General features: G+C 46.1%; 100 protein-coding genes and 1 tRNA gene (2 of these 101 running past the window's edge). 83 read left to right on the forward strand and 18 right to left on the reverse strand.

Annotation, left to right across the window (positions count from 1 at the left end; translation table 11 throughout):
• The 15 genes from spoVAD to V5J77_RS09345 all read left to right on the forward strand — a co-directional run.
• A protein-coding gene (gene spoVAD / locus V5J77_RS09275) for a stage V sporulation protein AD (protein ID WP_338555491.1) crosses the window boundary here: on the forward strand, nucleotides 1-820 show its 3' portion. The gene continues 194 nt to the left of window position 1, outside the view; the window shows 820 of its 1,014 coding nt (coding positions 195-1,014); its start codon lies beyond the left edge, outside the window; it ends in the stop codon at nucleotides 818-820.
• 4 nt (nucleotides 821-824) lie between these two features.
• Complete coding sequence (spoVAE, locus tag V5J77_RS09280; RefSeq protein WP_338555492.1) at nucleotides 825-1,175, forward strand: stage V sporulation protein AE; 351 nt, start codon at nucleotides 825-827, stop codon at nucleotides 1,173-1,175.
• A 139-nt stretch (nucleotides 1,176-1,314) separates the two neighbouring features.
• Nucleotides 1,315-2,274, forward strand: coding sequence for a MoxR family ATPase (locus tag V5J77_RS09285; RefSeq protein ID WP_338555493.1), 960 nt, complete (start codon nucleotides 1,315-1,317; stop codon nucleotides 2,272-2,274).
• A 1-nt stretch (nucleotide 2,275) separates the two neighbouring features.
• Entirely contained in the window at nucleotides 2,276-3,529 is a 1,254-nt protein-coding gene (locus V5J77_RS09290) for a DUF58 domain-containing protein (RefSeq protein WP_338555494.1), read from the forward strand.
• Nucleotides 3,526-5,769 carry a transglutaminase domain-containing protein gene (locus V5J77_RS09295; protein ID WP_338555495.1) on the forward strand — a complete coding sequence of 748 codons (2,244 nt, stop codon included), beginning with the start codon at nucleotides 3,526-3,528 and terminating at the stop codon, nucleotides 5,767-5,769. Before V5J77_RS09290 ends, V5J77_RS09295 begins: the two co-directional genes overlap by 4 nt.
• 460 nt (nucleotides 5,770-6,229) lie before the next feature.
• Nucleotides 6,230-6,718 (forward strand): hypothetical protein, encoded by a 489-nt coding sequence (locus V5J77_RS09300; protein WP_338555496.1) that lies wholly within the window; start codon nucleotides 6,230-6,232, stop codon nucleotides 6,716-6,718.
• A 438-nt stretch (nucleotides 6,719-7,156) separates the two neighbouring features.
• Complete coding sequence (locus V5J77_RS09305; protein ID WP_338555497.1) at nucleotides 7,157-7,666, forward strand: YqeG family HAD IIIA-type phosphatase; 510 nt, start codon at nucleotides 7,157-7,159, stop codon at nucleotides 7,664-7,666.
• A 12-nt stretch (nucleotides 7,667-7,678) separates the two neighbouring features.
• The gene (yqeH, locus tag V5J77_RS09310) at nucleotides 7,679-8,806 is read left to right on the forward strand and encodes a ribosome biogenesis GTPase YqeH (protein WP_338555498.1); all 1,128 of its coding nucleotides are present in this window, start codon (nucleotides 7,679-7,681) and stop codon (nucleotides 8,804-8,806) included.
• 71 nt (nucleotides 8,807-8,877) lie between these two features.
• Nucleotides 8,878-9,756 (forward strand): shikimate dehydrogenase, encoded by an 879-nt coding sequence (gene aroE, locus V5J77_RS09315; RefSeq protein WP_338555499.1) that lies wholly within the window; start codon nucleotides 8,878-8,880, stop codon nucleotides 9,754-9,756.
• Nucleotides 9,757-9,797: 41 nt separating this feature from the next.
• A complete protein-coding gene (gene yhbY / locus V5J77_RS09320; RefSeq protein WP_046229655.1) occupies nucleotides 9,798-10,112 on the forward strand; it encodes a ribosome assembly RNA-binding protein YhbY in 315 nt (104 codons plus the stop codon).
• 107 nt (nucleotides 10,113-10,219) lie between these two features.
• Nucleotides 10,220-10,822 (forward strand): nicotinate-nucleotide adenylyltransferase, encoded by a 603-nt coding sequence (gene nadD, locus V5J77_RS09325; protein WP_338555500.1) that lies wholly within the window; start codon nucleotides 10,220-10,222, stop codon nucleotides 10,820-10,822.
• A complete protein-coding gene (yqeK, locus tag V5J77_RS09330; RefSeq protein ID WP_338555501.1) occupies nucleotides 10,800-11,372 on the forward strand; it encodes a bis(5'-nucleosyl)-tetraphosphatase (symmetrical) YqeK in 573 nt (190 codons plus the stop codon). The genes nadD and yqeK overlap by 23 nt, the downstream gene beginning before the upstream one ends.
• A gap of 3 nt (nucleotides 11,373-11,375) precedes the next feature.
• Nucleotides 11,376-11,723 (forward strand): ribosome silencing factor, encoded by a 348-nt coding sequence (gene rsfS, locus V5J77_RS09335; RefSeq protein ID WP_046229658.1) that lies wholly within the window; start codon nucleotides 11,376-11,378, stop codon nucleotides 11,721-11,723.
• The gene (locus V5J77_RS09340) at nucleotides 11,720-12,682 is read left to right on the forward strand and encodes a S1-like domain-containing RNA-binding protein (protein ID WP_338555502.1); all 963 of its coding nucleotides are present in this window, start codon (nucleotides 11,720-11,722) and stop codon (nucleotides 12,680-12,682) included. Before rsfS ends, V5J77_RS09340 begins: the two co-directional genes overlap by 4 nt.
• A 14-nt stretch (nucleotides 12,683-12,696) precedes the next feature.
• Nucleotides 12,697-13,461 carry a class I SAM-dependent methyltransferase gene (locus V5J77_RS09345; protein ID WP_338555504.1) on the forward strand — a complete coding sequence of 255 codons (765 nt, stop codon included), beginning with the start codon at nucleotides 12,697-12,699 and terminating at the stop codon, nucleotides 13,459-13,461.
• A gap of 245 nt (nucleotides 13,462-13,706) precedes the next feature.
• Here V5J77_RS09345 and V5J77_RS09350 read toward each other — a convergent pair whose 3' ends face one another.
• Together V5J77_RS09350 and V5J77_RS09355 are read right to left on the reverse strand one after the other, a co-directional pair.
• Nucleotides 13,707-14,339 carry a thymidine kinase gene (locus tag V5J77_RS09350; RefSeq protein WP_338555505.1) on the reverse strand — a complete coding sequence of 211 codons (633 nt, stop codon included), beginning with the start codon at nucleotides 14,337-14,339 and terminating at the stop codon, nucleotides 13,707-13,709.
• 313 nt (nucleotides 14,340-14,652) lie between these two features.
• A complete protein-coding gene (locus V5J77_RS09355; protein WP_338555506.1) occupies nucleotides 14,653-14,874 on the reverse strand; it encodes a hypothetical protein in 222 nt (73 codons plus the stop codon).
• Nucleotides 14,875-15,140: 266 nt separating this feature from the next.
• On the opposite strand from V5J77_RS09355, the gene nrdI reads away from it, so the two are divergent.
• The 3 genes from nrdI to nrdF all read left to right on the forward strand — a co-directional run bounded on the left by nrdI (nucleotide 15,141) and on the right by nrdF (nucleotide 18,619).
• A complete protein-coding gene (nrdI, locus tag V5J77_RS09360) occupies nucleotides 15,141-15,500 on the forward strand; it encodes a class Ib ribonucleoside-diphosphate reductase assembly flavoprotein NrdI (RefSeq protein ID WP_338555507.1) in 360 nt (119 codons plus the stop codon).
• Nucleotides 15,487-17,571 (forward strand): class 1b ribonucleoside-diphosphate reductase subunit alpha, encoded by a 2,085-nt coding sequence (nrdE, locus tag V5J77_RS09365; RefSeq protein WP_338555509.1) that lies wholly within the window; start codon nucleotides 15,487-15,489, stop codon nucleotides 17,569-17,571. Before nrdI ends, nrdE begins: the two co-directional genes overlap by 14 nt.
• Nucleotides 17,572-17,662: 91 nt before the next feature.
• Entirely contained in the window at nucleotides 17,663-18,619 is a 957-nt protein-coding gene (nrdF, locus tag V5J77_RS09370) for a class 1b ribonucleoside-diphosphate reductase subunit beta (protein ID WP_338555510.1), read from the forward strand.
• A 136-nt stretch (nucleotides 18,620-18,755) separates the two neighbouring features.
• On the opposite strand, the gene V5J77_RS09375 is transcribed toward nrdF, so the two are convergent.
• Nucleotides 18,756-19,328, reverse strand: a complete 573-nt coding sequence (locus tag V5J77_RS09375; RefSeq protein WP_338555511.1) for a GNAT family N-acetyltransferase — start codon at nucleotides 19,326-19,328, stop codon at nucleotides 18,756-18,758.
• 219 nt (nucleotides 19,329-19,547) lie between these two features.
• Here V5J77_RS09375 and V5J77_RS09380 point away from each other — a divergent pair, with 219 nt between their 5' ends.
• The 4 genes from V5J77_RS09380 (at nucleotide 19,548) to V5J77_RS09395 (ending at nucleotide 21,917) form a co-directional block, all read left to right on the forward strand.
• Nucleotides 19,548-20,000 (forward strand): GyrI-like domain-containing protein, encoded by a 453-nt coding sequence (locus V5J77_RS09380; protein ID WP_338555512.1) that lies wholly within the window; start codon nucleotides 19,548-19,550, stop codon nucleotides 19,998-20,000.
• A 112-nt stretch (nucleotides 20,001-20,112) separates the two neighbouring features.
• The gene (locus tag V5J77_RS09385; RefSeq protein WP_338555513.1) at nucleotides 20,113-20,919 is read left to right on the forward strand and encodes a PhzF family phenazine biosynthesis protein; all 807 of its coding nucleotides are present in this window, start codon (nucleotides 20,113-20,115) and stop codon (nucleotides 20,917-20,919) included.
• Nucleotides 20,916-21,182 carry a DUF2164 domain-containing protein gene (locus V5J77_RS09390; RefSeq protein ID WP_338555514.1) on the forward strand — a complete coding sequence of 89 codons (267 nt, stop codon included), beginning with the start codon at nucleotides 20,916-20,918 and terminating at the stop codon, nucleotides 21,180-21,182. The genes V5J77_RS09385 and V5J77_RS09390 overlap by 4 nt, the downstream gene beginning before the upstream one ends.
• 45 nt (nucleotides 21,183-21,227) lie before the next feature.
• Nucleotides 21,228-21,917, forward strand: a complete 690-nt coding sequence (locus V5J77_RS09395) for a YjjG family noncanonical pyrimidine nucleotidase (protein ID WP_338556668.1) — start codon at nucleotides 21,228-21,230, stop codon at nucleotides 21,915-21,917.
• 239 nt (nucleotides 21,918-22,156) lie between these two features.
• On the opposite strand, the gene V5J77_RS09400 is transcribed toward V5J77_RS09395, so the two are convergent.
• Entirely contained in the window at nucleotides 22,157-24,214 is a 2,058-nt protein-coding gene (locus V5J77_RS09400) for a beta-galactosidase (RefSeq protein WP_338555515.1), read from the reverse strand.
• 328 nt (nucleotides 24,215-24,542) lie between these two features.
• On the opposite strand from V5J77_RS09400, the gene V5J77_RS09405 reads away from it, so the two are divergent.
• The 8 genes from V5J77_RS09405 (at nucleotide 24,543) to V5J77_RS09440 (ending at nucleotide 36,477) form a co-directional block, all read left to right on the forward strand.
• Entirely contained in the window at nucleotides 24,543-25,484 is a 942-nt protein-coding gene (locus tag V5J77_RS09405; protein ID WP_338556670.1) for an ABC transporter permease subunit, read from the forward strand.
• 25 nt (nucleotides 25,485-25,509) lie between these two features.
• A complete protein-coding gene (locus tag V5J77_RS09410; RefSeq protein WP_338555516.1) occupies nucleotides 25,510-26,394 on the forward strand; it encodes a carbohydrate ABC transporter permease in 885 nt (294 codons plus the stop codon).
• A gap of 122 nt (nucleotides 26,395-26,516) precedes the next feature.
• Nucleotides 26,517-28,109 (forward strand): extracellular solute-binding protein, encoded by a 1,593-nt coding sequence (locus V5J77_RS09415; protein WP_338555517.1) that lies wholly within the window; start codon nucleotides 26,517-26,519, stop codon nucleotides 28,107-28,109.
• A gap of 207 nt (nucleotides 28,110-28,316) precedes the next feature.
• Entirely contained in the window at nucleotides 28,317-30,668 is a 2,352-nt protein-coding gene (locus tag V5J77_RS09420) for an AraC family transcriptional regulator (protein WP_338555519.1), read from the forward strand.
• A gap of 331 nt (nucleotides 30,669-30,999) precedes the next feature.
• The gene (locus V5J77_RS09425) at nucleotides 31,000-33,708 is read left to right on the forward strand and encodes a hypothetical protein (RefSeq protein WP_338555521.1); all 2,709 of its coding nucleotides are present in this window, start codon (nucleotides 31,000-31,002) and stop codon (nucleotides 33,706-33,708) included.
• Complete coding sequence (locus V5J77_RS09430) at nucleotides 33,705-34,379, forward strand: DUF1961 family protein (protein ID WP_338555523.1); 675 nt, start codon at nucleotides 33,705-33,707, stop codon at nucleotides 34,377-34,379. Before V5J77_RS09425 ends, V5J77_RS09430 begins: the two co-directional genes overlap by 4 nt.
• 2 nt (nucleotides 34,380-34,381) lie before the next feature.
• Entirely contained in the window at nucleotides 34,382-35,197 is an 816-nt protein-coding gene (locus V5J77_RS09435) for a polysaccharide deacetylase family protein (RefSeq protein ID WP_338555524.1), read from the forward strand.
• Between the two features lie 2 nt (nucleotides 35,198-35,199).
• Nucleotides 35,200-36,477: a hypothetical protein gene (locus V5J77_RS09440; protein WP_338555525.1), complete on the forward strand. Its 1,278-nt coding sequence runs from the start codon at nucleotides 35,200-35,202 to the stop codon at nucleotides 36,475-36,477.
• A 114-nt stretch (nucleotides 36,478-36,591) separates the two neighbouring features.
• Here the strand turns inward: V5J77_RS09440 and V5J77_RS09445 are convergent, their stop codons facing one another.
• Together V5J77_RS09445 and V5J77_RS09450 are read right to left on the reverse strand one after the other, a co-directional pair.
• Nucleotides 36,592-37,185, reverse strand: a complete 594-nt coding sequence (locus tag V5J77_RS09445; RefSeq protein ID WP_338555526.1) for a YdeI family protein — start codon at nucleotides 37,183-37,185, stop codon at nucleotides 36,592-36,594.
• Nucleotides 37,186-37,278: 93 nt separating this feature from the next.
• Nucleotides 37,279-38,448 carry a GGDEF domain-containing protein gene (locus V5J77_RS09450; protein WP_338555527.1) on the reverse strand — a complete coding sequence of 390 codons (1,170 nt, stop codon included), beginning with the start codon at nucleotides 38,446-38,448 and terminating at the stop codon, nucleotides 37,279-37,281.
• A gap of 225 nt (nucleotides 38,449-38,673) precedes the next feature.
• Between V5J77_RS09450 and V5J77_RS09455 the strand changes: the two genes are divergently transcribed.
• Entirely contained in the window at nucleotides 38,674-39,807 is a 1,134-nt protein-coding gene (locus tag V5J77_RS09455; RefSeq protein ID WP_338555528.1) for a glycosyltransferase family 4 protein, read from the forward strand.
• A 56-nt stretch (nucleotides 39,808-39,863) separates the two neighbouring features.
• On the opposite strand, the gene V5J77_RS09460 is transcribed toward V5J77_RS09455, so the two are convergent.
• Nucleotides 39,864-40,907 (reverse strand): hypothetical protein, encoded by a 1,044-nt coding sequence (locus tag V5J77_RS09460; RefSeq protein WP_338556672.1) that lies wholly within the window; start codon nucleotides 40,905-40,907, stop codon nucleotides 39,864-39,866.
• Between the two features lie 123 nt (nucleotides 40,908-41,030).
• Here V5J77_RS09460 and V5J77_RS09465 point away from each other — a divergent pair, with 123 nt between their 5' ends.
• Nucleotides 41,031-42,320, forward strand: coding sequence for an ArsB/NhaD family transporter (locus V5J77_RS09465; protein ID WP_338555529.1), 1,290 nt, complete (start codon nucleotides 41,031-41,033; stop codon nucleotides 42,318-42,320).
• Nucleotides 42,321-42,323: 3 nt separating this feature from the next.
• On the opposite strand, the gene V5J77_RS09470 is transcribed toward V5J77_RS09465, so the two are convergent.
• Entirely contained in the window at nucleotides 42,324-43,037 is a 714-nt protein-coding gene (locus V5J77_RS09470; RefSeq protein WP_338555530.1) for a hypothetical protein, read from the reverse strand.
• A 230-nt stretch (nucleotides 43,038-43,267) separates the two neighbouring features.
• Between V5J77_RS09470 and V5J77_RS09475 the strand changes: the two genes are divergently transcribed.
• The 5 genes from V5J77_RS09475 to V5J77_RS09495 all read left to right on the forward strand — a co-directional run bounded on the left by V5J77_RS09475 (nucleotide 43,268) and on the right by V5J77_RS09495 (nucleotide 45,592).
• Nucleotides 43,268-43,837, forward strand: coding sequence for a xanthine phosphoribosyltransferase (locus V5J77_RS09475; RefSeq protein WP_338555531.1), 570 nt, complete (start codon nucleotides 43,268-43,270; stop codon nucleotides 43,835-43,837).
• Between the two features lie 82 nt (nucleotides 43,838-43,919).
• On the forward strand, nucleotides 43,920-44,240 hold the full coding sequence (locus V5J77_RS09480; protein WP_046229684.1) for a hypothetical protein: 321 nt from the start codon (nucleotides 43,920-43,922) through the stop codon (nucleotides 44,238-44,240).
• A 111-nt stretch (nucleotides 44,241-44,351) separates the two neighbouring features.
• Nucleotides 44,352-44,576, forward strand: a complete 225-nt coding sequence (locus tag V5J77_RS09485; RefSeq protein ID WP_338555532.1) for a hypothetical protein — start codon at nucleotides 44,352-44,354, stop codon at nucleotides 44,574-44,576.
• Nucleotides 44,577-44,579: 3 nt separating this feature from the next.
• Entirely contained in the window at nucleotides 44,580-45,152 is a 573-nt protein-coding gene (locus V5J77_RS09490; RefSeq protein ID WP_338555533.1) for a xanthine phosphoribosyltransferase, read from the forward strand.
• Nucleotides 45,153-45,166: 14 nt separating this feature from the next.
• Entirely contained in the window at nucleotides 45,167-45,592 is a 426-nt protein-coding gene (locus V5J77_RS09495) for an Rrf2 family transcriptional regulator (RefSeq protein WP_338556674.1), read from the forward strand.
• A gap of 78 nt (nucleotides 45,593-45,670) precedes the next feature.
• On the opposite strand, the gene V5J77_RS09500 is transcribed toward V5J77_RS09495, so the two are convergent.
• Complete coding sequence (locus tag V5J77_RS09500; protein WP_338555534.1) at nucleotides 45,671-45,940, reverse strand: hypothetical protein; 270 nt, start codon at nucleotides 45,938-45,940, stop codon at nucleotides 45,671-45,673.
• A 125-nt stretch (nucleotides 45,941-46,065) separates the two neighbouring features.
• Between V5J77_RS09500 and V5J77_RS09505 the strand changes: the two genes are divergently transcribed.
• On the forward strand, nucleotides 46,066-46,641 hold the full coding sequence (locus V5J77_RS09505; protein ID WP_338555535.1) for a GNAT family N-acetyltransferase: 576 nt from the start codon (nucleotides 46,066-46,068) through the stop codon (nucleotides 46,639-46,641).
• A gap of 145 nt (nucleotides 46,642-46,786) precedes the next feature.
• Here V5J77_RS09505 and V5J77_RS09510 read toward each other — a convergent pair whose 3' ends face one another.
• On the reverse strand, nucleotides 46,787-47,569 hold the full coding sequence (locus V5J77_RS09510) for a glycoside hydrolase (RefSeq protein WP_338555536.1): 783 nt from the start codon (nucleotides 47,567-47,569) through the stop codon (nucleotides 46,787-46,789).
• Nucleotides 47,570-48,086: 517 nt separating this feature from the next.
• Between V5J77_RS09510 and V5J77_RS09515 the strand changes: the two genes are divergently transcribed.
• The 21 genes from V5J77_RS09515 to V5J77_RS09615 all read left to right on the forward strand — a co-directional run bounded on the left by V5J77_RS09515 (nucleotide 48,087) and on the right by V5J77_RS09615 (nucleotide 71,992).
• Nucleotides 48,087-48,767, forward strand: coding sequence for a response regulator transcription factor (locus V5J77_RS09515; RefSeq protein WP_338556677.1), 681 nt, complete (start codon nucleotides 48,087-48,089; stop codon nucleotides 48,765-48,767).
• A complete protein-coding gene (locus V5J77_RS09520) occupies nucleotides 48,764-50,530 on the forward strand; it encodes a HAMP domain-containing sensor histidine kinase (protein WP_338555537.1) in 1,767 nt (588 codons plus the stop codon). The genes V5J77_RS09515 and V5J77_RS09520 overlap by 4 nt, the downstream gene beginning before the upstream one ends.
• A gap of 93 nt (nucleotides 50,531-50,623) precedes the next feature.
• Nucleotides 50,624-51,028 carry an RrF2 family transcriptional regulator gene (locus V5J77_RS09525; RefSeq protein WP_338555538.1) on the forward strand — a complete coding sequence of 135 codons (405 nt, stop codon included), beginning with the start codon at nucleotides 50,624-50,626 and terminating at the stop codon, nucleotides 51,026-51,028.
• A gap of 242 nt (nucleotides 51,029-51,270) precedes the next feature.
• Entirely contained in the window at nucleotides 51,271-52,221 is a 951-nt protein-coding gene (gene pelA, locus V5J77_RS09530) for a pectate lyase (protein ID WP_338555539.1), read from the forward strand.
• Between the two features lie 171 nt (nucleotides 52,222-52,392).
• Nucleotides 52,393-53,370, forward strand: a complete 978-nt coding sequence (locus V5J77_RS09535; RefSeq protein ID WP_338555540.1) for a DMT family transporter — start codon at nucleotides 52,393-52,395, stop codon at nucleotides 53,368-53,370.
• Nucleotides 53,371-53,633: 263 nt separating this feature from the next.
• The gene (locus tag V5J77_RS09540; RefSeq protein WP_338555541.1) at nucleotides 53,634-54,467 is read left to right on the forward strand and encodes a diaminopimelate epimerase; all 834 of its coding nucleotides are present in this window, start codon (nucleotides 53,634-53,636) and stop codon (nucleotides 54,465-54,467) included.
• A gap of 27 nt (nucleotides 54,468-54,494) precedes the next feature.
• Entirely contained in the window at nucleotides 54,495-55,289 is a 795-nt protein-coding gene (locus tag V5J77_RS09545) for an SAM-dependent methyltransferase (protein ID WP_338555542.1), read from the forward strand.
• Nucleotides 55,290-55,302: 13 nt separating this feature from the next.
• A complete protein-coding gene (locus V5J77_RS09550; RefSeq protein WP_338555543.1) occupies nucleotides 55,303-56,610 on the forward strand; it encodes an opine metallophore biosynthesis dehydrogenase in 1,308 nt (435 codons plus the stop codon).
• Nucleotides 56,611-56,641: 31 nt separating this feature from the next.
• On the forward strand, nucleotides 56,642-58,249 hold the full coding sequence (gene nikA / locus V5J77_RS09555; RefSeq protein WP_338555544.1) for a nickel ABC transporter substrate-binding protein: 1,608 nt from the start codon (nucleotides 56,642-56,644) through the stop codon (nucleotides 58,247-58,249).
• A 23-nt stretch (nucleotides 58,250-58,272) separates the two neighbouring features.
• A complete protein-coding gene (opp1B, locus tag V5J77_RS09560) occupies nucleotides 58,273-59,208 on the forward strand; it encodes a nickel/cobalt ABC transporter permease (protein WP_338555545.1) in 936 nt (311 codons plus the stop codon).
• Nucleotides 59,205-60,098, forward strand: coding sequence for a nickel/cobalt ABC transporter permease (gene opp1C / locus V5J77_RS09565; protein ID WP_338555546.1), 894 nt, complete (start codon nucleotides 59,205-59,207; stop codon nucleotides 60,096-60,098). Before opp1B ends, opp1C begins: the two co-directional genes overlap by 4 nt.
• Nucleotides 60,099-60,102: 4 nt before the next feature.
• Nucleotides 60,103-60,927: an ABC transporter ATP-binding protein gene (locus V5J77_RS09570; protein WP_338555547.1), complete on the forward strand. Its 825-nt coding sequence runs from the start codon at nucleotides 60,103-60,105 to the stop codon at nucleotides 60,925-60,927.
• Nucleotides 60,914-61,657, forward strand: a complete 744-nt coding sequence (locus V5J77_RS09575) for an ABC transporter ATP-binding protein (RefSeq protein WP_338555548.1) — start codon at nucleotides 60,914-60,916, stop codon at nucleotides 61,655-61,657. Before V5J77_RS09570 ends, V5J77_RS09575 begins: the two co-directional genes overlap by 14 nt.
• Nucleotides 61,658-61,734: 77 nt before the next feature.
• Nucleotides 61,735-62,928, forward strand: a complete 1,194-nt coding sequence (locus tag V5J77_RS09580) for an MFS transporter (RefSeq protein ID WP_338555550.1) — start codon at nucleotides 61,735-61,737, stop codon at nucleotides 62,926-62,928.
• Nucleotides 62,894-63,385, forward strand: a complete 492-nt coding sequence (locus V5J77_RS09585; RefSeq protein WP_338555551.1) for a hypothetical protein — start codon at nucleotides 62,894-62,896, stop codon at nucleotides 63,383-63,385. Before V5J77_RS09580 ends, V5J77_RS09585 begins: the two co-directional genes overlap by 35 nt.
• A 326-nt stretch (nucleotides 63,386-63,711) precedes the next feature.
• The gene (locus V5J77_RS09590) at nucleotides 63,712-65,457 is read left to right on the forward strand and encodes a histidine kinase (protein WP_338556679.1); all 1,746 of its coding nucleotides are present in this window, start codon (nucleotides 63,712-63,714) and stop codon (nucleotides 65,455-65,457) included.
• Entirely contained in the window at nucleotides 65,450-66,862 is a 1,413-nt protein-coding gene (locus V5J77_RS09595; RefSeq protein WP_338555552.1) for a response regulator, read from the forward strand. The genes V5J77_RS09590 and V5J77_RS09595 overlap by 8 nt, the downstream gene beginning before the upstream one ends.
• Nucleotides 66,863-67,023: 161 nt before the next feature.
• Nucleotides 67,024-68,733 (forward strand): extracellular solute-binding protein, encoded by a 1,710-nt coding sequence (locus V5J77_RS09600; protein ID WP_338555553.1) that lies wholly within the window; start codon nucleotides 67,024-67,026, stop codon nucleotides 68,731-68,733.
• Between the two features lie 69 nt (nucleotides 68,734-68,802).
• A complete protein-coding gene (locus V5J77_RS09605; RefSeq protein WP_338555554.1) occupies nucleotides 68,803-69,693 on the forward strand; it encodes an ABC transporter permease subunit in 891 nt (296 codons plus the stop codon).
• Between the two features lie 12 nt (nucleotides 69,694-69,705).
• Nucleotides 69,706-70,590 carry a carbohydrate ABC transporter permease gene (locus tag V5J77_RS09610; RefSeq protein WP_338555556.1) on the forward strand — a complete coding sequence of 295 codons (885 nt, stop codon included), beginning with the start codon at nucleotides 69,706-69,708 and terminating at the stop codon, nucleotides 70,588-70,590.
• 19 nt (nucleotides 70,591-70,609) lie between these two features.
• Complete coding sequence (locus V5J77_RS09615) at nucleotides 70,610-71,992, forward strand: ADP-ribosylglycohydrolase family protein (RefSeq protein ID WP_338555557.1); 1,383 nt, start codon at nucleotides 70,610-70,612, stop codon at nucleotides 71,990-71,992.
• A gap of 75 nt (nucleotides 71,993-72,067) precedes the next feature.
• Here the strand turns inward: V5J77_RS09615 and V5J77_RS09620 are convergent, their stop codons facing one another.
• Entirely contained in the window at nucleotides 72,068-72,733 is a 666-nt protein-coding gene (locus V5J77_RS09620) for a metalloregulator ArsR/SmtB family transcription factor (RefSeq protein ID WP_338555558.1), read from the reverse strand.
• A 166-nt stretch (nucleotides 72,734-72,899) separates the two neighbouring features.
• Here V5J77_RS09620 and V5J77_RS09625 point away from each other — a divergent pair, with 166 nt between their 5' ends.
• The 6 genes from V5J77_RS09625 to V5J77_RS09650 all read left to right on the forward strand — a co-directional run bounded on the left by V5J77_RS09625 (nucleotide 72,900) and on the right by V5J77_RS09650 (nucleotide 79,400).
• Nucleotides 72,900-74,264, forward strand: coding sequence for an MFS transporter (locus tag V5J77_RS09625; protein ID WP_338555559.1), 1,365 nt, complete (start codon nucleotides 72,900-72,902; stop codon nucleotides 74,262-74,264).
• A 210-nt stretch (nucleotides 74,265-74,474) separates the two neighbouring features.
• The gene (locus tag V5J77_RS09630; RefSeq protein ID WP_338555560.1) at nucleotides 74,475-74,657 is read left to right on the forward strand and encodes a DUF2524 domain-containing protein; all 183 of its coding nucleotides are present in this window, start codon (nucleotides 74,475-74,477) and stop codon (nucleotides 74,655-74,657) included.
• 352 nt (nucleotides 74,658-75,009) lie between these two features.
• A complete protein-coding gene (locus tag V5J77_RS09635) occupies nucleotides 75,010-76,662 on the forward strand; it encodes a spore germination protein (RefSeq protein WP_338555561.1) in 1,653 nt (550 codons plus the stop codon).
• Between the two features lie 26 nt (nucleotides 76,663-76,688).
• On the forward strand, nucleotides 76,689-77,792 hold the full coding sequence (locus V5J77_RS09640; protein WP_338555562.1) for a GerAB/ArcD/ProY family transporter: 1,104 nt from the start codon (nucleotides 76,689-76,691) through the stop codon (nucleotides 77,790-77,792).
• Complete coding sequence (locus tag V5J77_RS09645; RefSeq protein WP_338555563.1) at nucleotides 77,785-78,975, forward strand: Ger(x)C family spore germination protein; 1,191 nt, start codon at nucleotides 77,785-77,787, stop codon at nucleotides 78,973-78,975. Before V5J77_RS09640 ends, V5J77_RS09645 begins: the two co-directional genes overlap by 8 nt.
• Nucleotides 78,976-79,076: 101 nt before the next feature.
• Nucleotides 79,077-79,400: a WGxxGxxG family protein gene (locus V5J77_RS09650; protein WP_338555564.1), complete on the forward strand. Its 324-nt coding sequence runs from the start codon at nucleotides 79,077-79,079 to the stop codon at nucleotides 79,398-79,400.
• 181 nt (nucleotides 79,401-79,581) lie between these two features.
• On the opposite strand, the gene V5J77_RS09655 is transcribed toward V5J77_RS09650, so the two are convergent.
• Nucleotides 79,582-79,668, reverse strand: a tRNA-Leu gene (locus V5J77_RS09655).
• Between the two features lie 67 nt (nucleotides 79,669-79,735).
• The gene (locus tag V5J77_RS09660) at nucleotides 79,736-80,569 is read right to left on the reverse strand and encodes a hypothetical protein (protein ID WP_338555565.1); all 834 of its coding nucleotides are present in this window, start codon (nucleotides 80,567-80,569) and stop codon (nucleotides 79,736-79,738) included.
• A 200-nt stretch (nucleotides 80,570-80,769) separates the two neighbouring features.
• Here V5J77_RS09660 and V5J77_RS09665 point away from each other — a divergent pair, with 200 nt between their 5' ends.
• Nucleotides 80,770-81,609 (forward strand): divergent polysaccharide deacetylase family protein, encoded by an 840-nt coding sequence (locus V5J77_RS09665; RefSeq protein ID WP_338555566.1) that lies wholly within the window; start codon nucleotides 80,770-80,772, stop codon nucleotides 81,607-81,609.
• Here V5J77_RS09665 and V5J77_RS09670 read toward each other — a convergent pair.
• Nucleotides 81,574-82,245 (reverse strand): N-acetylmuramoyl-L-alanine amidase, encoded by a 672-nt coding sequence (locus V5J77_RS09670; RefSeq protein ID WP_338556680.1) that lies wholly within the window; start codon nucleotides 82,243-82,245, stop codon nucleotides 81,574-81,576. The two genes, V5J77_RS09665 and V5J77_RS09670, sit on opposite strands and share 36 nt — an antisense overlap.
• Nucleotides 82,246-82,491: 246 nt before the next feature.
• Between V5J77_RS09670 and V5J77_RS09675 the strand changes: the two genes are divergently transcribed.
• Entirely contained in the window at nucleotides 82,492-82,686 is a 195-nt protein-coding gene (locus V5J77_RS09675) for a YqzE family protein (RefSeq protein WP_338555567.1), read from the forward strand.
• Here the strand turns inward: V5J77_RS09675 and V5J77_RS09680 are convergent.
• The 3 genes from V5J77_RS09680 to V5J77_RS09690 all read right to left on the reverse strand — a co-directional run bounded on the left by V5J77_RS09680 (nucleotide 82,677) and on the right by V5J77_RS09690 (nucleotide 86,518).
• A complete protein-coding gene (locus tag V5J77_RS09680) occupies nucleotides 82,677-83,594 on the reverse strand; it encodes a hypothetical protein (protein ID WP_338555568.1) in 918 nt (305 codons plus the stop codon). The two genes, V5J77_RS09675 and V5J77_RS09680, sit on opposite strands and share 10 nt — an antisense overlap.
• A gap of 169 nt (nucleotides 83,595-83,763) precedes the next feature.
• A complete protein-coding gene (locus V5J77_RS09685) occupies nucleotides 83,764-84,783 on the reverse strand; it encodes a YqhG family protein (RefSeq protein ID WP_338555569.1) in 1,020 nt (339 codons plus the stop codon).
• Nucleotides 84,776-86,518, reverse strand: a complete 1,743-nt coding sequence (locus V5J77_RS09690) for an SNF2-related protein (protein ID WP_338556682.1) — start codon at nucleotides 86,516-86,518, stop codon at nucleotides 84,776-84,778. Before V5J77_RS09690 ends, V5J77_RS09685 begins: the two co-directional genes overlap by 8 nt.
• A gap of 419 nt (nucleotides 86,519-86,937) precedes the next feature.
• Between V5J77_RS09690 and V5J77_RS09695 the strand changes: the two genes are divergently transcribed.
• The 13 genes from V5J77_RS09695 (at nucleotide 86,938) to V5J77_RS09755 (ending at nucleotide 109,148) form a co-directional block, all read left to right on the forward strand.
• Nucleotides 86,938-90,858: an LAGLIDADG family homing endonuclease gene (locus V5J77_RS09695; protein ID WP_338555570.1), complete on the forward strand. Its 3,921-nt coding sequence runs from the start codon at nucleotides 86,938-86,940 to the stop codon at nucleotides 90,856-90,858.
• 517 nt (nucleotides 90,859-91,375) lie between these two features.
• The gene (locus tag V5J77_RS09700; protein ID WP_338555571.1) at nucleotides 91,376-91,567 is read left to right on the forward strand and encodes a hypothetical protein; all 192 of its coding nucleotides are present in this window, start codon (nucleotides 91,376-91,378) and stop codon (nucleotides 91,565-91,567) included.
• 322 nt (nucleotides 91,568-91,889) lie between these two features.
• On the forward strand, nucleotides 91,890-93,548 hold the full coding sequence (locus V5J77_RS09705) for a hypothetical protein (protein WP_338555572.1): 1,659 nt from the start codon (nucleotides 91,890-91,892) through the stop codon (nucleotides 93,546-93,548).
• A gap of 23 nt (nucleotides 93,549-93,571) precedes the next feature.
• Nucleotides 93,572-95,404, forward strand: a complete 1,833-nt coding sequence (locus V5J77_RS09710; protein ID WP_338555573.1) for a hypothetical protein — start codon at nucleotides 93,572-93,574, stop codon at nucleotides 95,402-95,404.
• Between the two features lie 2 nt (nucleotides 95,405-95,406).
• Entirely contained in the window at nucleotides 95,407-96,480 is a 1,074-nt protein-coding gene (locus V5J77_RS09715; protein ID WP_338555574.1) for a hypothetical protein, read from the forward strand.
• A complete protein-coding gene (locus tag V5J77_RS09720; RefSeq protein ID WP_338555575.1) occupies nucleotides 96,473-102,028 on the forward strand; it encodes a DEAD/DEAH box helicase in 5,556 nt (1,851 codons plus the stop codon). The genes V5J77_RS09715 and V5J77_RS09720 overlap by 8 nt, the downstream gene beginning before the upstream one ends.
• Before the next feature lie 73 nt (nucleotides 102,029-102,101).
• Entirely contained in the window at nucleotides 102,102-103,991 is a 1,890-nt protein-coding gene (locus tag V5J77_RS09725) for a Druantia anti-phage system protein DruA (protein ID WP_338555576.1), read from the forward strand.
• Between the two features lie 576 nt (nucleotides 103,992-104,567).
• Nucleotides 104,568-104,849, forward strand: coding sequence for a hypothetical protein (locus V5J77_RS09730; protein WP_338555577.1), 282 nt, complete (start codon nucleotides 104,568-104,570; stop codon nucleotides 104,847-104,849).
• An 85-nt stretch (nucleotides 104,850-104,934) separates the two neighbouring features.
• Nucleotides 104,935-105,216 carry a hypothetical protein gene (locus V5J77_RS09735; protein ID WP_338555578.1) on the forward strand — a complete coding sequence of 94 codons (282 nt, stop codon included), beginning with the start codon at nucleotides 104,935-104,937 and terminating at the stop codon, nucleotides 105,214-105,216.
• A 478-nt stretch (nucleotides 105,217-105,694) separates the two neighbouring features.
• Nucleotides 105,695-106,432, forward strand: a complete 738-nt coding sequence (istA, locus tag V5J77_RS09740) for an IS21 family transposase (RefSeq protein ID WP_338556685.1) — start codon at nucleotides 105,695-105,697, stop codon at nucleotides 106,430-106,432.
• Entirely contained in the window at nucleotides 106,423-106,962 is a 540-nt protein-coding gene (locus V5J77_RS09745) for a hypothetical protein (protein ID WP_338555579.1), read from the forward strand. The genes istA and V5J77_RS09745 overlap by 10 nt, the downstream gene beginning before the upstream one ends.
• Before the next feature lie 2 nt (nucleotides 106,963-106,964).
• Nucleotides 106,965-107,690: an IS21-like element helper ATPase IstB gene (istB, locus tag V5J77_RS09750; RefSeq protein ID WP_338555580.1), complete on the forward strand. Its 726-nt coding sequence runs from the start codon at nucleotides 106,965-106,967 to the stop codon at nucleotides 107,688-107,690.
• 270 nt (nucleotides 107,691-107,960) lie between these two features.
• Nucleotides 107,961-109,148, forward strand: a complete 1,188-nt coding sequence (locus V5J77_RS09755) for a phospholipase D-like domain-containing protein (RefSeq protein WP_338555581.1) — start codon at nucleotides 107,961-107,963, stop codon at nucleotides 109,146-109,148.
• Between the two features lie 924 nt (nucleotides 109,149-110,072).
• On the opposite strand, the gene V5J77_RS09760 is transcribed toward V5J77_RS09755, so the two are convergent.
• Entirely contained in the window at nucleotides 110,073-110,792 is a 720-nt protein-coding gene (locus V5J77_RS09760) for a hypothetical protein (RefSeq protein WP_338555582.1), read from the reverse strand.
• 164 nt (nucleotides 110,793-110,956) lie between these two features.
• Here V5J77_RS09760 and V5J77_RS09765 point away from each other — a divergent pair, with 164 nt between their 5' ends.
• The 3 genes from V5J77_RS09765 to V5J77_RS09775 all read left to right on the forward strand — a co-directional run.
• Nucleotides 110,957-112,792, forward strand: coding sequence for a TniQ family protein (locus tag V5J77_RS09765; RefSeq protein ID WP_338555583.1), 1,836 nt, complete (start codon nucleotides 110,957-110,959; stop codon nucleotides 112,790-112,792).
• A 70-nt stretch (nucleotides 112,793-112,862) separates the two neighbouring features.
• Nucleotides 112,863-113,516 (forward strand): TnsA endonuclease N-terminal domain-containing protein, encoded by a 654-nt coding sequence (locus V5J77_RS09770; protein WP_338555584.1) that lies wholly within the window; start codon nucleotides 112,863-112,865, stop codon nucleotides 113,514-113,516.
• 1 nt (nucleotide 113,517) lies between these two features.
• On the forward strand, nucleotides 113,518-115,343 hold the 5' portion of the coding sequence (locus V5J77_RS09775) for a Mu transposase C-terminal domain-containing protein (RefSeq protein WP_338555585.1). 298 nt of this gene lie beyond the right edge of the window; only the first 1,826 of its 2,124 coding nucleotides appear in the window; the start codon lies at nucleotides 113,518-113,520; its stop codon lies beyond the right edge, outside the window.

A 115,343-nucleotide genomic window follows, 5' to 3' on the forward strand; every position in this document is an offset into this window, starting at 1 on the left:
GCTCCAGCATGCCCGCATAGACAAGGAAATGGTGCAGTTTTTTGTCGGCGGCGATTTAATGAACCAAATTATAAGCAGCAGCTTTGCAGCGCGGTCACTGGGCATTCCTTATCTTGGCGTCTTCGGCGCCTGCTCGACCTCAATGGAATCTCTATCGATTGCCGCTATGCTCGTCAACTCCGGCTCTGCCGATTATGTGCTGGCGGGTACATGCAGCCATAACTGCACAGCGGAGAAGCAGTTCAGGTATCCGACGGAATATGGCTCGCAGAAGCCGCCGACGGCGCAGTATACCGTTACTGGCGCTGGAGCCGGACTCGTTGCCGCGTCGGGAGAGGGTCCGACTATCGAGTGTGCTACAATCGGCAAAATCGTCGATCTAGGCATCACCGATCCATTTAATATGGGCGCTGCAATGGCGCCAGCTGCCGTCGATACGATTCAAGCACATTTTAATGATACCGGCCGTTCCCCGCGCGATTATGACCTAATCGTAACAGGCGACCTTGCGGGTGTAGGGCATCCGCTTGCCAATGAGCTGCTGATGCAAAATGGCGTGCCGATGAATGACACCGTATTTGGCGATTGCGGCCTAATGGTGTATGATGTGAGCCGTCAGAAGGTACAGGCGGGCGGCAGCGGCTGCGGCTGCTCGGCCGTTGTCACCTATGGCCATTTGCTGAAGCGGCTCGCAAGGGGCGAGCTTAAGCGCATATTGGTCGTTGCCACTGGAGCGCTGATGTCGCCGCTTTCATTCCAGCAGGGTGAGAGCATTCCTGGTATTGCGCATGCTGTAGCTATATGCGGAAAGGAAGGGTAAGGCGATGATTTTTTTATGGGCATTTCTAGTTGGCGGCGCTATTTGCGTCTTGGGGCAAATCATGTTCGATATATTCAAGCTGACCCCGGCGCATACGATGGCAACACTGGTCGTAATCGGGGCCATTGTGGATGGCATTGGCTTATACGAGCCGCTCGTTGCCTTTGCAGGAGCAGGAGCAACGGTCCCGATTACGAGCTTCGGCAATGCGCTTGTGCACGGGGCTTTAACCGAGCTGCATGACCAAGGCTGGATTGGCGTTATTTCCGGCATCTTTAAAGTGACGAGCTCGGGCATCTCGGCTGCGATTATCTTCTCGTTCCTGGCGGCATTGGTTATTCGGCCAAAGGGGTAATAGACTGGAAAACTGGAGGGTCCTGTGGGATCCTCCAGTTTTTTTTGGAAATTGATGCATTTGTACTTACTTGCTGGACTGCTGTAAAATGGAACTATATGCCTTTATCCATCTTGATATGCTGCGGGAGGTTATTTCTATGGAAACGCGTCAGGCTGACATGCAATTATGCGCATCTATTCTTACTAATCTAAATCATAGTATTTTGGGAAAACAAGAGCAGGTTGAAAGGCTGATGATTGCCGTGATCGGCGGCGGGCATGTGCTGCTGGAGGATGTTCCCGGCACGGGGAAGACGCAGCTTGTAAAGGCGCTTGCCCGTTCAATCGGCGGCCAGTTCAGGCGCATTCAGTGCAATCCGGATTTGCTGCCCACTGATATAACCGGCGTATCCATTTATCATCCGAAGCAGGAGGAGTTTTTGTTCAGACCAGGGCCAGTCATGACCAATTTGCTGCTGGCTGATGAGATCAATCGGGCGACGACAAAAACTCAATCCGCGCTGCTGGAGGCGATGGAGGAGGGTCATGTCACAGTAGATGGCGATACCTACGCGCTGCCGCATCCGTTTATGCTGCTTGCCACGCAAAATCCAATTGAGTTTGAAGGCACTTATTTGCTGCCCGAAGCGCAGCTTGACCGTTTTATGATGAAGATTTCGCTAGGCTACCCTAGCGAGGAAGACGAGCAGAAGATGATAATGGGCGGCGAGGTACGGCTGCACCCTGAAAGCCAGATTGCCCAAATTGCCGATGTGGACGATATGATTCGCATTCAGCAGCAGGTGCAGGCGGTCCATATGGATGAGGCCGTGGCAAAATATTTGGTCAGCATTGTCAGAGCTACGCGCGAGCACCCCGGCATTCAGCTCGGCGCAAGCCCGCGTGCTGCGCTTTCGTTTGCCAGGGCGGCCAAAGCAGCTGCTTATTTGGAGCAGCGCAGCTTTGTTACTCCTGATGATGTGAAGAAGCTTGCTTCGCATGTGCTGTCTCACCGGCTTTCCTTGCATACGGAGGCTAGAATGAACGGCCACAAAGCGAGCGAGCTGGTCGAGCAAATCATGGAACAGGTAAGAGTGCCGGTGAGATTGGAGCGCTGATATGGAAATGCTGACGCTCAGCCTGCAACGCAGACGACTGCTCGTAAGTGCGTTCCTATATGGGGGAGCGCTTCTATATTTATTATTTCAAGGCGGCAAAACGGCCGTAATGCTGTTCGTTATTATGAATGCGCTGCTGCTTTATTTGATGCTGGGACGCTTTAGCGGCATTAGTCAAGTAAGCGGCAGCCGAAGCTTGCGCAAATCGGGCGGTGAGCATGGTGACGCGCTGGCGGCCGGAAGCTCGCTTACGGTCAAGCTTTCGGTAAAGGTGCCCGGCTATTACCCGATACCATTTGTGCTCGTCCGCGATCAATTGCAGCGCAACAATGGACAAGCGCTGCAATTCGAATCCTCCTTTGTGCCAAATTTTAAGCGCTCCGGCGAGGTGCTGTATACGACACCACCGCTGCAGCGTGGTGAATATCGCTTTGGAGCAACCGCATGCTCCTCTCATGACGTATTCGGACTGTTTGAGCATTCGGGCAGCTTTACGGAGGAATCGGTGTTCAGCGTTTTGCCCCAAATTGTCCCCCTGCGTCAGCAGCGCGGATTGCAGCTTGGCGCACGCGGTCCTTACTCCCACGCTATCGCTTCGCGCTCGGCAAAGGAGACGACGCAAATCAATGGCGTGCGCGAATATGTGCCTGGCGACCGCTTGTCGCGCATTCACTGGCATGCGACGGCGCGCACGGGGCATTGGAAGTCCAAGGAATTTGAGAGAGAGTCGCTGCCACGAACGCTCCTTATTATTGATCGCGATGCTAAGGCGTATAGCGGGACGCGGGCAGATCGCTTTGAGCTTGCGGTATCAGCGGCCGCTTCGCTCATTGAAAGCAGTGGGCGAGGCGATACGGCTATGGGACTGCTGTCTGCCGGATCGCAGCGGGCCATCTTCCCGCCTAAATCGGGTGCCGACCAACGGGGCGCGATCATGCAGCATTTAACGGCGGTGGATGCAGATGCGGAGCAGTCATTATATCAGACGCTGCTTGCGTCGGAGTCGCTGCTTGATTCGGGCTCCATCGCGTTCGTTATTTCAGCAGCAGCGGGCAAGGAGGCGAGTGCTAGCCTCGAATGGCTCGCTCGCAAAGGGCTAAAGCCTTGCTTGCTCCATATTGTAGAGGTGGGCGGCCTCGCTGCCGCGACGAAGCAGGACTGGCAGAAGCTGCTGCGCGCCCGAGGCTGGCCGGTTTTTACACTTACGCAGCTATCGGAGCTTCCGGCTGTGCTTGAAGGAGGCGGCGGAGCATGAGAAGCAGAATAGATAGATGGAAGGATTATGCCGCATTCGAGTGGTATGGGCGAATATCGCGGATCATTATTATTTTTTCGTTGATCAATTCGATTGCGGTTTTTGAAAACTATTGGTGGAAATCGACGTTTATCTGCATTTATATGACACTGCTGCTTGCGGGTGCAGTTGACGTCTTGCTTCCTGCGATGAAGCGCAGACTGCGAATGTCGCTCCAACTGCTGCTCGTCTTCGTTTCCACATGGGTAGTGGCAGGCGCCTCACCGAGCTATTCCGGCTCAGAGGAGGGAGTGCGAAAAATCGCCGCTATCATTTGGAGCATACTGCTCCAATTCCACCCCTATATTTGGTTTAGCTTGGCTATGCTTGTGCTGTATGGGCTGTTCAGTGTCTGGACGACGTCGCGCATTCGCATATTCGGATTTATTGGGGCAAATTTGCTCGTTTTGACCGTAGCCGATTCGTTTACCCCAATTTGGCTGTGGGGCAATGTGGCTTGGGTCGTATTGCTCGGGCTCATATGGCTGGCAGCAGGGCATTTGCATCTTTTTCAGCGTAACCATCCAGGGAGCTGGACGGAGCTGCTGCATTATCCTTTGCAATTATTTATGCCTATCGCGGCGGTGCTTGCGCTGTTGATGGCGGCAGGCCTGTTTATGCCATCCATTTCGCCCGTACTGCGGGACCCGTACACGATATGGAAAGAATCAAAGGGTGAGAAGGTTAATGTTTTTTTAGGCGAAAAAGGCTCGGATTCCGGAGGGGCAACGCTGGATACAAGCTCCGGCTACGGGCGTGATGATGACCAGCTTGGCGGCGGCTTTAACTTTGATTATTCGCCTGTCATGACGGTTGCAAGCTCCCATCGGAGCTATTGGAGAGGGGAAACAAAATCGTTTTATACCGGCAGCGGCTGGCTGGAGCTGGATGAAGGATCGGAGCCTAACAACGTCAATCAGTTGAAAAAGGAGCAGGAGCTTTCCCTGCCATATGACCGCAAGCTGGCAGATACGATTGAAGTGGAGCAGACGGTGACGATGATTCGCAAAGACCAGTATCCCGTTTTATTTGCGGCCGCTCCAATTCATCGAATTCACTGGATTAATGATCCGGAAGCGAATTTGTCCTACCGGCTCACCTGGGCTCCTGACGATCAGGAGCTGCGTTTTCCATTGCAGGGAAGGGGAAGGCAGCCCTATCCGGAATCCTACTCTGTCGTGTCCACTGTTCCCGTGCTGGATGAGGCGAAGCTCCGCAGTACGAATGCACGCCTGGACAGCTCTAGTGAACAGGAGCATTATACACAGCTTCCTGATAACTTGCCTGTCGAGCTTATGGAGCTTGCCAAGGATTTGACCAAAAATGCGACCAATGACTATGATCGGGCGAAAATGCTGGAATCGTATTTGCGCTTGAATTTTGCCTATACGAATGAGCCTGATCTGGGTAAGCTGACGGGGGCGTCCGACGATTTTGTTGCCCAATTTTTGTTCGAGATTCAGGAGGGCTACTGCGATTATTTCTCTACGGCTATGGCGGTGCTGGCCCGTTCCGTTGATCTGCCTACGCGCTGGGTGAAGGGATTTGCGCCAGGGTCCTTGCCTGCCATCGGTGCCGATGCGGCAGAGCGCTTCGATATAGATACGTTTATACAAGGAGAGGGCACATATACCGTCCGCAATTCCGATGCCCATTCTTGGGTGGAAATCTATTTTGCAGGTTATGGCTGGGTATCCTTTGAGCCGACAGCGGGATTTGCTTTCCCTTATACGATTGCCGGTGACGATGCGGCAGCGCCTACACCAGAAGTAGAAGAGGACACGGATGAAGCGGATAAAGCGGCTGCCGCCGAAAAAACAGATGTTTCGTACAAAGGTTTTTATATTGCAGGGATTTCCCTGCTCGTATTATTGCTGGCGGTTAGCTTAATTGTACGCCGTCAAGCGCTGATGGCAGCGTGGCTGCGCTTCCGGTTCCGCTCCTATACGGCCAATGACCGCATCGTATGGGAGACGGAGCGCCTGCTCCGCGTTTGCCGGAGGAAGGGGCTAAAGCGCTCCGAGCATGAGACGCTGCGGGAAGCCGTGCAGCGCTTTGCGCAGCACCGTACAGACATTCGCAGCGAGCTGACTCAGCTGCTGAACGATTTTGAACGAGCCAAATACGGCGGCACAGCGGCAACGCCGGAAGAAGCAGAGCAGTTTGTGAACAAGGTCAAGCATGTCATTTCGTTATTATAATGAATAGCCTTTAACCGACTATAATGGACAGATAGAAGCTTTTCAGCCATCATTGTGACTAATTAATCAAAATAGGGGACATTGGATTTTTAGATGTATTTTCCTGATATGCTTTCACATGTGAAACACGGATAACAATGAAGAAAGTGAAGGTGAAATGTGGCTGGAAAGCAGGTTGTATTTAAACCAGATGAAGTGAGGAATTTGCAGCGCCGAATGATTCAGATCGGAGCAGACACGGATGAGCTGCGACGGCGGGTGAGCGGGAAGTAATTTGATAAATACATTAGTCCCAATAATGCAAACTATTTCAATCCCGATCAGAAAAAAGTTATTTTGTATATTGACAAACCATTGACAAATTTACATCCAAATGATGTGAAAAAGCTAGATGAGATTAAGTCTAAGGGGGTTATTATTGTTAATTCCTTGGATGAACTTAAGTGGGTATTAAAATAATATGGGTACTTCGGCAGTTATTTTAACACAAAAGAGCAAGTATTCGCCTGAAAAATTGTTAGCAGATACAGTAGTCTCAGTATTTCATGCGGATGCAACTCTTTATTTTCATAATAATAAATACTGTTCAGAGGAGGGTGAGTTTTTATATACTACATTGAACATTAATAATAGTTCATTTTCAGAGAAAAGCGAACAATCAATTATTTTTTCTGTTCATGGTATTAATAGTCCAAGTATTGATTTTTACTATCACGAGGATTTGGAATTAGATTCTGACTTATCATTATATCAAGTGGGTCATATCGAAGATATTTATGGTGTCCAAAAACTAATTTTTAATTTTATTTATGAATACCTTAAATTGAATCCCGATGAATACTTTTGGGTAACAGATTTTGATTGGGTCTATAGCTGGGAGGACATGCAAAAATTAAAAGCACTACCCTATGACCCTGATTGGTGTTATAAGAATCCTAATACGAAGTAGTTAAGATTATTCTGCTGGGGGCTACCCAGTGCCGAATGAACTATCATTCAACCAATTACACAAATAACCGATGTAAATTAAATTGAACTACTATTCCACATGTGAGTCTTACAACTCCATGTGGTTTCTTTTTTGTTTCTCAAGCTTTTACAAACAAAAAGCCTAACTGCAAATGATGAGCGGTTAGACTTCCCCATTTAATTTTGTTTCAATTTAAGTAGTTCATGACCCACATAAAATGGGAGCCAAATGCAACAGATCTCAATACGCGAGACTTTGCAGCCTATTATAGGGCTTGCTCATTTATATTTTATAGAAGGAAAAAATTCAGCCTGCCGCTGCCCAAGCAATGGACAGCGGTATTTTTTTGCAACAAAATCGTTTTTTATGTTATAGTTTCGTAAGATAGCAGGAGAATAGCAAAGGGGTTTAACGCTTATGTTCAAGAAACTGTTGCCACATATGCGTGTGGATACGGTTTATGATATTCAATTAGATGAGCTGCATAACAATGGAATTCGCGGCATTATTACGGATCTGGATAATACGCTTGTGGGAGCGCGAGTGCCGCTTGCAACGCCCGAGCTGATCAAATGGCTGGACGATGTCCGTGAGCGCGGCTTTAAAGTCGTTATCGTATCGAATAATAATGTAACCAGAGTGTCCAAATTTGCAATGCCTTTGAACATTCCGTTTATTCATGCTGCGCGCAAGCCGGCTAACACGTCGTTTCGCAAAGGGCTAAAGGTACTTGAGCTGAAAGCGGAAGAGACGGTAGTCATTGGCGATCAGATGCTGACGGATGTGCTGGGCGGCAATCGAATGGGATTATATACGATTCTTGTAGCGCCAATTGCTCCTGCTGATGAAGGAATCATGACCCGGTTCAACCGACGAATTGAGCGTATCGCCAAATCGAGTCTTGGCAAGAGCGGGTTATGGAAGTGAGGGGGAGAAGAAATGAAGGAAGAGCAGCTTAGTCTGGCCGCACAGTCCTGTGCGGGCTGTGGCGTAAAACTGCAAACGGAAAATGCAGAGCTTCCTGGTTTTGTGCCAGAGCAGGCAATAGTTAGGGAGCCGGCCATATGCCAGCGTTGTTTCCGCATTCGCAATTATAATGAAGCATCGTCGGTAACGGTGGATCAAAATGAATTTCTGAAGCTGCTCAGCAGCGTAGCAACGACGGACAGCCTTGTTGTGCATATTGTCGATTTGTATGATTTTGAGGGCAGCCTGATTTCGGGCTTGCAGCGCTTTGTAGGCAACAATCCCGTGCTGCTGGTCGTCAATAAAGTCGATTTGCTGCCAAAATCAATGAACCTGAACCGACTTCGCAACTGGGTGCAGAAGCAGGCGAAGAGCGAGGGGCTGCGTACACTGGATATCGTGCTGTGCAGCGCTAAGCGCAACATTGGTTTCGAGCATGTTATTGAGGCGCTTGATCGTCACCGTAAAGGGCGCGATGTGTATGTGGTCGGCGCAACCAATGTGGGCAAATCTACGCTGATTAATCGCCTGATTAAAGATTACAGCGATTTGGAGCGCGAGTTGACGACATCCCGCTATCCGGGAACGACGCTTGATGCTGTGCATATTCCGCTTGATGATGACAAGTTCATTATCGATACGCCGGGAATTGTCTACCCGACACGGATGACGGAAATTGTGCCGCGAGGATTTTTGCAGTCGCTGCTGCCGGACAAGCCGATTAAGCCGCTGGTGTACCAGCTTAATGACCAGCAGACACTGTTTATTGGCAGCTTGGTCCGTTTTGATTTTGTAGAGGGTGAGCGTCAATCTTTTACGCTGTACATTTCCAATGCGCTGAATGTACACCGGACAAAGATGGAGCGCGCGGATGCGCTTTATGAGGATCATCAGGGCGAGCTGCTTGGCGGACCTTCTCGCGAAGAGCTTGCCGAAATGCCTGCATGGACGCGCCACTCCTTGCGCGTGCCGCGGGGAGCGAGGAAGGATGTATTCATCTCTGGCCTAGGCTGGATTCAGGTGAACGGCGAGGCAGGCGCCTTGCTTGATTTATATGCCCCGAAAGGCATCAAGGTGCTATTAAGGGATTCGTTGATTTAACGGCTATAAGCAAATAAGCTCGACATCATGCTTTACACTTCATGGACAGCTGAGAGGGGATATTGGCGGAAATGAGTGCGGAAGAAAGCTATACAGCAATGCAGCGCATAGACAGCCATACGGTGCTTTACGGAGTAATTGGTGACCCCATTCATCATTCCAAGTCGCCGATTATGCTTAATCGCGCTTTTCGGGAAACGGGCATTAACGGTGTTTATTTGGCTTTCCACATTACGGCAGGCGAGCTGCCTGCTTTCGTTAGCGGTGTTCGGGCGATGGGCATTCGGGGTGTGAATGTGACGATTCCTCATAAATTGGATATGATGAAGGAAATGGATGAAATCGACGATAGCGCGCGAGCGGTAGGGGCGATGAACACCATCGTCAACGATAACGGACGCCTGATTGGCTACAACACAGACGGCATCGGCTACGTTCGTTCCCTTAAGGAAGAGGCGGAGCCGGAGCTTGCCGGCAAAAAGATTGTCGTCATTGGCGCAGGCGGAGCTGCGCGCGGCATCGTGTATGCGCTGAGCGGCGAGCGGCCGGAGCGTATTACAATCGCCAACCGCTCGCTCGGCAAGGCCGAGGAGCTCGCGGCAGCACTACAGCACCGCGCAGATATCGCGGCGGTCACGAATGACGAGCTGCGCCAAGTATGCGCGGATGCGGATGTCGTAATCAATACGACATCTCTGGGCATGTATCCGAATGTAGATGAAAGCCCGCTGGATGCTTCGTGGCTCAAAGAGGGCTGCGTCGCCAGCGATTTAATATACAACCCGCTGCAAACGAAGTTTTTGCAGGAAGCTGCACTTCACGGCTGCCGGACGCATGGAGGTCTGGGCATGTTTATATATCAAGGCGCATATGCTTTCGAATATTGGACAGGGCAGCCCGCTCCTGTTCAAGCGATGCGCGAAACGGTACTTGCAGCCTTTAAAGGCTAACAGCTTTTCTTATTACTATTTGAAAGAAGGAACATAGAGCGATGCTTACAGGGAAACAAAAACGTTATTTGCGCGCGATGGCGCATCATTTACAGCCGATATTTCAAGTCGGCAAAGGTGGAACGAATGACCATCTAATTCGTCATATTAATGAGTCGATTGAGCTTCGCGAGCTGATCAAGCTATCCGTGCTGAACAACTGCATGGACGATCCGAAGGAAATCGGAGTTGAAGTAGCGGCAGCGGCTAAAGCCGAGCTGGTACAGGTGATTGGCAAGACGATTGTGCTATACAAACGCGCATCGGAAGAGAAAAACCGTAAAATCGAGTTGCCGGCGGTTAAAGCGGGACGTTAAGGGCTCGCGATGAAATGAGTTCTCGCTTTTGCTGGGAAAGTATGCAGCGATATTTATTTCACCGCAATGACTAAGCGAGAAGTTTACAGACAAGGAGGACTGCGGCTATGCGTAAAATCGGCATTATGGGCGGAACGTTCGATCCCATCCATCTCGGACATCTCATTGCCGCAGAAACAGCGCGTACAAGCTGCGGGCTGGATGAGGTGTGGTTTATTCCCTCATTTTTGCCTCCGCTCAAAAGCCATGAGCCTGGCGAGCACAGCGAGCTGCGGCTGCAGATGGTGCAGGAAGCGATAAGCGGCAATCCCCATTTTCGTGCACTGGATATTGAGCTTGCAAGAGGCGGGCTCAGCTATTCCATCGACACGGTTCTGGAGCTGAGGCATTTGCATCCGCAGGATTCCTTCTCTTATATCATTGGAGCCGACCGGGTTAATGATTTGACCGGGTGGCACCGAATGGAGGAGCTGGCGGAGCTTGTTGCTTTCATCGGGCTTAATCGGGAAGGCACGAAGGCGGAGGCTGGCGCGCTGCCGGACTCCTTGCGGCAGCGGCTGATGCTTGTGGATATGCCGCCAATCGGCATCTCATCTACGGCGATTCGCGAAGCGATTCAAGCTGGCGGCAGCTTCCGCTATCTCGTACCGGAGGCTGTGTTTTATTTCATTACGAGGAGGGGCCTTTATGGAGCGCGATCAAATGATTGAGTCGGTGAAGGCGCAAATGCCCGAGAAGCGCTGGAGGCATACCGAGGGCGTAATGGCAACGGCGGTTGAGCTGGCGGTAAGGTTCGGGGAAAACCCGGAGCAGGCTGAGCTTGCGGCGATTTTGCATGATGTGGCGAAATATTGGCCTGTCGACCATATGGAGAAGGTGCTGCGCGACCAGAAGCTGGCTCCCGAATTGCTATCACAGGATAAAAACCTATGGCATGCCGAAGTAGGCGCCTGGGTGGCGGAGCATGAATATGGCGTAACGGATGCGCTAGTACTGGATGCGATTCGTTTCCATACTTCGGGCCGCCTTGCGATGACGCGTCTGGACAAGGTTGTTTGTCTGGCGGATTATATGGAGCCTGGGCGCGATTTTCCCGGTGTCGATGACATTCGTAGGCTGAGCAAGGATAGCTTGGAGCAGGCGCTGCTGGCGGGATTTGATTCGACGATTCTGCTGCTGGTCAAAAAAGGCAAGGCCATTTTCCCACTGACAATAGAAGCACGTAATGGTTTAATAGAAGAGTTAAAAACAGGAGGCTGAGTTATGACGGTACATTCGGAGGAGCTTCTGCAAGCAACGGTTGCAGCAGCGGAAGATAAGAAGGCTATGCGTATTGTAGCTTTGAATTTGCAGGAAATTTCCCTGGTAGCGGATTATTTCGTAATCTGCTCGGGTAATTCGGATACGCAGGTACAGGCGATTGTGACGGAAATCCGTAAATCGGCCGAGCTGCGCGGCGTTCGCGTTCGCGGCATTGAAGGAATGGATTCCGCACGCTGGGTACTCATTGACCTTGGCGACGTTGTAGTTCACGTATTCCACCGCGATGAGCGCGACTATTATAATATTGAAAAGCTCTGGTCTGACGCCAAAGTTGTGGAGTTCGCATGAGCTTGATTGCCGGTACGACAATAACGTTAAGGGTGGCGCGCGAGGTGTCGCCCTACGGCTATTTTTTGACCGATGGCGAATCCGAGGTGCTGATGCATTATACGGAGCTGGTCGGCAGCAAGCCAAAGGTGAACAATGAGGTTGAAGTTTTTATATTTTTTGATACCGAGGATCGTCTGGCGGCGACGATGAAGCGTCCGCTAGTGAAGCTTGGTGAGATGGCACGCCTTAAGGTAGCGGATGTGCATCCGCGGCTAGGCTGCTTTCTTGAAATCGGGCTTGGCCGCCAGCTGCTGCTGCCGCTTTCGGAGCTGCCAGAAAATATTGATTATCGTCCGCTGCCAGGTGATGAGGTTCACATTGTGCTGGGTCATGACAAAAGCGGCAGACTTATCGCCCGGCTTGCAGGCGAGGATGAGCTTGGTCCGCTCGTCTTTGCGGCACCTGATTCGTGGCGCAACCAATGGATCGAGGGCTGGGTTACGAAATCGCTGCAAATGGGCTCTTTCGTCCTGATTGACGGCGGAGTTGTCGGCTTTGGCGCATATGGTCTTATTCCAGCGCCGGATCGCGTGCGAGCGCTTCGTCTTGGCGAGCGGGTATCGGCGCGCATTACCTTTATCCGCGAGGATGGACGGGTAAATCTGTCGATGGGTCAGCAGAAGGAAGTGGGCCGTCTAGAGGATGCTGACCGTCTGCTTGCCTTTTTAAAGGAGCGTCCGGGCGGCGGCATGCCTTATTCCGATGAGACGGAAGCGGGCATCATTAAGCAAAAATTCGGCATCAGCAAATCGGCATTTAAACGTGCGATCGGCAAGCTGATGCGCGAGCGTCTGATTACCCAGAAGGGCAGCTGGACCTATTTAGTGGAAGCGGCTGAGGGCGGTAAAGCAGCAGGCGATGCGGTTAAGTCGAACACTAGCGAAGCCTCTGCTTCCGAAGACTCATCTGAGGATTAAGGAGGGCTTTCGAGGTGGAGTCATATGGCGAGTTTGCTGCGGTATACGATGAGTTAATGAGCGACATGCCTTATGAGGAATGGCTTTGGTTCACAGAGCAATGCTGGGAGCGTTATGGCAAGCCTTCTGTCATTGCCGATCTAGGCTGTGGGACAGGCTCTATCGCGATACCGCTTGCTATGACCGGGATGCAGGTGTACGGCATTGATTTGTCTGAGGATATGCTAAGCGTGGCGCGCAGCAAATGGGATGAGGCGCTTGCTGCCGCGCATGGCGCACGTACAGGCTCAGCGATCTGGCTGCAGCAGGATATGAGGGAATTTGATCTGGGCACGCCTGTGGACGCGGTTATTTCCTTCTGCGACTGCGTTAATTACTTGACGGAGGAAGCGGATGTGATTGCCGCTTTCGAAGCGGTATTTGCGTCGCTCCGCCCAGGAGGCGTATTTCTATTCGACGTGCATCCGAAGGCGCAGCTCATTCGCTATGCGGAGGAGCAGCCCTTCGTGCTGGACGAGGATAAGGCAGCCTACATTTGGACATGCGAGCTAGATGAGGAGCGCTGCGAAATTGAGCATCATTTGACGATTTTTGCGCATGAAAGCGGAGAGCGGTTTCGCCGTTTTGAAGAAATGCATGTGCAGCGGGCTTATGAGGCGGACTGGATGGCGGCGCAATTGCAGGCGGTCGGGTTCAGCAAGATTGAGCGTTTTGCCGATTTCAAGCTGCAGCCCCAAGAGGGAAGCTCTGAGCGGCTGTTTTTTGCAGCAGTAAAATGAACCGGCGCTTCGCAGCAGCGCCACAAGGTCTAGCGCAGCCGTCCTGCTCAATGATAGCAGAGCGGCTGCGCTAGCTTTTTTGTTGCAGCAGCATGTTAAGAGCGACTTTTGTTATTGCGCGAGTATGTCATCGCAAAACGAGCGTTGCCTTCAAAAAGAGGGCAACGCTCGTTTATGCTTATGCCGCAATAGCAGTTTCTGGAAGGTGAACTGTCGCAATTTGGCTACAGTATGTTGCTCTGCAATCAGAGGTGCGCAGCAGTGCCTGTATGCTCTTCCTCTGCTTCGTCCACCGCTTTATGCGGAGGGACGAAATGGCGGCGGCAGCGGGGCTCGTAGCTCTCCGTATCGCCGATTAAAATGACTGGCCCCAGCGTCGCTGGCTGACCGTTAATGACGCGCTGCGTGAACGCCGCGTTCGCGTCGCCGCATACGGCGCAGAAGGAAGTCAGCTTCACAATTTCGTCGGCAATGGCGAGCAGCCCGCCGATATAGCCGAAGGCTTTGCCGCGGTAGTCCATGTTAAGGCCGTCTACAATGACCTGTTTGCCATTATAGGCAAGCTCCTCTATAAGAGGGATGATGCTTTTGGAGAAAAACTGCACCTCGTCGAAAGCGACGACGTCGGCATGCTTGGTATCCTGCAAAATGCGCTCCGCCATCTCGGGCGTAAGCTCCTTCGGAATGTTGAAGGCTGGCAGGCGGTAGCCCATGCGGCTAACAATTTCCTCGCTGCCGAACCGATTATCCTCCGCGGGCTTATACGCTCGGACTTTTTTGCGGCCATATTGCAGCAATTTATGACAGCGTCGTATGAGCTCGCCGGATTTTTCCGAGAACATCGGGCCGATAATGACCGTAATCCAACCTCTATCCATATGGCCTAATTCTCCCTTACACTTGAAATATAAGAATTTATAAGTTTTGCACTTATCAGTAGGCTTATATTTCTCGGATTGAAACGCACAGCGCGGCCAAAGGACGGCGACAGCCGTTTCACCTTGAAATATAAGAAAGTATAAGTTTTACTCTTATACTCCGCTTATATTTCTCCGACAAAACTTTTCGCACGTCCTAGGAGGACGACGAAGTCGTTTTTGCTTGAGTCCATATGTGCCTGTATCATTTTAGCAGGATTACCCTGCGATGTAATGTATAAGTTGTATTCTTTTTGAATAGCTTTATTTAAATTCATTCTCGTAATGCATCCTTCAAACGGCTGTTCATGGAGGTGTCAGCAGCTGCCCCGCGTGCAGCAGCGAGCCGCCATTTTTTAACTTCCTGCTTCAAGCGATCGTTCTCTGCCGCTAATAATTCAATGGTTTCGAGCAGCTCGGAGTTCGTATATCCGGCATCGTTAAATAGCTTATGCAGCGCCTCGCGGAGCTGTTCAAACGTCAAAATTTCGTTCATATTATCCTCCATATCCATTAAAAATGACTCTACCACATCATATCCGTATCTGTTAAAATAGTCGAGTGGCCTAAAATCGGGTCTCATAGATAGGCGTATTTTTTCATTTGACTCCACCTATATATTGATGTAGAATCAAATTCAGCAACTACATCTTGTTGTAGAGCACGGAAAACGACACTTTAAGTCTACTAGCGCAACTGACGCTTTTTCAAGGTCAGAAGCGCTTTTCTATTGCTGATATCCGGTAGGGGAGAGAGAAATATATGCTGGTTGTCTATGATTCGAAGACGGGCAACGTCAAACGATTTATTAGCAAGTTGAATATGCGCGTCGTGCCGATTGAAGAGCAGGAGGCAGTTCAAGAGCCGTTCGTTCTCATTACGTATACGACAGGCTTCGGACAGGTTCCTGACCGGGTTATGTCGTTCCTGAAGCGCAACGGTAAGCATCTTCGCGGCGTATCCGCCAGCGGCAACCGCAATTGGGGAACGGGCTTTGCCAAAAGCGCAGATACGATTGCCGAGCTATACAATGTCCCTGTTATTTCTAAATTCGAGTTGTCCGGAACGAAATACGATACGGAAAACTTTGTTGAAAGGGTGCGAACCATTGAAGCATATTGAGTTGAATAATGAGCTGATGCAGCGCGGGGCTGACGGCTTTTACCAGTTGGACAAGGATAAAGAGGCAGTAGCAGCATTTATGGAGGAGGTTGAGCAGAAGAGCGTGAAGTTCGCCTCGCTCCAGGAGAAGCTTGACTACTTAATCGGCAACGACTATTACGACAATGTGTTCGACAAATATACATATGAGCAGGTTGAGGCTGTATTTGATTTAACGGCAAACAGCAGCTTCCAGTTTCAGTCGTATATGGCTATTTCCAAGTTTTACAAAGACTATGCCATGAAAACGAATGACAAGCTGCAATATTTGGAGCAATATCCGGATCGCGTTGCGATTGTTGCCCTGCATTTGGGTGAAGGCGACGCAGCAAGAGCGTTGCGCATTGCCGAGGCGATGATCGAGCAGCGGCTGCAGCCGGCGACACCAACCTTCCTTAACGCGGGCAAAAGCCGTCGCGGTGAGATGGTATCCTGCTTCCTGCTGGAAATGGACGATTCGCTTAATTCCATCAACTATGTGATTGGCACATGCATGCAGCTGTCGAAAATCGGCGGCGGCGTGGCGGTCAATCTCTCGAAGCTGCGTGGACGCGGCGAGCCGATCAAAGGCGTCGAGGGTGCGGCGAAGGGCATTATGCCCGTGCTTAAGCTGATGGAGGATGCCTTCTCCTATGCCGATCAAATGGGACAGCGCAAAGGCTCTGGCGCAGGCTATTATAATATTTTTGGCTGGGACGTTATTGAGTTCCTCGATTGCAAAAAAATTAACGCCGATGAGAAAACGCGGATCAAAACGCTGTCAATCGGCCTCATTATACCGAATAAATTTTATGAGCTGGCTGCGCAAAACAAGCCATTGTACGTCTTTGGACCACATTCTGTTCATAAAGCGTATGGCACCTATTTGGATGACATGGACATGGACGAAATGTACGAGGAGCTGCTTGCGAACGATTTGGTGAAAAAGAAAGTCGTCATGAACGCACGCGACATGATGACCAAAATCGCTTCGATTCAGCTGGAATCCGGCTATCCTTACATTATGAACAAATCGAATGCAAACCGTGTTCACGCGCTCAAAGATCTAGGCGGCGTTAAAATGTCGAACCTGTGCACGGAAATTTTCCAGCTGCAGGAAACTTCGGTTATTAACGATTACGGTACGGATGACCTGATTCAGCGTGATATTAGCTGCAACCTGGCATCGCTGAATATCGTAAATGTCATGGAGCTTAAAAAGATCAAGGAATCGGTTCGTGTTGGCATCGAGGCGCTTACGACCGTCAGCGACCTTTCCAAAATCGACAACGCCCCTGGCGTACGCAAAGCGAATGAGGAGCTGCATTCCGTCGGCCTTGGCGCTATGAACCTGAACGGCTATCTGGCGAAAAACCACATTGCATACGAAAGCGATGAGGCGAAGGAGTTCGCTAGCGCATTCTTCATGATGATGAACTATTATTCGCTGGAGCAAAGCATGGAAATTGCCAAAGAGCGCGGTGAAACATTCAAGGATTTCGACCGCTCCGAATATGCGAAGGGCACCTACTTCTCACGTTATGAGCAGACGGATTACCGTCCGGTCAGCGACAAGGTGAAGGCTTTATTTGAAGGTATGGAAATTCCATCTCCTGAGGACTGGACTGCGCTTAAGGCGAAGGTGCAGCAGCATGGCCTGTTCCACGCCTACCGCCTGGCAATCGCGCCGACGCAAAGTATTTCGTACATTCAAAATGCGACTTCTAGCGTTATGCCGATTGTTGAGCATATCGAGACGCGGACCTACGCAAACTCGACAACTTATTATCCAATGCCGTTTTTGTCGCAGGACAACTTCTTCTATTACAAATCGGCTTACAATATTGACCAGTTCAAGCTGATTGACCTGATTGCCGAAATTCAGCAGCATGTGGATCAAGGTATTTCCACCGTTCTGCACGTAAACAGCAATGTGACGACTCGTGAGCTTGCCCGCTTCTATATTTACGCAGCCCACAAAGGATTGAAGTCGCTCTATTACACAAGAACGAAACGTCTATCCGTAGAAGAGTGCACAAGCTGCGCGGTGTAACAACAAGAATATAGATGCGCAAAAAGATGAGGTTGTGGGGCGGCGCTTTAGATGCCGTCACGCAGCCATTTACAAAGGAGCCTAATATATAATGAAGGCAGTTAACTGGAACCGCCCGGATGATGATTTTACGCTGACGTTCTGGCAGCAGAACGTCATGCAATTCTGGACGGACGAAGAAATTCCTCTATCCGATGACAAGATGGATTGGATGGAAATGAGCGATGCGGAGCGCAGCTTATACAAAAACGTGCTTGGCGGATTGACGCTGCTCGATACGATTCAGGGCGGTATTGGCATGCCGAAGATTTTGGAGCATGTGGACGGCTTGCAGCGCAAAGCAGTGCTGTCCTTCATGTCGATGATGGAGCAAATTCATGCCAAATCGTACAGCAGCATTTTCACGACGCTCGCGTCTACGGAGGAAATCGACGAGATTTTCCAATGGGTAGAAAAAAACGAGCAGCTGCAACGAAAAGCGGAGCTTATTTCTTCATGGTATGAGGGCATTAGCACAAAGCAGGATTTGTATAAAGCAATGGCAGCTTCCGTATTTCTGGAAAGCTACTTGTTCTATAGCGGCTTCTTCTATCCGCTTTATTTGGCAGGTCAAGGCAAAATGACGAGCAGCGGCGAAATTATCGACCTTATTTTGCGTGACGAGAGCATTCACGGCTTGTACGTTGGCGTGCTGGCACAGGAGCTATTCAACACCTTCACGCCGGAGGAGCAGACTTCGCTGAAGGCTGAGCTGGATCAATTGCTTAACGACCTGTATGAGAATGAGGTTCTTTATACCGATTCGCTGTATTCGCCGCTTGGCCTTGAGGAAGAAGTGAAAACGTATGTGCGTTATAATGCGAATAAAGCGATGATGAATCTTGGCTTTGACGGTGTGTTCCCAGATGAGCCGGTCAATCCAATCGTATTCAATGGCATCAGCACACATACAAAGCAGCATGATTTCTTCTCCAAAAAAGGCAATGGCTACGTACGGACGATTCACGTCGAGCAATTAAACGACGATGATTTTGTTTTTAACTTTTAGTATAAAAGGAATGCGGCGGATATAGCCCGGCGAGGTTAATATTTCCACCCTGCATATACACCCTGCATATACACAAAGAAGCATTCGGCTAGGTTAGCCGAGTGCTTTTTTTTGGGGTGAATCATTTAATTATCCCTTAACTAAACAATAGAGCGAGCATGATAACATCAAGAAAGTTTTTGGTAGCTTCATGCATTAAATATTGCCGCAGCACGCCTTCCTGCTGAAAGCCGAGCTTTTTGAGCACTTGGAGCGAAGCGATATTTTCAGGGTGGACCTCGGCTTGAATGCGGCGGGCATGGATATGCTTGTCATTGAAATCCATCACAGCCTGCAGCGCTTCGGACATCATGCCTTTGTTCCAGTAATCCGGTTTAAGGTCGTAACCGAGCGTTAGCGGATAACGGGGCTCCACCTCAAATTCGCCTCTTGTCGGCATCAGCATAACGGTCCCCATAATCGGTGCGCTGCCTTGCAGCGTAATGCCCCACGGAATTAGTCGGCGCTCCGCATAGGCTTCATTCCAAGACTCAATCAGCATTTTGCAAGCCTCTAAGGAGTCCGGGCCAAGCCAGTCCAAATGCCGAGTCACCTTCGTATCCGAATAAAAAGCATGCAAATCTGCGGCGTCCTGTACAGCCATTTGGCGCAGGGTTAATCTTTTCGTATGTAGAAAAGGGAATGAGGAAAACAAATCGTCGGAGCTCATGCGGTTCACTCGCCTTTATATAGAAGATGGGATGCGAGCCTATCATATCCTAGCTTGCTTAAACGAAAATGAAAAAGCAGCTGCAACGAGCTTGTTTTTATTCCCTGCTGTCGATCCGGGATAAAGGGCTACCGCTCATGGAGCAATCATGTTACACTATTTGCGGGTGAAAGCTCATCCTAACGCAACTGTTCTGACCGATGAAAAGGGGGAATTCGCGTGGACAACTGCTCGATTATTACGAAGCCAACGCTTCATTTAGTAGGGATTAGTTATTGCGGCCCGTATTCTACTTTTCCGGATGAGGCGATTCGCCTGCAAAGTGAGTTTCTAGCCCGCAAGCATGAGCTGAATACCACGTCGAAGGCACCGCTGCTGTACAGCCCGTATTTTGGCAATGAAGTATTTGCTACTTATTGGGCCTGCTACGAAATGCCGCCGTCAGAGGAGGTGCCAGCTGGCATGGTGCAATTCACCATCCCAACCCATCGTTATGCGATGGTTGCATCGACGAACAAACGAATTGGAGAAGCCTACGAGCAGCTATTTGCCTGGATGAACGAGCAGGAGCTTGAGAAGCATCAGAGCGCTGTTGCGATTGAAGTTTTTTACATTCAGGAGCAGCATTTGGAGGAGGAAGCGGTGGAGCTTCTTATTCCGCTTGCCGATTAGAACAAGCTGTGCCAGACAAATGATAAGCGTTATAATAAGAGAGGAGTCCTAAACGGGACGCCTCATTTTTTATTTGTTCATAAATAGGAGCAGGAAGGGGATTGAGGGCGGCATGGTGCCTATTTATATAGTAGATGCGTTTACAGACAAGGCGTTTGGCGGTAATCCGGCAGCGATATGCCTGCTGGAGGCACTCAGTGATGAAGGATGGATGCAAAAAGTAGCGGGGGAGATGAATTTGTCCGAAACTGCTTTTGTCGCACCACGCGAGGGCGGTTACGAGCTTCGCTGGTTTACGCCTACGGAGGAGGTTGATTTATGCGGACATGCTACGCTCGCGGCTGCTTTCGTATTGTGGAGGACGGGGCGCCTGGGGCAAAGTGAGGTGGCAGCCTTTTGGACGAGAAGCGGCGTGCTGACTGTAGCGCTAGGGGAAGCTGAGACGGAGATGACGATGGACTTCCCTTCAGAGCCGCCAGCTCCGGCGAAGGCGCCCGAGGCGCTCATTGAGGGGCTTGGTCTCATTCCGCGTTATACGGGACGCAACCGTATGGATTATGTTGTTGAAGTGGACAGTGAGCAGACGGTGCGCGGGCTAAAGCCAGATTTCTCGCAGCTGAGCTTGCTGGATGGGAGGGGCGTCATTGTGACCGCTCGCGCTGAAGGCCAGGCAGCCTATGACTTTGTGTCGCGGGCTTTTTATCCGAAAGGCGGCGTGCAAGAGGACCCGGTGACAGGCTCTGCCCATTGCGCGCTGGCTCCCTACTGGGCGAAGCGGCTGCACAGAGACGAGCTGATCGGCTATCAGGCGTCGGCTCGCGGCGGTTTTGTAAAGGTGAAAAACACTTTGAATCGCGTTCAATTGAGCGGACAAGCCGTTCTCATACTGCGCGGTGAACTGGAGGAGTTTAACCAATGATGAAGCTAAAATGGCAAAGAGAGCAGAAGCAGCAGCTGATTGAGCAGGTACAGCATTATTTTGAGCTGGAGCGTTCGGAGGAAATAGGTTCGATAGCAGCAGAGCAACTGCTTGACCATATGGTTGCGCTGCTCGGTCCGCACATCTATAATCAGGCGATTCACGATGCAAGAAAGACGGTTGTCGAACGAATGCAAGCGGTGGAAGATGAGCTGTATGCACTGGAGAAAAATGTTTCCGCACCGCGCGGGGGCTCCCGCTAATAGGCTGAAGGAGTGTTTGTGCAAGTGGAAATAAGCAAAGCGAATATGAAATACGACATTATTTTGTTTGATATTGATGATACGCTGCTCGATTACGGGCAGGCGGAGGCCCATGCCTTCACAAGCTCCTGCCGGGATTATGCCATAACGCTTGCCGGCAGTGATTACGTGGCGCGTTATCGCAGCATTAATCAGCAGCTTTGGCACGATTATGAGCAGGGAAAGGTGACGCTGGCGGAGCTTAGAGAGGAGCGGTTTAGACGGCTGTTTGCTGAAAATAACCCTCACATCGCGGCAGACGAATTTAGCGCCTGCTATTTGAACTATTTAGGCGAGGGCAGCTTTCTGATTGAAGGCGCTGTAGAGCTGTGCAGCAGCCTGCAAGGGCATTGTCGTATGGCGGTTATTACGAACGGCATTCGTGAGGTACAGCTGTCGCGTATTGGCAAGGCGGGGCTGAATGATTTTTTTGAGCATATTATTGTGTCGGAGGAGACGGGCTATCAGAAGCCGCATAAGGGCATTTTTGACTATGCGTTCGCGAAGCTGGGAGCAACTGACCCGTCCAAAATCATCATCCTCGGCGATTCCTTGACCTCCGACATGCAGGGCGGCATTAACAGCGGTATTGATACATGCTGGTTTAATCCGCACCGGAAGAGCAATACAACGGCGGTAAAGCCTGCTTTTGAAATTCAACGATTGTCTGAGCTGCTATCAATTATAATTGAATAAAACAAATGACAAATGACAAATGACAAATGACAAATGACAAATGGACTGATGGCATTGGACTGAGGTTCCGCTATTTTGACTGTTGGGGTGATTTGAGACTGTACGCGGACCGGCAAGCCGTTATCTCTCTCATTGTTCCGTCAAAACATTGTATGGCAGCACATTAGCGTCTCCTGAGTCCGCGGTGCTGCCATAATTTTTGATTTTGGTTGCAATAGCGCCTGCTGTGTCCGCCAAGTCTATGCACGAGGCTGTCTCGTAAAACGAACGACCCTATATTCATATCGCCGAACTGCAAGCGGGCCAGCCGGGACGTTAGCTCCAGATAGGGCGTCAACGCCGTCTTGGGGCAGCGTCACATGACCGCCAGCACCATCCATATTAATAATAACCCAGATGATATAACCCTCCCCCTGTCTAGGCGCGACAATCGTCCCCTCTGTTGCTTCAAACCGCAGCGTGACACCCGCTTCATCAGCATAATGCACCAGCATGCGCCGCAGCAGCGCATCCCCATCATCGTCTTGAGGCATGGAGCCAAGCATCACAAGCTTGCCCTGACCGATACGGCGTTCGGTAATAAAAGCGGCGCCTGGCGTTAGCCCGCTATGAGCACAGCCGATTACGGTTGCTCGGTGAGCGCTGTCAGCAGCAGATGCGCCAGTCATGTCGTGGCTGCCCAGCGGCTCAAACACCGAGCTCCACATCCCAAGCGGGGCCCCAAGGCCGAAGGCTTGTCCGTAGGCATCCGTCCCATCCATTGGATAAACGAACGTCGTTTCTACGCCAGCCCATTCCTCTAGCTTCCCTAAAGCAGCATCGGTGTGCCATGTATGATGCTCCGTCCTGCCGCCCGTAAGCGGACCGACGATCCAGATGCCCCCTTCTCGAACGAAGGCGAGGGCACGGTCGAGGTAGTCCGGCGACAAGTAGGGCATGAACGGCGTCAGCAGCAGCCTGTAGCCGCCGAGCCCGCTGCTCTCTGTAATTAAATCGCGATGAATGCCGAGTGCGACCAGCCGGGCATAGAAGTCGGTGATGAGCCCGCGGTAGCTCAGCTTGCGCATTGGCTCGGTGCGCAAATAGGCTTTGGCGCGATCAGAATAGGTCATCGCTAGCTGAGCCTGCATGGGCGAGGTTGCTAGCATAATTCCCTCCAGCTCGCATCGTGCCTGCTCCACCTGCATGACATGGGCATAGCCAATCGTCTTTTTGCCCCAAGCGCTTACAACCGAGCCATGCGGCTGTTCGCTGCCGGCGCGCTGCTGCCGCCATGGCCAATAGCAGAAGCCTCCTGCACCCAGTGCATAAGCAGCGACTGCCTCAACCTTTACATAACCGGACGGGTGGGGCGCTGCATAGCTTTCCAGCGAGCCGCTGTAGCTGGCGCTCGTCTCCATCACCCAGAACGGCTTGCCGCGCTTGACGTTGCGCCATAGGTCGCAGTTGATTAAGTAAGCAGGCCAATGGAGGCTGGACGCATAGGTATCATAGGAGCCAAAATCCAGCTGCTGGAACAGCCGCTCAATGTCTACATGAAAGGCGATGCTGCTGTTGTGAGTAATCGGCTGCGCCGAGTAGCGCCGGATGACCGCGAGCTGCTCCTCGGCAAATTCCGCAAGCTTCTCCACAGAGAACAGTCGATACATCGTTTGCAGCGAGGCATGATGCAGAAAAGGCGTTGCGCCCGGCTGTGGAATTTGATCAAAGCGATTATAATATTCGCTCCATATATGAGTGCCCCAAGCTTCATTTAACTGCTCAATCGTGCCATACCGCTGCTCCAGCCAGCTATGCCACTGCTGCAAGCATGCTGCGCAGAAGCATTCCGCTACATGCGCCTTGAATTCGTTATCAAGCTGCCAGCCAATCAACCCCGGCAGTCCGCCAAGCTCTTGAGCGAGCCGTTCTATAATGATCGTGGATCGCCTGCGAAAATAGGGGTTGTTCGTGCACGCATGCTGCCGCGACCCATGTCCCAGCGTCTCGCCCTTCTCATTGACGAACAGCCGCTCCGGGTGCCCATGCGAAAGCCAAATCGGTGGCGCTGCTGTCGGTGTGCACAAAATCGTCTCGATTTCATTTTCATGCAGCGTCTGAATGATTTCAGCCAAAAAACGGATGTCTATCCGATTTTCCTCTGGCTCCAGCCTCGACCAAATAAATTCACCCATTCGCACGACATTTATACCAACTTGCTTCATTAACGCAATATCCTCCGCAAGCACGTCAGCATCCCAAAGCTCAGGATACAGTGCCGTCCCATGATACAGCTTCCCCTCAAGTGGTCCCTTCATCCTAAACTCACGCCTTTCCGATAAGCTTTACTTTGTACTTTAATAGGCGCGATTCTGGACTGGCAATTGGACTTTTTGACAGGGCCATTTTGGGGGCTTGAAACCTTTTGCACAGCTTTGCACTTTCTTGTCAGAACGGCCAAAAACCCCGCAGCAGCGCGGTTCAAAAATGTCTAATTGCCGGAAAATGAGAGCTGCCCGCATACTAAAGCTACACCGCAAGCGATTTAGGCCAAGTGATACAAGTGAGTCAAGTGGGGCAAACGCGGTAGCTTTAAAGTAAACGAACGAAAGCTGGAGGTGAGCGAGGATGAAACAATTGGCGGTTATGCCGGAAGCTGGCAAGCAGCCGTCCCGGGGCTATCGTCCAAGCATGCTGGGGCGGCTGAAGAAGGACAAATGGCTGTACATATTGCTGCTGCCAGGCTTGCTTTATTTTATCGTATTTAAATATGTGCCCATGTGGGGCGTGCTGCTGGCATTCAAAAATTTCCAACCGTATACCGGATTTTTGAAAAGCGAGTGGGTGGGACTGGAGCATTTTCAGCTGTTTTTTGCCAATCCCGAGTTTTTCATGCTGCTGCGTAATACGCTGCTGCTCTCCTTATACAATTTAGTGTTTTTCTTCCCGGCACCGATTGTGCTGGCGATATTGATGAATGAAGTACGCTTCGCGCTCTTCAAACGCACCGTGCAGACGATGATTTATGTACCGCATTTCATCTCCATGGTCATTGTGGCGAGTATGACGTATGTGTTTTTGACGACAGCTGGAGGCCCGGTCAACGATGTGCTGGAGCAGTATATCGGGCGCAAAATCGAATTTCTCGCCACGCCCGAATGGTTCAAACCGTTAATCATTATGCAAACCATTTGGAAGGAATGCGGCTGGGGGACAATCATTTTTCTCGCAGCGCTTGCAGGCGTAGATATGGAGCAATACGAGGCCGCTACGATGGATGGGGCGAATCGCTGGAAGCAAATTTGGCATATTACGCTTCCTGCCGTGCGCAGCACAATCGTGATATTGCTTATTTTACGAATGGGCAGCATTCTCGAAAATGGCTTCGAGCAAATTTATCTCATGCTGAACCCGCTCAACAGGCAAGCGGCAGAGGTGTTCGATACGTATGTGTATATGATGGGAATCACCCAAGGCGCATTCAGCTACAGCACCGCAGTTGGTCTGTTCAAATCGCTCATCGGCGTTGTGCTTGTCGTCGGGGCGAACTATTTGGCGAAGCGCTTCGGGCAGTCGGGGCTGTACTAGACATGAAGAAGGAGGGCTTGAAAAAATGGCTAAGCATTACAATACGGTATCCGGCCGAGTGTTTGATACCGCGAATTATATCGTGCTCAGCGTCTGTGCGCTGGCGGCGGTGCTGCCGTTTATTTTCGTCATATCGGGCTCGTTTGCAACCGATGCGGAGCTGACCCAGCGTACGGTGTTTCTCATACCGAGGACATTTTCGCTGGCGGCATATGAATTTATTTTTTCAACAAACACGATTATGAAAAGCATTGGCGTTTCCTTGTTTATCGCTACATTTGGTACGCTGGTCAACCTGTTCTTCACCGTTACGATGGCTTATCCGCTGGCAAGACGAAATTTAATGGGCCGCAATATTGTGCTGAATCTCGTCATTTTCTCGATGCTGTTCAGCGGCGGCATGATTCCGACGTATTTGGTCATTCGCGAGCTGGGCATGCTCGATTCCTACTGGGCGCTCATTATACCGGGGGCGATTAGCGCCTTCAACCTGATCATTATTAAAAACTTTTTCCAGGAGCTGCCGCCGGGGCTGGAGGAAGCGGCGCGCATTGATGGCTGTACGGAGCTAGGGCTGCTGTGGCGCATCGTTTTGCCGTTGTCTAAGCCGGTTCTCGCAACCTTTGCCCTGTTTTACGCAGTGGGCCACTGGAATGATTTTTTTACAGCGCTGCTGTATATTAATGATCCGCAAAAATGGCCGCTGCAAGTGCTGCTGCGCCAAATTGTCCTGCTGTCTCAGGCAGCGGCAGGCGACATCAATGCGATGGACCCTTCCTTCGTAAAGCCGCCTGATCAATCAATCAAGATGGCGGTCATCGTCGTCGGCACTGTGCCGATTTTGCTCGTCTATCCGTTTTTGCAAAAGCATTTTGCCAAGGGCGTGCTCATTGGCTCCATTAAGGGCTAGCCGCGAATACACGGCTTAGAGCCGTATCCATGAGGCAACACAACAAGCCGCTTTAGCGCGCAAGCAAGCTGGCGGTTTGGAATTTTACCATATATGATAAAGGATTAAGGGAGGCGTCAGCGATGAGAAAGAAAGAAGGTAAAAGAACGCGTTTGCTGCCTATGCTGCTCGTTGGGACAATGGCGGGAGCGGTAATTGCAGGCTGCTCGCAGCAGGGGGGGAATGCAGAAGGCGGCGCAGGAGGCGCGTCTGCTTCACCAGCCGGTACAGCAGGGGAAAGCACAGCGGAGAAGGCGCTGCAGCTCAATATCATGCTGCCGATTTTTAAGACGAATTTCCCGAAGGATGATAGCCCAGTAGCAGCAGAGATCGAAAAGCGGACGAATACCGACATTCATTTTGAATGGGTGCCGAACGCTTCTTATACGGATAAATTTAATATTACGCTCGCCTCGGGCAAGCTGCCGGATATTATGTATGTGCCGGACGTGAAGTCCCCGAGCTTCGTTAATGCTGCGAAATCCGGCGCGTTTTGGGAAATCGGGCCTTATTTGAAGGATTATAAAAATTTGAGCCAAGCGAATCCGATCATTTTAAACAACTCCTCCGTTGACGGCAAAAACTACGGACTGTACCGCGGACGTCCACTTGGTCGCAATGGGGTATTTTACCGTAAGGATTGGCTCGATGCTGTTGGCCTCCAAACGCCGCAAACGATTGATGATTTTTACAACATGCTAAAGGCTTTCAAGGAGAAGGACCCGGACAAAAACGGCAAGGATGATACGTACGGCATGGTCATGGTCAAATGGACGGGTCAGTGGGCGAGCGGCTTCGATACGATCAAGCTGTGGTTTGGGTCACCGAACAAATGGGGCGAGCGGGACGGCAAGCTCATTGTGGATTATGAAACGCCGGAATATTTGGAAGCGCTTAAATTTATGAAAAAGCTGTACGATGAAAAGCTGATTAATCAGGATTTTGCCATTATGGATTCAGCAAAATGGAATGATCCGCTCGTTAATAATCAGGCTGGCGTCATTGTGGACGTCGTGGATGGCGCGGCGCGGACTGATGATAAAATTCATGCTGCGCTTGCGGCAGCGGGCAAAGACGAGCCGGATGTGCATTATATGGATGTGTTTGGCGGAGTGAAGGGAACGGATGGACAGGTACGCACCTTGCCAACTTCCGGTTTTGCGGGCTTGCTGGCCTTCCCGAAATCGTCGATTAAAACCGAGGAGGAGCTGAAGCAAATCCTCAAGTTTATGGATCAATTGAGCGAGCCGGAAATGCAGACGCTGCTCGGCTACGGCATTGAGAACACGCATCATACGATAGTAGATGGCGTACTTGTGCCAAGCAAGGATTCAGCGCTGCTCGAATCTGAAGTCGAAGGATTAAATCAGCTGCTCAGCTTTATTCCAGAGGATAAGTCGACGAAGGTGAAGCAGACGCCGCTGCGTATTAAGCAGCTGGAGGTGCAGAAGGAAAATGAGCAGCTTATCGTGATGAACCCGGCAGAGCCTTTTATCTCTGAGGTTTATACGCTTAAGGGCGCTCAACTGGACAATATTATGAATGATGCCCGGATTAAGTTTATTGTGGGCCAAATTGACGAGGCTGGTTTTAAAGACGCGATTCAGCTGTGGAAAACGAGTGGCGGCGATGATTTGAGCAAGGAAATGAACGAGCTGTATGCAGCAAGTAAATAGCTGACGGCTGGCCGATAGGGGCAGGGCGATAGGCAGAGGGACCGCAGATAGCAGCGGTCTTCTGTCTTTTCCTATTCGGGCAGATTCCAGTATATGTACTAAATAAATAGAATGAAGCGTGATTGGCAGGAAATTCAGCCTGCTTAGCGAATGCGTTTACAAAGGGATTCGTCGAAATCTCCTAATTTTCAGCTAGTGGGTGAGCTCATGATCAAAGGAATGAAAGCCAGGCTTATGCCGGGGACGGGGATGACAGCTGGGCCGAAAGGAAGATTTTATCGCAAAAATCTGGTTTTGCTGCTCGTCGTTTGCAGCATTCCGGGACTGATTACCGGAGCGCTCGTTTATTTTTTGGCTGGGGGCATATTGGAGGACCGCTTGCTGGAGCAGCATAATGAGCAAATTGAGCAACGGGCGCAAAGCATTGACGAGCAGTTGACGAATTTGGAGCTCATGCTGTCGCATTGGGCATTCGATTCCAAATTCGACTACACGCTGGGCAATCGGGACTATGCGCAGCAGTTCGAGAAGGCGCGTGACATTACGAAGACGCTGCTTGTCATGCAGGGCTCCAATACGATGAACAAGCAGGTCGGGCTGTATCTTGGCGGGGAGCAGCAAGTGCTGTTCGGGCCGGAATATGGCGTGCTGCAAGGAGACGGACAGGCGGCTGCCTATGAAGGTCTGCTTCAATCGGATAAAGTTGCTTATTGGACACAGGTTGCCTTTGACACGGACCGTCCGTTTGATAAGGAGCTGACACTTGTGCATTACATTCCTGGCGGCAGCCTGCATCCGTTCGGAGCACTGCTTATTAGACTTGATAATGACAAGGTGAGCGAAATGCTGCGGACGATGACGCCGAGTGAAGGCGGAGAAACGTATTTAATGCAGGATAACGGAGAGCTGTATGCGTCAACGAGCGGGAATGACAGAAACTCTGAATTTGTAAACGCTTTAAATGAGGCGATTGCAGCTAAAGCTTCGCATAAAGGCTCCTTTTTGTTCCGGTTCAGCGAGAGCGACATGACGTATGCGGTTTCCTATGGCAAGCTGTCCCGGATTGCAGACAACTGGACGTATGTATCTGCTTCGCCGATTACGGGTATTACCGAGCCGGTGATCGTCGTATCAAAAAGCATTGTTGCTGCCAGCCTTGGCGCCTTGCTGCTTGCTGCCATTTTAGCATGGCTTGCCTCGCGCAGCATATATTCCCCGGTCAATCGCTTGATGACGGTGCTGCGGGAGCGAAGCGTGCCAGCAGGCAAGCCGGAATGCGAATTTACATGGATCGAGCGGCAGTGGCAGCACTTGCACCGGGAAAGCGAGGAGCTGCATGCGAAGCTTTCGGAGCAGCTGCCTCATGTGAAGGAAAGCTTTCTACATCAGCTGCTGCAAGGCTATTTGGCAGATTACTCCGAAGGGGAGCTGCTTCGCCGGATGGAGCGTTACAAATGGCGGGTGGAGCCTGGCACGCATTACATGGTGCTTTATATGAAGCTGACTGGCATTGCTAATTTGGAGGGCAAATTCAAATATGGCGATGAGGGGCTGGCGACGTTTGCGGCGGTCAATATGATGGAGGAGCTGGCGGCAAAATATTTTGAGCAGAGCAACACGATCAACTTTCATAATTTAGCAGCCGGCTTGCTTATTATTGTGCCGGAAGGGCGCTCCTATCGCGAGGAGCTGCATGCCTTCAGTGAGGCAGCGATGCAGGCATTCAACCAAATTCTTAATATGCGGGCGACGATTGCGATCAGCCCGAATACAGCGAGCATTACAGAAATTCCGCATCTGTTCGAGGGGACGAAGCATGCGGTCAGCTTCCGGCGATACGATCAGGCAAATCAAATTATTGATATGGAGCAGCTTGAGGAGCAGGGCAGCACAGCGTCGGAGCCTGCCTATCCCTTTGCGCTTGAGCGTGAGTTTATACAGGCGCTTCGTACGGGGCGTGAGGCTGAGGCATATGAGCTGCTCGAGCAGTTTTTGCAGGCGTTGTCCAGCGAAGAGGCGAAGGAAATGGATGTGCAGCAGGGCATGCTGCATTTGCTCGGCTCCGTCCAGCATGCCATTATGGTGTCGGGCATTTCCCCGAATCGGTTGTTCAAGGGAGCAAACCGTTATGAGCAGCTGTCGCAAATCCGCGAGCCGGAGCTGCTGCTGGGTTGGTTCCGCGGCATGATTGCTGCTCCGTTTCTTAGGGAGCTGGGCGAGCGGACCAATGCTGGGGTGAAGCGGCAGATTGAGCATGCGATGCTGTATTTGCAGCAGCATTATATGAGCGATATTTCTCTCGACAGCTGCGCGGAGCATATCGGCATGAATCCTTTTTTCCTAAGCAAGTCGTTTAAGCAGGTAACGGGGAAAAATTTTATCGACTATTTGACCGGGCTGCGGATGGATAAAGCGAAGGAGCTGCTGCGCGAATCGGTGCTGAAAATCAATGACGTTGCCGAGCAGGTCGGCTACCAGCACAGCTATTTCAACCGCATTTTCAAAAAGCTGGAGGGCATGACGCCAAGCCGCTATCGCGAGCTGAGTCAGGCGGAGTAGCTAGACAGAGGTAGAATGGTAGACAGGCAGGTAGACAGGTAGGCAGGCAGGTGAGGCAGACAGGTGAGGCAGACAGGTAGAGGAGAGGTAGGAGGCAGCCTAGCTAAAGGCCGAAATGCTGGGACTGGCTTTCTTCTCTGCTTGCAGCTATAGCAATAAAGTTCAAGCTTGGCAACAAAGTGCAAGCCTCGAAAAGGGGCGCTGTCAGTATTGGATAGGGGCAGCTGCATGGCGTATATTGCACAATGCGCACGGAGCAAAAAAGTATCATTGCCCGCAAACGACCATCCTTCTAGTATAGAAAGCAGCTTAGAGGAAAGAGGTGCTGGCAATGAGTGTCAAGCTCAAATGGCTCGGTAAACAGGCGGCTGCGCCTGTTGGTTTAACATGGGGTGTTCCTTGGAAGGAGGGCGAGCTGCTTCGCGGCGATTCGCTTGCTTTGCATAGCGAGATTGCAGGTATGGAAAATGCGGCAAGCGTCTCCGCGCTGCGGGTGCAAAGCTGGCCTACCGCTTTTTGGCCGGATGGCAGCATCAAATGGTCCGCCCATGCGGCGGTAGGCTCCAGCGATTTTGGCAGCTTTCAGCTGGAGTTGATCAAGCAGGCAGCGACAACGGCAGCGGCACCGGAGCAGGAGCTTCACCCGGCAGCGGAAGTCGAGCAACCATTCCTGAAAGTAGTGACAACCGATGAGTCGATCATCGTCGATACAGGCGTTATCGTATGTACGTTCCCGCGAAGCGGCAGGGGCGTAATCCGCAGCATTAAGCGCGGAGAGCAGGAGCTGTGCAGCGGCGGCGATTTGGTATGCTTGAAGGAAAGCCGCAATCAGCTGCATGGCGCTTTGACGCTGCGGGAGGAGCCGTTTCACGGCTTTGTTCATACGGCGGTTGTCGAGCAGGACGGTCCGGTCAGGGCGGTTATTAAACTGACGGGCAAGCACCGGGCGAGCTGCAATTTGAGCCAACGCGTTGACCCGAATAAGCCCAATCAGCAAAACGTAGTCAGGGCCAGCCCAAGCCGTGAATGGTTGCCGTTCACGCTGCGTTTTTATTTGTATGCAGGGCTGGACTCAATTCGCCTCGTTCATACCTTTTTCTATGACGGCAATCCACATGCGGATTACATAAAAGGACTCGGACTGTCGCTCGCTGCACCGATGCGCGGTCCGCTATACAATCGGCATGTCCGGCTGGCGGGCAATGACGGCGGTTTTTTGCGGGAATCGCCGAAATCGCTGCATACACGGCGAACAAAGGGCAAGTACCGCGAGCTGTTTGAACGGCAGGCGGCGGGGGAAGCCGTTGATTTTGATGCGAACGAGGATGCTTATTTTCTCGGACTGCTGGAAAATTCGGCGGTCTGGGATGATTTTAAGCTGGTGCAGCATTCAGCGGATCACTATGTGGTGACGAAGCGCACGCAGGCGCAATGCTGCTGGCTGAAAGCAGGGGAGGGAAGCCGTGCGGAAGGGCTTGCCTACATTGGGAGCGAGGGCGGCGGTTTAGCTGCAGGTATGCGAAATTTTTGGAAAAAGCATCCGGCCTCGCTGGAGCTTCGCCATACGGCTACGTCATCGGCCGAGCTGAAGGTATGGTTCTGGTCGCCTGATGCGCCGGCGATGGACTTGCGGCATTATGACACACAAACGTATGTAGAGTCGGCTTATGAGGGCTCAGAGGAGCTTAGTGCAACGCCATACGGCATTGCCAATACGAATGAGCTGACGCTTTGGTGCATGGCAGCTACGCCGAATGAAGAGGAACTGGCGCATAGGCTGGCAGAAATTCAGTCGCCAGCCCAGCTTGTATGCGAGCCGGAATATTTGCACGAGGCACGCGCCTTCGGCATTTGGAGCCTGCCGGATCGCAGCACCGCTGCAAAGGCACAGCTGGAGGAGCGGCTGGATGGCATTGTTGCTTTTTATATGGCGGAGGTGGAGCAGCGCCGGTGGTACGGCTTTTGGGATTTTGGCGATTTTATGCACAGCTATGATCCAGTCCGTCATGTGTGGAGCTACGATCTTGGCGGCTGTGCCTGGCAAAATGCAGAGCTGGTGCCGAATATGTGGCTGTGGCTCATGTTTATGCGCAGCGGGCGAGAGGATATTTTTCGTTTGGCCGAGGCGATGACCCGTCATACGAGCGAGGTGGATGTGTATCATTTTGGCGAATATGCCGGTCTTGGCTCGCGGCATAATGTGGTTCATTGGGGCTGCGGCTGCAAGGAGGCGCGCATTGCGATGGCGGGGCTGCACCGCTATTACTATTATTTGACCGCCGATGAGCGCATTGGCGATATGCTGGATGAGGTGAAGGACGCCGATTACAGCACGGTGGTGCTGGACCCGATGCGCGCCTATTTTCCGAAGGATGAGCATAAGGCTCATATTCGTGTCGGGCCGGATTGGGCTGCGTTCAGCTCAAACTGGATGACGCGCTGGGAGCGCTTCGAGGATACGGTATACCGGGATAAAATATTAACCGGCATTAACAGCGTCAAGCAGGCGAAATACCGGCTCATCTCCGGACCGACGTATGGTTATGATCCAGCGACTAATGTGCTGACGCCGTTTGGTGAAGACAACTATGGCCGTCACCTGGCTATATGCATGGGTGCGCCACAGGTATGGTTCGAGCTGGCGATGATGCTGAAGGACCCGGAATGGGAAAATATGCTGGGCGAGTTCGGTGTTTATTACAACTGGACGCAGGAGCAAAAGGATGAGCTGACGGGCGGAGAAATAAGCGACAGCCATTTTGAGCATCCCGTTCTTAGCATTGCGATTGCCGCCTATGGCGCTTTCTGCCGCCAAGATGCCGAAACTGCGGCGTTTGCCTGGCAAACGCTGCTGGGCAATGCTTTTGCCCGCACGGATTTGCTGGGAGAGGCTGTTCTTGTCCAAAGCCTCCGCAGCATGAAGGAAATCGACTGGATGAATACGAATGAGGCGGCTCAGTGGTCGCTTAATACGATCATTAGCCTGGAGCTTATTCCAGAGGCGCTGCCTGCAATGGAGAAGGAGATGAGCGGTCGATGATTCCAGCGAGCTGGAAGCTGATCTATGACAATCCGCTGCGCACTGCGGAGGATATGAATGGTTTCCGCGCAGAGGGCGATGCGCTCCTTTCCTTTCCGCAGCAGAGGCTGCGTCTAGCTAGTGCCCGGGACGAGGCAGAAGGCCAGCAGGCAAACTTTGTTTTGTGGTGCCCGCATCATTTTCCAGCCGATGTGGCTATTGCTTGGGATTTTCGCCCCATCTCGGAGCCGGGGCTGGCCATATTGTTTTTTTCGGCGGAGGGGCGCAGCGGGCGGGATTTGTTCGACTATACGCTTGCTAAGCGAAACGGCCCCTATGAGCAATATCATCACGGCGATATAAATGCGCTGCACTTGGCCTATTTTCGCAGGCGCTGGCCGGAGGAACGACAGTTCCATACTTGCAATTTGCGCAAAAGCTACGGTTTTCATCTCGTTGCGCAAGGCGCCGATCCACTGCCAGGGACGGCGGATTGCGCTGAAAGCTATCGCATGCTGCTCGTGAAGCGGGGCGGCAGCATTTATTTTTCCATTAATGAGCTGCCTATTCTGGAATGGATGGATGACGGTGAAGCTTATGGCCCGCTGCTCGGAGCTGGCAAAATCGGATTTCGGCAAATGGCGCCGCTCGTTGCGGAATACGCCAATTTAAAAGTTTATGGGGAGGAATAACGATGACAGCTATCCTGCTTTGTTTTCCACAGGGCAAGCATAAAGCATTGACGATGAGCTACGACGATGGCGTAAACGCGGATAAGCGCCTCGTAAATATTTTTAACCAGCACGGTATTAAAGGCACGTTTCACATAAATGGCGGGTTGTTCGGCACGGGGCGCAGGCTGACGGAGCAGGAGGCGGTGCAGCTTTACGAGGGCCACGAAGTTTCCGCTCATACGTTAACCCATCCGACGATTGCCCGGTGTCCGGCTGAGCAAATTGTGCATGAGGTGATGGAGGATCGCAAACGACTGGAGCAACTGTTTGGATATGCCGTTCGAGGAATGTCTTATCCGAATGGTTCGTTCAGCCCAGCGATTAAGACGATGCTGCCCTCTCTGGGCATCGAATACGCGCGGGTTGTTCAGACGACAGGAGGCTTTGATCTGCCAGCTGATTGGCATGAATGGAAGGCGACCTGCCACCATAATGATCGTCTGATGGAGCATGCCCAGACGTTTGCGGAACTGCACAAAACACAATATTTGTATCTCATGTACGTATGGGGTCACAGCTACGAATTTGATGACCAAGGCAATTGGGAGCTGATGGAGCAGTTTTGCGAATATATCGGGAACCGGGATGATATTTGGTATGCCACGAATAAGGAGATTGTCGATTATATAAAAGCGTATGAGCGTCTGCAATTTTCAGCTGCTTTAACGTTTGTTGAAAATCCGAATGCGCAAAGCATCTGGCTTAGCGTCGATGGTGCAAAGCTTGAGGTTGCAGGCGGCAGCCGCGTATCCCTTACAGGATGCAAGGAGGAATAACGATGATATCAGAAACGGAAGCGGTATATGCGCTCGGCAGCATCGACATTTCAGAGGCAGGGCCGCGATGCAAAATGCTGATTGGCGATTTGGATGGGGATGGCCGAATGGAGCTGCTGCTCGTGCAGCCCGATAATCGGCAGGATGTTCGCTATATCCCCCATCAGGTGCAGTGCCTGACCGCCTACGACTTGCAGGGCAAGCTGCTTTGGCAGCATGGCAAACCGGATCTGGAGGCAGGCAAGCAAGGCTCGGATTATCCCGCGCAAATATATGATTTGGATGGGGATGGCAGGCTGGAGGTGCTATGCATTATGCAGGACCGTTTTTTGCTGCTCGATGGCGCGACTGGGACGGTTAAGGAAAGCTATGAACTGCCTGATCCGCATGCTCATGACTGCATCATCATTGCGAACTTATCAGGCGGTGAGCACGCATCCGACATTATTTTGAAAGACCGCTATCATAAGCTATGGGCGCTTAATCGGCATTTCGAGCTGTTGTGGACGCATGAGGGCAACCCGGGCCATTATCCATGGGTGTACGATTTGGATGGTGATGGCAAGGATGAGGTAATGGCAGGCTATGATTTGCTGGATGCAGCGGGCAAGCTTCGCTGGAGCTGCGCAGATCTGGACGATCATGCCGACTGTATCTGGGTCGGCGATGTGAATGGCGACGGAGAGCCGGAGCTCGTCATTGGCGGCAGCGTGACGGTTATGTATAGCCGCAGCGGTGAGGAGCTATGGCGTTATGAAGGCTCCATTGAATCGCAGCATATCGCTTTGGGACGTTTTCGCAGCGATTCGCCAGGTCTGCAAGTGGCCGGTCTCGACCGGCTCGTGCGTGAGGATGACGGCAAGGGGCTTAAAGGCAAAGATGCGCTGTTCTTGCTTGATGCCAAAGGACAAGAGCTGTGGAAGGAGAATCGCAGCACGGATGGCTGGCTGACGATCATAGAGACGGTGAGCGGCTGGCGCGAGCAAGCGCCGGACTACATACTGGGCTATCGCCGTGGAGGCGGCGTATTCCCTGCCCTATATGACGGGTATGGCGCTATCGTTGCAGAGTTTCCAATGGAAGGCTACGCGGTGCACGCGGATTTGCTAGGAGGCGAGACGGAGCAGGTGATTATTTATAACGATGAGCTGGCGACGATCTATGCAAGCAAGCCGATGGAGCTTGAGCCGGCATCGCGACAAGGCGGTGCGCTTGCACAGCCTAAACGGCTGTATAGCTCGACGCTATATCCTGGAGGAGAGGTTGCTATTCAAGCATAACGATTATTCATTGCCATTGGTTATCTAGTACCGCATTGCCATGTGCTAGATAACCAATGTTTTCGTAAAGGCTGTCCATCCTTTAATCCTTTAATCCTTTATTCTTTTAATCTTTTAATCTTTTAATCCTTTGCCATTCAGAATGTGCTGCATATATTTTTCAACTCGTGACTGCCGTGTTTTCGCTTGCTTGGGTTCAGAAAAATAAAAAAGGTATGCTCTTTGTCGACCGGGCGACAATGCTTCAAAAGCCGTCTTCAAAGCAGGGTTGTCATCGAGTTTATTTTGAAGCTCTTCAGGAATGGTGTATTCTGTATGCTTTTTGAACGCCACTTCCAGACCGGATTTTTCAACTTCGATAGCTTCATAAATATAGGCTTTCAAAATGGTTTCAATTTCAGTGATTTGTTGAGTATTGGTGAACCGTATTTGGCGAGCGGCTTGTACATTTTCCGTCTGTTGGATGAGTATGCCATGGGGATCCTTCAGCAAGGCTCCTTTGTGAAAAAGCAGCGCGCAATACTGTTTAAAACCATGGATTAACACGATGTTTTTATTACCAAGCGTGTAACAAGGATGCATCCACTTATAATCCTCGGTAAGCTCGCAGTCAAGCACGATCGTGCGCAGCTTCTCGTATTCTTCCTTCCACTGTGTAGCATGGCTTAAAAATGCATCAACCCTGGGGTCCAGTTTGCTATCTGTCATCAAGTAACACCCTTTCCATGCAGTATCAAAAATATGATTTGATATTGGATCGTTATTCATCCCTGCTATGATCCAGATCCAGCAGGCGCGCGGCTAAAGCGATTGCTTCATGGCCGCGGAGGCGGGGGCGATTGTTACGCGGTTTTTGCCGCTTTTTTTGGACGTATACATCGCTTCATCGGCGGCTTTCACCAGCTCCTGAATTTCTGCCTGCTTCTTCGCGATGCATAAGCCGATGCTGATCGTGACAATCGTCTCCAGCTCGACGCGCTTGCGAATCGATTCAGCCACCCGCTCCGGCTTCACTTTGTCGAGAGTAATGCAGGCGAGCAGCTCTTCACCGCCATATCTTCCGGCCGTTCCAATCCCCGCCGATTCCTCCTTCAAAATTTCCGAAACCTGCTTCAGCACAATATCCGCCTTATGATGGCCCTGTGTATCATTAAGTTGCTTGAAGTTGTCAATGTCGCAGAAAATAACGGCCACGCCTTTGCCGCGCTTCATGAGCTGGGCCGCCTTCATATTGAAAGTACGGCGATTATACAGCCCCGTCAAGCCATCGGTAATGGACGATTGATAGGTTGCAATAAGACGCTCAATCACCCAATCAAACAATAGCAGAAACAGCTGGACAAAATAGACGACCGACAGCAAGTAGGCGAAAATCTGCATCCCTGGCATCGTGCCGTGAAAAGCGTAGGCATCCGCCAAATGAGCGAGCTCATATATGAAATAGGTGACGAGGCTGGCAAAATATTTCGTGTTCATATCGATACCCTTCGTATCGAGCAAAATCAGAAAGGTGACGATCAGGGCATAGAAATCAAGCCCAATAAAGTTGCCCGCTCTGCCTGCACCCGTCTCTGTACCAGCCATGGACATATACGTAATATGCAGCCCGGCGATTACAAAAGTCAGCACAAGCATCACAACAAAAGGCGTTACTTTTAAGCGGGTTCCCCGATGAGTATATAATTTCATGAAGACAAGGTTTATAATGATAAAAGAAATGATTTGCAGCGTTGTCGCCAGCAGATGAACCCACGGCGGAATAGCAGTGCCGGCATAAGCAAGCATGGCCAGCAGCGCCTGTTGAATCATAAAGAAGGGCAGCGTTGCATTGAGCAGTCCATACGTTCGATTGTTCTTGTAGCTGGCGCTAAGGCGCACAGACATGAATAGCATAAGAATAAGGATGAGAATAACGCATGAGGATGCGAGCAGTTGGCCATTCGGCCCTGCTAACCAAGAAAGGATTGTCATTGTAAGCCCACCATATGCTCAAAATATAAAAAAATAATAAAATTGCGCGTGTCGACATTCATCTTCTTTACAGAAACATACGTTCTACTATATCATGTTTGATGGCAGATGAACAACGTTAATATAAGTATTATCGGCATCATTGCCCAAAATGTGTAATCCGTTGTATTCGCCCGAATAGGGGTAATAGAGGCTTTGAGTGCAAATTTGGAGGAGATTTAAGTTATGAATATTTTACAGGCTTTATTTTTCCCGCCGGAGCAGCCGGGCGGCGTCTCTTCCATGATTCCCTATATTCAGGATCGCTTTCAGCAGATGGGATGGGAGATGGAGCTATTCTCAATTCCGAAGCGAGTAAGAGGAAAAGGGCAGGAGGAGGTGGTATTCGAAACCTTCGATTACCATGCTTTTGAGGGGGACCCGCTTGTCGATAAATATATTCAAACGTACCGCGATTACGTCTGGTGGACAAAGCTTAGACTGAAGAAGACTTATGATATTATTCACGCGCATCATCCGATTGCGGCGCTGGTTATGAAGCAGCTGTATCCAGACACGCCTGTCATGATGACGATTCACTCCAGCTATGAGCGCGAGCTGGTTTTGAATGGAAAAATTAAAGAAAATAGCAAGGTGCATCAATTTTTGACCGCAATTTATGGCGAACTGGAGGCGCGTGTTGACAAGCTGCTGACAGTGTCGGAATCATTCCGCTCTTATATTTCTCCTTATGTGACAAATGCAGAGGCAATTAAGGTGATTCCAAACGGCTTTGATGAGAAGCGCTTTAAGCCGATTGCCCATGAGAATGAAGTACCCCAGCTCATTACCGTATGCCGCCTTGTGCCGGCCAAAGGCATTGATATTTTGCTTCATGGCTGTGCGGAGCTTAAGCGCAGAGGACATCCATTCGTCCTGCATATTATCGGGGATGGGCCGATCCGACCGGAGCTTGAGCAGCTTGCGGTGGAGCTTGATTTGTATGACGATATTATTTTTTACGGTTATATGCTGCATCCCGAGGAATTTATGCCGTTTTTTGATATTTTCGTACTGCCCTCGCGGGCGGAGGCGTTCGGTTCCGTATTTGCCGAGGCAGCACTATGCTGGCTTGCCCTTGTCGGAACGAATGTAGGGGGCATTTCGGAGCAAATTGACGATGGGGTCAATGGGCTGCTTGTGCCGCCAGAGGACCCGATTGCTCTTGCTGAGGCGCTGGAGAAGCTGGTCACGGATTCCTCATACCGTTACAATTTGGCGCGTTCGGGCTGGGATAAAGCAAAGCAGGTTTATTCGCTGACGCGGGTTATTGCCCAGCTGAAAAAAGTATATGTTAACACGCTGAACCAAGCGGAATGATCTAACGCTGGACTGGCGAACGGGGCCGGAGCAGTAGACAAAGGGCAGAAGCTGTCCTAAGCCTCGCTCCGTCCCATTCGCTTGCGGATAATTAAATAAAGCCAGCCGAGACTAATCAGCCCGAATATGGGGTAAAGAGTGGAAAGAAGCGGCCCAAATCCGATCTGGCTTGCCATATAGCAAAACAGCAGAATAATCGTGGTGATGATCGAACGAGACCATTTTAGCCGTTCTTGCAGCTGAAGGGTAAGTCCGTAAATGTCGGCGATCAGGGTGGTGAAAATTTCGGCGAAAATCAAAAATACATAAATAAATTGCACGCCTTGCCCGAGCTGCTTGGCGATCCCTCCCATTGGAATGGCATATTGCTGAATGCCCGGCATGTGTACGGACAAGGCAATATGTCCGGCAAGCAGCATGAAGCCAATGCCGAGACCGCCGAGCCAAGAGCCGATGATGATCACTTTACGGTCCCTTATTTCGGCTCCGAGCGGGACAAGCACTGCCTGTGACATAGATAGGTTGAAGGCCGTATATAGGAAGGGCGCAGCCCAAGCTGCCCATATGGAATGATCGCTGGCAAGCGAGATGAAGCGCCCGGCGCCTGGCGTATTGAAGGTATCAATAATAATGAGTACGGTAAACAGCAGCATGACGGGAACGACGATGGCATTGACCATCAAAATGGATTTCATGCCTTTGCGCAGCAGGAAATAACAGGCGACAATCGTAATGAGCAGCCCGGTTTGATAAGAAATATTCCAGTTTTCATAAAAAATAGTTCCAGCTCCCGCAAGCATAACGGCGGTAACTCCGAGCAAAATAACGAACATAAAGTGGCTGATCCATAGGCCATATTGTTCGCCAAACAGCGCCTTATTCAGATCCTCATATGATTTGGCGCGAATATCGCTGGCAATCAGCATCATTTTGGTGCCAAGCCATATGAAGAGGACGGTTGCCAAAGCAATCGTTATCGTACCCCAATAGCCGAAACGAGTGAAAAATTGTAAAATTTCCTGCCCTGTCGCAAACCCGGCTCCAACAACAGTACCCATATAGGTGGATGCGATTTGCAGCACCTTACCCGTTCGTTTCATTATCATGATCTGCTCTTCCCCCGTTTCCGAACTCTTCTGCACATGCTTTATAGAAGGTATGTCCAAAACGGGACGGGCATGACTGCAAGTTCATCTGAGTGAAGGCAGGTTGGCACATAGGCTATGACTTTGATTATTTCCATTATCGTATTTATTATCACATTGACGCTTATATTGGTGAAGCCAAAAGGCATGAATGAGGCTTTAGTTGCGCTTGCCGGAGCCATTATTTTATTTGTATTACAGCTGTTAAGGCTGGAGGATGTCGTATACATCTGGGGATTTGTGTGGAATGCGACGTTTTCTTTGATTGGAATTATGATCTTTACGTCACTGCTGGATCAAAATGGTTTTTTTCGCTGGGCGGCGTTGCATATTGTGCATCGATTTTTTCATCGGCCGCTGCTGTTGTTTACGATGCTGTCGCTGCTCGCTGCGGTCATTACGATTTTTTTCAACAACGATGGAACGATTTTGATCATGGTGCCGATTGTGCTTGAGGTAACAGCGCTGCTCAAGCTGCCGCGCAAGGGAAGGCTCGCCTATTTGCTTGGAATAGGGCTCATGGCGGACACGGCCAGCGCTCCCCTAATGATGAGCAACCTGACGAATATTTTGACGGCTGATTTTTTTCATATTCCTTTTGATCTCTACGCCACAAAAATGCTGCTGCCGGGACTTGCGGCCATTGGCGCGACCATTGCCGTATCGCTGGCTTTTTTCGGACGGATGATCAAAAATGAGGAGAGCAGGGGTGAGATGCCAAGGGTATTTCCACAGCCTGCGACCGTGCTGGGCAATATGACGCTATTTCGGCTTTCCTGGGTCATTATCGTCATGATGATGGCCGGCTATTTGCTGTCGGAGCATTTGGGCATTCCCGCCTGCGTTATTGCGCTTGGCTGTGCCGGCATCCAATGGGCCGCTTCCGCTGTTTACAAACAGGTGGATGCCAAACAGACGGTGCTGCGCGCACCGTGGCTCATCATCGTATTTGCGCTGGCGATGAACCTGGTTGTGTACAGCTTGCATGTGCATGGGGCTGTAGCGTGGTTTCCAGACGTTATTTCGGCGGTTTCCAGCGGCTCCCCAATAGCTGGCATATTTGGATCGGGACTGCTGTTTGCCGTGCTGGCGGCGGCTATTAATAATCTTCCAGCGGTTCTCATATCATCGCTTGCGATCACCCAGGTGAACGGGCCAGAATATTTACCTTACGCCAGCCTGCTTGGAACGGCGATTGGAGCGAAGCTAACGCCCATCGGCTCGCTTGCTACGCTGCTGTGGTTGCAGCTAGTAGGTCAGGGAGGCGTAAAGGTGTTCTGGCGGGAGTATACGAAATATGGATTGCTGTTTACTCTTCCTATTTTGCTCATTGCTTTACTAGTGCTGTGGATGACCGGAGATTACTAATAATTAACTGCGGGCAAGCAGCTTAATAGACACGATTTCGCTTAATTCGGGATCAAGATCCAGCTTGAGCAGCGTCTTGCTTCCCTCATAGGCGATAATAAAGTCGCTTTGCGACGTCGGCTTGCCAAGCGCCTTAACGGCTGCTTTGGAATGGTCGCCAATTGATATGCCGCTCAGTCCGGTTTTTACTTTTTTATCATACACTTCAATGTAATGAATCGTGTTTTTGTCGCTTAGACCAATAGCGAAGCCGTCATATTCGTGGACTTCAATTTTAACCTGGTTTTCCTCCTCCAGCGTGTAGGAATCGAGGGCGGCACCGAATAGCTTCGTCATGGCCGCTTTGGAATCGCCGATCGCAAGGCCGAGCAAAGCCGGCTTGGCCGCATTCCATTTTCCTTCTTCCGTTGTTTTTGCTGGAGTCGATTTATTGCTCGATAAGCCGTTTGCTGCATTCACTTCGGTACTGACATCTACATGACCTTCTACCGCCTGATTTTGCAGAGAGCTTTGCTTTTGCTCCAGTTTGTTTTCTAAGTATGTTTTTTGCGGGCTATCCGATTGATTGAGCACCTGGTCAGCCGTTAAGGGAGCATCTGCGCTTTGGGCCGCCTCGCTCGGCCGATCCATGCTTTGGCAGCCGGCTGTTGCAACGGCGATAGCTACAACAGCCGCATATTTTGCAAGTCGATAAGGTGATTTCTTCATGTACGTCACTTTGCAGCGCTCCTCGCTTGTCATCAATGGGTGGTGCATTTATTCTACTATAAGGTAAAACGGATGATATTGGGGAAAAGTTTCTGTTAAAGCCAAAAAAATTGGTCAAAAGACCCATTAATTCCTATGGGCGGAAACGAGAGGATAAGTTCTGTGTTTCTTATTGCGCTGCTGGCTATACCTATGGTAAGTTATCCAAAAGGAATTTTTGGTGGGGGGAAGGACATAAGATGGATATTTTAAAACAACGAATTTTGGAACAGGCTTCGGTACTGTCAACGGATGTGCTTAGGCTGGATTCTATTATCAACCACCAGGTCGATCCTGCATTAACGATGGAAATGGGCCATGAATTTGCAAACCGCTTCGCTGGAGAGCGAATTACGAAGGTCATCACTATAGAATCTTCAGGCATCCCGTCTGCTTTTGCAACGGCTTATGTGCTTGGTGTACCGCTTGTTTTTGCAAGACGCAAAAAGACTTTAATTGCTGATAACGATGCTTATTGTGAGCGTGTCCCTTCTTTTACGAAAGGAATGGTTACCGATATAATGGTATCCAAGCAATATTTGACAAGCGACGACCGGGTGCTGTTTATAGATGATATTATTGCCAATGGCGATGCTGCTAGAGGGCTTCTCAAAATTATTGAGCGCTCTGGCGCAAAGCTTGTAGGCATGGGTGTTGTCGTTGAAAAATCATTTCAGGCAGGCGCGCGCACGCTGCGGGAGCAAGGGGTTCGTATGGAATCGCTCGTTAGCATCTCCTCGCTTGAAGGCGGTCAAATTACATTTGAGTAAGATGTTCCAGAACAATTGCTCTTTCCCCGCAAGTGAAATTGGCTTATAATAAAACATAAGTGATCGAGGGGAGGCAGAAATAATGGGAAATTGGTCAGCAGAATTCATGGATGTCAAATTATCCGATGCCAAAAATCATTTTGAGCGTGCATTAGATTGCAAACATACGGAATTTGATGATTTGTACCCTTATATGATTGAGCATCCGCAATTTTTCTGGTACAAAAGATATGTAGCATGGTCAGAGCTGCTTACGATCGTGAAGCTGTTTGAAGAGCTGGATCTGGAATGGCGCGAGCCGTTTAGCGAGCGTCAAGCCGAGTACATTGGCAAGCGTGTCATGTCCTCGCGCGTATTGGATGAGTGGTATGAGACAAACGATTCCAAGGAACATGTTGGCTAAGGCATACGCAGATCAATAGCATATATCAGCCTCAATAAACGGTTATACAGTTTATTGGGGTTTTTTTTCACCATATATGGGGAGTGCGGCTTGAGGGGAGGTTGCTTGTGCATGGTCAGTGAGGAACTACTGGATCAGTTCCGCATCAGCGGCGAGAAAGTGCGCGTTGTGCGTGATGGACTGGAGATGAATGACGTCATAGGCATTGTCGTCGCGTGGGATGATACTTCCGTCGTCATTCGCAGAGCTAACAGACGGGTCGTCAAGCTGAGCAGAACGTACTTGTATGAGCCGGCATCTTCGGAGCGCGGCAGCATTTTGGAAGGGGAAGTATGACAGATGGAGCTTTTGAAGCAGAAGATTAGAGATGAGGGCATCGTGCTAGGCGAGCAGGTGCTTAAAGTGGATTCGTTTTTGAATCATCAGATTGATCCACACTTAATGTTTGCTATAGGGGAGCATCTTGCAGTGCTGTTTGCGGCAGCTGGCGTAACGAAGGTGTTGACGATCGAATCATCAGGAATTGCTCCTGCCGTCATGGCGGCAATGAAGCTGGACGTTCCGCTTATATTTGCTCGGAAACGCAAGTCATTGACGCTTAAGGATGATTTATATACGCATAAGGTATATTCCTTCACAAAGCAGGAGGAAAGCGAGGTTAGCGTAGCCCGCAAGTTTGTGCAGGCGGATGATGTGTTTCTTATCATTGATGATTTCTTGGCGAATGGAGAGGCTGCGCTTGGCATGGCGCGTATCGTTGAGCAGGCTGGAGCCAAAGTTGCGGGAATCGGCATCGTCATTGAGAAGTCCTTCCAACCGGGCAGAGAACGCTTGATCGAGCTTGGATATCGAGTGGAGTCGCTGGCAAGAATTGCTTCACTTTCGAACGGACAGGTTGCATTTGTCGAATAGAAAGCAGGGTGGTCATAGTGACTAGCAATCGTTTTGCAGTAGCGATACACATTATGAGTCTGCTGGATTTGGATAAGGCTGAGCGATTGACATCCGACCAAATTGCGGGCAGCGTCAACACAAACCCGGTTGTCATTCGCCGGATCATCGGTATGCTGGCGAAAGCGGGTCTTGTGCAGACGAGTCCGGGAGTGGCTGGGGCGAGCATTACCCGCCCGCTGGACGAAATATCGCTGCTCGATATTTATCGGGCTGTACAATCGCAGACACAAGAGGAGCTATTCGCGATTCATGATAAGCCAAATCCGAATTGTCCGACTGGACGGAACATTCAGTCGTCGCTCGAAGAGGTTTTTGCTGAAGCGAGGCAGGCGATGGAAGATAAGCTTGCATCCATACGGCTGTCGCAGGTGACTCGCAGCATCGCGAGTAAATATTAAACAAACAAGAGCTGTGCCTATGGAGGCTCAGCTCTTGTTTGTGTTTATTTAATTCAAAAGAGCAAAAGTGTTCGGTTATTAACGCATGCCGCCAGTACGGTTGCCACCAGTACGGTTGCCGCCAGTACGGTTGCCGCCAGTACGGTTGCCACCAGTACGGTTGCCGCCAGTGCGGTTGCCGCCAGTGCGGTTGCCGCCAGTGCGGTTGCCACCAGTGCGGTTGCCGCCAGTACGGTTGCCGCCAGTGCGGTTGCCGCCAGTACGGTTGCCGCCAGTACGCATGCCGCCAGTGCGGTTGCCACCAGTACGGTTACCCCCAGTACGCTGTGAGCTTTCAATGTTAGACATGTGCATTTCCCCTTTCGACTTCATAAGATACTATATGAAGCAAAACTATCATTTGTAACGAGACAATTGATTGTTTTATAGATTAAAAAATCCATTTCATTATTCTTCAGGAGGTGCTCTATGAAATGAGTGAAAATCCAATATTAATATCTTTCCCTGAATCATTTGAAACAGAGCGCTTGCTCATTCGGGCTCCGCAGTGGGGGGATGGCATTTTTTGCAATGAGGCGATTGGAGAAAGCCTGGAGCAGCTAAAGCCGTGGATGCCATTTGCACAAACGATGCCTACGATAGAGCAATCGGAAGCTTATGTGCGGAAGGCCCGGTTGAATTTTTTGGAGCGAACCGATTTGCCGCTGCATTTGTTCGATAAGCAGACAGGTGCCTTCGTTGGCAGCAGCGGATTGCATCGGTTCGACTGGGATGTGCGGAGGTTTGAAATCGGCTATTGGCTTAGAACGTCGCGCCTCGGCCAAGGCTTGATGACGGAGGCTGTGAATGGAATTACTGATTTTGCTATTCAGGAGCTGAAGGCTAGCCGAATCGAAATTCACTGTAATGAGATGAACCGCGCCAGTGCGCGAGTAGCGGAGCGAGCGGGCTTTACGTTGGAGGGTGTTTTGCGAAGGTCTGCCCGCGAACAAACAGGCGAGCTTGCAAATGCTTGTATCTATGCGAAGGTCAAAGGCTATGAATTTTAAAATGCAGGCAAAAACGACTTCGTCGCCCTTCCATGACGATGAAGAGCTTTGCCTTAGAAATATAAGCCCATATATAAGTGTGAAACTTATAAATGCTTATAGTTTAAGAAAGACACCCGGCAGGGTGTCTCTTTCGCGCTAGCTGCTATTGTACCGTTACAGAATAGTTTTGAATGTGCATTCTTCCGCTTCCAGTAAAAATTTCAGTTCCGAATTGAACGCTGGTAACGAATCTGGAATTGCTCATCCAGTTTTTGTTATAAACGACATGATTGATGAAGTCCTTCAGGTTAAGGTTGCTGCTTGATGTGTTGCTTGTACGGACGAAGGAGTACACATTCCAGCCAGATGGATGGGTGCCTTTATACAGATTCCAAGATGTACCTCCAACCGTAGCCGTTTCCACATAAGAACCTAGCGGCCACGCATTGGTTGAATTCAGCCACACCATCAGCTCATCGGAAGGGGTAGTTGTCCCTGTAAGCGAATTAGTGGAGTGGAACCATACATCATAAGCCGCATTATAATTTCCATTTGCGCTTAGCGAATAATTAACCGAGGTATTAATATTTTTATTATCCCAAATTCGTGTTGGCAAGCCGCTTCCGGAAGTCATATTATTGGAGAATTGCCAGCCTGTTATAATACTAGGATACGCCTTTACATCATTGGGATTCGATGTTTTCCAGTCCCAAGACCATCCCATATCAGAGTTGCTATTATAATAAATACTTTCCCACCAACCTGATCCGGCTGTTCCACTGCCCCAAGTGTTGTTAAATACATAATACTTATTATTACCCCAGAACAGTTGGGCATAGGGTGTTGAAGATGATGCGGCATAAGCAGCCGTGGCTATAAGCATGCTTATAATTAATGTCAAGCCAACCATTCCTTTTTTGCCCCAATTATTAAATCTTGCTTTCATTTCTGATTACCTCCTTCAAGTTCAATCTGGCTGCCCTCTAAACTATCCGCTAAGTCTCTATTTATATTCTTGAACAAGAGAGCTGGGCATACCTCCTTTGCTGTAAGATGAGCACCCCTACTGCGCAAGGTACTTAGAAGTGAAAAGTTGATATCAGTAACGGGTCAACTAGATTATGTTCCCAAATATATGTATTTCATATAACAAAAATATGTAATTTATAACAAATATTAAATATTCATCACCGCGCCAAATAGTCAACCGCTAAATGATAGAACGATTGACTATACACCCTAATAAAAATCAATTGGTTGGCGAATACGAAGTGAATTCAAGCTTGCACGTCAGGAAGCGTGAGCATGATTACAGAATGGACAGCTATGCTCAAGGCGCTATCTCTTGAAAAAAGAATGGGTATAATAGATATGAACGACCTGCTCACAGCGGCATGGGCACATAAAAGCCATAGCTGATTGTTAAAGTGAAAATCAATATGGATAGAAGAGGAACTCAAATGATGAATAAAACGTTATTGCTGGTGGAAGATGAAAGCTTGATTCGGGAAGTGATAGCCGATTATTTCAAGATGAGCGACTGGCGCGTATTTGAGGCGGAAAATGGCAAGGAAGCGCTGCTTTGGCTTGAAACCGTGCAGCCTGATCTGATCATTCTGGATATTATGATGCCGCAATTGGATGGTTTCGAGGTGTGCCGACAGGTTCGGAGCCGCCTTGCTGTTCCAATTATTTTATTAACGGCGAAATCCAGCGATGAAGATAAAATTATGGGGTTCGAATTAGGAGCCGACGATTATGTGACGAAGCCCTTCAGTCCTAAGGTGCTGCTGGCGCGGGCATCCGCCTTAATGAAACGGGTGGAGGGCAGCGTCGTGCTTCAGCCGAATAGTTTGAAGTTTGGCGATGCGCTGCTTAATTTGACGGCGCACCGCTTGGATGTAAACGGCGCGGAGGTTGTGCTTGCGCCCAAAGAATACGATTTGCTGTTATTTTTAATTCGAAATAAAGGCATTGTTTTGCGCAGGGACGTCATTTTGAACCAAATTTGGGGAATGGATTTTGAAGGGGATTCCCGTGTCGTTGATTCTCATATTAAGAAGCTTCGCAGCAAGCTGGGCTTTGAGGCACGGCATATTCGCACCGTTATTGGCACGGGCTACAAATTTGAGGAGGAGTCATGAAGAAGCGAGGAGTCACTTTTAAACTATTTATTATGACCGTTGTCTTCTTTCTTTGTTTTTATGGCATGGTTATCCTCTGTCAGTTGCTGCTGTTCGACCAATTTTATGAAAGTCAAAAAATAAGCCGCAACGAAAAGCAGCTGGCGAAATTTGCCCAAAACTATGCCCAGACTGGCTGGAGCTCCAGCAAAACGTCAAATGAAGCCGCTCGTTTCATGCTGCAAAATAAAATCCAGCTCGCCATTTTAACGTTGGATGGAAAAGTGAGAATGGACGATCCTTACCACATTACATTGAAGGCGGACGATCAAAATGTGTATGTCGTTCCCTTGTCCTTGTTCTTAAATAACTTCGAGGCGGAATTTCGGACAGCTGGCATTCAGACGGGAAATGTAGTAACGGTGGAGGGGGAGATGGAGTCTGGGGTAGAAGCAATGGACCAGGTGCTGTATCCGCTTCTCATCCACAAAACGGGTAGCCCGAGTGTAGGCTACTCTTCCAATGAAAGGCTGGTTGGGGAGCATAGAAAGGTTACCGGGGTTGTCACTGAATTAATTCAGCCCTCCTCGAGGACGTATACGACGCGGCAAGGCATTATGCTGGATGCCATCAGCGAGTGGTTTCCACTTAGTAAGGAGCGAAGGGAAAAGCTCGAAAGCAGGGAGGTTGTGGAGGAAAAGTGGACGCAAACATGGTCTGGTGTCCGCAATTCGGTCATGATTTATCCGGTAGAGCAGCGATCGGGAGAAGTGGATTTGCTGTTCTCGGTTACCTCGCTTCAGGAAATCAATGAGACAAATGAAGCTTTGCGGTGGTTTTATGTGTATTTAGGCGTAGGGGGATTTCTCCTCATCGTCATTTTATCGTTCTTTTTTTCAAAAATGGTTACCCGTCCCCTCATTTCGATGAACAATGCGGCCAAGAGGATGGTTCAGCTCGACTTTAGCGTGCATGAGCCGATTCGGCAAAATGATGAGCTGGGAAGCTTATCCAGCAGCCTTCATACGCTTTCGCGCAGCTTGGACAGCGCTTTAGGAGATTTAAAGAAGGCTAATCAGCAGCTTGTGCAAGATATTGAGGAGAAGCACAGGATGGAGCAGGTTCAGCAGGAGTTTTTCGCAAATGCCTCCCATGAGCTGAAAACGCCGCTTAGCATTGTGAAGAGCTTCAGCGAGGGGTTGCAGGATGGCGTAGGGGCTGGAAAACAGGATCACTATTTAAAAGTGATTGTAGAGGAAGCACAGAACATGGAAATGCTCGTGGAGGATATGCTCAATTTGGCTACGCTGCAATCCGATACGTTCAAGCTGCGAAAAAGCACCTTTTTGCTTAGCGAACTGCTGGAGGAAGTGACGGGAAGCTATGTTCATATGCTGCAAGACAAGCAGCTTGAGGCTACCGTTATGACGAGCAACGAGCTTCCGCTGTATGCCGATATGAGATGGATGAAGCATGTGCTCTCTAATTTTATAAGCAATGCGATTCAGCATGCACAGAATAATAGCGCCATTACAATCCAAATCGAGGGGAGAGGGAGCAGGCTGTTTTTCTCCATTGAAAATGTTGGCGATACGATTCCTGAGGAAAAGCTGGAGAAAATTTGGCAGCGTTTTTACCGCGTTGAAAGCTCTCGCAATCGGCGAACGGGAGGCACGGGACTAGGGCTATCTATTGTGAAAAGGATTTTGGAGCTGCATGAAAGCGAGTATGAGGCCGAAAATACTGAGCAGGGCGTGAAATTCACGGCTGTTTTTACCTGTTAAAGCTGGAATGTCAGCCACAGAGCTAGCTTGACTAGGCAGGCTGATAACAGCTAATATAGATAAATGAAGTCGTGTATTGAGGGGAAGGACCGCATGAAATATTCAAAAGCTACTAACTATGCTCTTCATACGATGCTGTTTCTTGTGGCGACCAGCCCAGATAAGCCGGTAGGTGTCCAGCAGCTGGCAGAGCGGCAGCAGGTTTCTCCTACCTATTTGTCCAAAATTTTGACCAAGCTGGTTAAGGCGGGCATGATAGAATCGGCTTCAGGTGCTAACGGTGGATATAAGCTGAAGCGCAATTGGGAGCAAATATCGTTTCTGGATATTATTCATGCCATTGAAGGCACGGCCTCCTTATTTGATTGCTCGCTGGATCATCCTGACACATGTTTAATTCAACAAGTGATGGTGTCGGCTGAGGAGAAGATGGAGGAGCATCTACGAAATCAAACGATATTTGAGCTTGCTCAAAAAATGCAGATACATTTAGTGTAGACGGATGCCCATAGGCTGGACGCTTGGAGTAGAAGCGTGTAGCCTATGGGCTTCTTTTTCAATCATGACCTGTGTTCAGGTTTATAGAGGCTTGGAAAACGCCAACGTTAGACAGCATTCTACATAAGGATACATTTTTTTACAAGGATATTATTGACAAAAAGTCGGAAACTGAGTAGAATCAAGAGGTAGATATATCATATTTTACAGCTATTTGAAAATTCGGAAGGGGAATTTGTTCGATGAAAAAAAGTACACTGTCCGTAGCTCTAGCTTTTACCCTGCTTCTCTCAGCTCCAGCTGTTATTTTGCAACCGCTTACAACGGTTATGGCGGCAGATGCTTCGGGTACCACAGCAAGCCTGTCAGAGGTTTTGAAAAATCAACAAGCGGATGGAGGCTGGAGAAAGAACTATTCTGAAACAAGCGGCGAGTGGTCCAAGTCTACAATTGACAATAAGGCAACTTATTCGGAAATTCGAAGACTGGCTAGTGAATACCAGAAAACGAAGGACAGTAAATATTCCGCAGCCGCGATTAAGGGTATTCAATTCCTGCTTAATATGCAATATGCGAATGGCGGATTCCCGCAAGTGTATCAAAGCTCGGGCTATCATAAACATATTACCTACAATGATAATGCGATGGTAAATGTGTTGATTTTATTAGATGAGGTCGCCAGCAAAAAAGGCGATTTCGCCTTTATCGACAGCACTCTGGCTAGTAAAAGCAAGCAAGCGGTAGATAAAGGGGTAGACTGCATTTTGAAGACGCAGGTTACCGTTAACGGTAAATTAACAGCATGGGGTCAGCAGCATGATTCCAGCACCTTGAAGCCGGCGGGGGCAAGAGTTTATGAAGTGCCGTCGTTGACTGCACAGGAGAGCGTAAACGTTGTGAAGTTTCTGAAGACGAGAACGTCCAATGCGAAAATCGCCGCTGCCATTAAAGGCGCAGAAGACTGGTTCAAAGCGGTGCAGATTACAGGGATACGCGTGGAGAAAACGAGCAATGATGTCGTTGTAATTAGCGATTCCAGTGTGAAAACGCCAATCTGGGCACGCTTCTACGAAATCAACACCAACAAACCGATCTTTGTCGGTCGTGATGGTATTGTGAAGTACAAGCTCAGTGACATCGAGCAAGAAAGAAGAACAGGCTATGCCTGGTATGGTAACTGGCCATCCAAATAATAGGACATAACGGTTTGGCGAGCAGCCCGGAAAAAACCTTGATTTCATAAGGTTTTTTCCGGGCTTATTTGATTTTTTTCATTACAAGCAGTGTCGAATTATGATATGGTCGTTGAAGGCGGATTGCGAAAGCAGTTGCTTGGGATATGAAGGATGAGGAGAAGATTTACAGTGAAGGAACAACTGGAACAAATGGAACCATTGAATCAAAAGGTACAAAACAATCGAAATCGGTTTAGCAATCCAACATTCGTTGCGATAATCGCTACGTTATGCTGCTTATTATGGGGGAGTGCCTATCCATCTATTAAGCTGGGCTACCTCGCCTTTAACATCATGCCGGAGGACATCGCTGCAAAATATGTATTCGCTGGCTATCGTTTTGTGCTCGCAGGTCTGCTGCTGCTGCTGTTATTCCGGGCAATGGGCAAGAAGGTGCTTAGCTTATCCAAAAAACAGCTGACCAGCTTGCTTGCCCTTGGCCTTATGCAGACAGGTCTGCAATATATATTTTTTTATGTGGGAGTAGGCAATACGACGGGTGTCAAAGGCTCCATTATGAATGCTACGACCACCTTTTTCAGCGTCATATTGGCACATTACCTTTATAAAAATGACAAGCTGGGCAAAAATAAAATTTTCGGCTGCCTGCTTGGGTTTATCGGCGTTATTTTTGTTAATTTCCATACCGATTTGCTGGAGTTCTCCTTTACCTTTAAGGGGGAGGGATTCGTTATTTTAGCTGCCCTCATTTTCTCCATTACTGCCATTTATGCTAAAAAGCTGACTGCGACCATTGACGTTTTGCTGGTTACGGGCTATAGCCTGCTCATTGGCGGTGTGGCCCTAACCTTGCTGGGACTCGGACTGGGGGGCCGTGTGACCCATTTTACACCGGAGTCTGCCAGCAATCTTGTTTATTTGGCTCTGCTGTCCTCGGCCGCTTTCTGTCTATGGAATCTACTGCTGAAGTATAACAAAGTCGGACAGGTGTCTGTCTATAACTTCCTGATTCCTGTATTCGGGACGCTGCTGTCAGCATGGTTTCTCGGTGAACAGATTATGGAGCTTAAAAATGTTGTGGCTCTGCTGTTCGTATCGCTCGGCATTTACATGGTCAATCGACCGCGGAAAGAGGGTATATCATAAACGATATTTCGGCGTAAAAAATGTCAAAGCAACCGGAGCTTAAGCCCGCCACAGGCCTTGTGAAATCGAGGCCTGTGGCGGTTTTTTTTGTTCATTTCTTTTTGAAGCCTGCCAGTTTGGGCGCAAGCTGCTTATTTTTATTATTGACAGTGCCCCAAATTATGGTTATGATGATCTCGCATATTAATAGTAATGATTACTATTAAACAACGACAAAGCAAATGGAATGTGAACTCAAAAAATTGAATTAGAGGGTAGTTGTGATGAAACGAGAAATCGATTTTGTAAAGTTCAACCCCACGCAAAATATGACCATTCTTGTGAAAACCAATCATTCCGCTTCCGAGTACAAGCACATTGCTTCGAAAATGATGTCTTATGACAGTGTTTATGCTGAACAAGTAGGCTTCATCGAACAGCCGATTAAACACGAAGCGGCTGCCTATTTGCAAATGGCGGGTGGTGAGTTTTGCGGCAATGCTTGTATGGCGCTGGCTGCTTTTATCGCTTCTGAGAAAGGGATCGAGCAGAACGCTTTAATGGAAATCGTGCTAGAGGCTTCGGGAACCGACCAATTGGTCACCTGCCAAGTGAAAAAAAGCAAGGAGAAGTATTTTTGCCAAGTGGCGATGCCAGTGCCTCGAATAATCGAACGGCAGACCGTTGTGTATGAAGGGAATGATTTAAGCCTTGTCATTGTAAGGTATGATGATTTTTTTCATATTGTCATTGAAGTGGAGCAATTCAATCGTACTGAGAAGGAAAGAGCACAATCATTAGCCAAGCTGCTGGGCATCACATTTGGAGCGAGCTTGATCGGCATATTATTATTTAAGCCCGAGTCTATGGAAATGGCGCCGCTTATTTATGTGCCTCCATTAGACAGCATGATATGGGAGAGAGGCTGCGGCTCAGGCACGGCTTCACTTGGCGCATACCTGTCTTGGAAAAATAAAGGCGCTATCGCTGCGGAGATTAAGCAGCCCGGCGGCACGATTCATGTAACGGCTGATTGTTATGAGGATGAGGTAACAAGCTTGATGATTGAGGGGGCTGTTGGCATTGTGGCACAAGGCAAAGCATTTATTTCTGTATAACGAATAGTGGGTATGGGGGAGAAGCCATTGAATCAGTTAACGACATTTGAACAAAGCTTGACCTTGTTTCGGGATCGGTTTACCGATTTAGTAAAGCGATATGACGGCACATTTCATCATAGCTCGGAGCTGGAGCGAGCCATTGATGACTATTCAGCTTTCATCCTGGATGAGGGGAATAAAGCATCGTGGGAAACGATGGAGCAGCAAGCCGGGGGCGAGCTTCCTCAGCTTCATGACGATTTAAGGAAGATGTCTTCGTTATGCGTCGCTGTTATGGAAAAATATCGCGCCTTGAAGCTGCTTGCTGGGGAAACGGATAAAACCGATTATTTTAAAAATATAGAGTCCTGCATTGAACAAGAATTTGGAAGCTTTCAAGTCACTGCGGCTTCCATCGTATTGTTAATTGGCTCTGGCTCGTTTCCAATGACGCCCTTATTTATCGCCAAGCGGACGGGTGCCCAAGTCATTGGCATTGATATTGATGAGGAGGCCATCGAGCTAGGACGAAGAGTGGTACATCGTTTAGGAGACGGATTAAACATTCGCTTGGAGAAGGCGTTTGTGGAGCAGCTTGATAGGATCAAGGATGTGACTCATATTATTTTCAGCTCAACGGTTTCTAATAAATATGCGCTGCTTGAGCAATTGCATGCGTTAACGAATGAGCGAGTGGTCGTAGCGATGAGATATGGCGATCAGCTGAAATCGTTATTCAATTACCCGATGCAAGCGGTAAATGAAGAGAAATGGAGGCTAGTGGATACGAAATTGCGTCCTAAGCAAGTGTTTGATATTGCGTTGTACAAGCGTAAATAGGAAGGAGTCTGCTATGAGTCATTTCAAACGAGTCTTAATGCTAGGCACGGGGCCGGCGTCCATTCAACTTGCTGTCCTGCTGAAAAATAATTGGAACAGCTGCATTGGCATTGCAGGAAGAAAATCGGTTCGTTCCGAACGCTTGTTCACGGCGCTTAAGCAAAGTCAGAACCAAGTTGAGGTAAACATTCAAAATAAAAAGCATCGGCCAATGGAAGGCAATTGTATAATTGATCATGTTTTTCAGGGATATGGTGCCATTACAGGGCAATGGGATACGCTGATCCTGTCTGTCACAACCGATGCGTATATGGAGGTTTTGAAGCAACTTAGTGACGAGCTGCTCAAGCGAGCGAGGTGTATCGTATTAATATCCCCCACCTTTGGCTCAAACAGCTTAGTACGCCATTATATGAATACGATTCAGCCCAATGTGGACATTATCAGCTTCTCTACCTATCTCGGCGATACACGCTGGATGAACGGCGAGCCATCCACCCAAGTTTTGACGACAGCGGTTAAGAACAAGGTATTTATCGGCTCCACGAACGAAGCATCGCCAAATGTCGAACGGCTTTGCGCCTTATTTGAACGATTGGGCATTATGCTGGAGGTTATGGGCAGTCCGATCGAAGCGGAAACGAGAAATATTTCTCTCTATGTCCACCCGCCGTTGTTTATGAATCCATTTTCACTGAATGCCATTTTTGAATATTCACCTATTAAGAAATATGTCTACAAAATGTTTCCCGAAGGACCGATTACGCAATATTTAATTCGCGATATGCTGGCCGGCTGGAAAGAGATGACGCATGTCATTGAAAAGCTGAATGTAATGGGTGTAAATCTGCTGAAGTTCATGACCGATGACAATTATCCGGTTAGATTAGAGAGCTTATCGCGTTATGATATCGACAATTTTACTCAGCTGGATACGATTCATCAAGAGTATTTATTGTACATACGGTATACGTCGCTGTTAATCGACCCATTCTCGGAGCCGGATCAGGAGGGGAAGTACTTCGATTTCTCCGCCGTTCCCATTCGTCAAATCTTCATTAACCAAGAGCAATATTGGGATATTCCACGCATGCCCAAGGAGGATTATTATCGGATAAAAATCATTCAGGGTATTGCAAGATTTGTAGGCTCAAGCTGCCCGACCATTGACACCTTCATAACAACCTACGAGCAAAAAATCATGGAAGCGGCACAGGCGCTTAAGGGCGAGAAAATATCGGATGCATTTGCTGTACAAAGCTTTGAAGAGGATTTGAAGATGATCTGTAGCGAATTAGGCAAAAGCATAGAAAGTAGCTAATGCAGTGCGCACTTACATAGGAGGAAATGACATGACAAGAACAATAGCTGTTTTGTTAACTGCTTTCATCGTTTCAATCGTTTTATTAACAGGCTGCAGTGGCGGAAATGCTGCGAAAACAGGAGCAGCGGATTCAGGCAAGGAGCTCGTGTACGCCACAGCAAAAGATATTAATGATATGAACCCTCATCTGTATCCAGGCTCCTTGCCAGCGCAAGGGATGGTGTATGAGTCATTAGTTGAAAATACGGAGGAGGGCATTAAGCCGTTGCTTGCCGAATCGTGGGACGTGTCTGAGGATGGCAAGGTTTACACCTTTCATTTGAGAAAAGATGTAAAGTTTCACGATGGCGAGCCCTTTAACGCCGAGGCGGTTAAGAAAAATATAGAGGCGGTGCAAAGCAATGCCAGCAAGCATTCATGGATCAAGCTTTCCACGAAAATTGTGAGTGCTAACGTACTCGATGAGTTTGCGTTTGAATTGGTGCTGTCAGAGCCCTATTATCCGACGTTGCTTGAATTATCCATGACCAGGCCTTATGTATTCATCTCGCCCAAGGATTTCGTTAATGGGGAAACAAAAGACGGTGTAAGCGGCCATCATGGCACGGGACCATACAAGCTAACGGAGCAGAAAACCGATCAGTATGCGACCTTCGAGGCAAATGAAAATTATTGGGGCGGCGCTCCAAAGGTGAATAAGATTACAGCAAAGGTGCTTCCGGCAGGGGAGACGACATTTTTGGCGCTGCAAAAGGGAGAGGTCAACTTCATATTTACAGATGATCGCGGCTCAGACAGCATTGATGTCGATGCCATGAATCAGCTCATGGATTCGGGCGACTTCCAGCTTGTTAGAAGTAAAGCGATGAATACGAAGATGATCGTTGCCAATAGCAGTAAATCGGATAGTCCTGCCCATGAAACGGCTGTTCGTGAAGCGATTTGGTATTCGATTGACAGAGAAACGATTAGCAAGCAAATTTTTAACGGGACGGAAACAGCGGCTAATACGCTATTTTCACCCAACGTCAATTATGCCAATGTCGAGCTAAAGAAACGCGGCTTCGACTTGGATACAGCGAAGCAGCTGTTGGAGAAAGCAGGCTGGCTGCTGGAAGGTGGCAGCGAGATCAGAACGAAGGATGGCAAGCCGCTCGCGATGAAGCTTTATTATGATGTTAACTCCTCCTCTCAAAAGTCCGAGGCCGAATTCATTCAAAGCACCTTGAAAAAGGCAGGCGTTCAGTTGGAGCTTGTCGGGGAAGAATCCTCCTCCATCGCCAATAGAAGAGCAACGGGAGACTATGATTTGCTGTTCAATCAAACCTGGGGGCTCGCCTATGATCCACAGAGCACAATCTCTGCATTTACTTCCGAGTCTGCTTATTATCACACGACAAGCGGCATTTCCAAAGCCGATGAATTGTACAAAAACATTGATGAAGTGATGGTCACGCTGGATGAGAAAAAACGGAAAGCGTTGTATGCAAACATTTTAACGATAGTCCATAATGAGGCGGTCTTTATTCCTCTTACCAATGGCAGCGTTACAATTGTTGCTCCAACAAGCCTTCAGGGTATCTCATTTAAGCAAACGCAGTTTGAACTGCCCTTTGAGCGCATGTATTTTGAATAGATACCCCCAACAAGGAGCTTGCTATGATCAGCTATATTATCAAACGGTCACTCCTTTCGATTCCGTTGCTTGTGATTATAACCTTTTTAACATTTGGCTTGAATCATCTTTCTCCTTTAGATCCGGCCGAGGTCATATTACATGCGCAGGGCGTCCCGGCCATCACAGATGAATTAATAGCAGAAACGAAGGCGGCGCTTGGCATGGATCGGCCCTTTCTCCTTCGTTATATGCATTGGCTCGTATCATGCCTGCAGCTCGATTTCGGGAGCTCTTATGTGACTGGCAAAACGGTAGGGTCCTTGCTGGCCCCCGCATTTCTAAATACGTTAAAGCTGACGTTGGTTTCAGCGGCTGCCATTATTGTGCTGTCTATTGGCTTAGGAGTAATTAGTGCACGTAGAGAAGGGAAAATGACCGACAAAGCCATTAGAGGCGTCTCCTTTTTTCTAACCTCTATGCCGCCTTATTGGCTAGCGGCGCTTATGGTTTGGTATTTTTCCGTGCAATTGGATTTGCTGCCGACAAGTGGGATGGACTCTTTCAAAAGCTATATTTTACCGGTCATCGTCATCACGATTAGCTTTACCGGCATTTATTTTCGAATCGTTAGAAGCGCCATGTTAAGCAATATGAATGAAGACTACGTGCTGTACGGCAGGGCGTGCGGCTTGCCAGAGCAGAAAATAACGCTGCATATATTGAAAAATTCATTGCAGGTCGCTATTTCCGTATTTTGCATGGCGATCCCGATTATTTTAGGCAGTACAGTCGTCGTTGAAAATATATTTGCTTGGCCGGGTTTAGGAACGCTGAGTGTTAAAGCTATTGTTAGCAGGGACTTTCCGATCATTCAGGCGTATGTCCTTGTACTCGCAATCGCTTTTGTTCTGTTCAACACCGCTTCTGACATTATAAATGCGGCGATGAACCCTAAGTTAAGGAAGGCCACTAAATGAAGAGATTACAATTTCTATGGCGTGATAAGCTGGCCGCCGCATCTTTAGCTATTGTTGCCGTAACCATTGTTGCAGGAATATTTGCCCCGTTATTTGCACCGCATGATCCCGAAGAAGTGCATATGGAGCTGCGCTATGCTGCTTCCTCGTCGGAGTATTGGTTAGGGAATGACCATCTCGGGCGCTGTATTTTATCGAGATTAATATATGGCATCCGTCCCAGCGTCCTTTGGGTGCTTGCTGCACTTGCCGTATCGGTAGGGATTGGGGCGATTGTTGGTTTTATAGCGGGCTACTTTAGAGGGATAACCGATATGGTTATGATGAGAATTTGTGATGTCATGCTCTCTTTCCCGGGATATGTCATGACACTAGCTGTCATTGGCATTTTGGGGGTAGGTTTTGAAAATATTTTGATCGCTTTCGTATTGATAAAATGGGCCTGGTTTGCTCGAATCATTCGAACGTCAGTGATGCAATACGCCGATTCCGACTATGTGAAGTTTTCCAAGGTGCTCGGTATTAGCGATATTAAAATTATAACGAGGCATATGGCTCCTGTGGCGCTTCCGGACATTGCCGTTATTGCAAGCAGCTCCCTCGGTTCAATGATCCTGCAATTATCAGGATTTTCGTTTCTCGGGTTAGGCATTCAAGCACCGAACGCGGAGTGGGGCATGATGCTAAATGAGGCGAGAGAAGTGATGTTCTCAAAGCCGGCGTTTATGCTCGCGCCCGGTTTAACGATTATTGTTGTCGTATCGGCGATTCATTTTTTGTCAGATGCGCTCCAGGTTGCTTTAGATCCTAAATTATCGGCCTCCAAATATAAGCGGAATGGACAGGAGCCTGCTGTTGCTGCAAGGCTACAAGGGAAGGAGGTGACTTGATTTTATGGCTATTTTGGAAGTGGCGAATTTGAAAATTTGGGACAGTCAGACGGGTCAAGTCCTTGTGCCGGGAAGCTCCTTTCATGTCAAGCGGGGCAGCTGCCTAGCCATAGTCGGAGAAAGTGGAAGCGGAAAATCGCTGACATGCAGAGCCATCATGAGATTAAACAAGCCTGGTATTCGTCAATCGGGGGATATTTTGTTTAACGGGGTCAATCTAAGCGAGCTTTCGGAAAAAGAAATGAGGAAAAAAAGAGGAAAGCAGCTAGGCATGATTTTGCAAAATGGGATGCGCGCCTTTGATCCATCCTGCATGGTCGGCGTTCATTTAAGGGAAACGCTGGCTTGTCATTTCGGTTGGGGCCGCGAAGAAATAACGGCTAACATGAAACGCGCTATGGAAAGCGTAAGGCTGAAAGATCCGGTCGCGGTGATGAATAGGTATCCGCACCAGCTTTCGGGAGGCATGCTTCAGCGGATTATGATTGCGCTCACTCTGGTGCTGGAACCAGCTATCGTCATTGCTGATGAGCCGACGACGGCGCTAGATACCGTCTCGCAATATGAGGTCGTTGAACAATTGATGCAATTGCGGGAGAATATGGGCTGCTCGATGATTTTTATTTCCCATGATTTGGGCATCGTTCGAAAAATAGCGGATGATGTTCTAGTTATGAAAGCAGGGGAGATAGTGGAGCGAGGGACGAAGCAGGCTATTTTCTCGGGAGCCGCACATGAGTATACCCGCTATTTAGTATCGTCGAAGCAAGCGCTGAATGAGCATTTCCAGCGATTAATGATGGGAGGCGTTAGTCTTGCTCAGCGTTGACCGTGTTTATAAATCCTATACAAAAGGCGGATGGTTTGCTAGAGAAGCACAGCAGGTGCTGACAAACATAAGCTTCGAATGCGGGCAGGGCGAATGCTTGGGCATCATCGGGGAAAGCGGTAGCGGCAAATCGACATTGGGGCGATTATTATTGGGGCTGGAAAAGCCCGATAGCGGTAGTATTTTATTTGAGGGAAACAAAGCAGAGGAGCGAAAGGCAAGACAGGGGCAGATTAGCGCCGTGTTTCAGGATTATACCTCCTCCATGAACCCCTTTTATACAGTAGAACAGGCGCTGATGGAGCCTTTGAAGCAGCAAAGCGGAGATCATCAGAAGGCGCAAGACAAGATGGATCTGCTCCTGCATCAGGTGGGACTCAGCCCCTCCTATCGAAAAAAATATCCACATGAGTTATCGGGCGGGGAGGCTCAGCGGGTATGTATCGCAAGGGCGGTTGCCACAACGCCGAAATGTATTTTATTAGATGAAGCGATCAGCTCTTTGGATGGCTCCGTGCAAATGCAGGTGCTGGAATTGTTAAAAAGCTTGCGGAAAGCTTACAACATGGCCTACATTTTCATCACCCATGATATTCTGTCTGCCGCTTATATTTGCGATAGAGTATTGATTATGAATAATGGCAAGATCGAAGAAATGGTCAAAATCGAGCATTTAAAAGACGTCCAGTCAGCGTATGCAAGAAAATTGCTCCAGATGATCATTACGTAACGCTAGCAGCAAGGGTAGCGGCAGGGTGAGTCCCATGAGACGGCCACAAGGAGAAGAGAGAGGAAGGAGCAGGAGAGGTGAGAGGAGCTTTATCATGGCCTTTTATGCGTTTATATATGTTGACTCTGTTGTATTTTAGCGCTAACTCAATACTAAATGTCATTATTCCTTTAAAGGGTGAATCGCTTGGCGCTACCAATACAACGATTGGTGTCATTATGGGGGCGTATTTATTTACAACGATGTTTTTTCGGCCATGGGCGGGCAAAATGATTCAAAAGTACGGTCCCATCCGTGTGCTGCGCACGATTCTGATCATTAATGGCCTTGCTTTAATTTTATACACGTTTACGGGACTGGAGGGGTATTTCGTCGCCCGCATGCTGCAAGGTGCATGTACAGCCTTTTTCTCCATGGCTTTGCAATTGGGCATTATTGATGCACTGCCAGAAAAGGACCGTTCGCAGGGGATTTCCATGTATTCCTTATGTGCTTCCATGCCAGGTATAATCGGTCCCTTATTGGCTTTAGGCATTTGGCAGGCGGGGGATATGAATTCTTTCACAGCGGCTATGATCGTGATTGCTATTTTTACAGGGATTGTAGGCTATAGCGCCAAAATGGACCAACAACCGGCCGAGGCTCAGCCTGCTCCGGGCCAGCAAGGGCAGGGCAGTACGATGTTCGAGTCGTTTGGCCAGTTATTCAAAAACCCGCATTTGTTCAAATGCAGTGTGCTGATGCTGATTGCTTCCCTTGTATTTGGGGCGGTAACCACCTTCATACCGCTATATGCCGCCCAAATCGAAGGCGGAAATGCGGCAATTTATCTCATGCTTCAGGCAGGAGCTGTAGTAGTAGCACGCTTTGCATTACGAAAGAAAATTCCTTCGGATGGCAAATGGCATTCTGCTTTTGTTATGGTCATTATGCTGATGCTAGCTGCAGCAGCGTTATGTGTCAGCTTTTCTGAAATGGGCGGAGCCTTCTTGTTCTATGCTGGCGCAGGCTTGATGGGCATCGCTCAAGCACTGCTCTATCCAACCTTAACGACGTATTTATCTTTTGTTTTGCCGCAATTGAATCGTAATGTATTCATTGGTTTATTTATTGCTACGGCGGATCTGGGCGTTTCACTCGGCGGGGTCATTATGGGGCCAGTAGCTGATATTTTCTCTTATTCCTTTATGTATATGCTTTGCGCGATTTTGGGCGCGTCAATGATCGTTTTTAGTTATGAGCGCCGCAGCAAATCAAGCCTTGGGCGATGATCCCGTCCTGCAAGCCGCGGAAGCAGGGGGGACCATCGCCTTCCATGTCAAACATACAGGCGGCATTTCCTTTCTGCGAATACAATATCGTGTATTCCAAAACCGGAAGGGGATCATTATTTTGAAGCGAAATGATTATTATAATATGGGTACTATAGGAAATATGGGAAATACGGGTAATACGGGTAATACGGGTAATGTAGGCGGTATGAATGACATGAACTTTTGTCCCGATTGTCCAACGCAGACGATCTATGACCCTCCGATCGTACAATACGAGAACTACTATCATCCACAGCTTGTGAATGTCGTTCAAAATATTGAAACAGTGAAGCAGCATCATTGTTGTCCGGTGTATAAGCAGCATTTTACGCATACGGAGAAAAATGTGATGGTTTCAAATGCGAGGCGCACGAAGCAGTCTAAAGCAGCATCCAAAAAACGTTCAAAAAAATAGGCTAATTGTTAAACAAAGACCCGTAAGAACAGCCGCTTGATAAGTCAAGCGATTATCTTGCGGGTCTTCCTATTATTTAACGTAAGACATACGAATCCTCGGTCATTTGCCCCTCTAAACGTGTAACCATTATCTATCTAAGTGAGGGACTTGTTTGTGTTATTTTTTACATAGCATTCCTTAGTAATGGCTATATCGTTTTTTTTATTTTCGCGATTATTGCCAGCCTCGAGAAAGTTTCGATTTTCCACTTGCAAGAAGTCAATCATGGTATCATAAATTATAAATTTGTTATTCTCGGGAGCGTGAGTTTTATTTTCTTTAACATGAGGAAGAATTTCAAATTATTTCTTTATAATTACCTGACCTTGAAAAAGAGGATCATTATTATCTTCTTGTTTAGCTCGTTGATTCCGTTTATTAGTATAGGCATGATTTCCTACTATACCATCTACTCGATTCTTACAACTAAAATTCAAAGCGGCATTCAAAGTAATTTAAATCAAGTGGTGCTCTCGTTAGAGAACACTATCAGTAATTTGAATCATGTATCCCAACAGCTTGCATTCGAAGGCAGTGTAGGAAAGAAACTGGATCAATTGTTAACAAGTACAGCTAGTGAACCCTACGAACGAGTCGAGATGAAAAGCAAGCTGAAGGAGGAATTAAGTCTCATCACTTTTACGAATCCTAGTATCGGCTTAACTCTATATTATTTTCAAAACAATCATTCCTATGATCTTGAAAATTCGGGAGTCAAGGATCACTTTGCGCCGGAAAACCTGCCATTGCTTGCTCAATATTCCGGGATTTCCTATTATGGTCCACATATAAGCAATAACCGTTTTGATCATCAATTTGTGTTGTCTGCTTTAAGAAAAGTAGAGCTTCCTAATCGAGATGATGTTTATGTGTACATTGAAACAGGGCTGCATTTGACTCAAAGCATCCTCAATAACGATCAAACCGGCGGTAAAAACTCCCACATATTCCTTGACAATAATGGAAGAATCGCCTATAGCGAGTTACCCCATATATTTGCAATAGATACAACATTCCCAGGCATTACAGAGGGAGAAGCCTCTGGCACACAAAATGGGTTTTACTGGTTCAGGAAGACGAGCAATCAAGGCTGGAGCATTGTCTCCGTGATCCCTAAAGCAGATTATAACAAAGAGATAAATCGGTGGTTTATTCAAATTTCACTATTTTCAGTGTTTTTTTTGGGGATGAGCTTATTCCTGGCTTGGCTTTTATGGAAAATGGTGTATCGACCCTTGAATACCTTCAATAAAGAAATAAAGTTAATGGCACAAAATCGAATCCAGATTGGCAGAGCAAGGACAATACCAGAGTTTGATTTCCTCTTGGATCAATTTGGACAAATGAAAGAACAAATATGGAATTTATTTGCGGAAGTAGAGCAGAAGGAAAGGAGGAGAGTTGATCTTGAAGTGGAGAAGCTGCTGTATCAAATCAATCCTCATTTTTTGATGAATACATTAGATACGGTGCACTGGCTGGCTGTCATGAACGGGCATAACGAAATTGATCAGCTGGTATCCTCTTTAAATAAATTGCTTCATTATAATTTGGGCAAGCTGGGACAAGCTTCAACGATTCAAGAGGAAATCGAAGCATTAAAACAATACCTTATTTTGCAGCAGATTCGTTATGATTTTCAATTTGATGTGCAGATTGATATGGATGAAGAAGTTTTGAAAATGCCGGTTCCACGCTTCATCCTTCAACCACTTGTTGAAAACTCCCTTTATCATGGTTTAAGCGATGATGGTTTCATCCGGGTAAATGTAAGCTTAACCCAAACGATCAATATCTCCATTCATGATAATGGGTCCGGGATGTCAGAGGAAACTATAAACAACTTATTGAATAATCCTCAGGTTGAAAATAGAAAGGTAGGTATGGGCATAGGGATGAACTATGTGAAGCGCATGATCGAATCTCAATATGGTGAGCGGGCCGAGTTGGAAATTAGTAGTGTCTTAGGAGAAGGGACGAGTATTTATTTAAGCTTGCCTCTAATGGAGGTTGAACCAAATCATGATTAAAGTAATGGTTGTTGATGATGATAAATTAGTCCGAAAAGGTCTCATATCGGCTATGCCTTGGAAACATTTTGATATGGAGGTGGTCGGTGAAGCTAGCAATGGTGTAAAAGCATTGGAATTTCTAGAATCAAATCGTGTGGACTTATTGCTTACTGATCTTGCTATGCCTGTGATGTCGGGTATCGATTTAATAAAAATGGTTCGCAAAGAGTTTACTCATATTTACATTGTAGTATTAACGCTCCATCAGGATTTTGAATATATTCAGGAGGCGCTTAGGTTAGGCGCTATTGATTACATTGCTAAAGTTCAGCTTGAAAAGGAGCGCTTTGAGGAAGTGCTTGAAAGGATTTCTAACCGGATTGCTCAAGAACAAAAGCGAGTTCCAGATCCAAATGGGATTTTTACAATGGATCGAGGATATGCATGTCTCTCCATCAATAAGGCTGCTGGAGAACATTGGGTAAAGAATTGGAGTGAAAATGCGGATCAATCCATGACTGAGGTGGATATGAACCTTTGGCTCTTGAAGCAGCCATCAGAGGAGTCTGATGCATTATGGTTAGAGCGGGTTTCTCAGGAAATCAGCACTAAACCAGGATGGGGCCTGATACATTTGAAGGGTCTCTACGGCAGATCTCATAATGATGTACATCGGCTGTTAAGGGAATATAGAGACAAGGATTTCTTTTACGATTATGATTCGCACTCCGGTACGGGGGCCGTTTTGTTGCAGGATTGGGAAAATCAGAAGCAAGTACGTTCTGAAGGCAGCCTGAATGTAATGAAGGAGCAATGGTCTAACTATAATTGGATTTATCAAGACAGTATATTTAATCAGTATATCCATGCTTTGAAATGGATGCGGTTACCTCAAGCGAAGCTGCTGGGGCTGCTGTATTCGTTAATCGATAAGTGGAATATTTTATTCTATCCTGTGAGTTCAGTGAAGATTCAACTGCCCGATTCTTTTCATTCTTGGGAGCAGGCAGATGCATGGTTTAGAGCCACACGTAATATGATCCGTAGCGCTCTGGATAAACCTGCATTTTCGCAAGAGGTTGTGGAATGTGTGATTAAAGCTGTCAATATCGTGCAGGAGGAAATGAATCAGCCGATTACTGCGGCTAACGTTGCTAAAAGGGTCAATATGAGCCGGAGTTACTTTAGCCAATGCTTTAAAGAAATTGTGGGTATGAATTTCAGCGACTATTTGCGTCAGGTTCGTATCGAAAAAGCAAAGGAGTTTCTGCTGTATACGAACAAAACCATCCTTTGGATTGCAGAAAACGTTGGTTATATGGATGAAAAGTATTTTAGCCGTACCTTTCGGGAGCAAACGAACATGCTTCCGAGTAAATATCGGCAAACGCAGGATACAGGTAGAAATATGTCCGATGAATAGGGAGGCAATTGTTGATTAACTGCCCAAAAGATGGCCAGGCCTTCCCTGATTCTCGGTCAATTACCTCTCTAAACGTATAACCATCGTCTATCCAGGCAAGAGGCTGTTGTGTGTTACCTTTTAGGTGTGGACAAAATCAAAAAGCGAAAGAAGGGGCACACATGAGCAAGTCTAGAAAATGCATTCAGATTTTATTAGCAGGAATATTAATTGTATTAAGCGCATGCAGCAATTCAAGCTCTTCCAAAGAGTTGCCGAAGTCTTCGACTGAAGAAGCGCAAACGGCAGCCGTCGAGAAAGAAGCGAATCCATTTGGGAAATCCGAGGAACCCATCACCATTAACATAGGAAAAGAAATAGATGCGTCCGATAAAAGCTTACCCGCCGGGGATTCTCCCGAAAGTAACCAGTATACTCGTTATGTTAAAGAGCAATTGAACATTGATACAAAGATTGTTTGGCAGGCCGCAGCAGGAAAAGACTACGAACAGAAAATAAATTTATCTATTGCCAGCAACGATTTGCCTGATGCAATGGTTGTGAAGGAAACGCAGTTCAGACAAATGGTTAAAAGCGGTCAGCTTGAGGATTTGACCGAGGTTTACAATAAATATGCTTCGCCAACCATTAAAGGCATCATTGAAACAACGAACGGGCTGGCCCTCAAATCAGTCACGGTTGACGGAAAAATGTATGCGCTACCAAATGTAACGCCAGAAGCAGATATGGTGCATTACATGTGGATTCGCAAGGATTGGTTAGATAAGCTCGGTCTACAGCCGCCAAAAACGATGGATGAATTGGAGAAGGTGGCAAAGGCTTTCGTTGAGCAGGACCCCGACGGTAACGGGAAGGCAGATACGGTGGCTATCACGGGCCCGCAATTGGGAGGTAATCTTAATGCGGATTTCCTTAATCCGAATAATAACAACTATGGTTTCGATCCCATTTTTGCCTCTTACCATTCCTATCCGGGGTTTTGGTTGAAGGACTCGAATGGTAATACCACTTACGGCTCTATTCAGCCAGAAACGAAACAAGCGCTTTCCAAGCTGCGTGATTTCTATTCCAAAGGGTTAATCGACAAGGAGATGAGCATTCGCAAAAATGCTCAGGAGTTAATCAAAAATGGAACCTCGGGTATTTATTTTGGCGTATGGTGGTCAGGCGGTTATGGGCCTTTAGCAGATGCATACCAGAACAATCCGGAAGCAAACTGGCAGGCTTATGCCGCACCTCTTGATATGGATGGTGATTTCACACCGCATATGGGTAACCCATCTAATCAATACCTTGTTGTGCGGAAGGGATACGAGCACCCCGAAGCGGTGATTAAAATGCAAAATCTCTTGTATCGGGATGAATCGAAGTTCGATGTGAATGTTGCAATTAGCAATTATCCATTACGTTTGGTCTATGCCTCTATGGATGTTATGGATGTTACCTATAAAATGCTGCAAGAGGTTTTAGCGGGCACCAAAAAGCCGGAAGATCTGGATCTTCCCGGATATAACCTATTAAAGGCTGATGCTGAAAACATAAAAAAAGTTAAATTGGAGCCTTACAACAATAATGATATTCAATATTGGGACCCGAATGCAGACATAGGCGTATGGAAACGAATGTATTCTACACTTGTTGGCATAGCTCCATTGCAGGAGCCTTTTAAGAGAACCTATAGCGTTACCTATTCGCAGACCAAAACGATGGAAAGTAGATGGGCTGCACTAGATAAGCTTGAAAAGGAAACGTTCCTCAAAATTATTATGGGCGCTGCTCCATTGGATTCATTTGATCAGTTTGTAATAGATTGGAAGAATCAAGGTGGAGATAAAATTATTGCAGAAATAGGCGAGACAGCACAACCGTAAAATGGCTAGAGGCGACAGCGAAGTCTGTCGCCTTTCTATAAACAAGTGAGAATGGAAGTGGTTTGCAATATGAAAACCAAGGGTTATACCAAGCATTATTATCTCATGCTCCTGCCTGGATTTAGTTGGTTGACTCTTTTCAGCATCGTTCCCTTGTTTGGGATCGCTATCGCTTTTCAGGATTTTAATCCCGGCTTGGGCGTGTTTCATTCCGAGTGGATTGGTCTGGAAAATTTCAAGTATATGTTTACGCTTAATGACAGTAAAACGATATTTTTTAACACGATTTTTATTGCTGTTATGAAAATTATCGGAAATATGATCGTACCCCTTATCTTTGCCCTGTTGTTGAATGAATTACGCCTGGCTATTTTTAAAAAATGGATTCAGACGATTGTTTATTTGCCCCATTTTTTATCATGGGTTATTCTTTCAGGTATTCTTTTGGATATCTTTTCTTACAATGGACCGATTAACGGGATCTTGTCTATTTTCGATATAAATCCTATCTTATTTTTTGCCAGAGCGGATTTGTTTCCCTTCATCATTGTTAGTAGTGATGTATGGAAGGAGTTTGGATTTAACACGATTATTTTTTTGGCAGCGTTAACGGGAATCAATCCCTCTTTATATGAGGCGGCTGCCATTGACGGTGCATCGCGTATACAGCGTTTGCTAAATGTCACTTTGCCGGGAATAATGACAACGGTTATTTTGCTCTCTGTTCTAAGTCTGGGTAACGTCTTAAATGCTGGATTCGACCAAATATTTAACCTATATAATCCTCTTGTGTATTCGAGCGGCGATATTATTGACACATGGGTATATCGAACCGGCTTATTGAATCTCCAGTATGGCTTGGCAACTGCAATGGGACTTTTAAAATCTGTTATCAGTTTTACTTTGATCTCGGTCTCCTATTTCTTAGCGTATAAGTTTGCAAATTATCGTATTTTTTAAAGGAGCATTACTATGGTTATAGAAAAAACACTTGGCTCCAAAGCATTTGATGTTTTGCTTGTTCTGTTTTTGGGTGGAACTGCTCTTTTGTGCGTGCTTCCTTTATGGTACACGCTAGTGATCTCGTTAAGTGAGAATGCGGCAGCTTCCTCGGGGCAGGTTGGATTATGGCCTGTAGGGTTTAATTTTGGCGCGTATCAAGAAATTATGGGTGACAGCAAATTTTTTAATTCATTTTGGATTTCAATACAGCGTGTTGTATTAGGATCAAGTATTAATTTTGTCATCATACTTCTTCTGGCGTATCCACTATCCAAAAATGCCAAGGATTTTCCCTTTCGCAATGTGTTTATGTGGATTTTGGTTTTTACTATGCTGTTTAACGGCGGGTTGATCCCATGGTATCAGACGGTTAAGTCACTTGGATTAATCAATAATATTTGGGCACTTGTGCTAGGGCAAAGTGTTCCGGTTTTTAGCGTTATTCTTGTCATGAACTTTTTTCGCAATTTGCCTAAGGAGATAGAAGAGGCGGCGGTAGTAGATGGTTCAGGTCCATGGCATACACTTATTAAAATTTTTGTTCCTCTGGCAGTACCTGTGCTCGCTACAGTCACCTTATTCAGCATAGTCTATCATTGGAATGAGTTTTTTAACGGTCTTGTGCTGATGTCCGCTGCCGATCATTATCCACTTCAAACGTACATTCAGCAATTGGTCGTCATCATTGATGCACAAACCATGACCGCAGAGCAAATTCAAAAGATGAGTGAGCTTTCTAATCAGACATTGAACGCAGCCAAAATATTTATTGCGATGATTCCCGTATTAGTTATTTATCCGTTTTTGCAGAAGTTTTTTATCCATGGAATAACGTTAGGATCTGTAAAAGAATAAGCGATAAAGGAGACACAATATGCTACCATCACTTCCATTTCTTAAGCGTCAATTGGAGGGAATTCTGCGCAATAAATTTGAGCAGGGGCATCAAACCTCAGGCTATTTAGCCAAGCTGGAACAGCTTCCCGCAAGCTACGACGCTTATGTGGAATTCGCTCATAGCATGGCTGAGCTTCCAATGAGGGACAATTGGTCCTATTTTGAGCCGAACGATTTAGAGGGGATATGGAGGGAATGCGATTCGGATCGACCTCTAGGTCAGATCGGCATCCTGAATCTGCAGGACAGCTCCAAGCGGGTAGAGGCGGGATTTCTGGCTTCTGTATGCGGCTCTATGCTAGGCAAGCCAATTGAAGTGAATCCCAGCTTAAAGGAATTGCGTGAAGCGCTAACATCCGTAGGAGAATGGCCGCTGAACGATTATATTTCTGATGAAATCCTCCATGCGTTGGATCGCCGCCATTGGTCTTGGTATGAGACAACTCGGGGACGAATTCAATATGTGGTACCTGACGACGATATCAATTACACATTAATGGGAATGATGACGCTGGAGCAATTCGGCACTGGTTTTACGAAAAGAAATGTAAGAGATTTATGGATAAATCATCTTCCGATAAGTACAACTTGGGGTCCAGAAAGGGCCATCTTGCTTCGTTCCGGGATAAGCTACTTGGAACATGATCGGGATGAATTCAATCATGCTGAGATAGAGGCTTGGCCTGATTTTATGGTACAGGATACTGAACTATGCGGGGCGGCGATTCGCGCAGATGCATATGGCTATGCTTGCCCGGGGCAACCTTCTCTTGCTGCTGAGCTAGCTTGGCGGGATGCAAGCTTTACACATCGCCAAACCGGTATCTACGCCACAATGTTCATTGCCGCCATGATTTCTGTCGCTCAGGTACTGCGCGATCCTATTGAAATCATGAATACGGCCTTGCAATTCGTTCCTAGAAGAAGTCGATTCTATGAGATAACGAAGGATTGCCTTCAGATGGTAGCGAATGCAGACGACTGGCTGGAAGCTTATCAGATCATTAACCATAAGTATGCGAAGTATTCCCACTGTCAGGTTTATCAGGAAATAGGCACATTAATGAATACATTTCGATTTGCAGACAATGTCGGCGACGGGATATGCAAGCAGGTGATGCAAGGCAATGATACGGATAGCTTTGGAGCCACTGTTGGCTCACTGCTCGGCGTTTATTTCGGTTTTGACGGCCTGGATGCAAGATGGCTGACCCCATTCCACAATCGGATTCATACGGGACTAGCTAATTTTCATGAACAAAAACTATCGGTTTTGGCAGAGCGAATGGGATGCTTGCCACAGATGCTGCACAGAGGTCGACACCGAATTCAACCCAGTGAGCTATACGTGAACGTTTGAGGAAATTAGATTTGGTTGTAACCAAGTGACCTGGGTATGATTATGCGTTCTTCAATGGCGATATTTGTAGTGAATCTAGCTACAAATATCGCCTTCTCTAACCCTGTAGACACAGTTTCTGCCTCCCGCCAAAATATGCTCCACCCGTTCGATAAGCGTCTGCTCCCCAAGAATAACTCGAAATAAATGCAGCTCATTTTTACATAACCCGGTACAGACAACAGCAGCCTCACAAATCGGACAATGCTTCTCAATGAACAGGTAGCTTCCATCATCTTGATCTTGTATCTCAGCCATGTAACCTTCATTTGTTCGAATCTCGGCCAGTTTCTCTAGTTTTCCCCGTATGTTCGATGCGTCACCAATGTGCTGAAGATATTGCACTTGCATCTTCTTATCCCGGACAGCAAGCAGCCTGTCTAACCCCTCGTTTCCGAAGGCTTCTCTCATCGATTGGATCAAACTGACGGATAACTCCGAATAACCACTAGGAAAAAATGTATTAGCTTCGGGAGTTAATCTCCAAAGCTTGGTCGGCCTGCCCATGGGGCGGGCTTGTTCTTCATGCGTAACAAATCCTTCTTCTTTCAGAGCATTTAAGTGCTGGCGAATCGCCATTCCAGAGAGCGAAAACTCGGAGGCTAGCGCCATCACGTCCATCCCGCCCTGCTGCTTTAGCAAATTAATGATCGCTCTTCGGGTTCTGGTTGAGGAATCTTTATTGGTTTGATTTCGGCTCATGATGCCCTCCTTATTAAGCAACGGGATCTACATCGCTCCTTACATTTTAAATATAAATGTTGACAAAGTCAAAGGTGAACGGTACCGTATACTTTGTAAAGAAAAATGTTTACTAAGTATCCGGATACGGTGTATACATAACTATTTTATTTGGAGGTTCATTTTAATGTCTAATCATCAAAGTATTTTCAGCCCGCGCTATTTTGCATTGACTATAGGTATTATCCTGTCTGTGATGGCGGTTGGATTCGAAGGTCTCTCGGTAACGACGATTGCTCCTTCCATCGCTGGGGACTTAAACGGCATTGACCTTTTTGGCTGGATATTCAGTACATATCTGCTTGCGCAGATTATTGGCACCTTGGTCGTTGGTCGTATCATTGATAGAAAAGGGCCGGCAGCACCGTTCACTTACGCCCTTATTTTGTTTATCGTCGGGCTGATCGCTGCCGCGACAGCAAGCGATATGTATATGATGATTTTGGCGCGTGCCATGCAGGGCCTGGGTGCCGGTGCAATGATGACTTGTGTTTATACGGCAATATCTTTAAGTTATCCCGATGAATTGCGTGCGAAAATACTTGGAGCATTCGGTACTGCCTATGTTCTTCCATCTATGCTCGGTCCATACGTCGCCGGCCTTATCGCAGACCAGTGGTCTTGGCGGTTTGTTTTCTGGGGAATATTACCGATCCTGATTGTTTCAGCATTGCTTAGTCTGCCTGCTTTTAGGAAGCTGAAAACACAGGGAACACAAGGGGACAACGGGGCCGCAGCTACATGGATGGCGTTGCTATTAACGATCGGTACGGGGATTCTCTTAGTGGGTCTTAGCAAGCTGCCGACCATTACAGGGTTTGTTTTAACGCTTATCGGCTTAGTGCTGATGGTATATCCACTGCGCAAACTGCTCCCCAAGGGAACGCTTGCTATGAGAAGAGGAATGCCGGCTATTCTAGCATCACGTGGTCTGTTCTTCGCTGCCTATGCAAGTACACAGAATTTCTTGGTATTAGCTTTAATAAATGTGAAGGGTATTACGCCTTCTCAAGCAGGATTAATTGTAGCGAGCGCAGCACTGAGTTGGTGTGTGATTGCTTATTTGCAGGGACGTTGGGACTCGGCAGACCAGGGGCGTGGACGTCATACAAGAATTATTCTAGGTGTGCTGCTGCTTGCAATTGGGATTGCCTTCGTATTTTGGGTGCCGGTTGTAACCGTTACCGTAGCGGTGATTGGACAAATCATAGCGGGAATCGGAATTGGCTTGGCGCATCCGATTAGCGGCGTTGTAGCCTTTTCCCAAACAGGCGAAGAAGGGGTTGGCAAAACCTCGGCCAATCTACAATTTGCAGATTCCTTTACACCGGGCGTCGTGATCGGGATAGGCGGTTCCATGCTTGTCGTCTGTCAAGCTGCCAGGATGTCAATGCAAGCTGCATTGACGGTAACAATGGGTTTTCATCTCTTGTTAATCGTTATGAGTTTATTGGCCAGCACGCGGATTACCCCAGCAACCAAAAGCAAATAGAGCAAGCCTGCAAACTTTAGGCTTGAAAAACAAATAAACGGAAGTATTTTGCCAATACTGTCTATAGCGCTGTATCTTTACACAAATAGTAGATGAAGATTGCAAACTAAAAAAACGGCTGAAAAAAATCCGATATCTAGGAAATGAATAAATTAATTGAAACTCACGATAATAGTCAAGAACGCTTATCTATTGATTGGGGGTTAAATCATGCTCGATAGCCTCGAGAGTAATTATGATTGCGCAAATGCGGGAGATGATCTGCATCAACTCAAAGCGGAGCTCGAATCGCTTCGTGAACAGCAAGCAGAAGACAAAGAAACACAGGAATCGATCAACCGACTTGAAAATCAAATCTCGTTCATAATGAACAAATGTGATATCAACCACTAGTCTTATTTTGTATAAACAATGAATCCCCTGCTTCACCACTTAATCGGGTGAAGCAGGGGATTCGTTGTTTCAAATGAGTAATCATTATTATTCGTTACCCCCGATCTATATACGGACAGTGCATCGGCGAGTGGCTGGCGTGTTTGAAGTGAAAAATGGCAGTAGCCTCAAATTAACGGCTAACGACAAACAACTAGAAGGTGCCCAAATGCTAAATACCTGTATGCGCCTTTCTTTCTTGGTTAGCGGATTGAAACACAATTTTAGCTGAAGTTATATTAAAAAGGATGCATGAAAAGAAAATATTGGGACAAGTTAAAATTGAGCTTTATTGAAGAGAGGATGGACTAGCGTGTGGTCTATTATAATAACGCACCTCCCTAACTGGAAAGTATGTGTACAGGCTGTTCTAAGCTTGGTTATTGCCCTTGTTCTTTATTATGTGAATAAATATTTTCGGTCATTAGTTGAGAAAAAAAATGCTCCTGCCCAAAAAGCAAGAAGGGGCGAGCGGCCAGCCGAGCAAGCGCATCTATCTGACGAATATGAAGAAAATTTGCATGCAATCAAACAAGCCATTAGCAGTAATAGCGATGTCCATTTTCGTGAATTTCAGGTAGCGGAACTTCAGGCCCGGGCTATGCTCATTTATGTAGATGGGATGCAGGATGAAGAAATGATCAGCAAATATGTAATGAAAATTTTGATGGAAGATGTTAAGCAGGATATGACGGACGGAAGTGTTTTATTTAATCCGTTAGAATTTTCCGCTTATTTTCAAAATAAAGTGCTCCCGGTTTGTGAAACCTATGAGGCTAAAGAGCTTCATGGTTTAAATCAATCCATCCTGATCGGTTTTACAGCCTTGCTTATTGAAGGCGTGCCTCACGCCCTGCTTATTGGCACGTCAGGCATGAAGACAAGGGCAATCAGTGAACCAAGCTCTGAAGCGTTGCTTCGAGGTCCTCGTATCGGATTTACCGAGGTGCTAAGTGAAAATACATCGATGCTGCGCAGACAAGGCTACAGTGAGGATTTGGAAATAAATATGTATGAGGTAGGAGCGCGAATTAAAAGAAAACTGGTTATTGCTTACATGAAGGAAATTGTGAATCCAGATTTGCTTCAGGAGGTAAGAGATCGAGTTGGAAAAATCAATATGGATTTCATCGCGGAATCCGGTTATGTGGAGCAATTCATTGAAGACGATTACTTGAGCCCGTTTCAGCAAGCTCAAAATACAGAGCGACCGGATCGAGTTATTAGCGGATTATTGGAAGGCAGGATCGCTATTTTATTGGATGGTACTCCCTTTGCTCTAATTGTACCGACAACGTTCAGCATGCTGCTGCAATCGCCTGAGGATTATTATGATCGCTGGCTGCCAGGGACTTTACTCCGTATGCTGCGATTTTTCGCCGCGTTTTTGGCGCTTATGTCACCGGCTTTGTATATTTCGTTTATTTCCTTTCATCCGGGCTTAATCCCAACAGAGCTTGCCGTTACGATCATTGAAACGAGGCAGGGTGTCCCCTTTCCTTCATTAATAGAAGTGATGATCCTAGAAATATCAATTGAAATATTGCGTGAGGCGGGCATTCGACTGCCTAAGCCGATTGGACCGGCAATGGGCATTGTGGGCGGTTTGATTATTGGCGAGGCTGCTGTGCAGGCGGGTATTGTCAGTCCCTTTTTGGTCATCGTAGTTGCTGTGACCGCTATATCCTCTTTTTCAATACCGGTATACAGCGCAGGCATTACGTTGCGGATTTTACGCTTTGTAGGCATGCTGTGCGCGGCAGTGCTGGGGATGTTTGGAACCATTTTGTTTATCTTGTTTATTTGCGGCCATATAAGCAAGCTGAAAAGCTTTGGAGTTCCTTATGTGACACCAATCTCTCCGTTTCGCTTTAACGATTGGAAGGATTTGTTTCTGCGCACGCCGCTGCCATTCATGACAAAACGACCGGATATGATGAAAACGCAAGACAAGAAGCGAAGATAGGAACGGCTTAGAGAGGAGGAGCAAATGTGTTTCTGCGCAGCGACGATAAAATCACGACAACCCAAACGTCGATCTTCATAACAGATTCCGTACTGGGAGCAGGCATCCTGACCTTGCCCCGAGGTGTAGTCGAGGCTACTCAAACACCGGACGCTTGGCTGTCTGTGCTGTTAGGCGGCTTTATCGTCATTTTGTTAATAATGGTCATGGTGAAATTAAGCCAGCAATTTCCTCAGCATACGGTGTATCAATACGCCAAAAAAATTGTGGGCACTATACCTGGCGGAGTTTTAGGTGTTTGTTTAATTTGTTATTACATTATTATTGCTGGTTTTGAGGTAAGGATATTTGCGGAGATAACGATGTTCTATTTGCTGGAAGGAACCCCTATTTGGGCAATTGTCATTCCCTTTATTTGGGTGGGTGCCTATATTTGCTTTGGAGGAATTAATTCCATTGCGCGGGTTTTTCAAATTATTTTTCCAATCAGTATATTCATACTGGTGCTTTCCTATTTCCTAAGTATTCGATTATTTGATATCAACAATTTACGTCCTGTTTTGGGTGAGGGTGTCCTCCCCGTATTTAAGGGGTTGAAATCTACGGTGCTTATATTTACAGGATGTGAAGTCATCATGACTCTCGTTGCGCATATGCAGCATCCAGAGCGCGCGGTCAGAGCGACATTGGCAGGCATCGGCATTCCTTTTGCGCTTTATCTGATGACTGTAATCGTCGTAATAGGAGGGATGTCTATCGACTCGGTGTTGAATAGCACCTGGCCGACCATTGACCTTCTTCGCAGCTTTGAAATTGCGGGATTAATATTTGAGCGCTTTGAGTTTCCTTTTTTGGTCATTTGGATGATGCAGTTGTTTTGCAATTTCACTAGTTTTTACTTCAATGCTTCATTAGGAATTTCCCAGGTTTTTCATCTGAAGATTCAACCGGTAATCTTTGGATTAATCCCTGTTATTTTTATTACAACCATGCTTCCCGAGCGAATTAATGAAGTTTTTAAGCTAGGGGATACGATAGGCAAAATGGGGATCTATTTATTTTTTCTCGTGCCTGTCCTGCTTACTGTCATATTGCTTGTTAGAAAGAAGGTGCTGAATCATCATGTATAGATTTAAAAACCTGCTTGTTTTCCTTCTCTTATCCTCCCTGTTCTTAACGCAAGGCTGCTGGAGCAGTAAGGAAATCGAGGATTTAAGTGTTTATGCAGGTCTTGCTCTAGATGTAGGTGAACGGCCTGACATTGAGCGCGATCTGGAAGGACAAGGCGCGAATTACTTTAAAAGAGATCTGATTACAGCAACTATCCAGATTATCCCAATTAAATCGTTCGAGCGGCAGGAAAAATCAAAAGCAAAGCAGGTGGTGAAGTATTCAAATTTACGCCTGACAGGGGATTCTGTATTTGAAATTATGCGCCAATACTCGACCAGAAGGGAGCGCCCAGTCATTGGTCATCATCTTAAAGTCATTGTCGTATCTACAAAATTGGCAAAACAGCATCAGATGGATCAATTGATGGATTTTGCCCTGCGTGATAATGATATACGTCCAAGCTGCCGGGTGTTTTTTAGTGAGGGGAGAGCATTTGATACCTTTCTTAGTGATCAGCCGGAAGAGGTTCCGGCGTTTCGGCTAAACGCGATGCTCAATAATAGCTTTAGAAGCAATAAAATAATGAAGGAGGTTAATCTAACTCGGATTGATGGTTTGCTTCGTTCCAAGCAAAGCTTTTTGCTGCAAAATATCGTTAGCTCAAAGGGAGAAATACAATTTTCAGGTGCCGGAATTATTAAGGGGGCTACGAGCAAGTGGATTGGCAATTTGAATCAAGAAAATGTGGAAAGTCTTTCCTGGATTCAAGGGACAGGGCAAGGAGGCTTAATTAAAAGCTATGATTGGAGAAATAAAATCATTACTTATGAGATTAAATCCATGCACAGTAAAACGACTGCCAAATTACAAGGTGACGCGATTTCCTTTCACGTTGCGATTGAATCAACCGGAAGATTAATTGAAAATTGGGATACGAAGGAAAACCCATCCAAGCTTGAATATCTAGAGGGAGCAGAGAAGGTTTTTGAAAAAAGATTAACAACCATGATTAATCATGTTATGCAAAAAACACAGTCGAAATACAAAGTGGATGTCGCTGGATTTGGGAAGGTGCTTGCTATTAAATATCCAAAGAAATGGAAGGAAATAAAGGACAATTGGGATGAAGTGTTCAGCAGGGTTCCCGTAACCTTTGAGATCAAGCTAAAGATTACTGATTTTGGTTCTTCTACAGAATAAGCGTGTTCAAAAGGAGCATGTCGAACCCTCCTGCGAATAAACGGGGCTTGCCTGTTGAATAATAAGCAGGCTTGTAATCTAACTTGAAGAGGGGTAAGAAGATGAAGAAGTGGTTGGCGATTTTTAGCTTAGCAGCATGCTTAACGATGTTCGCCGCTGTTCCTGCCTTTGCCGACAACATGACAAGGGTGAACCATACACCAGGCGAGGAGATCCGTCATGACGTCAATAATGGCATCAATGCAACGAACCGCACATTGGGTACAGACATGAATCGTGTAGACAACGGATATAGCGTACACACAAACAATTACCGAGCCAATGCCACGGACAATGATGGCTTCGATTGGGGATGGCTTGGTCTGCTTGGCTTGCTTGGTCTTGCGGGCATGAGAAACCGCGGCCGTGATCGCGACCACGCCTGATTTGATTCATACGAGGACAGCAAAGAGAGCTTCCGGCGTTAGAGGGGAACTGCTGAAAATTTCTTAGAGTGAAAAAAGGTACTGCTCCCGAAAATAATCGGGAGCAGTACCTTTTTTCTGAAAAATGAAAAGTATTAAAAAGATTTATAAATTGCTCTACGAGCAATGTTAGCTGAAAAGCTGGTGCGGTCGAGAGGACTCGAACCTCCACGGCTGTTACACCACTAGAACCTGAATCTAGCGCGTCTGCCAATTCCGCCACGACCGCATATGCAAAATTTACATTATTAATTTAGCATGCCATCATGGGGGAAGTCAAGCTGGCTTTAAATAATTTAACTATAGAGTGCTAGCAGTTGTTGCCATATATGAAATTTCTCGCCGCAGGCAGGGCAATTTGTATGTCCAGCCAAATAGGGCAGCTGTGCCGAAAGCTGCTCATCCCCCAATCGGTCTGCCCTGCTATGTACATATCGAAGGCTGATTTCCGCTGAGCTTGCAGGAGCAGCAGGGATAATGGGCGCAGGCGCATCCTTGTCGTTGAAAACGGGATCTTCCTTGTACGCGACTAGCTTCTCCTCCCTTTCATCCGGCCATATGAAGACTTCATGCTCGCAAGCAGGGCATGGAGCGACATATTCATCACCGATGCTGTGGGTTTGCAGCATATTTGCAGCCGCTCGTTCACTGTGAAAAGCAGCATCGGCGATTACTACGTAACGTTTCTCGGAATCATCTTTATTAGACTGCGCGTAGTCAGCGATCTGCTCGGACATATCCATAAATTTTCTAATAGCATCATAATATGAAACATAAATATCAGCCCGTACCTTTGCATCAATATCAGGTACTAATTTCTCAAATATTGCGGGCATTTCCGACGTTAACTCGCAAGTATTGCTTGCTTCAAATATGCCGCAGCTGATATAAATATCCAGCTTCACCTCCGGATCGTTCGAGTGCAAGGCGATTTCTGCTAAATAAGGTACCGCGGCGTAGGTACACGCATAAATCGTATTCTGATGATAAAGCTGTTCCCAGTAAAGCTCCTCTTTGACCTCTGAAGCATAATTAAGCGCCAGCTGCTGTAGCATTTCTGCTACGGAATCGGCGAAGCCATAAGGTCCGTACAATTCCGACCAAATCGAGCTATTTAAAGCGAGCATCATGAATCGCCTCCTTATAAATGACTAACAAATGTCCTTCCCAGCTATTTTACTATGGAATTGGTTATTTTGGCGATATGTGACAAAGAAAGCGGATTAACGGCGAATGAATTTCCAGCATTCAGCATATTTTGCCTCAAGTTCACAAACAATGAAAGGGTAAAGGTGATGCTGCGTTAATAACGAATGAGGAGTGTGGAAGTGTGAACGTGAAGAGGAGCTATTTATGGAAAAAAAGGGCGGTTAGCCTGCTTGGACTCATGCTGTTGGTTTTTGGCATGAGCAATGAAGCAGGAGCAGCTTCTGTATTTGCAGAGCCCCAGACACAGGCACAGGAGCAGCGCCATCTTGCCATCGTCATTGACGATTTCGGCAATGATATGGACGGTACGGAGGAAATGCTGAAGCTGCCGATCAAGTTTACAGCAGCGGTTATGCCGTTTATGCCTTCTACGCAAAAAGACGCAGAGGAGGCGCATCGCCTTGGGCATGATGTCATTGTGCATATGCCAATGGAGCCTAACAAGGGATTGAAAAAATGGCTCGGTCCGGGCGCTATTACGGCAGATCTAAGTGACGACGAAGTCCGCAAGCGGATAAACGCGGCCATTGACAATGTGCCTCATGCGATTGGCATGAACAATCATATGGGGTCCAAGGTGACAGCGGATGAGCGGATTATGCGTATCGTGCTTGACGTATGCAAGCAGCGAGGATTGTTTTTCCTCGATAGCCGGACGACTTATAGAACCGTTGTGCCGAAAGTATCTAAGGAGGTTGGGGTACCGCTGCTTTCCAACGATGTTTTTCTCGATGATGTGTATACGATTCAGCATATTAGCAAGCAAATGAATGAAGTGCAGAAGCATCTCTCCACGCATGTTACTTGCGTCGTGATCGGTCATGTAGGACCTCCGGGCCCAAAAACAGCGGCTGTTCTAAGACAGGCGATTCCTTCTATGAACGCCGCTGTTTCCTTCGTCAAGCTATCGGATATGGTGCTGCAATCATTTGGTGATCAGCTTGTATTGCCGAATCCCTGAGGCGATGGCCGATGCAATGTGCAGTTGCTCACGGGGGTCTGTCAGCATCGTTCGATCCTTGCTATTGCTGACAAAGCCCATTTCTACAATGACAGCTGGCTGGTATACGCGTCTAAGTAAATAAAAAGGTTTACCTTCCCTTGGGAGAAAGCGTGTGTGCTGCTGGCGATTAAGTGTATCCTGAATGCAGAAAGCAAGCAGGGCGCTTTCTCCGCTGCTTTGATGCAGCACCAGCGGTCCGCGCTCTGAGCGGTCGGGTGTCGAATTGACATGCAGGCTGACGAGCAGCTGCGTAGGAATTTCCTCGGTGAGCTGCCGCCTTTGAGATAGATCGCGTCGATGACGAGAACCGCTTATATGCCAGCGATTATCGTCGCTAAGCGCATAATCGTCTGTGCGATTCAGTACAGCGGTAATACCTTGGCTGTTCAGGAGCAAATAAAGCTTCTTCGCTACAGCTAGATTGATGTCCTTCTCCACTACGCCGCCAGCAGATGCCCCGCCATCAATGCCGCCATGACCCGCATCAATGAGCACAACGGATGAAGGCATCGTCCAATGTCCAGCATGGGGGTCAGAATGTTGAGAAGGCGCGTCGGGTTCATTTGCTGAAGCGTTGCTATTTCCTGTTGCCATAGTTGTAGAGTGGGCGGGAAGGCAGAAGAGCAGTGTAATGATCAAACAACGAAAGCAAGCAAGCACATGCCATCCTCCTTTTATAAGGCTTTTGTCTTAGCTATAGCGTGGCTCATCGGAGGAAATCTCATGCATGTTTATGATTGGAGATGGCAGGGCAAACTGATATCATCAGTGATAGCAAGAGGTATCTATCCTTTACGGAGCGACTGCTCTAATATTCAAGCTAAAAGGGGAGCGACGGAAATGGCCAGCGGGGATGATTTAATCAAATACGTGACCGTTCAGGTTGTGGAGTATATGGAGAGGCCGAAAGGGGAACGCAAGCAAATAAAGGCGTCAGCGAAGGCGATAAGGGAGCCGTGGCTGACGCGCTGGTTCGGCTGGGGGCCTGTCAGTCTTATGATGTGGTGGCGTGGAAAAAGCGGGCGTCAGCGATAAAAATGACCCAGCTCTGCAAGCAGCGAAAGCGGTACATAACGCCGGCTTTCGCCCAGCTCGTCTGTTTCAAGAGCGACGTACACAGCGCCGTTGTTCCAGCTGTGATAGCCAGTTGCTGACCACACATAAAGCATGTCATTATTAAACCTTGCCGCTGTATAGGTAAGGTGTTTCTTTTTGTCCAAAATATGCAGCGCTTCTGAGCAGTCTTTAGATTCCGCCTTGCCGACAGGTGCGTCTGTCAGCCATTGCAGCTTCTCAAAAGGGTTGAATGAAGGATTGGAAACGGCACTGGCAATGCTCGCGGTGGCTGCCATAGGCGCCTCATTATAAATAAGCTTCAGCTCCTGACTTGCCTCGGCGTCCCAGAGCGAAGCAGTCAGCGGCAGCGCTTCGCCGCTCATAGCATCGGTATAGGCGATAGCCTTGCCGGAAATTTTCCAGACGGATAGCAGCGGATGGATATATAGCGGCGTACTCGTAATGGCAGATGGGATAAGTTCAAGCCGCTGGAGCGATTGCTGCAGCGTTGTTAAGCTATAGAGGTAGTCGCCAAGCCCGTATTCGCCTAAAATATACCCGCCGCTCTCCGTTGCATGGATAACGAGATAGCCGGCGGTTTTTTTGTGCTGCATAACGCTGGCGAGCCAGCTGTGCGTGCCGGGGCCGAGTGCGGAAATATCAAGTGATGCACCTTGCCAGCTCTTGAAAGCAGGCTGTGCTGCGAGCTGTGCTGTCCATGCTTCTACATGTGCGAGGAGGGAGGCATGGTCTGCTTGTTCCAGCTCGGGCATGGCGGCAGCTTGCGATAGCTGAAGACTGCTTGTCCATAATATAGCACTTAAAAGTAAGGTGCCGATCAGTAGCTTGCGAATGTGGCTCAGCAATAAATTCACCCTTTTCTTCATGAGGCAGGTCGCTAAAGCGGCGAATGCTGCCTATTATTGAAATATCACCTTGACTTTCTGCTTCATTATAAAAGGCAGAGCGGGAGAAGGCTGTTGGAATGTGTAGGCACTGCGCAGCCTTTCCCGTTCTTTTTTTGCCGCAATGGTGCGGATCGGGTCTGATCTTCGACTATTCAATACCTTCGAGATGGAAAATACCGCAGTTAATGGCGGAAGCCGTCACGCGGGGCTCATATTGCCAACGAATTTCCGCTTTGCGCTGTTCATACTGATCTCGTACGCTTTGCTTCTGCTCGTCGTCAGCCGCATGCTCAATTAGCGGCTCATAATAAAGCCGAATACGCTCAAGCTCCTCCTCCAGCCGCTCGGTTGCGGCATCTGCCCATTGATAATCGTAGCTTTTCAGCTTGCGCTCCAGCGCTTGCTCCATAATAGACAGCGCCTTGTTGAAGGAAAGGCCGTTTTTCGCCAAATGAATATTAGCGGGCAGGCGCGGCGTGAGTCTAAGGCGCGAAGCCCGATCATGGAATTGCTCAATGCAATGTCCCGTAGCCAGCGAAATTCCGAAGCTGTGTATTTCCTCACGCTTGCGGTCGCAGGCGAACTCCACGCGCATATTGATGCCGAGCCAAGCTGTGTAAGGCGTAGAGCTATAAGGCGAGGCGGCACCACGCTCCGGCTCTTGAAAAAGAAAGACGTAGCTGCCCTTTGATTTTGCTGCACCAAACAGCTGATCGAGCTTGCGCGAGCCGAAATACATTTCCTCGCGCGGAATACGCAGTCCCGTCTGATTGAGACTGCCGTGTACAAAGCCGAGCGAGCGGCCAAGCGCAGCATCAGCCGCCGCTGCTTGGCTCGTTCCGGCTGACGCTGCACTCCCGGCCGCATTTGCAGCCGCCGCTGCTCCTGCTCCGGCTGAGCCGGGTAAAGATACGCGCTGCTGCGCGGGCAGCATCCCTGCTTGCCCCGCGTCATACTTTTCACGGTCGGTTACAAGCAGATAGGTCATCGTCTCGGGGGCGGCGTTCGTTCGGTCGACAAAGCTCCAGTAGTAGGGACGGTTCGTCAGCTCCCGGTCCGCATCAGGCGACAGCTTAACCGTGAAATGGCAGGGCGATTTCTCCAAAACCTGGCACTGAGTCGCCTCCAAATAACGCTGCACAAACTTGTGTACCTGCTTCTCATTCATGTCGTATCTCCACCGTCTGCCCAAGGGCTGTCATTTGTGCCACGATTTGCGCACCTGCTTGCAGTTCAGGAGCAAGCTGTACCTCTTCGCGGATTTGCGTAATCGAGGAGGCGAGATCGCTGATCTTCTCGCGAAGCTCCGTTTCGCTGCCTCCTGATTCGAGCAGCATGCGGGCAAGCTGCTGCTCCAGCGAGCCATCTTTTTTCTCAAAGCGCTCCAAAATATGATCCAGCTCGCCAATGACTAGCTCAAACATATTAATTTTCTCATGCAGCAAATGTACAATATGCTCCTCTATCGTGCCGAGGGTGCATAGATTGTAAATTTTTACGTCCTCGGTTTGTCCAAGACGGTGGACACGGCCAATCCGCTGCTCTACGCGCATCGGGTTCCACGGCAGATCGAAGTTGATCATATGGTGGCAAAACTGCAAATTGATGCCTTCGCCGCCTGCCTCCGTTGCAATCAATACTTGCGCTCGGCCGCGGAACAGGTCCATCATCCAATCCTTTTTGCCGCGGTTCATCCCGCCCCGGTAAGGGACGGCGATCATGTCATGGGAGCGGAAATATTGCAGCAAATATTCCTGAGTAGCTCGATATTCCGTGAAAATAATGACTTTATCGTTCATTTCCTTAACGAGCTCAAGCGCCTTCTCGGCCTTCGTATTGGCCTCGATCTTTTTGATGAACTCGATGAGCTCCCATATTTTTGCGCGGACGGGCGAATCCTCGGCCGTTTTTTTGAACATATTGACGAGAGTCAGAAAGACGGCATCGCGGCTGCTGCAAACTTCGCGCTGGAGCGTGACGAGCGACAGCATGCTGCTAAGGTCGGGGCCGCTTTCATCGTAGCGCTCATGCACGAAGGCGGTCACTGCGTCGTAAAGCGCCTGCTCGTCAGTCGACAGCTGGAGCGGAACATTTTTCACAAAACGTTTCGTAAACGAAATGCCGCCGTCGCCGCGGCGATTGCGAATCATAATGCTGGACAGCGCCGTTTGGAGCTGCTCCTCATTTTTCGGAAGACGCTTGTCAACGACGAAGTTGGCGGTGAACTCGCTTTGGCGGCCGAGCTGGCCTGGCTTGAGCAGCGTAATCAAATTGTAAAGCTCGTCCAAATTGTTTTGCACCGGCGTTGCGGTGAGCAGCAGGCAATATTTTTTGCGCAGCTCGGTGACGAATTGGTAGTTGGTCGTTTTTTTGTTTTTGAGCTTATGTGCCTCGTCGATGATGACCATATCGTAGTCGGTGCCGAGAATGACGTCGCGATGCGGATCGCGCTTGGCTGTATCTATCGAAGCGACAACGACGTCGTAATGCCAGGTGTGCGCTTTTTTCTGGGCAACGGCGGAAATACCGAATTTCTGATTCAGCTCGCGCACCCATTGCAGAACGAGCGAGGCGGGAACGAGAATGAGCGTGCGGCGCACGAGCCCGCGAACGATATATTCCTTCAGCACGAGCCCAGCTTCAATCGTTTTGCCAAGTCCAACCTCATCGGCGAGAATGGCGCGTCCGCCCATTTCATGCAGCACCTTGCGTGCAGTCGATATTTGATGGGGCATCGGTTCGAGCATCGGCAGACTGCGCAAGCATTGCAGCTGCTCGAAGCTTTCAATACGTTTGGCTTGCTCCGCTTCCATTGATAGCTGATATAACGTCCAGTCATCCCAAGGTCCATTTTTGGCGATGCGGTTTTGCAGCTCGTCTAAGGTGGAGCGGTCATATTGCAAATCTACAAGCGGATGAAGCTTACGGGTGACTAGAGCAGCATCTGGAGCGGCGGAAGATCCATATAGCGGCAGTTTATTATCTAAAGACAAGGGAGCAGCTCCTTTCATCCTTACATCAATTGAGCCAAACAATCATCGTCCAATCGAGCAAAACGAGTGAATTGAAATCTTTGTTTCTAGTATGACCCTTTCATCGCCTATTCATAAGAAAGGGCTAAAAAAAGCGTAAGGACTAGCAACGGAAAGCGTTGGCTTTGGCAGGCGGGGAAATTGGGCGTTTTTGGCTGGAAATGCGAAGCGAACACAATATGTGGTATGATATAATGAATTTTAGACACAATATATTGGGATTAGCGACGGGAAAGGGACTAGTTAGCGGGTAATAGATGGGTTTAAGTTGAGGAGAGGTGGGGCTACTTATGGAGAACAGTCCAGGCTTATATGACAGCTTGAATGGAAATAGGAAAAGCAGCAGCAGGCTGGAGGGGCTCAGCGAGAAAATTTTTCTCGATCGTTATGCTTGGAAAAATGCGGATTCCAGCGGCGCTAAGCGTGGAGACCTTGTGCTTGTGCTGACTAAGGATGATCCTAAGTTTCCTACGAAGGAAGTAGGAGAGATTGTGGCTCGTGAAGGTGAGCAGGTGGAGGTGCAGCTACGAAACGGCGGGCGTGTAACGACTACGGTTGAGAAGCTGACGCTGACCATCGAGCAGACGCCGGAGGAAATGTGGAATCGCTTGGCGAAGGCGGTTGCCGGAGTCGAGGGCAGCGAGCAGAAGCGTACGGAATGGACCGAGCGCTTTCGTTATATTTTGGACGACTGGAAGCTGGTGCCGGGCGGCAGAATTGCAGCAGGGGCTGGTGCCAGCGAGGAGCTTACGCTATTTAATTGTTATGTGCTGCCTTCTCCGGCAGATAGCCGCGGCGGCATTATGCAGACGTTGTCGGAAATGACGGAAATTATGGCACGCGGGGGCGGGGTAGGTATTAATCTGTCGTCGCTGCGACCGCGCCGCGCTATTGTGGCAGGGGTAAATGGCGCATCGAGCGGGGCGGTGTCATGGGGCGGGCTGTTTAGCTATACGACGGGATTAATTGAGCAGGGCGGCAGCCGCCGCGGCGCCTTGATGCTTATGATCAACGACTGGCATCCCGATGTGCTGGATTTCATTACGGTCAAGCAGACGATGGGCGAGGTAACGAATGCCAATTTATCGGTATGCGTGAGCAATGCTTTTATGAAAGCGGTGAAGGAGGATTTAGAGTGGGAGCTCGTCTTCCCCGATACGAAGGATGCACAGTACAACGAGCTTTGGACAGGAGATTTGGATGCTTGGCGGGCACTCGGCAAAAAGGTGATTTTGTACAAAACAGTCCGCGCCCGTGAAATCTGGCACATAATTATTGAATCAGCGTGGAAATCGGCAGAGCCCGGCGTCGTTTTTATGGAGTATTATAATCAGATGTCGAATAGCTGGTATTTTAATCCTATTATTAGTACGAATCCATGCTTCCATCCGGGCACAAAAATTTCTACGGAATACGGGCTGATGGCGATTGAGCAATTGTATAAAAAAACAGCGGGAAATAGCTTTCTTGTCGGCACCGATGCGCGTTTGGTCGAACAAGCAAAAGTTGTCGGTAGCCGTTCTTATGAGGTTCCCGGTGTGAAGATGCGGCAAGCAAGGGTGTTTCCTACAGGAGAGAAAGCGACGGTCGTCGTATCCTTGCAAAATGGAATGGATATAAGCGTCACGAAAGACCATCGCTTATATACGAACGTGGGCTGGAAGGAAGCGCAGCACCTCACCCAAGAGGATTACGTTTATGTCCAATCCGGTAAAGGTCATTTTGCAGCGAAAGATGAGCTGGGCGAGCATTGGGGATTGTTTCTAGGTTGGTTAACGGGCGACGGATGGATATCTAGAAGCGGGGATATCGGCATGGTTTTTGGTGGCGGGGATGAAGAGGCAGTAAGTCTGCTAGTCGAGGCTGGTGAGAGGATTACTGGTGTTAAGGCGAAGGTGTATGATCGAACAAATGGGACAAAACAGGTATATTGGTGGCATAAAGAGCTGCTGGAAAAACTGTATGAGCTGGGCGTTAAAGCTGTCAAGGCTCCAGAGAAGGAAGTGCCTGAGGCAGTATTCACATCGTCAGAAGCTACCGTAACGGCATTTCTGCAAGGGCTTTTTAGTGCAGATGGAACGGTTTATGAACGGGATGAAATGCGGCGCACGGTTCGGCTAACGTCTGCTTCACGAAAGCTGCTACAGGGTGTTCAGCTTTTGCTGCTCAATTACGGTATTCACAGTTCGATCTATGCTCGCCCCAAAAAAGCGCAAACGCAGTTCCAATACACGACAAAAGCTGGCGAGCACCGTACGTATGAAAGCAGCGGCTTTTATGAGCTCATCATGACCGGGAACAATATTGTTGCCTTTAAAGAACAGATTGGATTTCGTTATGTCACTAGAAAACAAGAGGCGCTAGAGCGAATTGCTCGGCGATCACGTAAAACGGAAAAGTTTCTGTCTAAGGTCACTTCGGTAAAGGCGGGAGAAACCGTCACCGTTTACGATATTACGGAGCCTATTACCCATTCTCTTCTAGCTGGCGGAATGGTTGCACACAACTGTGGTGAACAGGGCCTGCCGGGCTGGGGCGTCTGCAATCTTTCAGCGGTCAATCTATCGCGTTTCTATAATGAGCAGCAGCATGATGTGGACTGGGAGGAGCTGGCGAAGGTGACGCGGTGGTCGGTGCGTTTTCTCGATAACGTCATTGACACCACACCTTATCATTTTCCTGAAAATGAAGCGAACCAGAAGCGCGAGCGCCGCGTCGGGCTCGGCACGATGGGGCTTGCGGAGCTGCTGATTAAGCTGCAAATCCGTTACGGCAGCGCGGAATCGCTAGATTTTCTAAATAAGCTGTATGGGTTTATGGCTCGCGAGGCTTATCTTGCTTCGACAGAAATTGCAGCGGAGAAAGGCGCTTTTCCTGCATTCGAGGCGGATAAATTTTTGCAAAGCGGGTTTATGCGTAGCTTGACGTCGCATTATCCCGAGGTTGGGGCTGCGGTAGAGCAGCATGGCATTCGCAACGTCACGGTGCTGACGCAGGCACCGACGGGAAGCACCGGAACGATGGTCGGTACCTCGACGGGCATTGAGCCGTATTTTGCTTTTGAGTATTTCCGCCAAAGCAGACTTGGGTATGATAAGCAGCTTGTCCCAATTGCCCAGCAGTGGAAGGACGCGCATCCTGACGAGGAGCTGCCGGATTATTTTGTAGCTGCGATGGATTTGTCTGCAAAGGATCATATCCGGGTTCAGGCAGCGATTCAGCGCTGGGTGGACAGCTCGATTTCGAAGACGGCGAATTGCCCGAATGATTTTACGGTGGAGGAGACGAAGGAGCTTTACGAATTGGCGTTCGATCTAGGCTGCAAGGGCGTCACCATTTACCGCGACGGCAGCAGGGATGTGCAGGTGCTGTCTACGACGGAGGAGAAGGAGAAAAAACAAGAGAAGGAAGTGGAGCTACAGCCGTCATCAGAAGCGGATAGCGAGGATAAAGAAGCCCGACAGGATGATTATCGTGCCAATGCTATTATTGAGGAAGTAGCCTCTCAAGTAGCTTCAAGTGCGGTGAGTATACGGGATGCAGCAGGCGCAGCAACTGCAACAGCTTCAGCAACAGCCTCAACAACAGCTTCAACAGCTGTGAGTAAGAAAACGCTGGACAAAGCGTACAAAAATCGCCCACAGGTGCTGCGCGGCGCCACCTACAAGGTGAATACGCCGTTCGGCATGGCGTACATTACGATCAATGATTTGTCCGGCTCGCCGGGCGAAATTTTTCTGAATGTCGGCAAGGCAGGCTCTGATGTATTCGCCATGGCGGAAGCGCTTGGACGCGTCTGCTCGCTATTTCTTCGTTATGGCGATCATGGTCATAAGGTGGAGCTGTTAATTAAGCATTTGAAAGGAATCGGCGGTACAGGTGCGATTGGGTTTGGCGCAAATCGTGTGGAATCAATCGCGGATGCCGTGGCGAAGGCGTTGGAGCAGCATATAGCGCCTGCTGATTTGCAGCAGCCGGATGTGGAGCAGCGAGAGGAAAGCGGTGGAGCAGCTGAAGCTAATATGGATTTAAAGGTAGGTTCAGCCGCAACAGCAGCATCCCTATCAGCAACGAAAATGAAGCCAGATTCAGTAACAAGCCGCAGCAGCGCAAGCTCGCTCGACCTTTGTCCTTCCTGCGGCTCCGCGTCACTTATCAATGTGGAAGGCTGCAAGCAGTGCAGCAATTGCGGATATAGCCGATGTAATTAAAAATTTCTTATAAGAAACGTTTTGGAGTTTTTGTGTGATGGATCATGAAAGCTGCAAATATGGTTTTAAGTGCTGACAAAAATGGCTCATTAAAGATGAAAAACCAAACAAATATACATTTGCATGAATATTTATGAACTTTCCGGTGAGTATTCATGAATTCGTATATTTATACTGTGAAATTCCGTAAATAATTAGAATTACAACCAAATTCGCTAGACAAACTTTTCTTTTAATACCTTAATTACTATGTTTGAACTGGTAGAGGCAAAGACCTCTCATCTCAAGCGAAACTATGAATTGAAACTACCGTGGGAATGCCGGCAAATATGAAGCGGGAGGTTGCTATGAAGCTAGTTTTAGGAGTGGATGTAGCGAAAGGTTTAAGCGTCGTACAAGCGTTTTGAAAATGGAATGAGCTTTTATCTCGCACGGAGAAGGTGGAAGTGAGCGTTTGAGCAAGCTTCTGACTGAGTTAAAAGCGTACACCTCGCAATATAAGGATGAATTGCTGTAATTGCTCAAAACCATTAAGTTGACAGAAGCGGGCTTGAAGAACTTGCAGAGGCTGATGTTTCATGATGGGTTTACAGCAGAAAAGAAAATGGCTTCCGACGAAGAAGTTAATGCAGGTTTGCAAGGTGGGATAAAGAGGGGCTTACAAACGGAAGAATTGCATATAAATTTATCAACTTTAAACTTGATCTAGATATTGGACACATTATAGAACGGAAGTAGAAGTGCGTTTGAATAGAAAAGTAATACAGTCGAGAGAGAACCGTCAGATAATAAACTTACGGTTCTTTCTAATATGATAAAAAGCGCTCTTCCCTCAGATGTTTTCGCCATACAACCATCTCCCGCTTTTCCAATATAATTTTTTTGATGTGATTAATTCAAGACTGCTAATAATTTTATTTGAGTTTTCTTCTGATAGAAGAGCTGGAAAATATGGAGGAAATGACCGGGGCGTGTCGAATTTTAGAAAAGTAGGTCTATTGACTCAAGTTTACTAGTTAGGTGTGATTTTTATGGAATGGGCATTGAATTCAAATTTGCAACATGTCCATGCTTTCTCCTCAGACGCAATAAAGGGTTTATCGTATACATGTCCCAAATGTAGAAAAGAGACAATTTTGAGAAAAGGAAAAAAACGAATTGCTCATTTTGCACATATTTCAGGGCAAACTATACAAGATTGCGAATTATATGTTCCACCTACGATCTATGCATCGAAAGTTGAGGATAGAATAATAGATAACTTATACGAAAAAACTTTGGATTTGTATGTGGAAATAGAAAAGGAAAATTGGTCGGTACATATTAAAATACCTTCCGCAGTTGGGCAATATACGGGAAAGGCGTTTCTTAAGATTCCATTTGCATGGGATGGCGAGAGAACAATCCCACTTTCGTCTGTTCGAAGTTATGGAAAGAAAGTAAGAGTTAAATTACAATCACATTTTCATAATGTAAAAGTAAATGGAGACATACAAGCCGATTGGAAAAAGAAAGTTACCCATTATGTAAAAGGCTTGGATGAAGATACAATAAATTTCTTCTATTTTTCAAAATTAGGAGGGAGAAGACTTCTTCAGGATGCTCCGCTCCAATGGGGAGCTACTTATGTATTAGTTTTTAGTAATCAGAATATAAGGAATTACTTTGATATGCCGTATCATATTTCCTGTAAGAAATTAAAAAAAGTGAATAATTGGCTTGCTATGATTATTAAGTTACCCACTTCTTCGGATGGCTTTGTAGAACAATGGATTAGAAATTTTTTTAATAAAAGCGTAGTTGCTCCTGTTCCCCAATTAAGACTAATATCACCAGTTTCAAGTGTAGTAAATGATCAAGAAGCGATAGTGATTTCCCCATCTGATAATGTAATCATAGCTATAACTGGGGAGTACGGTGCAAAAGCATGGTCAACTATACATGTTCAAAACATAGAGGCAATGCAATTGATACGTCATTTAGGAAATGGAGAGATGCCCACATTATTAAAAATTGGAAGTATTCCAGTGGGAAGAACTGAGATATGGTTGGATGATGAAAGGCAAAGTTCCTTAAAGTTAGTGTGTCAAAGTACAATACAGACGTTCCCAAAAATCAGTGGAGTTGTGTTTAAGGGAGTATACTCTTCTTCGGGTATAGAAGAGACCTACAGTTTACATTCCGAAGAAGCTACCAGTTTTTTTGAAATGATTCAAGAATATAAGTTTACTCTAACAGATGTCAATCTTCCGAGTCACGTTGCTCTCTTATTAAATACACAAATGAATGAAACCGTATTAAAGAATGAGAGCCCTACTGAAATTGCTCTAGTTTTAAATCAAGTACTACGTCAAGGTAACTATGTCTCTCTTGATGCTGGAGGGTTTGGATGCTCTATAATAAAGCCGTTAAAGGAAAGGGAGAATAGCTCAATTTCAATGAGCACGAGTTGGCGAGAGCAAGTGAAATGGATCTTACTGAGTTCGCGCACAAAGCATCGGACAGCAGGAATGATTAGGAATGACATTTTTAATGGAATTGATTTTAAGGGATTAAAATATTTAAATCGATCTGATAAAGAGATGCTTTTTAAGGTGTCACAGATAGGATTTATTCACGTTTCAATGTTGCCTCAAATAAAGGAGTGTATGACTGAATTTTTACGAACTGTATCTTCTAAAAAAAACTGATAGAGACTAGGTGATGGAAAGAAATGAGTTTAATTGTCTACCCCGAGGATCGAAGAATTGCAATACAGACTTATTCATTTGATGATTTCAAAACATTTTTGGAGAATTTACCCGCGGGAACTTTATTGAATGCTATTAAAATACTGCCTAAAAGAAAAGGTTTCCGTGCAGGCAAGGATATAGAAATACGGCTTAGAGTTTACTTTACAAGAATTGAGCACTGGGATGATGTAGAATGGAGTTTATTTTTAAAACTATGGATATTATGGACAGACTCGCATGAGCCATTAAAGAGCTTGCTGAATTATCAAGATATAAAAGAATTTAATAGTTTGGTAATAAAGATGATAGACAATCAAGATGAATTATTAAGGGTTTTAAATAAGCTAGTAATTGGGGAATTGGCACAAGACGTTATCAGAGAGTGGATAAAATTTAGTCCATTCAGTATGAACATGGACAGCTTGTGGTTAATCAATTTAGCACCTACACCATTTATGAAAAAACTACAGTCGCGCTTAGAATTACTAGAGGAGCGATGGGTCTCAAATGTTAAGAAAAGTGAAGATAAAATACAGAAGTTGGTTAAAGAATTTGACGAAAATGTGTTTGCACTAAGTAAAGAGTTCAAAGAATTTAGTGTGATGGCCTTTACATTGCGAGAAGAGACATCCGCCATGGCAAAGCAATCTCAAGATACCGAAGAAAGTGTTTTAGAGTTGAAAGGTGAGATTGAAGTATTAGCAACTCGAGAATCTGTTCCTTCAGATACATTTAAACATTTGACGGAACAGATTGGAGTTATAACTAGTCAGAGTAACGAGCTAGTAAAACAAATTAATGAAATAGAATTTAAACTATCAAGACATGAGGAATCCTATAAGGGCCTTGATCTGAAAGAACTACTCTCAAATACACTGTGGGATAGCCAAACTACTCAGGTGGCAGTGGCTACAGAGAAAGTCAATCAACTTACTATAAAAGAGGTTGAATTCAAACTACCACCGATTCAGCTTGCTAGTGCCCAGGATGCAACGATTCATCTGAAAAAAAATTTAAATAGTTTGGGTATAAAACTGGCTGATGCAAAAGAAATTGCTTTTGAAGTACTGGCTGCAGTCCTTACCAATCAAATGGTTATGTTTAGCGGATCGATGAGCATGTTTGCAGCAGAATATTGTGCTGCTAGTCTATGTGGGAATGTTGTAAAGATTATCAGCGTCCCATTTGGCCAAATAGAAGAGCTAATTTCAGCAGAACAACTTAGTCAATGGCTTAATGAAGCGGAGTCTTGTCATCAACCGATAGCTATTATATTAGAGGGAATCAATAGGTCAGCTTTTGAAATCTATGGTTCTAATTTAAAAAAGCATATAGCTGAACAAATAATAGGAAGAGCAAACTGGAATTATCCTATCATAATTATGGCAACTTTGGTCACGGGTTCTTCGGTTTTAAGTTTAAGTAAAGAATATCTCGAAATAGGTCCAGTTTTTAATGTAGATAGTATTGGGTGGAGTTACAAAAATATCGAACCCTATGTCAATGGAGTCATCAACCCAAAGTTGTTTTTAAAGACAGATATGGATATTAGTGATTATTTGGAAATAGAGGATTTGTTACCTGGAGGTATAATTGAACAGGGCAGCATCCTATGGCGTAAAACAATAGCTGCAACGTATAAAATGATGATTCAACTAGATTCCTCTTTTAATTTTTCATCTGTAAATTATGGTTGGTTAATTCCAATAACCTCATTGCATTTCAAGAAACGGATGGAGCAGCCGTTTGACGAAATAGAGTTAGATGAACGAAGCAAGTCACTTATCAAACACATGGCTATGGAAGATCAGTAACCATGGAAGAACCCAAAGTGCTAACTTCAAAAGGATTTATTGAGTTGACATTGTCTCACCAAACTGTTGCATTCCCTGAAGATGATTACTTTCAAAGAGAATTGTTTTTAACAGAATACTGGAGATCCATTCTCTTTGAAATAGCTTTTAAAAGTGATTTTTCAAACGACAAAATACAACGAGTACACAATCGCAAAATCAAGAATATATTAAGCCAACAAGTAGAGGTTATATGGCCTGAATTGAAAGATGCAACTTTAAAAGAGGACACAGATTTTACTAAACATGTTCGTAAGTGCTTAGAAAAAATTGGTGATGTAATTCACTTGGGAAGTGGATTTTATGTCCCTTTGCCATTACGTATGATTGATTTACCTGAAAGTGAGTTCGTAGTTATTATTGGAGGAACATCTACGACATTAATACGAAATATGATCCCTGATGCACGAATTTCAGGATACGGGCGAATAGTTGAGAAGAAAAGAATACCTGACTCAATAAAAATGGATCGGCATTTATGGCAAGATTATTCAAATTGGGTAGGATGGAAACCTGAAAATATTAAGGATTGGATAACGTTGCAAATGCGTCAATTGTCTACTTTAGGAAGCCAAAGTATTCAAGGATTTGAAGATTTTGAAGTGTATAATTCTTTTGGGCATAGGGAACGCGGTAAGAGGTCTTTCTGGATTGATCAAAGAACAATTCAAGCACAAAAAATATCAGGAATATTGCTTTGTAAAACATTAGATTCAAATAGACGCTATTTCTTGGGAGAACTTAGTGAAGGTTATTTGATGAAGGAATTCACAATCATAGATACTAACACTATTAGATGGTTTATGATAGGATTTCAATTAAATAGTGGACGATCTCCAATAGCTCGCTGGAATGATAGTTTTTTGAAAGTAAACCCTCCACTCCCACAGGCATTAGAACGTCATATATTAGTTTTCTCGCTAAAACAGAATTCTTTTGAGTACTACGTATGTGAACAAGTTCATGAACATGTAGAACAGTTTTTGAAATCACACGGATATAAGATATTGGGTATAAGGAGGAGCCACAATGAGTGATGCATACGGTGCGTTTGAAGTTTCTAAGGCATTGCACAAGACTTTACGGTCTTATCTTGAATCAGCGTATCATATTAAAAATGAAAGTTTAATTAGAGAGAGAAATCGTTTGCTTGATCAAGTTGGCCAGATAAGTCAACAACCTTTTATTGAAGCAACGCCGAGTTATGAACTAGGCTCATCATATGAAAAATTAACTATTCCAGATGCAGCCAAAAACATTTTATTACAAGTCTCACAATTGAGCAATCCTAGTGTAGGTGTATATCCTAGTCCCTATACTCACCAGGCTAAAGCGCTTGAAGCTTTTTTAAATGAGGATGATGATATAATTGTTGCTACAGGGACGGGGTCAGGGAAAACAGAGAGTTTTTTAATGCCAGTTCTAGCATCGTTGGCAATAGAAGCTGCTGATCGCCCAAATGTAGCTTCAATGCGTGGTTGCCGAGCAATACTATTATATCCAATGAATGCACTGGTTAATGACCAACTCGGAAGAATAAGAAAACTGTTTGGTGATGAGCGAGTTGCAGCTTTATTAAAGCAAGGTCGAGCTAGAAATGTTCAGTTTGGGTCATACACTTCAAAAACCCCCTATCCGGGAGTGCATAAGTCTGCGAAGACCACAGCGCATATTGAGCCCTTGTTTGAAAAGTTTTATTTGAAGTATGCCGGGGATGCTAATAAAGTTCGTGAACTTCAAGCCAAAGGGAAGTGGCCTAGTAAGGATCTTATCAACTTCTATGCTAAACATAAGGAACAGAATGAAACACATAGAAAAGGTAAGCATCAAGGGAAACCTAGAATTTCGAGAAATTGGAAATTTCGTTTGGAAACACAACCCAATGATAGGGAATTATTAACTAGACATGAAATGCAAAAATTATGCCCAGATATTCTTATTACCAACTACTCGATGTTGGAATACATGCTCATGCGTCCAATTGAGAGGAGTATTTTTCAGGAAACAAAAAAATGGCTAGAAGCCGATTATAGAAATAAGCTTATTTTAATTTTAGATGAAGCACATATGTATCGTGGAACTGGTGGAGCCGAAGTTGCTTTTCTAATAAGAAGGTTGATGGCCAGACTAGGAATTGATCGTAATAGAATGAAATGCATACTCACAAGTGCTAGCTTAGGAAAGAGTGAGGCGGACGAGCACGCTATTGTAAATTTTGCTGGTGAACTTACAGGTATCAATGAAAAAACATCCCGCAGATTCCAATTGATAACGGGTAATTTGGAGTTGCGTCATGGAGCACGTAGGGGAAGTGCAGAAGAGGCTGTAATTTTATCGCGAATAAATCTTTCCGTAATTCAGAATACATTAGTAACACCGGAGGCTGCGATTAAGGAATTTAATGCTGTAGCAGGTATATTAGGAATGGATAGCTTTAAAGGTAACGAGGTTAATGATTTTGTTAATCATCTTTCTTATCAACTGTCAGGATGGGGTCCAGTTGAGCAGATGATTAAAGCTTTAAGTGGTAATACTATGCCATTACATCGTCTAGCAAACGAACTCTTCCCTATTGAGGATATAGTAATTGCCCAGCAAGCGACTGAAGTTGTTTTGGCTTTGGGAGCACTTGCTAAGAGAAAAGCTGACAATAAAGTCCTGCTGCCTACAAGAATGCATCTGTTTTTTAGAGGTATTCCAGGTCTATATGCTTGCACCAATCAGAATTGTGAGGAGAGAGCAGATGAAACAGAAAAGCAATCAATATTAGGGCGTTTACATACTGTTCCTATGTTGAATTGTAATTGCAAAAAAAATGCCCGGGTTTATGAATTGTTTACTCATCGAGATTGTGGTGCTGCATTTATAGTTGGACATGTGCATGGCGAGAATGGTGACTTTTTACTCCATGAGCCTACAAATGTAACCGGAGTAAATGATGAGAATGAAGATCGTCTATATAAAATTCAATTACTAGTTGATGGTCAACCTAACGAGCGAGATATAGAAAACAGCGTACCTGCATGGTTAGATATCAGTTCAGGTAAATTATTTAACAATGAACCGCTGATACCAGAAGGTTTCCTGAAAGTGTATAAACCAATCAGTTCCGGATCTGGAGATAAACTGTTTCAACGTTGTCCGATCTGTTTGAAAAAATGGAAAAAGAACAGAAGTAAAATCATGAATCTGGCAACAAAGGGAGAGGCTCCGTTTGCAAATCTTGTTAAGGCTCAATTGTTTAATCAACCAGCACAACGTAGAGAAAACAATGAATATCCGAATGGAGGAAGAAAAGTTTTATTATTTTCTGATGGACGACAGAAAGCAGCTCGCTTAGCGAGAGATATTCCAAGAGAAGTTGAATGGGATACTTTTAGACAAGCAATTGTATTGGCTGTTGTTCGATATAAAGAAGTATGCAATAAAGACCCCAAGATAAGCGATGAACTCTATATTGCCTTTGTGTCGGTCGTAGCGGAATTCAATCTGCAGTTTTTTGATCGAGAGGATAGAATATCATTGCTTAAGCATGTTCGAGATTTTAAAGAAGACTATGATGAATCTTTAGAATTTGCAATAGAGCAGCGATGGAAGTGCGGACCTTCTTCCAGCTACTATAAAGCAGTCCTGCGACAATTGTGTAATAAAGAATATTCGTTAAGGGCTGCAATGGTTGGATATCTTGTACCTACTAATCTAATGGTGCAAAAGATATGTAAAGAAGTATCGGTAATTACTGATAAACTAGATGCTTCCCATATAGATGCTTTAACTAACTATTATATAGAAGATATTCTGGAGGATTTTGCTTTCGAATTAGAGACACAAATATCTGCTTCTATAAGGCGAAAAGCGGCCGGATACCCGCAAAGTTCATGGACAAGTTCAGGGAAGATTGGAGAAGAACAAAGGTTCATCTTAGAAGAATATTTTAAATGTACCCCAGAAGAAGTAACGAGTATCCAAGAAATTTTGCGTAAGAGACTGTGTCATAAGGTTGGAGATGCTTATGTTATAGACAGTAATGATGTTGTATTAAAGATCGACATCGATTCACATTGGTATAAATGTAACTGTTGTACCTTTATATCTCCAGTTAAACTGGGAGAGTATTGTGTTAACTGTGGCGACAAGGATGTCATCATTCTTGATCCTGATACCCATGACTATGTGCAGGCACGAAAGGGATTTCTACGTACGCCAGTCGTGCAGTCTATACGCAATGAAAGCAGGCCTAAGTACGTAACTGCTGAAGAACACACAGCACAGCTATCACATAAAGATGCAGGTGAAATATTTGCCTCGAACGAAATATATGAGTTGCGTTTTCAAGATGTAAAATTGGAACAAGACGAATTAGTAGAAGGTTCAGTAGATGTACTGAGTTGTACCACTACAATGGAAGTTGGGATTGACATAGGCTCTCTAGTTGCTGTTGGACTAAGAAATGTTCCGCCTCAACGTGAAAATTACCAACAAAGAGCAGGGAGAGCAGGGCGCCGTGGCTCGTCACTGTCTACAGTTATTACTTATGCTGAAGGGGCGCCACACGATAGCTACTATTTTCAAAATCCAGAGAAAATTGTAGCAGGTTCCCCGCGATTACCAATGATTAAAGTGAATAATATCAAAATTGCTAAAAGGCATGTTTTTGCATTTATGTTCCAAACCTTCTTTCATGAAATGATTGATAGAAGTGAAATGAAAATAGATGAGGATAAGACATTATTTGCTGCTCTTGGTTCTGTCACAGATTTTTTTAGAGTAGATTCAGAAAGCCAATTCAACAAGTTTAAGTTTATTGAATGGATTAAACAAGGTATTAACGAGAATCACACTCTTATTAATCGTATAATCGAGTGGTTACCAGAAAACATAGCAACTGACAAAATTAAATGTGTGCATGACTTCATAGAAGAATTGTTGTCGAAACTAGAATCTGTATTACCAATTAACATAAATAATAACGAGACTGGTGAAGGAGAAAATGAAGATGAAGATGAATTCGATCTCGGCACCAATAGAAATGAGCTTCTTAGTTATTTATTTGATGAAGGTTTTTTACCGAGTTATGCATTTCCAACGAGTCTTTGCAGTTTTCCAATCGAGGTAAAGAAAGAGAACGGTAAAAATAGTTTCAAGATAATTACCAAAGAATTGCCACAGCAATCTATTGATCAGGCATTAAGTGGATATGCGCCTGGGAGGTTAGTGGTTATTGACAAAACGACGTATCGATCAGGTGGAATTGTTGCAAATGCAGCAAGAGTCACGGATATTAATCGAGCAGAAAAGCTTTTCCAAGCGAAGTCTAATTTTAGAAAATATGTGTCCTGTAGGAGATGTACATTTGTTCGTGACATAGATGAAGCTGAAAAATTAAGTGAAAAAGATCCATGTCCTGTTTGTGCAGGCACACTTGATTCAGGAAAACTTTTAATACCCGAAGTATTTCTTCCTGAAAAGGGAGCAGCTATCGTAGAAGGTGATGATGAACAAGAATTGACGTATGCTACAACCGCACAATTCCCTCTTCCGTTATCTGAGGATGACATGGGGGAATGGACAAGAATTGGTGAAAAATTGATTTCTGTTCAGGCGAAGGATCAATGGCTTGTTACAATTAATAAGGGCAATGATGAGAGTAACGCTGGATTTTATGTATGCGAATCATGCGGGGCAGCAAAGGTTGTTGATCCAGAAGACAAAAAGTCCCCTAACGTTTCTCATGATCGACCCTATCAAGTGGAACCTACTTATGGTGTTCAGGTGCCGTCCAAATGTCAGGGTGTATTTCAAAACGTATTTTTAGGACACGACTTTAAAAGTGATTTGTTGCTATTGCGTTTAAATATAGAAGAACCACTTATTAGTTCAGTAAAACTTAATCTTGATAACCATATCATTAATGTCGCCTTGCGAACAGTTTCTGAGGCCTTGTTGTTATCTGCTAGTAGAGAATTAGATATTGATCCTGCGGAGTTTAAAGTTGGCTTTAGACTCGTGAAATTAAATCCAGATGATCCATTAAGAGCGGATATTTACATGTTTGATTCCTTAGCAGGGGGTGCGGGATATGCAGAACAAGCAGCTCACAAGTTGCCAATGATCCTAAATAAAGCCTTGGACCTATTAGAAAACTGTCATCAAGTGTGTGACCGTTCTTGTACGGATTGTATTCGGCATTATCAAAATAGGTACTGGCACCTTCATTTGGATCGTCGTTTAGGCGCAAGTTTGTTGAGATACATGATTCATTCTACGGTACCCAATGTTTTGAAAATAGAACATCAAAGAAAAGTTCTTGAGCCATTGGTTAGAATTTTAGAATTGGAAGGCTACACATGTAAAGATAATGTGAGTTATAATGGAATTCAAGTGCCTTGGGTGATAAGCTCTCAAAATCGTCAGATCGTTCTTGGTGTAGCTCCAAGTATAATTGATAAGGATTATATAGAAAAACTCCATCCTCTCGCAAGACATTATTCTGAAGCTCAGTTATTGTTGTTTAATGAATTTCTAATAGGAAGAAACTTATCTTTGGTCTATAAACAGTTTAAAGAGAAAATCGAAAAGAGTTAATTTTGCTTATAGAAATGTTACCTCCGAAAGGTGGGAGGTAACATTTTTATTTTAGGCGGTTAGGTGAGAATTGATGATTAATAGAAAAACCGTATTACAGCCTTCTTTATCTGAAGAAAACTTGAAGAAGCTAAATGAAATATTAGAACAGGCTCTAGACATCCCTGAGAGGGAGGAGAGGGCTTATTGGATCACAAATAAAATTGCAGAACTGGATAATGAAATTTTAGATAGTATTAAGCTCCGAAGCATATTGCTATTATTAAGAGATTTATTTCTACAGGGATGGGACTTGAAAATTGAAAACAAAATAGTGAGTATTCAACATCCTGAAACACCGGAAAATATAGAAAAAAAGCAGTGGCTTAGAGAGTCATTATTTTATGAAAGAAACAAGCAATTAGAAAGTGATTCATTCAAAAAGTTTATATTGAGAATGGAAAGACAAAAAAAATATAAGGGGAAAGTGGTGACTATAAAGAGTTTAACTGCACCTGTTATTCAGCTTTTAAGTACGATTCAAGAACAAAAGGCGGATGCAATAAGACCCTACTTACAAATTATCCAAAATAAAACTGATAGGGATGAGCACACTGGATATAGGCTTCTAGATATTTGGAGGTATTTCCGATTAACATGGACATTACCTCATAAGTCTACACCGGGTAGAAACATTTTTGTTTTAGTGAGAGATTCTGCGCAGGATTATCATCCAGTTATAGGTATTGCTGCTCTTGGCAGTAGTATCGTACAGATAACTTGCCGCGATAACGAAATAGGATGGACCATCGAAAGCTTGAGGGAACGTCTTCAAAACATGGATGAACTTACTGCTCAACAAGTGGTAAATAGCTTATCGAACTCCATTGAAAGATCAATATTAGAAATTCAGTCACGAGATTTAATAAATGAAGATATAGATTTCTTAAATGTTAATGAGTATATAAATGATATAAATGAGTTTTTGAAAAGTGAAAGTGATACGGTTGCTGAAGCGCCTAAAATTACTTCGAATTTTAACAATGCTGATTGGAATAATGTTTGTCGAGGTTTGTTTTATAAGAAAAAGCGAGCTAAGACGCTTCTTAAATTATTCAAAGCGCAGGACTTTTTCAATCTTTTAAATCTAAATGAGCCTCAAGAGTCGTTGCAACAACTCGTACAGACATCACGTGGACGATCTGCTTTATCTGTAGCGCTACAGTCGAATAAAAGGGAAAAGGTTGGAGCGAATATAATGGATATCATCGTTTGCGGCGCGGTTCCTCCATACAACTTTTTGTTAGGTGGTAAGTTGACTGCATTGTTAATGATGAGCCCTCAGATCATTCAAGCTTACGAAAAAAAATATAGAAATCAGGTATCAGTAATTGCTTCAGCAATGAAAGGTGAGCCTGTTATAAAACCTGCTCAGTTAGTTTTTCTAGGAACAACAAGTCTTTACGAGTCTGGAAGTAGTCAATACAACAGACTAAATATTCCATCCCATGCTATCAATAGTAGCAAACCCCTAAATAAAATTGGGTATCAATCTTTAGGACTCACTAAAGGTTTTGGTACCGTATATATTTCCGATGAAACAGTTGAATCTTTTTCTGAATTAACTACAAAAATACATGGGAGACGTATAGTAAGTAATACTTTTGGGGAAGGAACTAGCCCTAGAATGCGTTTAATACGGGCAGGGTTAGATGCGCTAGGACTCCCGTCCGATTATTTGCTTAATCACAGTTTTAGAAGAATCGTATATGGCATCAAGTTAGCTGAGAATGCGTATGAGTACTTGCGAGGCGAAGAAGATAGTCCAGAGTATTACTTATGCCAAAATAATCCGATTCAGACGACTGAGGAAATTTGTGGTTTTTGGAGAGAGCGATGGTTATCGATGAGGATTAAAAATCATAGAGTAATGCAACAGTTACATGATTTTAATATTGACAACTTTTTGCTGGGTAGTAAGTAGAACGATAGTTAAATATTTTTGGTTGAAACCTGAGACTTATTAAGTCAGCTATTTTTGGCTAGGTAGCCTAATTAACTTAACATCGTCTTAGCACAATCCAGTTTGTATTTCCTTTAGATCAGCATTAGAGACTTGCGAGAAAGCTATTGGAACAACCGCGACGACAGGCTTATGAAAAGGCGAGAGTCCTGTATCCAACTCGTTTGTCAGGATTGCGCATAATTGAAATTTGAACGATGAGGCAAAGCGCAATCCAGAAAAACACCTCTCATTAAGCTGAGCAATACTGTCAGATCTAGGTAGCTATTTATAGAGTAAGCGCAATAACAATTTTGACAAACACATTACTTAATTGCGTATTATCAGGTCAACCAGAGATTTCTGGTTGGCTTTTTTCTTAGGTGTCAATATGGCGTTAACCGAGAGAACAGGATCTAATTAGTTATCCAGCTTATAAAAGCTATTTATTAACTAAATTATGCATACTATCCGGGATAAATACTTAAGAGTGGAGAATACTATTTGTTGAATATTATTTACGGTAGAGTGAGTCTATATCAAGGGGAAGATTAAATTATGGACTATATTGCAATCAGGAGATTAATAAATAAACATTACGCACAGGGTGTTATAGTGGAACTTCAACAATTAGGTTATCATGGCGAACAAGCCAAGAATGTCTTTTTTCGTCACTATAAAGGCATGAAACGTGTATTCGGGCTTGAGCCAAATGTGAGCGAATTTGCAAAACTAATCGATGAATTTGAACGAGGGATGAACCGAAAATATAACGAGAATGACCCTAATCGAATTTATATAGGACACCTTCGTCATATAGTGAAAAAGAATAAACTCTAGCATAATCATTGGAAAAGTATTTTTTATCGAAAGATGGGGATAATAATTTATCAATAAACTGTATTTTTCAGAGGGAGTTGTAAAGATGAACTATAATGATATTTATAAATTACATTTACAATTGCTAAGCATTTATGAAAATAATGATCAATCCTCTGCTCCTTTTCAACAGGAAATTAATTATTACAAGAAACAACTATTTATGTTCACTCAAGACAACGTTCAGAGGATTTTTGTTTTAAACCAATTAATAAAAATACATGAAAAGACTCGGGAAGTTCTTGTTAGTAGCTGTGCAAACCAATATTTTTCTAAGGATAAATCTGTCGATGATAAACCCAGTATTGAAGGTAATTTATATTCATAAGTTGTCTCTGTAGTGCTGTAATAAAAACCCAGGAAGTGGTATGTTTATAAAAAGAGGAGGTATAGAACTAGGAATTAAATAGCATAAACGAACTAAGCAACCGAACATGAGCGAATAGAGGATAATAAGATGAAGTTATGAAGGAGCGAAGTTGTTGGATGGGTGCTCGTGTTTATTGCATACTAAAAGTGCTGAGTATTGCAGCGTAAAAATGCTTAAGTAACGGCAAAGAAAAAGAGACACTTGCCAGCACCCTACTATCCTCCTATCGTTAGGTTTGTGTCAACTCGACGAAGGAGACTGAAAGGAATGCTGAAAATGCCTCAACAAGAGTATATCAAATTTCTACGGGAAGCAGAAGGATTTACCGTGAGCGACATCTAGACAGATGGGTATACATTGGAGAACAGCCAAGCGATATGCGGACTAGAGCGATTGGAACAAACCACTAAGCAAACGCAAGAGCAGCAGCCCGGTGATGGGACCATACATGGAGATTGTGGATACCTGGTTAGAGGAAGATCAACTCCTCCTACGTAAGCAGCGGCACACGGGTATTCGGATTTTTCAACGCCTGCAAGCAGAGCATTCCTTTACCAGTGGCCAGCGAGCCGCTCTCTCTTACGCCAAGCAACAGAAGGGCCGAATGGCGCTGGAACGTGCGAAGACGTATGAGCGACTTGAGCATCCGTCAGGCGAAGCACAAGTAGATTTCGCGACGATTCAGGTTAGCCACAAACAGCAGCTTATGACGTATAAGCTACTCGTCGTGTCCTTTCCTTGCAGCAATACAGCATTTGTCTATCCGACGCCTGCGGAGAACCAGGAATGTTTTCTCGAAGGAATGAAGCAATGCTTTCAGCAAATGGGTGGGGTTCCGCAGCGCATGTGGTTCGACAATCTGTCGGCTGTAGTCGTCCACATCGAGAAGTATGGTGAGCGTCAGCTCACAGAGGGCTTTCAACGATTTTGCGCGCATTACCGAATGGAGGCTGTATTTTGTAATCCGTACAGCGGTCATGAGAAAGGGCATGTGGAAAGCAAGTGCGGCTACGCCAAACGGAACTGGACGGTACCCATTCCGCTATACGAGGACCATGAGCCATTGGCTACGTATTTCGCCGAGCAAGCTCGACAGGACCGCGAGCGACCGCACTACGCTAAGGGTGTCCGCATCGCCGAATTATGGGAGGCCGACCGCGCACAGTGGTCGTGAACAAGTACGGCGAGATTCGGTTTGAAAGTACTACCATTCCGCTAGTAGTTCTCGTTCAACCGGGCAGCGACGTGTTGATCCAAGTCTTCTGGGACCGACTCGCAATCTTAACGAAGGAGCATGCACTTGTGCGTGAGGTACCACGTCCCTATACCGGTAAAACGGCCGAGGTGCCGTGGGCGCAGGTCTTCGCCAATCTGCTGCGAAAGCCACGCAGCGTGGGCCATTCACAGTTCATCCGTATACTACCGGAGGCGGTGCAAGTTTATGCTGGTGTTGCCGACCTTGCCCTACGTAAGGAGCGTCTGCAAGCACTAGCGCATTGGTGCGGTATCTACCCCATGGCACAGATCGCCGAAGTGTTACGGAAAGCGCCCGGTGAAGCTACGGTTGCGCAATTAACGGCAGCACTCGGACTTGTTCAATTAAACCGCGGCATACCGGTAGTGTGGAACGAGGAGCTCTCCCCTCCAGGGTCCCAAGCAACTGCGTCGCTGCAGCAATATGATCGACTGATGGGAGTGAGCTGACGATGAGGCCGGAACTGGCAGACTTGTGTAGACAGCTTCGCTTGGCGCATGTAGTCGATTATGTGGCTCAGCAACAGGACGAGCAGACGCAAGTGCTTGTCGAGCAATTGCTGCTGGCGGAGCGTGAAGGACGACGACGAGCCCGGCTAGGGAAACTCGTGCAACAGGTTGGCTTCCCTCACTTGAAAACCTTTGAGGGTTACGTATGCGAGCACATCTCATTTCCCGGCAGTTGTACGCTTGAGACGTTACTCGACATGAGATGGCTGACGCAGCGTGAAAACCTGCTATTAATGGGGGCGGTTGGAACAGGCAAAACGCATATGGCGACTGCGCTTGGCGTAGAGGCTTGCAGGAGAGGACATGCCGTTCAATTCTTTCGAGCTTCCGATTTAGTGTCGTTACTGCAAGAGAAGTTTGCGGCGAGCATGCTCAGCCGCTTTCGCGAGAAGCTGAAGAAGATGGATCTGATTATTTTGGATGAAGTGGGCTATGTCCCGTTTAACCAAACAGGCTCAGAATTGTTGTTTAATGTGATTGCCGACTGCTACGAACAGCAGAGCGTGATCGTCACATCTAATCTAGAGTTCGGTCAGTGGACCTCGATTTTCGGAGATACGAAGCTGACGTCTGCTTTGGTCGATCGCCTTGTGCATCACGCACACATACTTTCTTTCACGGGCGATAGCTTCCGACTCAAGCAAGCGATGGAACGTATACCGCAGTGACAATTTAACTGGCAAGCGGTCTCGGCATTTTTTTAGCACATTTAGGCATATTTCGCTTGCAAAAAACATGCTCGGTCCCTTTACTCAAATTCATTCTCATATGACCAAAGAACATCTCCATGGAAGCAATGGCCCCGTCAATTCTCATTCGTGACATAGTTCGCTTGATCCCTTACCTATGTAATGAGTAGACGTGCTATGATATGATTTATAATAATTACAAAACCCTTTATAAGGGGCTAAAGCATTATATGGAGGGAGTATAGCTAAATGGATATGAGAATTCCAATGCAACTTGGAGCGGTGATATTAAGTAAAGATGAGATTGGTTTTAAGGATGTGGTTAATGACTTTCCTAATGCAAATTTTGTATACATTATTACCTTTAACTTATCAAAGGAATCTGATATCTTGCTAAAGAAAATACATGCGATTAAGCCACATATTCCAGTTAAGATCGTTACGAACATACCCGGTAGATGGGATGAATATACAAGCAAAGCTGCAGCGGATAAGGCATACAAAAGCATAAAAAAGTATTGCGAAATACTTGATAAGAGTATGTTCAAAGGTGATGTAACTTCTTATTTTAATTTCACCAATCATTCAAAAATTATTATGACAGATAATGTTGTATATATCGGTTCCGCTAACTATTCTGACGAAAGTAGCAATAATTTTGAATGTGGTACACTTTTTACTGATAGACAAATTATCAAGCAAATAAAGAATCTAGCGGATAATATTATTAATCATTCGGTCAGATATTCTACTTCATATCATAATGTAGTGAAGGAGTATTTACGAATAATTACCCAAGAGGTACGGCAATCGTTGAGGCACTTAGAGGACAATATTTTTACATATGAAGAATTACAATTTGGTAGCGACATAAAAACAATAGACGTATACAATGCTTTTATATCACAAAGAAAATGGGAAACATTTAACGGTTTTCATGAGATATTAACGGATCATATAGAAGAAATCTACGCTTTTTTGGAGTCCGAAATTGAACGGGAATACGAAAAACAGGAACCAGAAGAAGATTTCGAGGATTACTTAGAAAAGAAGCTCATTGAATGCATTAATAAAGTAAAAATCGATGATAATTTATATAAAATAGATCATTCCATTAACAATTTAATAGAGTATTTGGATGAACTAGCGACATATGATCGTGATACTACCATATCCCGCTATTTTCGTGATAATGATTATGGCGAGACAGATGAAGTAATGGAAATAGCACTAAGATTGGAGAGTGAAGAACATGAAAAAATAACTAAAAAACTGATAAACCATCAAAAAGATATAGAAGATGCACTAGACGTGATCAGTTCCTCTATTAAGTTGATTGAAGAGGAAATCAATTTAATACAAGGATTGAGTGATAGAGTTGTCATTGAAAACAAAGGAATAATTGAAAATATTCATAATATAAAAAAACGAACATAATAATTCTTTAATATTATTGTAGTTTCCGCCACCGCTAGATCCTCCTCTGTTTTTTAAAAGTTGCTAATCACACTTATGTTAAATGGAAACAAACTATAAAGTAAATCATACTTACCAACTTTAATGTAATCATATTTTGAACCGATTTTTTAAAAACAAACTTTATATAATTTAAATTTTTACGAATATCTCAAATATCAGTATTTTGCCCATGTTGAATCTTATCTACCTCTTCCGTTGAACATGAAAAATTTAGGTTTTGTGGAATATTCAGGCATTGACGTAGTGATAAAATTTCCGCAAAATGTAAAGGTCATTACACCCGAAAGATTTGATATTCCAATATTAGATTATCTTATTGAAGAAATGATTTGTAATGATTCTTTTTTTTAACACATTGATCACTCCAACAAGGGATTACCGAGTGCAGGAATTTGAGCCACTTTATCTAACATTTTTGGAATTATCAATTCCATCATATTTACCTTTTGAAAAGAAAAAATACACAGCTGAAAAGCTTATTAAACATCTCAATTCTTTGTTTTGCTATGAATACTTCAATGACCACGGTAATGACGTAGTAAAATATGAATTTAAGGCTCACCAACCTATATCACTTCTAATCATCTGAAAAAAACAGTGCAGGGTACGCTTCATTGGAAACAGTGAGACGTTAGCCGGATGTTGGATATTTATTAAACTGCAGAGCTATCTTTTTGATTCTCCTCATTAAACTACCTACTCCGCAGCACTGAAATATTCAAATATCGGCGTCGTATAGAACGTTATATTAAGTAGAATATTGGAGAGAATCTCTTTATTCACATGCAAATAGCTCTTTAGAAGGTGAATTCTTTTTTATAAATAGCCACGTCATTTGCTGCCTTCCCAGGAGTATATGACGTGGCTATTCCTTTTTTGCTCTTATTTACTCTTCATTTTTTCTTGCTGCTTCCTGAAGGCGAGCAAGCAATCTTGAAGGAATTCCGCTTCATCCTCTGATAAAATCTCTTTTTTGTCGTTGAGTGAAGCGAAATTAGTAGCAACTTTGGATGTAGAACGTTCACGGATTGTGTTATCAATGATTGTAGAGTGTTCACTGCTTGAGGTATCTAACATCATTCTAATATAAAATAAGTTTGCTACCACCAATATTTTTAGTTTGTCTCGAAAATTAAAAGTTTCTGTGGCATATACAGCTAGAATCGAGAGTCGATCCTCATAATCAAAATCTTGTGCATCGTTAGACTCAAGATTTGCAAGTAATCCTTGTATATACGGATTATCGAAAATCTCTTTCTTGATATTGGTCAATAATTCCAGTTTTTGAGAAGAGGTTGCTTTTGAACGAATTACATCCAGAAAATCGTAGATGATATTGTTCAACTCTTCAATAGTTTTTTTTAATTCTTCTGGAGACTTTTCAATATATCCGGCAATTATCAAAGCTTCTGAGTCGCCTCCTGTAACCTCAGCAATAGCCCTAGAAAGTTCGTCAGATGCAGGAGGTTTCGCTCCTGTTTTTAACTTGCTTAAATAAGAACGATCAATGGAAATACCTTTCTCTCCTATGCGTTGACAGATGTCTGATAAAGTAAATCCGCTCTCTTTGATGTACCTATTTAATATATCTGAATAAGCCAAATTCAACACCCCTTCTTATGAATATTTTACACCACTGTGAACTATTATCCAACACGTGACTTAAAAGTGCGAATTTTATTGACATAAAATTAATGGCTACTTATAATGTTGACTATAAAGTCACCGTGTGACTTTATAAAAACAATAAATTGAGGGTGGGCAATATGTTATTAAATCGACCAACTAGCTTCTATGATGAAAGTCTGAGGGGATATATGATCAGATTGTCTGAGTCAAACTATAATTCCCAAGAAACCATTAAATTATATAAAGCAACAGGGCTTTATGGATACAACATACCAAAAAACTTGATGGTGCTTGATTCGGATACTGATTTGAGTAAGTTGGCTGAATTAGTTGGGAAGGATTTGAGACAGCTAGAACTATTAACATTTCAACCCCACGTAAAAAATGTCCCTTCAGTAAAAGTGGAAACATTACTATACCAATTGGACCATTTTGGAACGTCAATGTATCGAAGTCAAATATGTCCTGCATGTCTTAGAGATCATGGATATATGAGAAAAATTTGGGATCTCACAGTAGTTACAACGTGTCACATTCATAATTGCAAGTTGCACGATCAATGTCCAAATTGTAAAAAAAACCTATCGCCGTTCAGAAAACGAATAAATTTATGCGATTGTGGATTTGATTTAAGAGAACTACCTATCGTAGCCTCGACTGACGTTCAAGTAAGCAATCTTCTTCACCGAAAGTTATTTGATATAAAATCTTTTTCTTGTGAAAGATCTACATTCTTTGATAAACATTCGTTTCTTACATGCTTATATATAATTTTGTACTTTACCGGAGTTATTTCAGGCAGATTTTTCAATGAAAAGAGGCAAAGGTTTTCCAAATCTCTGAATGATTCAAAATTGACTAAGTTATGCCAAGCAGCATACGTGCTATTTCAAGATTGGCCGAATAATTTTTTTTGTTTCTTGGATGCATATCGAGTTAATCAAATTAACCAAAAACAGAGTGGTGTACTTGAAGGATTTGGGAAATTCCATATGTTGATTTTTCAAAAGCTTGATTTCCCGGCTTTTAAAAACATTCTGGATAAATATGTTTTATACATATCTAACTATTGGAATGGCGGTTATTGTAACCAACATGTTTTAACTGCTGGGAATGAGCAATTGTTAACTTTATTACAAACCAACGCTGACGTTTTTAAGACACTGTTAAAGTCAGTCAATGGAATAAATCAGTCCGTAAAGAGAAGAAATGCTTATCAGCGGAATGAAATGAAAATCAAACCGGATGGTGCAATGTTATCTTCACCAAAAGTAATGAAAAGTCTTGGAATTAGCTATGGGCAAGTTTTTGCTTTCAGAGAACGAGGACTTATTCAAGCTGTTCGTGGTCCAGAAATCGATGGGTATAATCGCTGGCTTTACTTCTCTAAAGACTTAGAGCAGTTTCATAATAATCTAAATGAAAATATTATCTATGTGTCAGAGGAAGAATATCTTCTTTTAATAAATATAAACCAGGCAAAAAAATGTTTCACAACTTGGGGATTAACATTTTGCGATTTGGTTGAGGGGATTTTGAACGATGAAATACGACCTTATACATGTAAAAAAGTTAGCGGACTTAAAGAATTTAGATTTGTAAAAGATGATGTGATGAATTTTTTGAAAAAAGGCAGTTTGACTATCAATGATATTTCAAGGGAGCTGAAAGTTTGTAAGAAATATGTTTCTTCATGGTCACAAAAGGGATATCTGATTTCTAATTCATTAAGTAGTGGTGCGGTTGTAATAATAAAAAAGACAGATTACTTATTTTTTAAAAAGACATATATGACAGGAACTGATGCATTAAAAAAGCAGACGAAAGTCAAGTCTGTTGAAAGTCTAGTAAAGTTCCTAAGAAAAAGAGACGTTGAACCAGCTTCTGGACCCAAAGTAGATGGTGGACAGGGCTATTTATTTAAAAGGGATATGCGTCTTTATTATTGGTTAAGTCAGATGAGGGAGAAATAACTCCAAGATTAATAGGTTTATAGATTGCTAGAATCGGACAGGCTTAAAACTAAGGGAAGGAGATGAAACCATGAGAAAGCGCACCGCCAGACGCATTAAACCTATAAAGGGTCGTCATTATCGATGGAAAGTCCCACTACTTAAAAATAATAACATGATTCATTGTGAAAGCCGATTAGAACGCAATTTCGTTCGATTACTCGACTTTGACCGTGAAGTACTCCAAGTGGAATCGCAGCCAGTAGGACTTTTATATTGCTACAAGGGTAAAGAAAGGAAGTATTATCCGGATTTCAAAGTCATAACAAGTGATGGACACATCCGGATCGTAGAAGTTAAGCCTAAGTCAATGACGCAAAAGCCCGAAAATATCATGAAATTTATCATTGGCCGGATGTACTGCGACTTGCAAGGCTGGGATTATCATATCGTAACCGAAGAGCAGATTTTCCGTGGTTATATCCAGGAGAATTTGGATAAGCTCAGGGCGATGGGGAATGAATGGACGGAATACAATGATCTAGTTTATGTTCTTCATTCTCTGCAAAACACTGGTGACTCTACAATTGAAATGCTCCAGTCAAACTGTACTGATCTTGATGAATCAACGTTTTATAAGTGTATCTATAAGCTAATTTATCACCAAAAGGTATATGCAGATTTATTTGCTACAGAACTTAGTGAAGGAACAATGGTGTCCATTCAAATTGGAGAGGAGAATTGATATGCAGGGATTTGCTATTTTACCAGGTTTACGGTTTATGTGGAAGGAACAAGAGTTTCTCATCCGCAAGAGTTTGGATCATAATGAAATTGAAGTAACCAATTTGTCATACAACTTAGTTGAAGTGTATTCCGTTAACGAGTTGATCGAAGCTTGGAACGACGAGCGACTGATCATAAAACGCGACTTTATTGTAAAAGAAGCAGAAGTCATACAACATGATGTTGAAATGTTTAGTGAGGATGATCGGAATATCATTAAAAAACGATTCAGGATATTGGAGCCAGTCTTACTTGGGATAGTCAAGCCTAAAGATTATGAAAGCTATATAAATACTCTTTCTGATGATCTGAGACCATTCGTTTCTTCTGTGTCTACATTGTACCGATGGAAGAGGCGCTGGGACGAAACTCACGATAAACGAAGTCTGTTGCCACGTAATGACCTGAAAGGAAGCAAAACGTTTAAGATTCCGAAAGAAATCCAGAATATCATTGAGCGTTTTTTGATCAAGTATGATAAAGAGGGCCTGGATGTTTCTAACCGAAGAATTCATAACGAGATGAAGGTAGAAGTTCAAGAATTAAATGCAACTCGTCCTGAGGAAGGAAAATTAACACCTTGCGGAAAAGCGACGACTAACCGGGTCATCCAGCATCTACGGAAGACGTACATAAAGGATCGCGCTAGACACGGCACCGTTCAAGCAAATTTAAACAAATATGGTTCTACGGCTGAAGTATATGTAGAAAGGCCTCTTCAGCGAGTGGAAATTGACTCGACACCGCTTGACCTATTTGTAGTTGATACTCTGAATTCTAAGAAGGAACGATTTAATTTAATTCATGCTGTAGATAAGGCAACTGGTTATGGGCTAGGATATGAACTTTGGCTCGGAGAACCAAACGCAAAAGCAATTAAGCAGTGTTTACTGCACGCCATGCTGCCCAAAACGCATATTCGATCGTTATATCCAAGACTTCAACACGATTGGACCGCATTTGGGAAACCGGAAGTTATCGTTGTCGATAACGCCAAGGTGCACGATGCCGCGGATTTGGAGGAATTTTTCGGACTAATTGGTATCGAAGTTCAGTTCTGTCCTGTGAAAGCCGGGCACCATAAGGGGACAGTTGAGCGAATGTTTCGCACCATGAATGAAAAGATGTTCCACAGTATTCCCGGAACCAGCTTTTCAGACCCAAAGATGCGCTCTCTATATGACTCTACTGGTAAAGCTTGCTTAACGCTTAAGGCACTACATGAAATTATTCATCTTACCATGGTAGATATTATCGCAAATGATTATAGCTCATCACGAGGAGGAACACCAGCCTTTTTATGGGAACAAGGTCTTAAAGACTGTAGAGTTCATAGAACTCTTCCTATGAAAAAGAAAGATCTGATTATGCTATTATCCACTGGACTAGAATATAGAAAAATAACGAACAAGGGAATTGAACTTGCCGGCCAATTTTTTCAAAGTACGGCTTTAATGCAGTTATCGGATCAAATAAAGCGTAAAAAAAAGGACAAAAGTGTTCGATTGAGGTTTAATCCTTCCGATATGCGTACGATTTATGTTTTTGATGAAGAGAATGATCAATATATCGAGGCGAATCCTGTACGAAACAGTCTACGGAAGAAAAATATTGATGAAAATCATCCCGTTCATATGGCTCAATTAAGATACCATTGTCATCGGAAAAATAAAGAGTACAACGAATTTGACACAACGCATTTGGTGTATGCTTATCAGCACGTAGAAGCCATTGTCCAAAACAGTCGGAGTGAAATTGCTCAACTCGAGAAACTACCCGATGATCA

It is taken from the genome of Paenibacillus sp. KS-LC4, assembly GCF_036894955.1.
In the GTDB taxonomy this organism is placed as follows: Bacteria; Bacillota; Bacilli; order Paenibacillales; family Paenibacillaceae; genus Pristimantibacillus.

Excerpts from the sequence above, each read along its gene's own strand:
- spoVAE (WP_338555492.1), top strand. The coding sequence starts at position 825 with ATGATTTTTTTATGGGCATTTCTAGTTGGCGGCGCTATTTGCGTCTTG.
- V5J77_RS09285 (WP_338555493.1), top strand. The coding sequence starts at position 1,315 with ATGGAAACGCGTCAGGCTGACATGCAATTATGCGCATCTATTCTTACT.
- V5J77_RS09290 (WP_338555494.1), top strand. The coding sequence starts at position 2,276 with ATGGAAATGCTGACGCTCAGCCTGCAACGCAGACGACTGCTCGTAAGT.
- V5J77_RS09295 (WP_338555495.1), top strand. The coding sequence starts at position 3,526 with ATGAGAAGCAGAATAGATAGATGGAAGGATTATGCCGCATTCGAGTGG.
- V5J77_RS09300 (WP_338555496.1), top strand. The coding sequence starts at position 6,230 with ATGGGTACTTCGGCAGTTATTTTAACACAAAAGAGCAAGTATTCGCCT.
- V5J77_RS09305 (WP_338555497.1), top strand. The coding sequence starts at position 7,157 with ATGTTCAAGAAACTGTTGCCACATATGCGTGTGGATACGGTTTATGAT.
- yqeH (WP_338555498.1), top strand. The coding sequence starts at position 7,679 with ATGAAGGAAGAGCAGCTTAGTCTGGCCGCACAGTCCTGTGCGGGCTGT.
- aroE (WP_338555499.1), top strand. The coding sequence starts at position 8,878 with ATGAGTGCGGAAGAAAGCTATACAGCAATGCAGCGCATAGACAGCCAT.
- yhbY (WP_046229655.1), top strand. The coding sequence starts at position 9,798 with ATGCTTACAGGGAAACAAAAACGTTATTTGCGCGCGATGGCGCATCAT.
- nadD (WP_338555500.1), top strand. The coding sequence starts at position 10,220 with ATGCGTAAAATCGGCATTATGGGCGGAACGTTCGATCCCATCCATCTC.
- yqeK (WP_338555501.1), top strand. The coding sequence starts at position 10,800 with ATGGAGCGCGATCAAATGATTGAGTCGGTGAAGGCGCAAATGCCCGAG.
- rsfS (WP_046229658.1), top strand. The coding sequence starts at position 11,376 with ATGACGGTACATTCGGAGGAGCTTCTGCAAGCAACGGTTGCAGCAGCG.
- V5J77_RS09340 (WP_338555502.1), top strand. The coding sequence starts at position 11,720 with ATGAGCTTGATTGCCGGTACGACAATAACGTTAAGGGTGGCGCGCGAG.
- V5J77_RS09350 (WP_338555505.1), bottom strand. The coding sequence starts at position 14,339 with ATGGATAGAGGTTGGATTACGGTCATTATCGGCCCGATGTTCTCGGAA.
- V5J77_RS09355 (WP_338555506.1), bottom strand. The coding sequence starts at position 14,874 with ATGAACGAAATTTTGACGTTTGAACAGCTCCGCGAGGCGCTGCATAAG.
- nrdI (WP_338555507.1), top strand. The coding sequence starts at position 15,141 with ATGCTGGTTGTCTATGATTCGAAGACGGGCAACGTCAAACGATTTATT.
- nrdF (WP_338555510.1), top strand. The coding sequence starts at position 17,663 with ATGAAGGCAGTTAACTGGAACCGCCCGGATGATGATTTTACGCTGACG.
- V5J77_RS09375 (WP_338555511.1), bottom strand. The coding sequence starts at position 19,328 with ATGAGCTCCGACGATTTGTTTTCCTCATTCCCTTTTCTACATACGAAA.
- V5J77_RS09385 (WP_338555513.1), top strand. The coding sequence starts at position 20,113 with ATGGTGCCTATTTATATAGTAGATGCGTTTACAGACAAGGCGTTTGGC.
- V5J77_RS09390 (WP_338555514.1), top strand. The coding sequence starts at position 20,916 with ATGATGAAGCTAAAATGGCAAAGAGAGCAGAAGCAGCAGCTGATTGAG.
- V5J77_RS09395 (WP_338556668.1), top strand. The coding sequence starts at position 21,228 with ATGAAATACGACATTATTTTGTTTGATATTGATGATACGCTGCTCGAT.
- V5J77_RS09400 (WP_338555515.1), bottom strand. The coding sequence starts at position 24,214 with ATGAAGGGACCACTTGAGGGGAAGCTGTATCATGGGACGGCACTGTAT.
- V5J77_RS09405 (WP_338556670.1), top strand. The coding sequence starts at position 24,543 with ATGCCGGAAGCTGGCAAGCAGCCGTCCCGGGGCTATCGTCCAAGCATG.
- V5J77_RS09410 (WP_338555516.1), top strand. The coding sequence starts at position 25,510 with ATGGCTAAGCATTACAATACGGTATCCGGCCGAGTGTTTGATACCGCG.
- V5J77_RS09415 (WP_338555517.1), top strand. The coding sequence starts at position 26,517 with ATGAGAAAGAAAGAAGGTAAAAGAACGCGTTTGCTGCCTATGCTGCTC.
- V5J77_RS09420 (WP_338555519.1), top strand. The coding sequence starts at position 28,317 with ATGATCAAAGGAATGAAAGCCAGGCTTATGCCGGGGACGGGGATGACA.
- V5J77_RS09425 (WP_338555521.1), top strand. The coding sequence starts at position 31,000 with ATGAGTGTCAAGCTCAAATGGCTCGGTAAACAGGCGGCTGCGCCTGTT.
- V5J77_RS09430 (WP_338555523.1), top strand. The coding sequence starts at position 33,705 with ATGATTCCAGCGAGCTGGAAGCTGATCTATGACAATCCGCTGCGCACT.
- V5J77_RS09435 (WP_338555524.1), top strand. The coding sequence starts at position 34,382 with ATGACAGCTATCCTGCTTTGTTTTCCACAGGGCAAGCATAAAGCATTG.
- V5J77_RS09440 (WP_338555525.1), top strand. The coding sequence starts at position 35,200 with ATGATATCAGAAACGGAAGCGGTATATGCGCTCGGCAGCATCGACATT.
- V5J77_RS09445 (WP_338555526.1), bottom strand. The coding sequence starts at position 37,185 with ATGACAGATAGCAAACTGGACCCCAGGGTTGATGCATTTTTAAGCCAT.
- V5J77_RS09450 (WP_338555527.1), bottom strand. The coding sequence starts at position 38,448 with ATGACAATCCTTTCTTGGTTAGCAGGGCCGAATGGCCAACTGCTCGCA.
- V5J77_RS09455 (WP_338555528.1), top strand. The coding sequence starts at position 38,674 with ATGAATATTTTACAGGCTTTATTTTTCCCGCCGGAGCAGCCGGGCGGC.
- V5J77_RS09460 (WP_338556672.1), bottom strand. The coding sequence starts at position 40,907 with ATGAAACGAACGGGTAAGGTGCTGCAAATCGCATCCACCTATATGGGT.
- V5J77_RS09465 (WP_338555529.1), top strand. The coding sequence starts at position 41,031 with ATGACTTTGATTATTTCCATTATCGTATTTATTATCACATTGACGCTT.
- V5J77_RS09475 (WP_338555531.1), top strand. The coding sequence starts at position 43,268 with ATGGATATTTTAAAACAACGAATTTTGGAACAGGCTTCGGTACTGTCA.
- V5J77_RS09480 (WP_046229684.1), top strand. The coding sequence starts at position 43,920 with ATGGGAAATTGGTCAGCAGAATTCATGGATGTCAAATTATCCGATGCC.
- V5J77_RS09485 (WP_338555532.1), top strand. The coding sequence starts at position 44,352 with ATGGTCAGTGAGGAACTACTGGATCAGTTCCGCATCAGCGGCGAGAAA.
- V5J77_RS09490 (WP_338555533.1), top strand. The coding sequence starts at position 44,580 with ATGGAGCTTTTGAAGCAGAAGATTAGAGATGAGGGCATCGTGCTAGGC.
- V5J77_RS09500 (WP_338555534.1), bottom strand. The coding sequence starts at position 45,940 with ATGTCTAACATTGAAAGCTCACAGCGTACTGGGGGTAACCGTACTGGT.
- V5J77_RS09505 (WP_338555535.1), top strand. The coding sequence starts at position 46,066 with ATGAGTGAAAATCCAATATTAATATCTTTCCCTGAATCATTTGAAACA.
- V5J77_RS09510 (WP_338555536.1), bottom strand. The coding sequence starts at position 47,569 with ATGAAAGCAAGATTTAATAATTGGGGCAAAAAAGGAATGGTTGGCTTG.
- V5J77_RS09515 (WP_338556677.1), top strand. The coding sequence starts at position 48,087 with ATGAATAAAACGTTATTGCTGGTGGAAGATGAAAGCTTGATTCGGGAA.
- V5J77_RS09520 (WP_338555537.1), top strand. The coding sequence starts at position 48,764 with ATGAAGAAGCGAGGAGTCACTTTTAAACTATTTATTATGACCGTTGTC.
- V5J77_RS09525 (WP_338555538.1), top strand. The coding sequence starts at position 50,624 with ATGAAATATTCAAAAGCTACTAACTATGCTCTTCATACGATGCTGTTT.
- pelA (WP_338555539.1), top strand. The coding sequence starts at position 51,271 with ATGAAAAAAAGTACACTGTCCGTAGCTCTAGCTTTTACCCTGCTTCTC.
- V5J77_RS09540 (WP_338555541.1), top strand. The coding sequence starts at position 53,634 with ATGAAACGAGAAATCGATTTTGTAAAGTTCAACCCCACGCAAAATATG.
- V5J77_RS09550 (WP_338555543.1), top strand. The coding sequence starts at position 55,303 with ATGAGTCATTTCAAACGAGTCTTAATGCTAGGCACGGGGCCGGCGTCC.
- nikA (WP_338555544.1), top strand. The coding sequence starts at position 56,642 with ATGACAAGAACAATAGCTGTTTTGTTAACTGCTTTCATCGTTTCAATC.
- opp1B (WP_338555545.1), top strand. The coding sequence starts at position 58,273 with ATGATCAGCTATATTATCAAACGGTCACTCCTTTCGATTCCGTTGCTT.
- opp1C (WP_338555546.1), top strand. The coding sequence starts at position 59,205 with ATGAAGAGATTACAATTTCTATGGCGTGATAAGCTGGCCGCCGCATCT.
- V5J77_RS09570 (WP_338555547.1), top strand. The coding sequence starts at position 60,103 with ATGGCTATTTTGGAAGTGGCGAATTTGAAAATTTGGGACAGTCAGACG.
- V5J77_RS09585 (WP_338555551.1), top strand. The coding sequence starts at position 62,894 with ATGAGCGCCGCAGCAAATCAAGCCTTGGGCGATGATCCCGTCCTGCAA.
- V5J77_RS09590 (WP_338556679.1), top strand. The coding sequence starts at position 63,712 with ATGAGGAAGAATTTCAAATTATTTCTTTATAATTACCTGACCTTGAAA.
- V5J77_RS09595 (WP_338555552.1), top strand. The coding sequence starts at position 65,450 with ATGATTAAAGTAATGGTTGTTGATGATGATAAATTAGTCCGAAAAGGT.
- V5J77_RS09600 (WP_338555553.1), top strand. The coding sequence starts at position 67,024 with ATGAGCAAGTCTAGAAAATGCATTCAGATTTTATTAGCAGGAATATTA.
- V5J77_RS09605 (WP_338555554.1), top strand. The coding sequence starts at position 68,803 with ATGAAAACCAAGGGTTATACCAAGCATTATTATCTCATGCTCCTGCCT.
- V5J77_RS09610 (WP_338555556.1), top strand. The coding sequence starts at position 69,706 with ATGGTTATAGAAAAAACACTTGGCTCCAAAGCATTTGATGTTTTGCTT.
- V5J77_RS09615 (WP_338555557.1), top strand. The coding sequence starts at position 70,610 with ATGCTACCATCACTTCCATTTCTTAAGCGTCAATTGGAGGGAATTCTG.
- V5J77_RS09620 (WP_338555558.1), bottom strand. The coding sequence starts at position 72,733 with ATGAGCCGAAATCAAACCAATAAAGATTCCTCAACCAGAACCCGAAGA.
- V5J77_RS09625 (WP_338555559.1), top strand. The coding sequence starts at position 72,900 with ATGTCTAATCATCAAAGTATTTTCAGCCCGCGCTATTTTGCATTGACT.
- V5J77_RS09630 (WP_338555560.1), top strand. The coding sequence starts at position 74,475 with ATGCTCGATAGCCTCGAGAGTAATTATGATTGCGCAAATGCGGGAGAT.
- V5J77_RS09645 (WP_338555563.1), top strand. The coding sequence starts at position 77,785 with ATGTATAGATTTAAAAACCTGCTTGTTTTCCTTCTCTTATCCTCCCTG.
- V5J77_RS09650 (WP_338555564.1), top strand. The coding sequence starts at position 79,077 with ATGAAGAAGTGGTTGGCGATTTTTAGCTTAGCAGCATGCTTAACGATG.
- V5J77_RS09660 (WP_338555565.1), bottom strand. The coding sequence starts at position 80,569 with ATGATGCTCGCTTTAAATAGCTCGATTTGGTCGGAATTGTACGGACCT.
- V5J77_RS09670 (WP_338556680.1), bottom strand. The coding sequence starts at position 82,245 with ATGGCAACAGGAAATAGCAACGCTTCAGCAAATGAACCCGACGCGCCT.
- V5J77_RS09675 (WP_338555567.1), top strand. The coding sequence starts at position 82,492 with ATGGCCAGCGGGGATGATTTAATCAAATACGTGACCGTTCAGGTTGTG.
- V5J77_RS09680 (WP_338555568.1), bottom strand. The coding sequence starts at position 83,594 with ATGAAGAAAAGGGTGAATTTATTGCTGAGCCACATTCGCAAGCTACTG.
- V5J77_RS09685 (WP_338555569.1), bottom strand. The coding sequence starts at position 84,783 with ATGAATGAGAAGCAGGTACACAAGTTTGTGCAGCGTTATTTGGAGGCG.
- V5J77_RS09695 (WP_338555570.1), top strand. The coding sequence starts at position 86,938 with ATGGAGAACAGTCCAGGCTTATATGACAGCTTGAATGGAAATAGGAAA.
- V5J77_RS09705 (WP_338555572.1), top strand. The coding sequence starts at position 91,890 with ATGGAATGGGCATTGAATTCAAATTTGCAACATGTCCATGCTTTCTCC.
- V5J77_RS09710 (WP_338555573.1), top strand. The coding sequence starts at position 93,572 with ATGAGTTTAATTGTCTACCCCGAGGATCGAAGAATTGCAATACAGACT.
- V5J77_RS09715 (WP_338555574.1), top strand. The coding sequence starts at position 95,407 with ATGGAAGAACCCAAAGTGCTAACTTCAAAAGGATTTATTGAGTTGACA.
- V5J77_RS09720 (WP_338555575.1), top strand. The coding sequence starts at position 96,473 with ATGAGTGATGCATACGGTGCGTTTGAAGTTTCTAAGGCATTGCACAAG.
- V5J77_RS09725 (WP_338555576.1), top strand. The coding sequence starts at position 102,102 with ATGATTAATAGAAAAACCGTATTACAGCCTTCTTTATCTGAAGAAAAC.
- V5J77_RS09730 (WP_338555577.1), top strand. The coding sequence starts at position 104,568 with ATGGACTATATTGCAATCAGGAGATTAATAAATAAACATTACGCACAG.
- V5J77_RS09735 (WP_338555578.1), top strand. The coding sequence starts at position 104,935 with ATGAACTATAATGATATTTATAAATTACATTTACAATTGCTAAGCATT.
- istA (WP_338556685.1), top strand. The coding sequence starts at position 105,695 with ATGGGACCATACATGGAGATTGTGGATACCTGGTTAGAGGAAGATCAA.
- istB (WP_338555580.1), top strand. The coding sequence starts at position 106,965 with ATGAGGCCGGAACTGGCAGACTTGTGTAGACAGCTTCGCTTGGCGCAT.
- V5J77_RS09755 (WP_338555581.1), top strand. The coding sequence starts at position 107,961 with ATGGATATGAGAATTCCAATGCAACTTGGAGCGGTGATATTAAGTAAA.
- V5J77_RS09765 (WP_338555583.1), top strand. The coding sequence starts at position 110,957 with ATGTTATTAAATCGACCAACTAGCTTCTATGATGAAAGTCTGAGGGGA.
- V5J77_RS09770 (WP_338555584.1), top strand. The coding sequence starts at position 112,863 with ATGAGAAAGCGCACCGCCAGACGCATTAAACCTATAAAGGGTCGTCAT.